The organism is Agrobacterium sp. CNPSo 3708 (assembly GCF_028674915.1).
Classification (GTDB): domain Bacteria; phylum Pseudomonadota; class Alphaproteobacteria; order Rhizobiales; family Rhizobiaceae; genus Agrobacterium; species Agrobacterium cavarae.
Genome location: NZ_JAQZSF010000003.1, coordinates 55,967 through 167,295 on the forward strand (window position 1 = coordinate 55,967; position 111,329 = coordinate 167,295).

Sequence of the window (111,329 nt, forward strand, 5' to 3'; positions counted from 1 at the left end):
GCCACGCTTGCCATCCTGCCGCTTCTGCTTCTCGCCGGTTTCGCCGTCTGGTGGCAGGCCAATCGCACCGCAAGGCGCGCTGCGGAGCGGCGTAGCCTGGAGGCGGCGGTCGCTGAAAGAACGGCGCAGCTGCGTGAAGAAATGGGCTATCGGGCAATTGCCGATCAGCGTTATCGGGAGGCGCGCGAGGAATTGGCGCAGGCCAATCGGCTTGCCTCCGTCGGCTCCATCACTGCTGGACTCATGCATGAAATCAATCAGCCGGTTGCCACCATTCGCACCCTTTCGGAAAATGCGCTGCACCATCTTGCCGCCAGTCGCAGCGAACGTGTTCGCGACAGCCTCGGTACGATGATTGCGATGACGGAGCGGATCGGCACGCTGACGCAGGAAATGCGTGGGTTTGCCCGCAAGGGGGAGGGGCAGATCGGCGAAGAGCCCCTGGATGAGATGATCGCCGGTGCCATGCTGTTGATGGAAGACCGGATCCGCAAGGCGGGCATTCGCCTGACCTTGCCGCCAGGCGGTCAGCCAACTGTGCTGGGCAAGCGTGTGCCGCTCGAACAGGTTGTCGTCAATCTGCTGCAGAACGCCATGGATGCGCTGGAGGGACATCCCGATCCAGAGATTGCGATCACGGTGAAGCGTGAAGAGAGCATGATTTGCCTGACGGTTGCCGATAACGGCCCCGGCATCGATTCACAGCTTGGCAAGCAAGTCTTCGAGCCCTTCGTTACCGGCAAGCCCAATGGACTTGGGCTTGGTCTCGGCATTGCCCAGGACATCATGAAGGATCTCGGCGGTTCTCTCACCATCACGGCGTCGGCGCTTGGCGGCGCGGCCTTTACTGTAACCATGAGGGCGGCATGACGCAGAACGCACCGGAGAAGATCCTGCTCGTTGAAGACAATCTCGCCTTTCGCGCAGCATTGGCGGACAGCTTCGCCATCGCCGGGTTGGAGGTGGAGGTGCATGACGATGGGAAATCGGCGCTCGCCAGCCTCTCCACGACGCTGCCCGGTGTCGTCGTCACCGATCTTCGCATGCCGCGGCTCGATGGCAACGACCTGTTCGATGCCATTCTGGCGCGCGACCGCGAATTGCCAGTCATCCTGATGACGGGGCATGGCGATATCGCCATGGCAGTGGCGGCTTTAAAGCGGGGCGCTTTCGACTTCGTGGCAAAGCCGTTCATGACGGACCATCTGATCGCCTCCGTCCGGCGGGCGCTCGAAACCCGTCGCCTCGTCGTCGACAATCGGCGGCTTCGCCAGGCGGCACTGGAGGCGGAACTGACATCGCCGCTGCTTGGCCAGACGCCGGCGATGGTGCAGTTGCGGGATCTGGTCGAGCGGGTTGCGCCAACGGACGTCAATGTTCTGATCGAAGGGGAGACTGGCACCGGCAAGGAGCTGATTGCCAGACTGTTGCACCAGGGAAGTGCGCGACGTGCGCGCCCCTTTATCCGCGTCGATTGCGCGTCGATCTCCGACGCGACAGTTGACGAAACGCTGTTCGGGACGCGCCTGCGTCGTGGGCTGATTGCCGAGGCCCAGCGCGGAACGCTGTTTCTGGATGGGGCGGAGACCATGTCTGCCCTGATGCAGGGGCGCATGCTGGGCGTGGCGGAAAGCCGCGAAATGCCCAATCCCAGTGGCGGGACGATGCCCGTGGATATCCGGATCATCACCACCCTGACACGCAAACACCTTGCCGGTGATGACGAAAGGGCGGGCTTTCGCAAGGACCTGTTGTATCACCTCGAGACCGTGCGCATTGGTGTGCCGCCACTGCGTCAGCGGCAGGGGGATATCGCCATCCTCTTCCACGTGTTTTTAGAGGACGCGGCGCGTCGGCATGGGCTTCCCAGCCCGCAGATCGATGGCGAGATCGAGGCGTTTCTCTTGAGCAACGAATGGCCGGGCAATGTCCGTGAATTGCGCAACTATGCAACGCAGATCGCGCTTGGCCTTGCGTCACCGCGCAACGGACTGTCGACGAGGTTGGGCCTTGTGGAGCAGATGGATGCTTTCGAAACAAGCGTTCTCACCCAGGCACTTCAAAACCATGGCGGTGACGCTACGGCTGTTGCGGAAGCGTTGAAACTTCCGCGACGAAGCCTCTATGCGCGTTTGCAGCGTCTGGGCATCTCCCCATCCTCTTTCCGCAAGCCTAGGGAGGAGAGCTAGGATCTGTCTCTCTTCGTCTCGCTGAGAGCATGCCGCGGAAAGCCCTCGGACGCTGTCATGCGGAAATCTGGGGATAACGACACCAAAGCAGAACTGGGGCCGCGTGCGGCAAAGCGGAGGCGCCCGACAGCATTTTGATGAGAATTCTGCGGATCATTCCTGCTGCTTCGCCGTTCATGCCCGTGGGGAATGACAAGCTTAAGGTCATCCTTGTTTAAGCACATATGCGATTAATTTCACCACGACCGCATATGCATAAAACTAGCTTAAACTTTTACTTGTTCTATTGAAGATGTCGCAACCTTTTCTGCTTATCGGTTGCCTTATGGAGGTAAGAGGCTGATGGCTGACGGGTTCGCAAAGTTTATCTCGCTCGATATGAGCCTCAGCGATCAAGGCCGGGGCCAGACGCTGCGAAGCTTTGCGATGAAAATGGTGTTCATCTCCATATCCTTGTCCATCGTGATCAGTCTGGCCGTCATTTTGATCGGTTCCGCGCTGGGGCTTCTTCCTGTTCCGCTTGCGGAGGCTGTCTCCTACAGTATCGCCATGGGCTGGATCGTTGGCGGCCTGGTCGCCGGAATTCTCTGCACGGTTCTTGCCAAGGCGATCCGCCAGTTGCGGGAATCGCAGGCGGAGTTTGAGCGGCTGAGCCGCACCGATACACTCTCGGGCCTGGCCAATCGCCGCGCCTTCAACCAGGCATTCGAAGACATTCAGAACAACGCCTCGCTTGCGATCTTCGATCTCGACCGCTTCAAGTCGATCAACGATAATTTCGGCCACAGCGCCGGCGATCTGGTGATCAAGCGCGTTGCCCGGGCCATCGAGGATGTGTTCGGCGATTTCCACTGTGTCGCGAGGCTCGGCGGCGAAGAATTCGGCGTGATCGTCTGTGGCGGAGAGCGCAAGGACCGCGTCGCGCTGATCGAAATGGCGCGAGTCCGTGTTGCCTGTCTTTCCGTCAATTTTGAAGGCAATCTGCTGCAGACGACGGTGTCCGTCGGCATTGCCGAAATCGAGCCGTCGCGATCGAAACACGATACTTTCGCCTTGGCAGACAAGGCGCTCTATATTGCCAAGGCCGCCGGGCGCAATCGCCTTTGCCATAGCGATGGATTTGCCCGTGTGGAGCGTAACGAGACAGTTGGCATGGCGCTCCAGGCGGCCTCCTGAGCCGAAGTGAACGCGGTGCCGCCGTCACTCCATGAGGCGCATTTGTGCTTGCTATACGCTTGAGATTTTGAATCCACGCATCGTGCGTCTGCGGAAATCGATCTCGATTTTCGGGCCGATGCTGTAGCGGCTTGCAATCCCCCATCCCATCCGGCAAGACTCTTCGCTTGAAGCATCACAGTCAGGCTGGACAACTCCATGTTACGTGTTCAATCCTATCTCCCCGCAGGCACACACGCCGATGAGCCGAGCGGCTATGTCACCCTTGCCCATGACCAGAGACATTTGAGACGCAAATTGTTGCATCTCCAGAATGACGAGATGGTCATGCTGGACTTGAAGGAGGCCGTGCTGTTTGCCCATGGCGATCTGCTGGTCGTCGAAAACGGCGATCTGGTGGAGGTGCGCGCAGCCAATGAGAAGCTGTTCGAGATCTCCGCAAAGAGCCCGCTGCATCTGATCGAGCTTGCCTGGCATCTCGGCAATCGCCATCTCTCGGCGCAGATCGAGGAGGATCGCATTCTCATCCTGCGCGATCACGTCATCCGCGCCATGCTGGAAGGCCTGGGTGCAACGGTGCGGGATGTGGAAGAACCGTTCCAACCCGCGCGCGGCGCCTATCATGCACATGGTGGGCATTTGCATGGCAGCCATTCCCATGGGGATCACGGGCATGGCGATCATGGACACGGCAGCCACGGCCACCACCATCACGATTGACGCATGATGCCGAAACGCAATGTGGATAGCCTGCTCAGACTGCTGGCCTGGATGTCGCCCGCCTTTCCGGTGGGCGCCTTTTCCTATTCAGGTGGTCTTGAAAGCGCTGTTGCGGACCGCCGCATTACCGATGCTGAAAGTCTCAGCGACTGGATTGGGCTTTCACTCCAGCGTGGGACCTTGTGGAACGATGCGGTGATGGTGTGCCAGGCCTGGAACGGCTTTGCCGACGACGCCATGCTCAACGAGATTGCCGATCTGTCGCGTGCTCTTGCGGGTTCGGCGGAGCGCTATCGCGAGACGGTTCTCCTGGGCGATGCCTTTGTGGAGGCTGCGCGCGCCTGGCCGTCCCCAGTCTTCGACAGGCTACCGGCCTCGCCGACCTATCCGGTTGCGGTGGGTGCAGTTGCCGCCGCGCATGACATTGCGTTGGAGGATATTCTCGCCGCCTATCTGCACTCCGGCCTGTCGCAACTGGTTTCCGCAGGCATCCGTCTTGGTGTCGCGGGGCAGAAGGATGGTGTTGCGATCCTGGCAAGGCTGGAGGAGGTGGTGGGAGAGGTTTCAAGCCGAGCCTCTACCGCCACGCTCGATGATCTCGGATCGGCCACCATCATTGCCGATACGGCGCCCATGCGCCATGAGGTGCAGGGAACGCGGCTCTTCCGCTCCTGACCGCCTTCCCTTTACTTTGGTGTTGATGAGGCAGGCGTGAGACCGCTATGGTCGGCAAAACACATCCAGAAGGGAAGCAGGCATGAAATCGGGAAATGGGCCGCTTAGAGTTGGTATCGGCGGACCTGTCGGTTCCGGCAAGACGGCATTGACGGAAAAGCTGTGCAAGGCGATGAGCTCTGAATTCTCCGTCGCCGTCGTCACTAATGACATCTACACCAAGGAAGATGCCGAAGCGCTGGTGCGCATGCAAGCGCTGCCATCGGAGCGCATCGTCGGCGTGGAAACCGGCGGCTGCCCGCACACGGCGATCCGGGAAGATGCTACGATCAATCTTCAGGCGATTGCCGGTTTGAACGAGCGCTTCCCCGATCTCGACGTGGTCTTCATCGAATCGGGCGGCGACAATCTCGCGGCCACCTTCTCTCCCGATCTGGCGGACATCACCATCTATGTCATCTCCGTCTGCCAGGGCGAGGAAATCCCGCGCAAGGGCGGGCCAGGCATCACCCGCTCCGACCTTCTGGTGATCAACAAGAAGGATCTGGCACCTTATGTCGGTGCCGATCTTGAGGTGATGGATAGCGATGCCACCCGCATGCGCAAGGACATGCCATTCTTCTTCACCGACATGAAGCGCGGCGAAGGCATCGACCGGATCGTCGGCTTTCTCAAGCAGCAGGGCGGTTTGTAAAAGGATTAGCCTGTGGGAGGCCCGGTCCGCTTTGACACGTCCACAGGCTCAATCCGGGTCACAGCCTGTTCAGGGCCGCCGGGTCTTTGATGTGGATAACGCGTCCGCGCACGCTGACGCCGCAGCTTTTCAGGGTGGAGAAGGCGCGCGAGAGCGCTTCGGGTGCAAGGCCGAGCTTGCCCGCCAGCACGCTTTTCTGAAACGGCAGGCGCAGCGAATATGAGCCATTATCCGTCGGCGCCTGGGTCGCCAGGTAATGCGCCACGCGTTGAGGCGCGGTCTGCAACCTATCATTGGCGACGCAATCCATGACTTTCAGATTGTTTTTCGACAGGGTTTCGATCATGGCACGCGCCACCGTTGGGTCCGCTTCGAGCATCGCCCTGATGCGCGACAGTTCCAGCCTCGCCAGCAGGCAGCATTCGGTGGTCTGGGCGCTGTAGCGGTGGTTGCCGGTCTCGAAGATCATGCAATCGTTGAAGGTTTCGCCTGGACTGCAGATGCGAATATCAGCCTCGCGCCCGTCGCGACTGGTGCGAAACAGGCGCACATGGCCGTTCAATACGTAATAGAGATATTCCGCCGCACTCGCCTCGGTGAAGAGCACATGACGGGAGGGTAGCGTCAAAAGTGACGCGGCATCGATGACCGACCGCGCCGATGTCTCGCTCATGGGAGACAGAAGGTCACTGCGAATGAGAAGGGCTTTGTCCCTGTTGGTCAGTTTCTCGATCTTGCTCACGCTCGTCCCCCGTAACCATATCATCCGCGCGCCCGTCTCGTCAGATCGATTGGAAGAGGCGCGAACCTTCGGCCATGGATGTTGTCATGGGGGAGAGGATAGCCGGTTCTGCAGAGCTCAAATTGATTTCGATCAAACTTTGATGAAATTTGAGACGTGTGGGCCTTCGCCCAATAGGCTTGACTAAGAGCGCGCCGCTTCCCTTATGCGTCGCAATCACGCCGCCGTTGCGACATCGATTTCAGGAATGGTCTCCAGTGCATCTTTCAAATGCGCCGCTTCGATCTTCAGGTCGTAACTGGCCTGCATGCTCATCCAGAACTGCGGAGAGGTCTTGAAGAACTTCGCCAGACGAAGTGCGGTATCGGGCGTCACCGAAGCCTGCTCGGTCGCGAGCCGCTCGATGCGCGTTCGGGGCACCTGCAGCTTTTTTGCCAGTGCGCCAGCACTCATCCCAAGCGGCAGGAGATACTCTTCTCGAAGGATTTCACCGGGGTGAACAGGGGGCAAGACACTTGTCATAACGGCTCCTCTCAGTGGTAGTCGACAATCTCAACGTCTTCGGCGCCGCCGTCTTTCCAGACAAAACAAATGCGCCATTGATCGTTAATCCTGATCGAATGCTGGCCTGCACGATTTCCCTTCAACGCCTCCAGTCTGTTGCCCGGCGGCGAACGAAGGTCTTCCCAATCATGAGCCACGTCGATCATCGTCAATTTGCGAACCGACGATCTGACGATGTCGGCCGGAAAACCTTTCGGGGCTTTTCCGCTCGCGACCATCTCAGTCATGGAGTCTTTGAACGAGCGGATCACGCCTAGCCTCTAACTACGACATGTATCATAGCGTGATACATTTCCAACATCAAGTGGTGTGTATCATGATATGATACAGATGTTCGTTATGACGTGGACCTGAGTGGGCAATCCGGTGAATGCGGTTTCACCGGATTGAAGGATGTTGTGAAGACGTGATCTACTCTGCCGCGAGAGGTGGAAGCCGAAGCACGTTGTCGGATTTGCCTTTGCGGCTATCCTTTGGCGCATTCTTCTCTACCGCTGCGATACGCTCTTCCATGGAGGCGATAGCCTCGCTGTTTTCCCGCGCGACGTTCGACAGTTCTTCCGATGACAGGATCGGGTGCTCCTCTTCCTTCTTGCCGATGAATCGGCCGAAGAGGTGAGAGAGCAGGCGCGACAGGTCGTCCATGATCAGGAAGAAGGCTGGAACGACGATCAGGGACAGAACCGTCGAGACGATGATACCGCCGATCACCGCGATTGCCATCGGCGCGCGGAATGAGCCGCCTTCGCCGACGCCGAGTGCGGATGGCAGCATGCCGGCGGACATGGCGATCGAGGTCATGATGATCGGACGGGCGCGCTTGCGGCCGGCCTCCACCATGGCTTGAACGCGCTCCATGCCGTGGCGTCGCATCTCGATGGCGAAATCGACGAGCAGGATGGCGTTCTTGGTGACGATGCCCATCAGCATCAGAATGCCGATCAGAACCGGCATGGAGAGCGCGTTCTGCGTGACGATCAGCGCCACTGCCACACCGCCGATCGCAAGCGGCAGCGAGAAGAGAATGGTGAAGGGCTGGATCACGTCCTTGAAGAGGAGGATAAGAACGACGAGAACCAGCAGCAGGCCGAGCAGCATGGCGTTGACGAAGCCTTGCTGCATTTCACCTTGCACCTTGGCATCACCGCTTTCCGCAAGGCGAACCGTTGGCGGAAGCTTTGTTTCTTCAACGATCCGTTTGAACTCATTCGTCGAGGTATCGAGTGCAGTGCCGAAGGGGACGTCAGAGCCGATGGCGACAACGCGGTTGCGGTCATTGCGCTTGATGGAGCTCGGGCCTTCCGAATAGTCGATATCGGCCACGCTATAGAGTGGCACGGTTGCGCCGGAAGCAGTCTTGATCTTCAGCGCGCGGATGGCGGCCAGATCGCGCCGCACATCGAGCGAGGTCTGGACGCGGATCGGGATCTGCCGGTCATCAAGTGAGATCTTCGTCAGCTGCGCATCGATATCGCCGATGGTGGCAACGCGCACGGTCTGTGAAATCTGCTGCGGCGTGATGCCGAGGCGGGCGATTTCATCCTTGCGCGGGCGGATCTGCAGTTCGGGACGCGGCAAGGCACCTTCCGAGCTGACATTGGCGAGGATCGGTGAGGCACGCAGGCGCGATTCCAGAATGCCGACGGCCTGGTTCAGGTCCTCTTCACTGGACGAGAGGAAGTTGAAGGCGAGTTCGCGTTCCGCGCGGTCGTTGAGCTTGATGATGCGCACATCCGGGATGTTGTGAACGCTGGCGAAGATGTCGCGCTCCACATCCCATTGGGGCCGGGTTCTGCCATTTTCTTCGATCTTTGGCAGATGAGGACCGATCAGCGGAATGGAGCCGAAACCACGATTGACGATGGTCTTCAGCAGCGAGTGGTCGATCTTCTTCAAGATGACACGCACTGTCGCACGGCGCAGTTCAAGATCGCCCTTGGGGGACGCGCCGCCGAGGATGAAGACGCTTTCCACGCCGTCGATGCCCTTGATGGCGTCATTGATCTTGGCAGTCGTGGCGTCGGTCTCGTCGAGCGTCGCATTGGGCGGAAGCTCGATCGACAGCACGACGCGCGAGGAGTCGTCCGGCGGCAGGAAGCTGCCGGGCACCTGGGCGAGCAGCATCAGCGAGGCGACGAGGAAGCCGATCGCGCCGAGCAGGGTCAGGTAGCGTGCCCACCATCTGCGGGTCGTGCCCGTCACCATGCGCGTATAGGCCTTCATCAGGCGACCGTCATTATCGTGATGATCGTCGACGGCATCGTCGGCGCGCATCAGATAGGCGGCCATCAGCGGCGTGATCAGACGCGCAACCATCAGCGAGAAGAAGACGGAGAAGGCGACGGTCAGGCCGAACTGGATGAAGTACTGGCCGGGAATGCCGGGCATGAAGGAGACGGGGACGAAAACCGCGATGATGGTGAAGCTGGTGGCGATCACCGCAAGGCCGATTTCATCGGCAGCTTCAAGCGCTGCGCGATAGGGCGTCTTGCCCATCTTGATGTGTCGCGAGATGTTTTCCACCTCCACGATCGCATCATCGACGAGAATACCGGTTGCCAGCGTCAGCGCCAGGAAGCTGACGAGGTTCAGCGAGAAACCGAGCAGGTCCATGACCCAGAAGGTGGGGATGGCCGAGAGCGGCAGCGCGACGGCCGCAATCAGCGTTGCGCGCCAGTTGCGCAGGAAGAGCAGCACGACGATGACGGCCAGGATCGAGCCTTCCATCAGCGTGTGAAGGGCGGCCTCGTAGTTTCCATAGGTGAAGTAGACCGAGTCATCCACCATCTGGATGGCGACATCCGGATGGTCTGTGCGCACCTTGTCGAGGTTCTGCGCCACGGTTTCGGACACCGTCACTTCGCTGGCGCCCTTGGCGCGGAAGACGGCGAAGGTGACGGCGGGATTGCCGTTGAAGCGCGAGAAGGACTTCGGCTCCTCATACGTATCGGTCACTCTTCCGAGTTCCGACAGCTTGACGAAGTTGCCGTTCGGTAGTGCGATCGTCGTATTGGAAAGTTCCGCCACGTTGCGGGCGTCGCCGAGCGTGCGGATCGTCTGTTCGTTGCCGCCGACCTGTCCACGGCCGGAGCCCAGATCGATATTGGTGCCGCGCAGCTGGTTGTTCACCTCGGCTGCGGTGATGCCATAGGCATCGAGCTTCGATGGGTTGAGCGACACACGCACTTCACGGTCAGCACCACCGTAGCGGTCGATCTTGCCGACGCCCGGCTGGCCCTGGAGTGCGCGCTTGATGGTGTCATCCACGAACCAGGAAAGCTCTTCCAGTGTCATGTTCGGCGAGGAGACCGCAAAGGTCTGGATCGCCTGGCCCTCGACGTCGATCTTGCTGACGACGGGCTCTTCGATGCCGGCGGGAAGGTTGGAGCGGATCTTGTCGATCGCGTCCTTGGTGTCCTGCACGGCCTCTTCGGTCGGCTTTTCGATACGGAAGAGAACGGTCGTCAGCGACTGACCGTCGGTCACGGTGGACTGGATTTCATCGATGCCGCTGATCGAGGCGACGGCATCTTCCACTTCCTTCGTCACCTGCGCCTCCAGTTCGGAAGGCGAGGCGCCGCTCTGCGTGACCGTGATGGCAACGACGGGAACGTCGATATTGGGGAAGCGGGTGATCGGAAGGTCGTAGAATGCCTTGATGCCAAGGAAGAGCAGCAGCGCGAAGGCAAGCAGCGGCGCAATCGGATTGCGGATGGACCATGCAGAGAAGTTCATGGTTGTGCCTTCGCTTTAGTTCGAGGCCGCGGCGGCAGCCGGAACCGGGTTGATCTTGTCACCGTCGCGGACGAAAGCGCCAGCCTTCTCCACGACCTTGTCGCCCTGCGACAGGCCTTGTTTGATTTCCACAAAGCCGGAATCCTGAATGCCGGTTTCGATCTTCACCTGCCTGATGACACCGTTTTCGACCTTGCGCGAGGTGGAGCCGTCACGCCCCGAGGTAACAGCCGACAGGGGGAGGGCCAGCGCATTGGCGGAAGCAACGACGATCTCGGCATTGGCATACATGCCGGCGCGCGCCGGGCTATTGGCTGGAAGCACGATATGGACTGCGCCGAGGCGCGTGGTCGGATCGACCGTGGGAGAGACGATGCGCACGGTGCCCTCGATCTTCTGACTGCCGCCGGCGACGGTGAGGCGCGCCTTCTGGCCGACCTCGACCTTTTGAATATCGGTCTCCGACAGGTCGGCGACAAGCTCGATCGCGCCATCCCGGATGATGGTGAAGAGGGGGTTGCCCGACCCGCTGGCAATGGCGCCGATGCGGGCATTCTTGGCGGAAATGACGCCGGCGACGGGCGTCTTGACGCCGGTGCGGGCGAGCTTCAGATCGATATCCTCGATCTGCGCATCCACCACCTTGATATCGGCTTCACCGACCGTCACGGTCTGCCTGGCTGCCTCGAGGCGCGCCTTGGCGACATCTGCCGCCGCTGCCGTCTGTTCCACCTGGGATACAGAGCCCGAGCCGGACTGGCCAAGGCGGGCGGCGCGATCCTTCTGGCGCACGGCGTCATCCAGATTGGCCTGGGCTTCGATCACCTGCGCTTTGCTCTGGGCAACGCCTGCCTCGGCTTTCGCCCGGTTGGCTTCCAGCTGGCTCTTTTGCAAAAGCAGGCTGTCGCGGGAAAGCTCGGCGAGAACCGAGCCTGCCTCCACTTTGTCGCCCACATCGACATTAAGCTTGTCGAGGGCAAGGCCCTCCACCTGCGGCTGGACATAAATCTCGTCCACCGGGCGAATGGTGCCGGTGGCAATCACGCGGTCCACGAGGTCGCGCTTTGCCACCTCCGTCACCACGATGGCGGGCAGGTTGTTGCGGCTTGCCTGCACGGGCTCACCTTCTGCCTGCGCCACTGTCTGAAGAGCGGAGCCCAGAAGAAGAAGGGCAGTAAAACCTGCAATCGGTGCGATGCGCTGCATATATTTGTCCGTCCACAGTGGGTCGCGCGATGATCATGCGCCGTCATCGGCGCCAATCATCTTCGGCGAGAAGTGCATGCGATATTCATTAGACTCTTCTACGATATCAGCCTCCATCCGGTTTACCTGACCGCGATGTCGGCGATATTACGCAAGCGTGTCCCATTCCCCTGATGCACGCTTTGTAAAAGCTCTGGTGAGGGGAATGTAAATGCGAGATCGCTACTTTTCAATCCGTCTAGCCGATGGCCCGGCTATACATTTTTGAATAGCGTTCTGGTGGGTGGCCAACGGGTTCATCGGCACTCAGGTACCAGCCTATCAGGAATTTCCGCGCAGTGCGCTGCATGTTTGAGAAAAACATGACGATTATCATCAACTTTATTCTTTACTCTAAAACTCATCTTTAATATCGTGCGCTCCAAGAACCGGCAGAGGGCCGGGTTTCAACGGCAAGGTGAGGCATGGCGCGGAAAGAAAAGAAGAAGGCAGTTCGGGGCAAGCAGGATGATCGCTCTCAATCGCCGGACACGTCCGTACAACAGCAGGCACCTTCCGGTCCGAAGAGCTTTCTCTATGTCGGCGGGCGCGACTGCCAGGTGGCGCATCTGCGCCAGATCGCCAGCAACTTCGATGCCGAACTGATCCACCATGACGGGGGCTTGCGCGAAGCGGTTTCCCGCATCGACACGCTGCTACCGTCGGTCGACTGCGTCTTCTGCCCCATCGACTGTATCAGCCACGACGCGTGCCTGCGCGTCAAATCCGGCTGCAAGAAGTTCGGCAAGACTTTCATCCCGTTGCGCAATGGCAGCAAGTCCAGCCTCGAGCGGGCGCTGCAGACGATGAATGAGCGCGGTGCGAATTAAGGGATGATGCTGAGGGGGCTTAAAAGGCCTCTCAAGTTCGGCTCTCGCCATCCTCGGCCTTCAGCCGAGAATCCGCAGCCGCACCCGTAAGCGCTTGAAACATGGATCCTCGGGTCGAGCCCGAGGATGACGGAGAGGTTGAAGCTTGCAGTGTCACCTCTCTTCAGGAGAGTTCCTATCACCTTTTACAAAGCGTTCTTCCGAATCACATCGCTCAGCCAGTGATATGACGCCTTCGGAATACGCTGTAGTGTCGGGTAATCGACATAGACCAGACCGAAGCGTTTGGAATAGCCGCGCCCCCATTCGAAATTGTCCATCAGCGACCAAGCGAAATAGCCCTTGATATCGTGGCCTTCTTCGAGTGCGTCGAGAAGAACGTTCAGGTAGCCTTCGAAATAGGCGATGCGATCCTTGTCGATGACCTTGCGATCCGGGCCGAGCGCGTCCGGATAGGAGGCGCCGTTTTCGGTGATGTAGATGGTCGGCTTGTTATAGCGCTCGCTGGTATCGCGGATCTGTTCGAGGAAAGCTTGCGGATCGACGACCCAGTTGACATCGGTGAGCGGACCCATGCCGGTGGGCGGGGCGGTCTCGGCAACGCCGAAGGTCGTGTTCTTGTTGGGGCCGACGAAGACCGGATTGTAGTGGTTGAGGCCGAAGAAATCCATTGTCTGGCTGATATCGGCCATGTCGTCGCCAAGAATGAACGGCTCCATTTGCTTGGCGATCGGCTCCGGATAGGTGCCGAGCCACAGCGGGTCGACGGTCACGCGGCGCCAGAGGCAATCGCCTAGAATGCGGGCTTCCTCGTGGGCCGCGTCGTCGTAATGCGGACGTACCGGCCCGAGCGAGACGATGTTGCCGACTTCCGCCTTGGGCGCTTCGGCGCGAACGGCCTTGACCGAGTAACCATGGGCAAGGTTCAGCGTGTGGATGGCCTGCAGGCTGTCCTCGTAGGACTGTTTGCCCGGCGCGTGGCGGCCGACATTATAGGCGACCCAGGGAATGACGTTCGGTTCGTTGATCGGCGCAAAGCGTTTGACGCGATCGCCAAAGTGGCGGGCAATCGTCGCGGCGTAATCGGCGAAGATCTTTGGGGTTTCGCGCGAGCGCCAGCCGCCCTTTTCTTCCACCGCCACTGGCATGTCCCAATGATGCAAGCAAATCCACGGCTCGATGCCTTCATGCAAAAGGAGGTCGATGACGCGGTCGTAGAAATCGAGCCCGCGCTGGTTCACCTGGCCGGAGCCTTGCGGGAAAATGCGCGGCCATGCGGTCGACAGGCGATAGGCGCCGACGCCAAGACCGCTCATCAGGCCGATATCTTCCGGATAGCGGTGGTAGTGATCGCAGGCGATATCCGCCGTCTCGCCATTGGTGGTGCGGCCCGGCGTGTGGGCATAAACATCCCAGACACTCTGGCCGCGGCCATCCTTGTTGACGGCGCCTTCGGTCTGGAAGGCGGAGGCGGCGACGCCCCAGAGAAAGTCCTTGGGAAAAGAACGCGTCATGACAGATGCTCATAATCGATGAAGGAGGCTTGCGGCGTGCCCCGCACAGGATGCGGGACACGTGTCTTCTTGGGAGGAGAGGTGACCTCAGTTTCCGGTGCTGACATTCCAGAAATACGGCCAAGGGGATGGCTTGAAATCCTTGAGCGTCTTCTTCTTCGAGCTCAGCGCATTGAAATCGCCAACCTTGTAAACCGGGGCTTCCTCATAGAAGACCTTCTGAATTTCGGCGAAGAGGGCCTTGCGCTTTTCCGGGTCGGATTCCGCAATGAAGGGCTCGACTGCTGCGGCCTTGGCAGGTGTCGACCACCAGCCGGGATAGCTGTCGGACATCCAGCCGTTGAGGATAGGCTCCGGCGGGAAGGGGCCGTGGGTGATGAAGATGTCCCACAGTTTCGGATCGGCCCGGCGGGTGGTCAGCGTTGCCCAGTCGAAGACGCCAAGCTCGACCTTGAAGCCGGCGGCCTTCAGATACTCGGCCGCCACCTGCGCCATCTTGTAGTGGAACTCATACTGGCGGCTGGTCAGGATGCGGATCGGCTTTTCACCGTCATAACCGGCCTTCTTGGCCATGGCTGCTGCCGCTTCGGGATCGCCCGCGCCATAACGCTCGATGCCCTCTTCCGTGTGCCAGGTATAGCCTTGCGGATAGAGCGCGCCATCGACGGCGAAGAATTCCGGATTGCCGAAGGCGGCCAGCAGCATGTCTTCCGGGTTCAGCGCGGCCTGGATGGCGTGGCGCATCTCCTTGTTGGCAAGCACACCTTCCTTGGTGTTCATCACCATGACTGGCGCACCATAGGGCTTCAGCACCACAGGCTCGGACGCCTGCGACGCCTTCAGGCGGTCGAAGGTTTCAGGCGGAAGAGAGTCGGCATAGTCGAACTGGCCGGAGACGGCACCTTCGAGGCGGGTATTGGCATCGGGAACCGGCACGAAGCGGACTTCATCGAGAATGGCCTTGCGTGCGCCGCCAAAGCCGTTGGCCGCTTCGGACCGCGATTGGTAGCCATCGAAGCGGACGAGCTGGATATACTGGTCGGCCTTGCGTTCTTTCAGCATATAGGGGCCGGTGCCGATGATCTTGGTCAGCGGGTCTTCGGCAAGGTTTGCCTTTGGCATGATGACGGCGGCGGAATTGTTGAAGGCGAGAAGCGAGAGCAACGGCGCATAGGGCTTGTTCAGCACGATCTGAATGCCGTCATCACCCTTGGCGGTGACCGAACTCAGATAAGGTGCGACCTGCTTGCCGCGTGATGCGATCTTGGCCCAGCGCTCGATCGAGGCGACGACATCGGCGGATGTCATGGTGGAGCCGTCGTGGAACTTGATGCCCTTGCGCAGCGCGATGTCATAGGTCTTGCCGTCGGCGGAAACGGTCGGCATTCCCTCGGCCAGCAGCGGAACGACGTTCCATTCGGCATCGAAGGTGAAGAGCGTTTCGAAGATGTGCTGCGTGATCATGCCCACCACATCGGCGGTCGATGCCATCGGGTCGAGTGTGGGCGGTTCACCGATCGTCGCGACATTGACGACGCCGCTGGCAAAACTCGGCGTGGACATGGCGGGCAGCAAGAACAAGGAGGCTGCAAGCAAAGTGCGTTTGAGCATGACGTTCCCTCTTTTGAATCCACAATAATGGAATATGCATTCTTATTGCGTCATACTGTAGCGGGATGATGAGCGTTGTCAAATGCGTTTGCGCGCACAGTCACGTGCAAGCGAAGTTCATAAGAGGTCTCGGGGATCGACGCGAAAGCACATGCGCGTTCTGGCAAAGACGCACCGAAACGTCGTCGTTGCGGTCAAAGTGGATCGCTATCCATTTCACACGCCGAGCGAGGCGATCTGCGGATCGCCCTTGTCCGCCGCCCGGTCTTACGCCGGTCCCAACAGGCCTGCGATACGCCGAAGCTTGTCGAGGTCTTCTTCGATCATCGATGTTGCTTCGGCACGCTTGATTGCGCTTCTGGAATGTTGGACGGCAATGCGTTTGAACTCGGGGTGGCGAAAACCGGAAAGGGTGATGAACGCCTTCTGCAGTCGAATGCCGACTTCAAGGATCGCGGCGCCATCGCGGGCAAGCGGAATGAAGAGATCGTCGAAGACATCTTCGAGCCTGATGGGCGCGACATGCAGGCGCGGATATTGCACGTCGATGTCGTCGGCGTGTTCATCCCAGACCGTCAGGACACGCATATATCTCGAAATCAGATCGATAGCAGTGCCGGAATCGTTGATGGCTTGCGACAAGGACCTGGACGCGATTTCAGCCAGAACCGCAGCACCGAAACGCGGGTCCTGATCGAAGGATCGGACGTCCCCAATCGTGAATGCCGATGCTACGCGTTTTTGACCCTCTTCATCGACATCCCCAACGATCCAGGCCAGGGGAATATTGGGGGCAACCAGCTTGCCGGCTATCGCCACAACTGCGATCTCCACGTCAAGTTCTTCCGAAATTTGCCCGAGCGCGCCGCCATCCACATGCTGGACATAGCCAACCTTCGGCTGGTGAACGGGCGTGTTCGGCGCACTCAGCCTCGGATCATTGTACTCCAGTTCTTTCCCGCCCAGGCACGGGCTTTCTATCCAGGACCGTAAGGCCTCGATGGTGGCTTTCTCCACGCGCTCCGTCGTTTCCGTCACACGTCCAAGGCGTGAAAGGTGATCGATCCAGCGAAGCAGGGTGACGATGATCAGAAGGATGACGCCGATCGTCACGACGAAAAGGATCACGCGGCCCTGGTCGCCATAGGCTCCGGTTGCAAGCGCGATAATGCCAACGAGGCTGAAGAGGAACGAGCCGACAAAGGTGGCCAGCACATTTTGCGTCGTGCTGTCTTCCATCACGAGCTTGGTGGCCCGTGGCGTCACGTTGTTCGTTGCAGCCGAATAGGCGGCGACCATCGTGCTCAATGAGAAGGTGGTCACTGTCAGCATGCTCGAGGCAATGATGCCGAGGATCTTGTCGACAGCGTCGGCACCGATCTTCGCGGGAAGCTCTGCCGGGATGTAGGAGGAGAAGGCGACGGCGAGAAGTGCGGTCACGACTCCTCCAACCGAGAACAACGTGGCCCTGAACCATATTCGCCGGACGATCTGGTTGAGCCACCACTGCCATTTCGATGTCATATAGCCCCCGCTCCATTGCAACCCGATCGTCTACAATCGCCGACGATCCGGTTTCACTCCGACACTTTTCAGAGCGATAACGACGTCACGCGGAGGGCGTTCCGTAAATGGGTGTGCAACGCTTCGGGTCAAGCTGGACGCGTTTGCCGTGGTTTGCGTGAGCCGCTATTTCGCGGCGCTAGTCCCGTGCGGATGGAAAAAAGGCCGAGGCTGCAAGCGCCAACCAGCCGAAGATCATGCCGAGACCGCCTGCGGGCGCGGCCATGGGAAAGAGGCTTTCGCCGGTAAAATGCTTGGAGACGAGATCGCTGGCAAAGAGTGCGGTTCCAAGGCCGAGAAGAAGGGCAGTGGGCAGCGCGGTCTTGATACGATCCCAACCAAGGTGAAGACCGAGCAGCACCGGCGCATGGGCAAGGCACATGGCGGACGCATTACCGAGCAGCACTGTCGCGCCTGTGTGGGTGGCAGCGGCGGCAAGGGCTACGCCGGAGGCGCCGAGGACGCCGCTCAAAAACAGTGTCCCGGCTTTCAGGATAGCCTGGTTCATGGCTGCGCCTCTTCCTGGTTTTGCATGTGAAAGGCCAGTCTTTCGACCGGCGCCCAGATGATGTCCCGTAGCTTCGGGTTTTCGATCGTCTCATCCATGGCGCGGCGGAAGCAGAGCAGCCACTCATCCCTTTCGCTTGCACCGATCGGTGCGACGAAATGGCGGCGGCGCAGCATGGGGTGGCCGTATTTTTCCACATAGACCGGCGGTCCGCCGAGATAGCCTGTCAGATAATCGTAGAACTTGCTTTCGCTGCCGGAAAGATCGGCCGGATGGATGGCGCGGCAATGGGCGGCTTCCGGCAATGTGTCCATCAGCTGATAGAAGCGGCGGGTGAGCGCCCGCACGGTGGCGTCTCCACCAATGGCTTCATAGAGAGTGATCGTATCGTCTGCCACGCCTTAGCCGTCTCCGTTTGCTCCGCTTTTGGCGCGTCCTCAGGGAAAGTGCAAATGGAAAGGCCAGGATGCGGCAATTTGCGTTGCCGCATCCTGATGATCGTCAAAGACGATCAGCCGAAATTGCGGATGAGGTCGAGGCCCTGGTTCAGCAGCGCATTGGCCTCGTCTTCATTCGCGGCTTCCACATAGCAGCGCATTTCCGGGGCATTGCCCGAGGGGCGGAAGTGGATGGTGTTGCCATTTGTGAGCGTGACCCGCAGGCCGTCGATATCGCTGGTGGACTGGACTGCGCCGACCGGCTTGAGGAACGCTTCGAGATTGCTGCGCGAGGCACGCAGGTGCTCCATCAGAGCCGAGCTCTTCTCCTGGGCGAAATCCTGCAGGCGGTCGGCGGCTGCGACCGGCAGCGAGTATGCAGCGGCCACCTCGGACAGGGTTTTGCCCTCGCTTGCCTTCAATTGCAGCGTGGCGAGGATCGGTAGGAAGCAGTCGCGGGTGGGAAGGGGGGCGATCTGCTTGCCGTGTAGGGTAAAGGGCGTGGCTGTCAGGAAGCCGCCATTGGCCTCAAAGCCGACCACGTGGTCGTGACCTTCCGACAGCGCATCGGCCATGCCGGCGATGACGAAAGGTGAGCCGACCTTGGTGCGCACCACCTTGAAGTCACCCGCCGCTTCGATTCCGGAATTGGAGGTGACCGGCGTGACAACGACGCCTGCTTTGAGGAAGTTCGAGGTAATGAGACCGATGAGATCGCCACGCAGCGGCGTGCCGGTTTCATCGGCAAGCAAAGGCCGGTCGCCATCGCCATCGGCGGATACGATCGCATCCAGACCATGCTCAGGCGCCCAGGCTTTCAGCTTCTCGAGCGTGTCGGGAGAGACCGCTTCGGTATCGACCGGAATGAAGCTCTCCGAGCGGCCAAGCGCCACGACGTCGGCGCCGTAATGGGCCAGGACGTCGACGAAGAGATCGCGCGCCACGGTGCTGTGCTGATAGACGCCGATCTTCAGGCCTTTCAACGCATTGTCATGCAGAAGACCGATATTGCGCTCATAGAAGAGTTCGTTTGCCTCGCTGCCGCGGCTTTCGCCCGTGCCTTCCTCAACGGTCAGTTCGTCCTGCTTCAGGCTTGCGGCCAGATCGGCAATCGCGGTTTCGTCCTGCTTGTCGATTTCGCCATCCGGGCGGTAGAACTTGATGCCGTTGCGATCTGCGGGAATGTGAGAGCCGGTGATCATCAGGGCCGCTGCCTTGAGCGACAGGCCGTAAAGCGCCAGGGCCGGCGTCGGCAGCGCGCCGCAATCGAGCGGCTTGAGGCCGGCGGCCTTCAGCGCGCCGATGCAGCTTGCGGCAATCGCTGGGCTGGAGTCGCGAAAGTCCTGTCCGACCAGGATCGGGTCGCCTTGTTTTGCCAGGCCGGAGTTCAGAAGATGATGGGCGAAGGCTGTGGCATAAAGGGCGGAAGCCTTGCCCTTCAGATCTTCCGACAGGCCGCGCAGACCGCTCGTTCCAAACTTCAAACTCATCTCAAAAAAGCTCCTTGTTCAAAATCTATTCGAAGCCCGAGACATGGGCTCACATGTTTTCTAACCCGGAACATGCGGCATTGATCCCGGCGTGTCATCAGGAAAGACGGTATTGCGTTAACGTGCGAGCGGCATCGATCCTCCTGCAAAGCCTGCAACCGGTGGCTTTTACCGGCCTTTTTGCTTACAGACTTTTTCTGGCACTGCTCCATATCGGCGCATTGCTTCCAAGGGATGACAAAGCAATGGACACAGTATCGATCGACAACCGTGGCGATTTTGGCCTTTGGGCCATTGAGCGTGCCAAGGAGATCATCGCGGTCGAGGCTTCGGCGCTGGCGATCGCGTCACGCGATGGCAAGGACGAGGAGATCCGCGATGCGGCGAATGCGCTGGGCGCGGCCATCTCCGCCGCACTTCTGGAAGTCTATGACGGGCTGGTGCCGGAGGAGTGATCGGCGCCGCGAAGGCCTGAATAGCGAAGCGCGATGAAGGCGGTGAGGCAGGCGACGGCAAAAGCGTTGAGGTTGAAGAGCTTGCCCAGATCCTCCGCGCTCCAGATGTGCAACGCATCGCCGATCAGGTAGCGCGTGGTCAAGAACCCGGCAAAGACGACGCCCGTCAGGCCGATCTGCCAGAGTTTTTCGCTTGCCCTGAAAGATAGTGCCACGAGCATGATACAGGCGGCAAAGAACAGCTCGGTGCCCGATCCCGTGCCGAACAGCTTGGTTTCGAACACCGTGTCGATGGTGCCGATGAGGGGAAGCGCAATTCTTGCCGCCAGTGCGGACCGCCTGGCGATGAAGGGGATGGCGAGAAAGAAGGGCATGGAAAGCACGCTGATCCATGCCGCCTCGACGCCATTGCCGACGACCCACCAGATGGTCGGCGGGTAGAACGGCTTGTTGGCAATGATGACCCAGGCAACGGTGACGGTGGCTGCCGTCAACGCATCCTGTTTCGCGCTTGCGCCTTTGTCTGTCATTTGCTGACCGGCTTCAGCAGATAATGTCCGACGCCCCAAACCTCGCCCTTGTCGTGGCCGAAAAGCCCTGCGGTGGCGAGGAAGAACAGTCTCCAGCGGCGGTGCCACAGCGAGGCGTCCTTGCCGTAAACACGCTGCAGGATCGGTGTGATCCTCTCCGACTTGGCATCGAAATTGGCAAGCCAGTCCATGGCAGTCCGGCGGTAATGCGTGCCAGACCAGCGCCATTCGGCTTCCACGGCGTAGACATCGGCGAAACGATGCGGGAGATCATGCGCCGGCATGATGCCGCCGGTGAAGAAGTGATGTGCGATCCAATCGGCAGGGTCGTTCGGATCGAAGCGGTAGGAGCGGTTCTTGTGGGTGAAGACGTGGATGAACAGCCTTCCATCCGTCTTCAGCCAGCCATTGGTGCGTTCGAAAAGAGCGCGCCAGTTGGACATATGCTCGAACATCTCGACCGAAACGATGCGGTCATATGTCCCCGATGGGGAAAAGTCGTTCATGTCCGCGGTGATGACGGTGAGGTTGCTGAGGCCCTGGCGCTCAGCCTCCCCGACAATATAGGCGCGCTGCGAGGCGGAATTGGAAACCGAGGTTATCCGGGCATTGGGAAACTGCCGCGCCAGATAAAGCGATAGCGAACCCCAGCCGCAGCCAAGCTCCAGAACATCCATACCGTCATGGACATCGGCATGCTTGACCGTTTCAGCCAGTGCCGCGGTTTCAGCGTCGGCAAGCGTGCTGGAATCGCCCAGGTAATAGCAGCAGGAGTATTTTCGCTGCGGCCCGAGCACCAGAGAGAAGAATTCCGCCGGGACTTCGTAGTGCTGGCGGTTGGCGTCATCGGTGTGCGTGGCGACAGGAAAATCCGCCATGTCACGGGCGAAGCCAGCCTCCTTGCTCTCCGGCACCTTCTCCAGCCGGCGCTTGGTGCGGTTGCAGAGGAAATCGATGCCGGTCAGCGTGAGGCCGTCGGACAGCGGTGCCTTTTCGGCTGCGTTGATGGCGAATGCCAACATGTTCATGTCATGCCTCCTCTTTGCGTGGGCCGGGGAAAAATGCGTTGACGCGGCGCTGAAGCGCGCGGAACTTTTCGCCGCGCGAACGCAGCATGTGCTCTTCAAGCGGCGGGATGCCGGACGCGTGGACGAGGAGCCAATACATCAACGCTGGCGCGAGAAGCGCTGCCCAGGCGAAAGGCGAGGGGCCTGTCAGCGCCAGCAGCGGCCATGAGCACCAGTAGAGCCACTCGAAGAAATAGTTGGGGTGGCGGGAATAGCGCCACAGGCCTTCCTCGCAGACCTCGGTCTTGGCTTCCGGCTTCTTGCGGAAGCGTGCCAGTTGCCGGTCCGACAGCGCCTCGCCAGCAATGGCCAGAAGACCGATGACGACGGCGATCAAATCCAGCGAGTGGGGGAAGCTGGCTGTGCTGAAGGCTGCCAGATAGATGGCAAGGACCAGAATGAACCCGGCGAGGGCCTGGATCTGCAGAAACAGGAAGAGGCGTTTGGAGGCGTTGTCGCCCCATTCCTCGACGAGCTTGGCATAACGCGGATCTTCGCCGCCGCCCTTGGTGCGAGAGCCGATATGGCTGCCCAGCCGGATGGACCAGACGGCCACGAGCAGGAATGCGGCAAGCCTGCGCTCCTGCGTGCCATCAGCAATAAGGATTGCGACAATGCCGCCGATACCGACGGCAAAAGACCAGATCGTATCGATCCAGCCGCTTGCCCCCGTGCGGCGTTGCACGGCCCAGGCCGCAATCATGGCAAGCGACAGGCCAAGGGCAATCAGAAACAGGAAGAGGACATCCATAGGAAAGTTCTTTCCGTGATCAGCATGATGAGTCTGCCAAATCTACGGAGAACGACCGGTCATGGTTTCCTTGCAGAAGAAAAAAAATTCTTACGCCGTTTCTTGTGATCCGAAATCAAGGTCGGCGCGTTGTTCTCGTCATCGGTGCGCAGTGACGCCTCTTGTTAAAGGATTTGAGCATGAAAACGGTTCTTAGACTGTCCATCCTTGCCCTTGCTTTGAGTGGTGGCAGTGCCTTTGCAGATACGATCGAGGGCCAGTGGGCGCGCGGCGATGGCAATGCCAAGGTCCGGATTGCGCCCTGCGGCTCTGACATCTGCGCCATCAACACCTGGATCAAGCCGGGTACGCCGAAGGAAAAGACGGGCGACAAGCTGGTGATGAGCATCAAGCCGACATCCGACGGCGAATATTCCGGCACCGCTTTCGATCCGCAGCGCGACCTCACCTACAAACTGACCGTCTCCGTCAAAGGCGCCAACATGACGACCAAGGGCTGCGTATTGGCAGGCATCATCTGCAAGGGCGTCAACTGGACGCGTATCAACTGATCCTTGGGGTGCCGGGCGCGACAGCTTTGCGCGCTTTGCGTCCAGAAATGCTTCAAGACGTGGGAGTTCTCATGAAACGGTTCGTCATCGCCTATATCGCGACCATGGTCTTCTTCCTGGCCATCGATGCGGTGTGGCTCAGCACCATGGCGGACCGTCTCTACCGTCCGCTTCTGGGTGATCTTCTGGCGCCGCAGTTCCGCCTTGTTCCCGCCGTGCTCTTCTATCTGATCTATTGTGCGGCGTTGAGCTTCTTTGCGGTTCTTCCCGGCCTCGACCAGCGCCGCCTTGTGGTGGCGCTGCGCAATGGCGCCTTCTTCGGCTTTGCTGCCTATGGCACCTATGACCTCACCAATCAGGCGACGCTCGTAACCTGGCCGACGACGCTGACCATTGCCGACCTCATCTGGGGTTCGGTACTTTCCGCGGCCACGGCGTTCTGCTCCTGCTGGCTGACGGGAAAGCTGAATGGGCGTTCTGCCCATTAAGGACCCGGCCGTTTCCGTCTTGCGTATCGAGATGGCCGGGTTCAAGACGTGATGTTACCTCTCTTCTCAGGACGATCATGCCCAACAGTTTTCTGCCGATGCTCGGAACGGTTCTTGCCATGAGCATGATGACGCCTGCGATCGCTGGATCGGATAGCCCGACCAAGGGTGAGGAGAGCGTCGATGTCGGCGGCTTCAAGCTGAACAGCATCCTGCTGCCCGCCGGAAAGAAGGCCGATCTTCCGCCGATCGTCTTCATCCATGGCGCGAGTGCCAGCCTTTACGATCCGCTCTTTTCCTTCCGCGAGCCGCTGGAAGGACGCGGCAAGCTGCTCTTCGTCGACCGGCCGGGGCATGGTCTTTCCGATGTCGGACCGAAGGAAAACATCCTGCCGGACGCGCAGGCCGATGCGATTGCCGAGGCGATGAAGAAGCGCGGCATCCGCAAGGCAATCATTGTTGGTCACTCCTTCGGCGGCGCGATCACGGCGGCCTTCGCGCTGCGCCACAAGGATATGGTCGAAGGGCTCGTCTTTCTGTCACCAGCCCTCTACCCGTGGCCGGGTGGCATCAGCTGGTACTATGACGCCGCACGCGTGCCCGTGGCCGGCGTATTCTTCAGCACCCTGATTGCCCCGCCTGCCGGGCTGATTGTGTTGAACGGTGCGGTCAAAGGCGTCTTCGCACCCAACCCCATGCCATCCGATTATGTTTCGAAGACCAAAGCCTACCGTGCCTTGCGCCCCGTTGCCTTTCGTCACAACGCCCAGGAAGTGGGTGCGCTGAACGGCTGGGCAAAAGATGCCTCTGCGAATTATCGGCAGATCAGAGCGAAGACGATCATCATTGCCGGGGACAAGGACGGCGTGGTCTCGACCGAAATCCACTCCAAGCATCTTGCCCGCGATATCCCGGGAGCAGAGCTTATCGTCGTCCATAATCTCGGCCACAAGTCGGATTACGTCGCCCGCGATCTGGTCGTCGCAGCGCTGGAGAAAATCGCTGGCAAGCCCCGCAATCTGAAAGCCATCGCCAAGACGGTGGAAACGCGAATTGCCAGCGACAAGGGCGCGATGTGACGGCAGGACGATATTTCGACCAGTCACAGCCACACTTGCCGATCTTCATTGCATGTCGTATGTCTCAATCCAATAGTTCAAGGATTGTTGAAATATGGACGAGCGCCAGGCGCTTTCTTCATTCGCGGCACTCTCCCAGGAAACCCGGCTTCGCATCGTGCGGGCCCTGGTCGTAGCGGGTCCGGATGGACTTGCGGCCGGTAAAATTGCCGAACGCATGGGCGTTTCTGCCACCAATGTTTCATTCCACCTCAAGGAACTGGAGCGGTCCGGGCTGATCAACCAGCAACGGGTGTCACGCTCCATCATCTATCGTGCCAGTTTCGAGACGCTTGCCGAGCTTGTGACCTTCCTGATGGAAGACTGCTGCGCTGGTAACTCCGCGATCCGGCATAACGTCTCGTCGTCCGAGGGTCATCTATCTGCTGCAAGGGTGAACGCCGTTGAATAGGTCGCGCGTTTCTGCCTCTCTCGTTTCAGCGCTCGGCCTGACGCAGATCATCGGATACGGCACGCTCTATTACAGCTTCAGCATCCTGGCGCCCGGCATGGCGCAGGATCTTGGGCTTTCGCTGGCGCAGGTGTTCGGGGTGTTCTCCGTCTCCCTTTTCATCGGCGGGCTTTCGGCAATTTACATCGGCAGACAGATGGACCGGCTGGGTGCGGCAACCATCATGGCGGTCGGGTCCGCGCTGGCATCGGTGATGCTCGTGCTATGCGCTGCGGCACCTTCGGTCGCGACTTTTGCCATTGCCATCATCCTGCTCGAGGTTTCGTCCGGCATGGTGCAATATCAGGCGGCCTTCGCCACGCTGGTGGAGAGCGATGCCCATAGCGCGTCGCGGAGCATTACCTATCTGACGCTGATAGGCGGCTTTGCGTCAACGATCTTCTGGCCGATCTCCAGCGTGCTTGCCAGCCATCTTTCCTGGCGTGAAATCTATCTCGTCTTTGCAGCACTCAACCTTGTTGTCTGCATGCCGCTGCATGTCTGGATCAGAAGCCTCGGCAAGAAGGCACGCGGTTTGCCCGTTGGCGCGAAACCGACTGTCGTCGGCGCCGTTCCGCCGCATATGCGCCAGAGGACCATGCTCATCGTCTCCGTCGCTTTCGCGCTTCTCGGATTTACGCTTTCCGCCATGCTGGCACATATGGTGCCCATGCTCGGATCGATCGGGCTGGGTGCTGCCGCGGTCGTGATCGGTTCTCTCTTCGGCCCGGCCCAGGTTTTGAGCCGCCTGATCAACATGGTGTTTGGAAAGCGTCTTTCGCCGCCGGGCCTTGCCGTTTTGTCCGCGGTGCTGATCGTGTCCGGGGTGGTGATGCTGCTGCTCAGCGCAGACTGGTTGCCGGGTGCGGTGGCCTTTGCCATTTGTCTCGGGCTTGGCTCCGGCATCAACAGCATCGCACAGGGAAGCCTGCCGCTTTATCTCGCCGGCTCGGAAGGCTATGGCGCAATGACCGGCAAACTGACCGCTGCACGGCTTGCGGTCGGCGCTTTCGCGCCATTCGCCTTTGCTGCCGCGATGGAAAATGTCGGTCTAAGCTTTGCGCTTGCAGCAAATGCAGGACTTGGCGCGTTCAGCATTGCCGCTTTCGTCATTGTCGCGCGGTCCTGCCGCGCTCAGGTGGCGTAAGCGCGCCGCCGATCAGATCGAGTTCAGAGACACCCGCTTCTGAAGTGCTGCAGCTTCTTCCTTCCGCTCGCTGTAACGGCTGGTCAGATAGGGCGAGGCATCGCGTGTCAGAAGGGTGAACTTCACCAGTTCCTCACAGACATCGACGACGCGATCATAATAGGAAGATGGCTTCATCCGCCCTTCGGCATCGAATTCCTGAAATGCTCTGGCGACCGAAGACTGGTTGGGAATGGTGATCATCCGCATCCAGCGGCCGAGGATGCGCATCTGGTTGACCGCATTGAAGGACTGGCTGCCGCCGGAAACCTCCATCACGGCGAGCGTCTTGCCCTGGGTGGGGCGCACGGAACCGAGCGACAGGGGGATCCAGTCTATCTGCGATTTCATGATGCCGGTCATGGCGCCGTGGCGCTCCGGGCTGATCCAGACCTGCCCCTCCGACCATTGCGAGAGGTCGCGTAGTTCCTGCACCTTAGGATGACTGGCCGGTGCTTCATCCGGAAGCGGAAGTCCAGCGGGATCGAACAACCGCACTTCGCACCCCAAATGCTCCAGCAGGCGACGGACCTCGAAGGCAAGGAGCCTGCTATAGGACATTTCTCTGAGCGATCCATAGAGGATGAGGATGCGCGGGCTGTGGACCGACATTGCAGGACGCAGGGCCTCGGCCGGGATGGGATCGAGATGTTCGCTCTGTAAAGCGGGGAGGTGCTCAGACAATACGCTTTCCCTCATGATCGAGAACCTGTTCTCCATCTTCCTTGGTGAAGGCACCCTTATGGCTGTCGGGCAGAATTTCCAGCACCACTTCCGACGGACGGCAGAGCCGTGTTCCGAGCGGCGTAACCACGAAAGGCCGATTGATGAGGATCGGCTCCTTTACCATGGCATCCAGCAACTGCTCGTCGCTTAACGCCGGATTGTCCAATCCCAGTTCGGCATAGGGCGTGCCCTTCTCCCGGATTGCTTCGCGGACCGTCAGTCCAGCATCGATGATCATTGCCTTTAACTCTGCGCGTGATGGCGGGGTTTGGAGATACTCGATGACCGTGGGTTCGATACCGGCGTTGCGGATCATGGCCAGCGTATTGCGCGACGTTCCGCAGGACGGATTGTGATAGATGGTCACATGCATGGTTATGCCTCCTTGGCTTGGGCGTTCTTTGAAACGGACGGGGCGCTTTCGTACCAGCCCTTCGAGCGGTTCACGATCCAGACGACGGACAGCATGACGGGCACCTCGATGAGCACGCCAACAACGGTGGCGAGTGCGGCACCAGACTGGAAGCCGAACAGGCTGATGGCCGCGGCCACCGCAAGCTCGAAGAAATTGCTCGCCCCGATCAGGGCCGATGGCCCGGCCACGCAGTGCTGCTCGCCCGCCATGCGGTTGAGCAGATAGGCGAGGCCCGAATTGAGGTACACCTGGATCAGGATTGGAACCGCCAGAAGTCCGATAATCGCAGGCTGAGCGATGATCTGCTCGCCCTGAAAGCCAAAAAGCAAGATTAGCGTTGCCAGCAGTGCGACGAGAGAGAGCGGCTGCAGCTTTGATAGCAGGGCGTCCAGAGACCGCGTCGTCCCATCGGAGGTCAGCAGCTTTCGTAGGACCTGCGCGATGGCCACCGGGATCAGGATATAAAGGACAACCGAGATTGTCAGCGTCGCCCACGGGACGGTGATTGCCGACAGCCCGAGCAACAAGGCGACGATCGGGGCAAAGGCGACAATCATGATCGCGTCGTTAAGGGCGACCTGAGACAATGTGAAGTGCGGTTCACCCTTCGTCAAATTCGACCACACGAAAACCATCGCTGTGCAAGGTGCGGCCGCCAAAATGATCAAGCCTGCAATATACGAGTCGATCTGGTCCGCGGGCAGCATCGGGCGGAAGAGCCAGCCGATAAATAACCAGCCCAAAAGCGCCATCGAGAAGGGTTTCACAGCCCAGTTGATGAACAGCGTCACGCCGATACCTCGCCAATAGCTGCCGACTTTCGCCAGCGAGGCGAAGTCGATCTTCAGCAGCATGGGAATGACCATCAACCATATCAGGATCGCAACCGGAATGTTGACGTTAGCGATCTCGGCAGCGCCAATGGTCTGGAAGAGGTTTGGCATCAGATGGCCAAAGGCAATCCCGACGATGATGCACAGAAAGACCCAGACGGTCAGGTACCGTTCGAACATGGACATCAGGCGCTCTCTCCTTCGGTTATGGTAGACCCTTCCATCCGGCCAATCTGTGCGAGCCTCTGTTCGAGGGCGAGGCGGTCGATGGATGTGATCGGCAGGCTTAAAAATGCCGATATGCGGTTCTTGAGAAACCGCGCCGCCTGCGCGAAGGCACGTTGAATTTCGACCTCGGTTCCCACGACTGCTGCCGGATCTTCGACGCCCCAATGGGCTGTTACGGGATGGCCGATCCAGACAGGGCAGGACTCTCCGGCGGCGCTGTCGCAAACCGTGAAGATAAAGTCCATCTCCGGGGCACCTGGAGCGGCGAATGCCTCCCAGCTTTTGGAAGAGAAGCCTGTTGACGGATAGCCGAGCGCCTCCAGCTCCTTCAATGCGTGCGCATTCACCTCTCCCTTGGGCTGGCTGCCAGCGGAAAAGGCCTTGAATCGTCCTTCTCCATCCTTGGCAAGAATGGATTCGGCGAGGATTGAACGTGCAGAATTGCCCGTGCACAGGAAGAGCACGTTGTAGGTCTTGTCGGTCATGGTCGCGTTCCGTGTTAGGTCTGTGGCCTGCTCAGTTTCATGATCTTTGCCGACGCGGGGCAAAGGCCCGATAACTGGCGGGTTGATAGGATTGCTTTCGGCGCGGCGTCGCGTCTGATGAGTGCAAAGCCGATGCTCTCAAAGAAATCCGCGGCACTTGTCGTCGCGAGATAGACGTCCGCGGACGGGTGCACCTCAGCCAGCGTCAGTTCGACCAACTGCCGTCCCAGCCCCTGCGAGCGGAAACCCGGCAGGATGACGACCGAGCGCAGGAGAGCATTCTTCTCATCGCAATGCTCGAGGCCGGAATAGCCGACGGTACGACCTTCCTCATCGACCGCGGAAAAGTATCTGCGGTCAGGTCCTTCGAGGTCTTCGACCAGTAGGCCTTCCGCCTCAAGTGCCTCGCGTTGCGCTTCCGACGCGGCTATCTGCTGGAGGATCAATTTGCGCATGGCGTCGCGCCTTCGGGCATGCAGCAGGGCGTCAAATCGGCGATCAGCGGGGCGCAGAGCGCGGTATTGCCGTTGCAGCAATCCTTGAGCAGGAAAAGCGTCAGCGCACGAAAACCATCGAGATCGGCGCGATAGATAATGGAGCGGCTTTGCCGGTCGCTTTTCACGATGCCTGCTCGCTGCAAGATGCCGAGATGTGCCGACATCGTGTTTTGGGGCACGTCCACCAACCGAGCCAGTTCACCGGCCGCCACACCATCGGGCTCCGCCTTCACGAGGAGTCGGAAGGTTTCAAGACGCGTGGGTTGCGCAAGGGCCGACAGCGCTGCAATGGCAAGATTAGTATCCATATATCCAGAATAATGGATATTTTGTCTGAGTCAACAGCGCGCGTGTTTCGGGCGTGGAGAACGCCGCAGGCTCGCGGATTGGCTCAGTTTTCGATCAGATTGGCAACCGGTGCCGAGAGCGAAAACACCAGTCCGTCCCTGTCGAAATCAATCCTGCTTGTGCCTCCGAGATAGGAGGAGAGCGCCTTGTCGATCATCCTCGATCCAAAGCCGCGGCGGGTCGGCTGGAAGACCTCGGGGCCGCCGGTTTCTTTCCAGGTGAGCTCGAGGGTGGGGCGGTCGGCGTCTTCGTTGAGTTTCCAGGTGAGCGAGACGATGCCGGTGTCGTTGGAGAGCGCGCCGTATTTGAAGGCGTTGGTGGCGAGTTCGTGGAAGGCGAGGGTAAGCGCAAGCGCACATTTGGCCGAGAGATCGATTTCGGGGCCATCGATCAAAACCCGACCGGCGCTATGTTCGGCAACGACGGCCTCGGCGAGTGTGCGCAGTTGCGTCGGGTTGTGGTGGGCGTTGATGAGGATGTCATGCCCGCGGCTGAGAGCGCCCAGACGCGAAAGGAAGGTTGGCTTGGCGGTTGCCATGTCGGCGTCGTCTTTCAACGTTTGCGACGCGACCGCCTGCACAAGGGCGAGGATATTCTTGATGCGGTGCGCAAGCTCGTTGCGCAACAGGATCTGCTCATCCTCGAAGGACTTGAGAGCGGTGATGTCTCTTGAAATGGACAGGATGCCTTCGACAGCACCTTTGTCATCGAAAAGCGGGGAGACCTTCACATCCCAATAGCGCGGCGTGCCCTTCGCTGTATTGGCAAAGCCCGTGAAGCGCGCGGCGCGACCGGCGCGCGCCTCTTCCAGTGCCGCGACAGCATCGGTATTGCCCTGGCCTTCCCAAAAGTCGGGCCAAGGGCAGCCTTTGAACCGGGAAAAATCCTCGATCTCCATTACCCTCTGGCCGCCCTCGTTCATGAATTGCAAAGAGCCATCCAAGCCGATGACTTTGATGCAGTCTTCCGAAGCGGCAAATGCCGCGGCAATGAAGCGGGAACTATTGGGGCCATCCAGCACTGGAAATTACCTTGAGCAAAATGCGGGTCTGCAAGAAATACCGCTTAATTCAATACCATAACCATTTAAGGCGCAACAGAAGAAGAAGTTCCTATCAATACTTCGTTAACGACGTGACGTGAGTTCGTTCATGGGATCTTCTGCCCTGCGCATTGGGCAAAATCGGCGTTTGGGGCAGCGCTGACAAGCACGTTCAACGTCCCGGTGCCGAATTTCGTGGCCAATCCGTGTCGTTAGGGACGCCTGCTCCACAGGCGGTCATGAAGCGTCATGCCCAAAAGCATGGCGACGACGAAGAGGATGACCTGTGGCGCACCGCTGGTGAGCGCTGTCACCGAGAGAGATGCGATGGCCGGGCCGGGGCAGAAACCGCCGAGCCCCCAGCCGAGACCGAAAAGCGCTGAGCCGATGATGAGCGGCGCATCGATCTTGTGGTTTGCCGGCAGGTGGAACATATCGTCCAGCAGGGGGTGCCCCATGCGTCGTGCTGCCCGCACGCCGATAAAGGCAACAGCGACGGCGCCGCCGAGGACGAAAGCGAGGCTCGGGTCCCAATTGCCGAAGACATCCAGAAAGGCTTGGACGCGGGCAGGGTTCAGCATACCGGAAAGTGACAGGCCGAGGCCGAAGACCAGGCCGGATGCCAGTGCTGCGGAAAATCGAAGGATCGAGCGGTTCATCATCCGATGCTCCGCAGGACGGCAACGGCGGCGATGCCCGTTGCCAGAAATGTCGCGACTGCCGCCATGGAGCGGGGAGACAGCCGCGCGAGCCCCAGCACGCCGTGGCCGCTGGTGCAGCCGGAGCCCATGCGCGCGCCGAAGCCGACCAGCAAGCCTGCGAGCGCGATGAGTGGCCAGGGCGTGGTGATCTCGATCTGCGGCCAGTCACCGAAGAGAGAAAGATAGGCAATCGGCTCGAGCAACAGGCCCAGCACGAAGGCGAGATTGGTGGCGACCCCGACGCCTTGGGTCAGGTGCCCGACAATCCCGCTGATACCGGCAATGCGACCGTTGAGGATGAGCAGCATGACGGCGGAGGCGCCGATCAACAGGCCGCCGGCAAGCGAGGCGAGATAAGGGCTCATGCCGTCTCCCTCGCGCAGAAAATGTTATAGAGCGCGGCGATCAGTTGGGCGGCCTTTTCCTCGGTCAGCCGGTAGAAAATCTGCTTGCCATCGCGCCTTGTGTCGACGATGCCGGAGCCCCTCAGCACAGTGAGGTGCTGGGAGAGATGCGGCTGGTGCAGATCGAGCCGCTCCTCCAGATCGCCAACGGAGAACTCCCCCTCGACCAGGGTGCAGACGATCATCAGCCGTGCGGGGTGCGACAGGGTTTTCAGCAGGGTGGCGACATCTGTGGCGCGGTCTGCCATTTCGGCAGGCGAAAGCGCCAGGTCTTTTGGCAAAGCGGTCATTCCCACACCGCTCCCTGCAAGGCATCCAGCGGGAACTTGAGATAGCGTTTGCCATTCGCCTCCGGTTCCGGCAGGCGGCCACCGCAGATATTCACCTGTAGCGCATGAAGCATAAGCTTCGGCATGGGGAGCGTCTTGTCGCGTTGTGTACGAAGCGTAACGAAATCCTGCCTGCTGACGCCTGCAACATGCGGATTGGAGGCTTTTTGTTCGGCCACCTTACTTTCCCAACGCGGCGTTCGCCCATTCGGCTGATAATCATGGCCGGTAAAGAGCCGTGTCTCATCCGGCAGGGCCAGAATATCCTGAATGGAGTGCCAGAGGGCATCCGCATCCCCGCCGGGGAAATCGGCGCGCGCCGTGCCGCCATCCGGCATGAACAGCGTGTCGTGGATGAAGGCCGCATCGCCGATGACATAGGTGATCGAGGCAAGCGTGTGGCCGGGAGAGAAGAGAACCCGCGCATCGAGTGAGCCGATCTTGAACGTCTCGCCATGGGCAAACAGGTGGTCCCATTGCGACCCATCGGTTTCGAGGTCCGGCCAGTTATAGATATCCTTCCACAGCGCCTGGACATCCACGACGCGCTCGCCGATGGCGGTGCGGGCACCTGTCTTGTGTTTCAGATAGTGCGCGGCAGAGAAATGATCGGCATGCGGATGCGTGTCGAGAATCCATTCGACGGTGAGACCTTGGGCACGCACGTAATCGAGTATCGCATCGGCATTGATGGTGGCTGTAGCGCCGGACTTCTCGTCGAAATCCAACACCGGATCGATGATGGCGCATTTGCCGGCATCGGGATCAGAGACCACATATTGAATGCTGGAGGTGCGGGCGTCGAAGAAGCCTCGCACCTGCGGCCGCCGAGAAGTGTGGCGGGCAAGCCACGTCTCTGCGACGCCCATGTCGAAGCCATGGGCGCGGCCAAAGGCAGCGACATCGGCTGCTTTCATCCGCCCATCTAGAACTTCGCCGATCACATAGAGGCTGAGCGAACGAGTGCCGCCTTTGCAATGGGCGAAAACCGGGCCATCGGACTGGCGCATGGCATCCTGGAAGGCCCGCACGTCCGCCTCGGTGATGGTACTCATCGTCACCGGAATGTGGCTATAGGCCAGACCATATTGGCCCGCTGCCTGCGCCTCCACTTTCGTGCCGAGTTGAGCCGTGTCCTCGCCATCCGGGCGATTGTTGATGAATGTCGTGAAGCCTTGAGAGTGAAGAGCCTCGATGTCTTCGACACTTGGCTGGGTCGAGACCGACAGCTTGTCGGAGATTTTGGTGACCGGCATAGGTGCCCTCCATCCTAAGTCATTATATATTATTTTATAATGTATAATGATGTAGGCTGCAAGTGCTTAAGCGTTGCGCGATCTTTCAGATTCGCTCCTTCGCTTTAGGCCCTTGTTTTGTCGCATGTCGTTATCGCAAAACCGCTGCACGCTTTTGCGCGGACCATGCTTCAAAGCGTGGCGCGATCTTCAGATTCCCTCGCCACGCTTCAGCTCGTTGTCTTATAGTCTGTCGTTATCGCCAGACCGCTGCACCCTCTTGCGCGGCAGGCTTCAGTATTTCGGAATGGACGATGGCTTTCGGTCGAACGTTTCCGTCGTGCCGTCCGGCCTGTACAACGTCCAGGAGCCACTGAGATTTTGCGAGAGCCTGCCCTCACTTTTGCCGTCGCGGCTAACGGCATATCCGCCTCCAAGGTTCTGCTGGAGTTCGTAGGTGCTTCCATCTTTCTTGAAGCATCGCGAGGCGTTCATCCCGCACTCGGCGAAGGCGCTGTTTGCTGCAAGCAGCATGATGGAAGATAGGATAAGTCGCTTCATGAGTTTGATCCTTTCGCTATTTGCGTTCAGTTGGAAGTGACGTCGATTAGAACTGTTCTGGACGATGACCGCAGGATTCGCCCGGGTGATGAATCCATCCGGACAGGCAGACGGCGGAGATCGATGCGCTCATCTCCCGGCCGAGATGGAGCACGGCGCCTTCGTCCCTTTGGGTGGCAAACGTTTCGCCGTGATACTGGCAGCGATGCGTGCGAATATGAAATCTCACCGTATGCGTGAACTGGCGTTACTGCCTTCGCATCGCGCATAGTCTGCCGCGTCGCTGGCAAAGTCCTTCGCCGCATCGGCGGCATCGGCGGCGTCCTCTGCATATTCCGTCAGGGCGCGAATATAGGTCGCGACGTCGTTCTTGTAGGAGCGCATGTCATACTCCGAGCAATTGGAATAAAGCACGCAGGAGGGCTGTGAAATTTTGGAGGGCGCCCTGGGAATGCGGACATCGCTGGAAGGCTCGGAGCAGCCCAGTGCCAGTGTTGGAGAGATCATGAAAAGAGTACAAAGAAACGAAACGCGTCGCATGCTGGAAACCTCCGTTTGCATGGCTGATGAAAATTCCTGTCAGGGTTAAGGCGTCGCGCGGAACCGTGCGGTCTCTTGTCTGTCCATCGCGCCGACCTCACTGTCTTTTTGCCCATTTGTCCTTTATGGTCGCGGGCTAAATGCCGCTGCGGAAAGACGACCCCGCGTTGCTTCGTGCCATGTGCAGGTCTCCATGTGTTCGACCCGTCTGCCCCTGAGATTCTCTCTCAATCTCTTCATTCGATGTGTCCTTCGTGGGTGGCGGTTACGACCGCTGTTGACCGAGTGGCTGCGATCGATGAGTAGGGACTTGCCTTTGCCTCAGTGGCCACTATCCGATTGGCGGCTGGCATTCTCCCCGGCATCGATCTGCGCGGATAGGCAAGACGATCGTCGAGAGGCGATCTGCATCTTTCAAAGCAGCATTCGTGCTCAATCGCGCGATACATGCCCGAAGACGAAATGGTTGCCGTTTCCGTTGCCGCATCGGCTGCATCGCAACTTCCGTTCCAGCGGCATCAACTGCTGCGACTTGCCAAACCGTCGCTGTAATTCCCATCGCTCCAGCATGCTCACCTCTCCGCATTGTCCGCTGACCGAATACCATTGCGGCAGGTCGGCAAATGTAACCTCGTTGGCCTTTTGTCCTGCTATCTCGTCGCCCGCGCCCACCAGATCGATACCGCGACGGTGGCGCATGTCACTCCCGCTCGCCGTTCGGTATCCACCCGCGCGTAAATCCTCGTCCCATCGCGGCGACGGCGACCGAAAGCTGTTGTTGAAGATGCTCGATCTCATCCAGCAGCGTTTCTACCGCCGCCTTCGCATCCCCGTCGTGGCATTGGATGACATATGCCGCAACATCCACGACCTGTTCGTTGATTTCGGCACACACGTTCCCGATCTCCTGTTTCAGAGCCACCTGCTCGTTGATGTGAAAGATGATTGATCCCTGTCCGGTCAGTCAGGCATCAAGTCGGTTATCTCGCCATGAGAGACCAGGAGACGGGGATCGGCCATATCGCCGCTCTCCTCATCCACGGTGACGGCATAGGCAGCAACGCCAATATGGCGAGACGCCATTGCACCGGCAATCTTCTCGGCAGAGGCTGCGTTGGAAGCCTGCCGAATATCCCCCGGCACAATACCGCCGCGCCCCTTCTTGAACTGCACCACGATGATCTTCTCAGTTCCGGACATCTCTCGGCCTCTCATTTGTTCTATAAATGTTCTCATTTTTTGGAAGAGTCAAGACAGTGTTTTGGCGTGGTTTCGCAGCGTCGTACGGCAACCAAGCCAATAGCTGCGGATGGCAGGACGCCCATCGCTGTGACCAGTCAGAATAAATGCTCTTGTCCGACCTGAGAGATACGTGACGTTTTGTACCGGAGACATGGGTAACACTTTTCGCTTTGCGGGAGGTGTTGATGCCGTTGAGAGAGACTTCGGTTATGGAAGAACGTCTACGCTTTGTCGCCTGATTACTGGAGGGTGAAGGGATAAGCGAGGTGTGCCGGGACTTCGGCATATCACGCAAGACCGGCTACAAGATATTCAATCGCTACAACGATGACGGGCTTGAAGCTCTGACGGACAAATCCCGGCGTCCGGTTCGCTACGCCAACCAACTCCCGATCCCGTCGAGGCAGGGATCGTGAGCCTCAAAAAAGGAGAAGCCGCATTGGGGGCACCACACTATCGCAAGCCGTCAATGCACACGATCTGCGGCGCGCCGACTTCAAACGCGACTCACCTCTATAGAAGTGAATGGGTTCTCCCACTTGTTCGCCACTATAAAGTTGGTTTGGGTTACCGAAAAGCGCGAGTTGGTTTTGCGGCTGCCACCCTAAACGAGGATTGATTCTTCCGGGTCTTGATCACGAATCTGCTGCCTAGGATCGTGTCTAATTAGCGAAGCAAAACAATGGTGCAAATGATCTATTGGATTCGCTTGCTGGGAGGGTGTCTGGATCTAGCTTCGACAGGCGTTCCGAGACATTAGGGCTTAGTATATTGCGGTCATCAAAGATTTTCCGACTAATTTATGCTGAAATGATTAGTTGCATATATGTTCTGGTACACTCTTGCAGAGTCAGGCTGTTGCGATAAGCTCCCGTCGGCTGGAGATATCATGGTAAAGCAATCTAATCCTGCAGGCGTCGCTAGAGCGGCGGAAGATGCGAACGACGTAGTGGAGGAGGTCTCGGCGTCCTCCACTGACAAAAGCAAGCAAAGAGAGATCAAGGGTGGCATTCCCTATACCCCTTCTCCTGGCGTGTTCAAACGCGCCCTAGAAGGGATGATAGCTGCGGAGCGACCTGACAAATTTAGTCCTGACTTCATGGAGACTATCCTTCACTTGACTGGTGGCGGTGCCAGAGCGGTGCCCCCAATGTTGAAGAAAATGCAGTTTCTCAGTCCTGATGGTTCGCCCACAACTTTGTACTCGAAGTTCAAGACAGATGGCGGTCGGAGCCAAGCGGCTTACGAGGGATTACGGAATGCTTTCGGCGAACTCTTCAAGCGGAAAGAATTTGTGCATCGCGCCGACGAGAACGCCGTAAAGGATGTTCTGGTCGAAATTACAGGGCTGAAAAAAACCGACTCCATCATCCGCCTTATGTACGCGTCCTTCGAAGCCGTTCGCGCATTCATTACGAGCGACGTCGTGAAGGAGTCGGATGCAGTTGGCGAGACCGATGTCAGCAATGCTTCTGAAAAGATTCCTCAAGATCGGCCGGTCAGCGTTGTGAAGCTTGGGCTGTCATATCAGATAAACATCGTTCTGCCAGAAACTGAAAACATTGCGGTCTTCAATGCGATCTTCAAAAGCCTGCGGGAAAATCTCCTCAGATGAGTCAGGAAGATCACATCGAACTGTTTATCCTTAAGAATGCGGTGATAACTCGCGATCTTCGGACCGCTTTCAACGTTAATGGGATCGGCAATAAGAGAGGTGCGCTTGAAGCCCAGGCCGACTCCCTCGTTGCCGAATATTTGAGGCAGGTAGACTTTGCAACGCTCGCTGCCGCCGAACGGATGAGCGAGTTCTACAAGCTGTTCTATGCGCTCGAAAATGACATCAGAGAGCTGATAGAGGCGACGATGCTCGAGAGCAGTGGAAACGACTGGTGGAAAACGTGCGTCCCACAGGTCGTCAGAGAGAACGTTCAAAAGAACTACGATCGCGAGGCTGCTGAAGGGCTGCCTCCTCGTTCTGACCGCCTTATTGACTATACGACCTTCGGCGAACTCGGTGAAATTGTGAAGGATAACTGGGACATCTTTTCAGGGATGTTCTCCAATGCTACGCGAAATAGAGTTCTTCGCGTTCTCAACCGTCTGAATCTCGTCCGAGGGCCCATCGCCCATTGCAATTTCTTGCAGGAGGAAGAGGCGATCAGGCTAAAGCTGGCGATACGCGATTGGTATAAGCTCATGGAATAGAAATCAGCCTAAGGCAGATGAGCTAGCAATATTTTTGACACTCGTCGCGTGGAATTGATTGTAATGCTTCACGAGCAGGCAGACTGTCCGGGACTGCTGGATGTGTGAAGATCCCCGTTTGCGCTGTCATAGTCTATGCTATGTCGTAATCAAGTGCCATCTATGTTGCGACGTAGTCGTTAAAAAATGGCGCACCCGACAGGATTCGAACCTGTGACCTTTGGAATCGGAATCCAACACTCTATCCAGCTGAGCTACGGGTGCACTCGTGACGCGTTTTTGAGTCGCGTTTGGATATGCCGGGTTTCTTAAACTAGCTTTCCTGTCTCTTCAATCCGTAAAATGTCGCCGGCGACAATGATATTGCCGATGAATCGGTATGGTTAAAAATCATCTATTACTTCTTGCACGCTTTGCTTGTGTCTAATTCTTACGGGCTGGAATTTGTACTTCATCTTTCGCCGGTTGCATGATGAGTGGCTAGTTAACGAGAACGTGCATGACGATTATTCGCGCTCGAGTTTGAGAAGAGCGAGATTAGTGGTTTGTTTACAATATATTGGTTGTAAGAACCAATATTTATGTGATGCTAATAGTAGGAAATGCTTATCGTTTCCGCCATGGAAGATTTCATCCGTACGAGCCCTAGACCTATGGATTAATTACTATTAAACATTGTTCTAATAAACATATGCCGCTAATGACCTCTCAAGCGGATGAATCACAGGAGGCCGGGATGACTTTGAATATGGCTTTTGAGCAAGGTCGCGCGAAGGGTAAATACTCGGAAGCCGATGAGCCGTCGCTTGGGCATTCCAAGCTCTCGAAGCTCGATGTCGATTACTCCATTCTTTCCGAGGCTGTACTTTACAGGCTCCGGAGGGCGCAACTCGCGGTGGTGGGGGACTTCAACGAGAGCCTTCTTGCCTACGGTCTTCGTCCGGCTGATTTCTCCGTGCTGATCGTTGTGGCGAACAATACCGATCTGAAGCAGAGCGATGTTGCAGAGGCGCTTGGAATTCAGCGCGCCAACTTCGTGGCGATCATCGATGGTCTGGAAAACAAGGGGCTGCTCGCCCGCCGCAGATCGGCGACCGACCGCCGTGTGCATTATCTGGAGATGACGGAAGAGGGCAAAGCCACGCTCGACGAAATCCTGCAGATCTGGAAAGCCCATGAGGACAAGCTCGTCGGCAGACTGGGAGGCGAGAAGGCTCGCGATCAACTTGTCGGGCTGTTGCGCAAGATCGAGGATTGATCCCTAGAGATAATGCTCGGCGTTATCCATTGAACACTTGAAGGCGGTGCAGCTTTGCGCCGCTTTTTTGTTGACGGGTTAGGGGTGGCGCGTCTGCGATGAGCGGACTGACCCATCATGGTGTTCGCCGTTGCAGCACGATCCTAGGACGAGACCTCTTGCTGCGCCATTCCCTTCATTGTGCGGTGGCTCTGGGGCAAGAGGTAGCGGTTTCCTCATCCGTATTGTGCTGTCGCTCGCCAGTCCACACGCAGAGCCGCTTAGGGCAAGTTCTCTCAGATCAAGGACAATGGTCTGGCTGTTTCTCCAATACCGCCGGATGGGTGTGCCTGTCATCTGGCTGGATCCTGACGCTGGGAGCGAGGCTCTTGCCATGGGTCAAGCGTGTCGGCCTTCTCTAAACGCCGGCATATCCTGCCCAGGCCAGCGCAGTAGAGTGGCTTCGGTCGATCACAATCCGGTTGGATAGGCGATTCTCGCGCCTCTCTTTGGCCTGCGGTCTTGCATTGTTGCGTTTCTGAGGGGATATGCTCGGCAAAATGCTTGAAGCGCCGTGCGTCCTGTTTGACGCCCAAAGGATGCTTTACCTTTTTGAACCGACACATCGTGCTTTTCCGAAAATCGATTTTGATTTTCGGGCCGATGCAGTAAAGCCGGATGCTTGCGTGGATTTCGCATGAGAGGCTGGCGCAAGGGAGAGACCATGCTTTTGATCGATACGAACCACCCGATGTATCGCCCGCTCTGGGTGCGGCTGCTGATCGTTGGCGTCTGCGCTGGCTGGGCGGTGTTGGAGTTCGTCAACAACGAGCCCTTCTGGATGACCGTCGTCGGCGGCATCGCGCTTTATGCAGCCTATGTGCTGCTGTTTACCTTCAAGCCGGCCGAGCCGAAGCCGGACGAGCCAGCGGTTCGCTCCGAGCAGGACTGAGGCCTCATGCGCGCTTTACCGGGCGGTTTTCAGGTTCTGCCCATCAGCGGCAAAAGCCGGATGGCCTGATCGATCAGAAGATTGGCGGCCGTCATGCGCAAATGGGCGTTCTCGCGAAAGGCGGCGGGGACTGCGTCGGGGTGATTGAGCCTGGCGAAGGCCCGCCGCTTTTCGCTGAGGCTTTCCAGCGTGTCCCTGTCGTTGATGGCAAGCTCGTGGTTGACATCTTCCAGAGAGGTCTTTTGAAGATAATCCGGCATTGGCGCCGGTTCAGGCTCCTCATCCTTCGGCTCGATATTCGAGGTCGGCATTTCCTCCAGCACATCGAGATAGGCAGAGAGCGGGCGATTGTCCGGCTCTGTGTCGGGTATGCCGGATGTCGCGATGGGGCCGGGGTCGAAGATGACGCGCGGGCTAAAGGGTGTGGCAATTTCCTCCTCAGGTCGATCTTCCGCCTCGCGCTCAAGGCGCGCGACGACAGACTGGAAAACCGACTGGCCGAAAAGCATGACACCCCATCTCTTTGCGACCGCGCGACAGCAAGATGCGTAGATTCAAAAAGTAAAGCGCCCTTTGTGCGTCGAATAGGACGCGCGGTACTTTAGCAGGTCTACAGCGGCGGTCGTTGCTTACCGCAGAGAGAATCACTCTAATATTGCCCGAGCCTTGAGCGTTACGCGGCCTTGCGGCTTTCCTCCAGCACCAGATCATAAAGAAGCTGGGCGCTGGGCGGCAGCACTCGGTCCTTCACCGTCAGCAGGCTGAAGGGTTTGACGCTGAGTTCAAACTCGGTCGGTAGAATGCGGATGTCGCCCATGGGGGAATGCTGGCCGGAGAGAAACTCGGCCATTTCCAGCGCAAGCGGCGCGATTGCGTGGGTGGTGCTGACAATGGCGAGGGTCAGCACGGTGGAGGGTGTGTTGATGATGTTGCGTGGCAGCGAGACGCCCTGGGCAAGGAAGGCATCCTCGATCGTGCGCCTCAGCAGTGTGCCGGGCGGCTGGAACACCCAGTCGTAGTCACAAATATCCTCCAGCCGCGCAGGCGGGGCATTCAGCAGGGGATGATTCTTGCCGACCAGAAGACAGGCGCGCTCGATGCCGATTTCATGGGCATTGAACAGGGCTGGGTCGAGATCGTCCGGAATGCGGCCGATGACGAAATCATGCCGTGCTGCCAGAAGCTCGCGCGCGAGAATATTGCTGGTTTCCACCTGCACGCTGATTTCGATGCCCGGATAGATATCCATTGCTTTACGAAGTGCAGGCACCACCATGCTGATGGCGGGTGCGGTGACAGCACCAATATAGACCGAGCCGCCGCTGCCGGATTTCATCTGTGCGAGCTCCCGGCTTGCCTCGCGCAGCTCCAAAAGGATCTTCTTGGCCCGTCTCGCCAAGGCTTCTCCAAACTTGGTTAAGACAACGCCGCGTGATGCGCGCTGACAGAGCGGGCTCTTCACGATGGCCTCCATCTCCGACAGAACGCGCGAGGCCGCAGGCTGCGTCATGTTGAGGGCTGCTGCCGCAGCGCTTACCTGGCCGTGTTCTTCCACCATCACAAGCATACGTAAATGGGTCATTTTCAGCCCGGCGCGCAACAGGGGGTTGTCTTCGATGATCGAGGGAAACTCACTCAGATTCGTTTCATCGCGTTCCATTTTCGTCACCGTTTATGGCAGGAGAGCTTAGAATAAAAATTTGTATCGATTTAATATATCAAAATTGATATAGGAAAAGAGAGATATTCTATTTGACAGTTATATAGATTCAGAACAGTTTGCACCTCGTGCCGGGGAGGAGCGATGAAAGACGGATTATGCTCAGGGAGCCCGTTCGAGTAAGCTCGATTCTTCACTACCGCGCATGAATTTGACGGCATTCTGTAAGGATACAGAAGCCTAAAAGGGTTCCAAGGGAGAGAGTTCATGAAATCCATCATTTCGTTGTTTGCTGCCTGCGCTATCGGCGCTGCGGCATTTGCGTCGCCCGTCTGGGCGCAGGACAAGGGCACGGTCGGTATCGCCATGCCAACCAAGTCCTCCGCGCGCTGGATCGACGACGGCAACAACATCGTCAAGCAGCTTCAGGACGCCGGCTACACGACCGACCTTCAGTACGCTGACGACGACATTCCGAACCAGCTTTCCCAGATCGAAAACATGGTCACGAAGGGCGTCAAGGTCCTCGTTATCGCTTCGATCGACGGCACGACTTTGTCGGACGTTCTCAAGCAGGCCGGCGAACAGGGCATCAAGGTTATCGCCTATGACCGCCTGATCCGTAACAGCGGCGACGTCAGCTACTACGCAACCTTCGACAACTTCCAGGTTGGCGTTCTGCAGGCAACCTCCATCGTCGACAAGCTTGGCCTGAAGGACGGCAAGGGTCCGTTCAACATCGAGCTCTTCGGCGGTTCGCCGGACGACAACAACGCCTTCTTCTTCTATGACGGCGCAATGTCTGTCCTGAAGCCTTACATCGACAGCGGCAAGCTCGTCGTGAAGTCCGGCCAGATGGGCATGGACAAGGTCGGCACGCTGCGTTGGGATCCGGCAACGGCCCAGGCTCGCATGGACAACCTGCTCTCCGCTTACTACACCGACGCCAAGGTTGACGCCGTTCTGTCTCCTTATGACGGTATCTCCATCGGTATCATCTCCTCGCTCAAGGGCGTAGGTTACGGCACCAAGGACCAGCCGCTGCCGGTCGTTTCCGGTCAGGACGCTGAAGTTCCTTCCGTCAAGTCCATCCTGGCTGGCGAACAGTACTCCACCGTCTTCAAGGACACACGCGAACTTGCCAAGGTTACCGTCAACATGGTCAACGCGCTGATGGAAGGCAAAGAGCCTGAAGTCAACGACACCAAGACCTACGAAAACGGCGTCAAGGTTGTTCCGTCCTACCTGCTGAAGCCGGTTGCCGTGACCAAGGACAATGTTGAAAAGGTTCTGGTTGAAAGCGGTTACTACAAGGCTGACCAGCTGAAGTAATTTCTTCATGATCGTGGCGGGGAGGGACGTGATCGTCGCTCCCCGTTTATCCAAATAAGAACGCCGGATTGTACGGCGCAGGATTGTGATATGGACAACACCATTCTCGAAATGCGCAACATCACCAAGACGTTTCCAGGCGTGAAGGCGCTTGAAAACGTGAACCTCAAGGTTCGCCAAGGTGAGATACATGCGCTCGTCGGCGAGAATGGCGCGGGAAAGTCGACCCTCATGAAGGTCCTCTCCGGCGTTTATCCCGCTGGCACATATGATGGAGAGATCCACTACGAAGGTGAGCTGCGCAATTTCCGCGCCATCAACGACAGTGAAGATATCGGCATCATCATCATTCACCAGGAGCTGGCGCTCGTGCCGCTTCTGTCGATTGCAGAAAACATTTTCCTCGGAAACGAAGTCGCGCAAAACGGCGTCATCAGCTGGCAGCAGACCTTCAATCGCACCCGCGAGTTGCTGAAGAAGGTTGGCCTGAAAGAATCGCCCGAAACACTCATCACCGATATCGGTGTCGGCAAGCAGCAGCTGGTGGAAATCGCCAAGGCGCTGTCGAAGAGCGTGAAGCTTCTGATCCTTGACGAGCCGACGGCTTCGCTCAACGAAAGCGATTCCGAAGCGCTGCTCAACCTCCTGATGGAGTTCCGCACCCAGGGGCTGACCTCGATCATCATCACCCACAAGCTGAACGAAGTGCGCAAGGTGGCCGACCAGATCACCGTGCTTCGCGACGGCATGACGGTGAAGACGCTCGACTGCCACAAGGAAGAGATCAGCGAAGACGTGATCATCCGCAACATGGTGGGTCGCGATCTGGAAGACCGCTATCCGCCGCGTGACGTGCCGATCGGCGAGACGATCCTCGAAGTCAAGAACTGGAACGCCTTTCACCAGCAGCACCGGGACCGTCAGGTCCTGCACGATATCAACATCAATGTCCGCAAGGGCGAGGTTGTCGGTATTGCGGGTCTGATGGGTGCGGGCCGCACCGAATTCGCCATGAGCGTGTTCGGCAAGTCCTATGGCCACAAGATCTCCGGCGAGGTTCTGCTTCACGGCAAGCCGGTGGATGTCAGCACCGTGCGCAAGGCGATTGATGCGGGTCTGGCTTACGTGACCGAAGACCGCAAGCATCTGGGTCTCGTGCTGAACGACAACATTCTGCACAACACCACGCTTGCCAACCTGGCCGGGGTGTCGTCTGGAACCGTCATCAATGACATTCAGGAAATGAAGGTCGCGACGGATTTCCGCAAGCGCTTGCGCATTCGCTCGTCCGGCATCTTCCAGGAAACGGTCAATCTGTCCGGCGGCAACCAGCAAAAGGTCGTGCTGTCCAAGTGGCTGTTCTCCAACCCGGACGTCCTCATTCTGGATGAACCGACGCGCGGTATCGACGTCGGCGCAAAATACGAAATCTACACCATTATCAACCAGCTTGCCGCCGACGGTAAGGGCGTTTTGATGATCTCATCGGAAATGCCCGAGCTGCTTGGCAATTGCGACCGCATCTACGTTATGAACGAAGGACGGATTGTCGCCGAATTGCCGAAGGGAGAGGCGAGCCAGGAAAGTATCATGCGCGCTATTATGCGCTCAGGGGAGAAGAACTGATGAGTTCGACCAACACATCCACCGAAGAGAACAACGTCATCTCGGTCGGCTCGTATATCCGGTCCAATATCCGTGAATACGGCATGCTGATCGCGCTCGTCGCCATCATGCTCTTTTTCCAGTTCTACACAGGCGGCATTCTCTTCCGTCCGGTCAACCTGACCAACCTCGTGTTGCAGAACTCCTTTATCGTCATCATGGCGCTCGGCATGCTGCTCGTCATCGTGGCAGGGCATATCGACCTTTCGGTCGGTTCGATCGTCGCCTTCGTCGGCGCCATAGCCGCCATTTTGACGGTCCAATGGGGTATGAACCCGTTCCTGGCCGCGCTGATCTGCCTCATCGTCGGCGGTGTCATCGGTGCCGCCCAGGGCTACTGGATTGCCTATCACCGCATTCCGTCCTTCATCGTGACCCTGGCGGGCATGCTGGTTTTCCGCGGCCTGACGCTTTTTGTCCTCGGCGGTAAGAACATCGGTCCGTTCCCGTCCGACTTCCAGGTCATCAGCACCGGCTTCCTGCCGGATATTGGCGGCATCGAAGGCATCAACACCACCTCGCTGATCCTGACGATTTTGATTTCAGTCGTCCTTCTGGTTCTGGCTTTCCGTCGCCGTCAGGTGAATCAGAAGCATGGCATCGAGGTCGAGCCTTTCGGCTTCTTCCTGGTGCAGAACGTTCTGATTGCCGCTGCGATCCTCTTCCTCGGCTACAGCCTGTCGACCTATCGCGGCCTGCCGAACGTTCTCATCGTCATGCTGGTGCTGATTGCGATCTACAGCTTCGTCACCCGTCGCACCACGATCGGTCGTCGCATTTATGCGATGGGCGGTAACGAAAAGGCGACGAAGCTTTCGGGCATCAACACCGAACGCTTGAGCTTCCTGACCTTCGTCAACATGGGCGTACTCGCCGGTCTTGCCGGCATGATTATCGCAACGCGCCTGAACTCGGCGACGCCGAAGGCCGGTGTGGGCTTCGAACTGGACGTGATTGCGGCCTGCTTCATCGGCGGCGCATCTGCTTCCGGCGGCGTTGGCAAGATCACCGGTGCGGTCATCGGCGCCTTCATCATGGGCGTAATGAACAACGGTATGTCGATCATCGGTCTCGGCATCGACTTCCAGCAGATGGTCAAGGGCCTCGTGCTTCTGGCCGCCGTGTTCTTCGACGTCTACAACAAGAACAAGGGCTGACCTTAGCGTTCGCCAACAGTTTTGAACGATAGCAAGTGGCCGGTTTCCGGCCACTTCCATGAGGAGGGGGCGTTTGAGGACGCCCAGGAAGGAACAACTATGCTCATTTCTCAAATCAAGGACGCCAGCGGCAAGATCATCGTTGCCGCGCGTGAAGATGGCGGCGAGGCCCGCGCCGTCAACAATGCCGAGTCTGTTTATGCGCTGGCGATGGAAGCTGCCAATGGCGGCAAGTCTCTTGCCGATGTGATTGCTGCCCATGGTTATGGCGAAGCGGTCGATCTGGAGAAAGCCTATTCCGAAGGTCGCTTCCTGCCGCCGATCACGCATCCCGATCCTGCGCATCTGCATCTGACCGGCACGGGCCTGACGCATCTGGGCTCTGCCGCCACGCGCGACAGCATGCACAAGAAGACAAGCGAGGCGTCCGACGACACGCTGACGGACTCGATGAAGATGTTCAAGATGGGTCTGGAGAACGGCAAGCCGAAGGCTGGCGAAAAGGGCGTTCAGCCCGAGTGGTTCTACAAGGGCAACGGCCATGTCTCGGCAGCCCCAGGCGCAGCACTCGTTTCTCCGTCTTTCGCGCTCGATGGCGGCGAAGAGCCGGAAATGGCCGGTATCTATGTGATTTCGGACAAGGGCGAGCCTGTTCGCATCGGCTTTGCCGTTTCCAACGAGTTTTCCGATCACGTGACGGAGCGGATCAACTACCTCTATCTGGCGCATTCCAAGCTGCGTCCGGCAAGCTTCGGCCCGGAAATTCGCGTCGGCGCACCGCCATCCGATATTCGTGGCACGTCCCGTATCCTGCGTGACGGCAAGGTGATTTTCGAAAAGCCTTTCGTTTCCGGTGAGGACAACATGTCCCACACCTTCGCGAACCTTGAATACCACCATTTCAAATACGGCCTGTTCCGCGTTCCTGGCGAAGTGCATGTGCACATGTTCGGCACGGCGACGCTGTCCTTTGCCGATGGCATCAAGACGGAAGCCGGCGACGTCTTCGAGATCGAAGCCGGCGGCTTTGGCCTGCCGCTCCGCAACCCGCTGAAGGTTGCCGAAGAAGAGACGATTACGGTTCGTCAAATCTAACGGGCAGGGCGGTTCTCCTCAAAGGACTGCCGCCCCACAGACATGATGAAAAGGGCTCGGCGCATGGCGTTCGAGCCCTTTTTTTTCTGTCGCAAGGGAATCGCAGATTGAAACGCCGTCCGTCCCTTTGGATGCACTGAGGACGGGCCTCGCTCTTCAAATCTACGCATCGTGCTTTTCCGAAAATCGATCCCGATTTTCGGGCCATGCGGCAAGGCGTTCCTTCAACTCGCCCACAGACCCACTTCCCCGATCTCGACGGAGTTGCCGGCCGGATCGCGGACGTAAACGGAATAGGTGCCGTTGTCCCAACGGAAGTAGAGGTCGATCGCTACACCCTTGGCGACGAAGTGATCGCGCCACGCATCGACCTCTGCCTTGTTTTCTGCCCTGAAACACACGTGCCCGGCCCCTGCGGTGCCATGACGGGGAAGCGGATTGCCGCCTTGTGCGATACGTGAGGTCTCCGGATTGAAGATCAGCAGCATCTGCTCGCCGCAGCGCAGGAAGACGAACTGGTTCTTGAAAGTTTTGACCACCTCGAGCCCGACAACATCACGATAGAAGCGCTCCGCGGCATCAAGATCGGTCGCATAGATCACGGTTTCTAAAATGGCTTTCGGTGGCTGCATGAAAAGCTCCTGTTCGTTGATCTGCCAACTTTACGATAGTCGATCTTATGAACGCGATCGATTGCCAGATGACATGCCTTCACCGTAAGCGATCATGTGCGCGCTCAAGTCTGCGTCGTCGCTTACAAGCGCCTTCGGTGAAGCTTTGGGGTGGAAGGCTGTAAGTCTCGCGGTGCACCGTCAAACGTCCCGGAATGCGTGGTAGAACTACCTACACCCACTCTCACTCTTGAGCTTAAGAATGGGTTCTGGAGGCTGTTTGGTGGATTAAGGGAACGGGCCTCTGGCACCTTAAATATTGATCGAGAGCGACGGGTCATCAATGGGCTCGTGCTATCATTTTGCTGGCATTCTTTGCAGGATGAGTTTCGTCCGCGACGCTGAGCGAGCCCTCTGCTTCGAGACGGAGGCATTTTTCCAGGCGATCCATTTTCCACAATACAAAAGAACAAAGGGAGTATATGGATTTCTTATGGACAATCCCGAGCACCTGTACACCGAACATGAAATCAGCGAGCTGGTATCTGGTGCCGGTCCGTTTGCGGCGGCGATGCGGGCATCGCGGATGCCGATGGTGATCACCGATCCGCGAAAGGCGGATAACCCGATCATCTTTGTCAATGATGCTTTTGCCAGGTTGACGGGCTACCGCCGTGAGGAAACGCTTGGCAAGAACTGCCGGTTTCTTCAGGGGCCGGGTACGAATGCCAACGACGTTCGTCGCCTTAAGCAGGCGATCGCGGAGCGCCGTTCCGTCGAACTGGACCTGCTGAACTACAAGCGGGATGGGTCGATCTTTTGGAACAGGCTGCTGATTTCGCCGGTCTTCGAGGGCGACGAACTGGCGTATTTCTTTGCCACTCAATACGACGTCACACGCGAGCGTGCGGTCAAGGCCATCGAGCATCAGGAAGACTACCAGCTCGAACTGGAGCAGCGCATCGCCGATCTGATTGCCAGCGAAGAGCGTTTGAATTTCACGCTCAAGACAGGCGGTTTGGGAACCTGGGCGCTCGACGTTCCAGCGCAGAAGCTGTCTTGTTCTGCTCTTTGCAAGAAGAACTTTGGCCGCGGCCCGACGGACAGGTTCGATTACGAGGAACTCAAGGCTTCCATCCATCCGGGCGACTTCAACCGCTGGCAGGATGCGGTGATGTCTGCTCTTTCCACCGATGGCAATCTCCAGGTCGAGTATCGTGTCGTCCGACCGGACGGGACTTTAAGCTGGGTAGAAGTTCGGGCAGAAACGAAGTTCAGCGCCGACGGGCAGCCGATCCTGATGAACGGCATCTCGATGGACATCACCGCGCGCAAGACAGTTGAGGCAGAGAAAGCCGTCATTGCGCAAGAGATGGGTCATCGGATCAAGAACATGATGGCGACCGTTCAGTCGATCGTGAACCAGTCGATGCGCGGCGATTTTGACGTGGCGACAATGCGCAACAACATTACCAGCCGCCTCGATGCGCTTGGCCGGTCTCACGATGTGCTGCGGTCCAGGGACTTTCTTTCGGCCAATATCAGGGCAGTCATCGAACGCGCCATCGAGCCTTTCGATGCCGGCGAGCGTTTTGTCATCTCCGGTCCCGACTTTCTCCTGTCCCACCAGGGCAGCAACACGCTGGCGCTTTCGGTGCATGAGCTTGCGACGAATGCGGCCAAATACGGCGCATTGTCTAAAAGCGGCGGCGAGGTTCGCATCGAGTGGCGGATCGAGGGCGAGGACTTCCACTTCAGCTGGGCCGAGAGCGGTGGACCGCCCGTGGTGACGCCCCAGAAATCAGGCTTCGGGACACGTCTGATCAGAATGCTGGGCCTCGGCCTGAGTGGCAAAGCCTCGATCGACTACAACGAAACAGGCGTCGTCTTCACGGCATCGACGAGCCTCGCATCGCTTTCCGAAATCTGATCCACAGATCGAGGTTCACCGGGCCAAAGCCAATTAGTTCTGGCGAGGAAGCGTTGATCGATGCGATCGTCGCGCTCGGCATCAGGATCGGCGAGGGCGCGGTGATCCGCAATCGCACAGATGATAGGGATATTTGTCTGCTGCAGGAAATGCACTGGTGAGACTGGCCAAGACCGATCGCATTCGGCGATGCAGGTCATGAGCAATGGGCACGTGCAATCGCTGCATAGTGGTTGTCGTTTGTTGGTGGAAGTTTGACGAAGGGACCTCACATGTTTCTAGTTTCTGTTTGGAAACGCGGATGTAAACATGGATTCATAAAGCGATAGGCAAACGAGGCAGCAGCATGGTTGAGCTCAAGCCCTTTATCTACATTCGTCATGGTGAGACGGATTGGAACCGTGCAGGACTGTTTCAGGGGCGAAGTGACATCGCACTGAACGAGAACGGGCGACGCCAAGCTCGCGCAGCAGCGTTCGATATGAAGGGCGTGCGTATTTCTAAGGTGTTGGTCAGTCCATTGCAAAGGGCGGTTGAGACCGCGACGCTTGCTTTCCCCAACGACCTCGATCGTGTTCAGGTTGAAGACCTTCTGATTGAGTGTGACTTTGGCAGTTTGGATGGCAAATCGATCAAAGAGGCGATGGAAGATAACGACATCACTCGAAAAGAGCAGTTGGCGGACATCATTCCAATAGATGGGGAAACCTGGTCAAGCGTACGGGAACGCTGCAATATGATTTTGGAAAGGGTCGCGGGACTTCAGACAGATGCATCAGTCGTTGTTCTGGTTGGGCATGATGCCATCTTTCAAGGACTATCCGAGATTTTGACAGGGCGCTGGTGTGACAGTCTGCACGGGCAGCCCTATTACTTTAAGCTGGATGGCAGTGGATGGCACATCACCCCATCTAAAAGTGCCTAGTGCATACCACCATAACCGACCAACCCTCCCATTCTCAGACGCACGGAGCCTGCTTGTGACGATCGATTTTAGACGTGGACGATGGTTGAACGAGCCGGTCGACGCGCAGGTCACGGAACACAGCCTGACGATGACGACGGATGCGAAGACGGATTTTTGGCGGGAGACCTATTATGGCTTCACCCGTGATACAGGCCATTTTCTCGGCGTACCAACAGCGGACGGGTTCACGGCGGAAATCCGCGTGCAAGGCGAGTTTCGCACCTTGTACGATCAGGCCGGTCTGATGGTGCGGATCGATGAGACCCGTTGGGTCAAGACGGGTGTCGAGTTCACCGACGGAGAGGCATTTCTGAGCACGGTTGTCACCAACGGACAATCGGACTGGTCTGTCTCGCAGCCTTTCAAACAGCTTGACGATTTCTACATGCGCGTCACGCTGTCAAAGGGGGCGATGCGGATACAGGCATCGCGAGACCGGAGCTATTGGCCCCTTCTTCGGCTTGCGTCTTTCCCAGTTGCGGAAACTTACGAAGTTGGTCCGACGGCCTGTACGCCGGAACGCAGCGGACTGAGCGTCCATTTCTCTGAGTTCACGATCGGTCCGGCGACCACAAAGGATCTCCACGATCTAAGCTGAAGACGAGAGGGCTGATGAAGGGCGATCACTCGCTGCCATGCCACCGGTTCGAACGAGCAGAATGGTGAGATAGTCCCGGAGTTCAAAATCTATCTCGATCTCTATCCGGACCATCGTCAATTACGGGCTTTTGAAATCCAGTGGCTGTCGTGGTTGTCATGTTGGGACGAACGGTCCCCAGGCATTTCTGCCTCGTCCAGTTGCTGTAGTAGATGTGAGAAAAGCTCGTCCGTCTGTACCGATCTTCTCGATGCAGAGCGTGATGCTTGCTTTATGGCGTCGTGGCTCAAAAACCTAGCCAAGCGATAGTCTTGTCCTGTCACTGATCTGTCCCTGTTGTTCCCCACCCGGCAAACAGTTCCGGGTGGATTAGGTTCCGCGGGTGTGCGGCATCCATCGTGAAAAACAGGGGCGCGCCCATTAATGAGACAGTTATGGTTTCACAGCCGTTACATGCAACCAGTCGGTCGGCTTGTTGTCGTAGCCGCTGCCCTTGGCTTCATCGATGGTGATCTGCTCCCATGGGAGTTGCTGGTAGACGTCCAGGAGCCAATCCCGAGAAGGGTAATTATAGAAGCGATCGAGTTCGTCGCGGCCTTCGGCCGTTCCGGCCTTATAGCTGGCATAGAAGACGCCCTTGTCTTTCAAGGCGGCATGAATGCGGGCGATGATCGATGGCAGGGTGGCGCGTGGCACGTGCAGCAGGCAGGCATTGGCCCAGATGCCGTCATAGGCGTTTTGCTCGGCAATGTCTTCGAACAGCAAGGTGCTGGTTGCGACGCCCAGCCGTTCTGCGGCTGCGCGTGCCATTTCAGGCGTGCCGTCGGTGGGATGGACGTCGAAGCCGCGGGCAAGCATGGCTTCGCTATCCTGGCCTGCGCCGCAGCCGAGTTCGAGAATGCGGCCGCCAGGCGGAAGCGCTGCGAGAAAGGCCTTAAGGCGAGGGGAGGCCTCTTCGCCTCGCGTGGTGTAGGCGGCAACTTCTCGGGCGTAGAAACCGATCGTATGGTCATCGCGGGCAGTCATGAATGCTCTCTCTCCTCAGTCACATTCCATTGAGGTAAAGCGCTTAGCAGTTTTGTGCGATCGTCTCTACCTCCGCCTGTTGGGTTCAATTCGCATCCAGGCTTGATGCGGGGACGTTGGTGCGCTGGCCACCACAAGTGTTTCAGAGCTTGACGATTTCAGAGCCGCACCACCATGATTGGGAGGAGCCGCAGGACGGACTCGTTCGTTTTCGTCAGAAAGGTGTGATGATGACGGTTGATGTGAGTCTGACATCGTACCCGGGTCTCGATGATCGCATTACGGTTATTCGGGCGGGTGATGAGGTCGATGCTGTGTTCGTCAGCACCGAGCGTTTCAACGTGCTGGTCGATACGCTGGGGACGCCAAGCCTGTGCCGGCGTGCGCTGGAGCTGCTTGCCGATCGCATGCGAGATCGACCGCTCATCGTCGTCAACTCGCATATGGACTGGGACCATTTCTGGGGCAATCGTGCCATCAGCGACGCGCCGATCATTGCCCATCAATCCGCGATCGATCGGTTGCGCAATCCGTCTGCGCTTCAAACGCTTGAACAGAAGAGAACGACCGAGCCCCGCTTTGACGAGGTCGAGCTTGTGTCACCGACATTGACCTTCAGCGGTGAGAGCATGACGCTGCATGGCGGGGATCTCAGCCTGCATCTTCTGCACACGCCCGGACACACGCCAGATCATCTTGCCGTCTGGATACCGGAGATCGAGACGTGCCTGGCGGTGGATGCGGTCGAGCATCCCATCCCGGAAGTTTGGAGCAGCTCGCCTGACGATCTGCGCACTCTCTGCTCCTCGTTGAATCTCATTCGCAGCCTGAAGCCGAAACAGCTTGTTCTTGCGCATGGTCAGACGAGTGACCCCGCCGTCTTAGACCGCAACATCGCCTATTTTGAAAACATTCAAAACGCCGTGGCTCTACTTCCTGCTTCTGCTCTGGAACACGAGGCTCTGCATGAGCGTGAAGGAATGAGGCTGGAAGACTTCGTCGATATTCCAGCGGGTATGTCTTTGGAAGCAATAGAGTTTTATAGACGCTGCCACAGCTCCAATCTCGCGGCTACAGTAGCGGCGCGGGGAGCGTCTTGATCTGTCAGCTGGACGATGAAGCCGAGTACAGCGTGGTGAAAGGTCCTGAAGACGCCTGTCGCGATTGATCGCAGAGTCCATTCAAACGGGCGTGGATTTTGGCTCTAAAGCATTGGCCCGAAAACCGGGCTCGATTTTCGCAACGGCGCCTTAACTCTGCGACTGACTCTGGCTCTGGGATTCATGCACGGTGACGGACACGCTCAGGCTTTCGCCAGAGACGCCGACGCGCATGCCCGACACTGGGGCGCAGTCGCGGTAGGATAGGCCCGTGGCGATGCGGACATAGCGCTCATCCGGGCAGATCTTGTTGGCCGCATCGAAGCCGACCCAGCCGAGGCCGGGAAGATGGGCTTCACCCCAGGCGTGGGTTGCCACCTGTTCTTCGACGCCTTCCATCATCAGGTAGCCGGAGACGTATCGGGCAGGATGGCCGAGCAGGCGGGAGGCGGCAATGAAGATATGGGCGTGGTCCTGGCAGACACCCTTGCCGGCTTCCAGCGCCTGTTCTGCCGTGGTTTCGGTCCCGGTGCTGCCGGTCTGATATTCGACCTCCAGGTGGATCAGGGCCATCAGTTCGTGAAGGCGTTCCAGTTCGGTGCTGCCTGAACTCTGTCGGGCGATCTCTCGTATCAGCTTGCCGGGCTTGGTCAGCGGCGTATCGCGCATGAAAAGCCAAAGCGGCGCGTTGCCGATATGCGCGCCGAAGACGCCTGCCTTGTCCTTCGTTTCCACTTCACCGCTTGCCGTAACCTTCACGGCGCGGCTCGGGCCTTCGCTTTCCACAAGCTCGATGCGGTTGCCGAAATGGTCGTCGTAGCGCGTCTCTACTGTCGCGCCCTCAACGACGACGTCCCAGTTCAGCACGGTCTGCATTGGGCCGCTGAGCGGTGTCAGGCGCAGGCGCTGAAGGGAGTATGGCACCACCTCTTCGTACAGATATTCGGTCGTGTGATTGATCTTCAGACGCATTCGCCCCGTATCCCCGTCTTGTACCGCCTACTGATAGAAGCGGTAACCTTCCGTGATTTCCTGACCCAGCTGGCCGTTCCTGTTGATGAAGGCTTCCAGGAACTCGTGCAGGCCCCGATCCATCACGCGGTCGATGGTGGTTTCCTTCAGTGTCGACAAAATGGCGTCCGACGTTTCGTGTGCCTTGTGCCGCTCGCCATAATCCTTGGCGAGATAGCCGAGGTTGCTGACGATCTTCTCATAGCAATAGGCGAGCGAACGCGGCATGCGGGCGTTGAGAATGAGGAAGTCGGCAATGTTGGCGGGTTTGTATTCCGCGTCATAGACCCAGCCATAGGAGCGGTGGGCCGACACCGAGCGCAGGATGGATTCCCATTGTGCATTGTCGAGCGAGGAACCGACCTGTGCTGCCGCAGGCAGAAGCACATAATATTTGACATCGAGAATGCGCGCGGTGTTGTCCGCCCGTTCGATGAACGTGCCGATGCGCGAGAAATTGTAGAGGTCGTTGCGCAGCATCGAACCGTGGAAGGCGCCGCGCACCAGGCCTGCCCGATGCTTAATGACATCGATGACATGCGGCATTTCCGCCGGTTTCAAGCGGCGTCCGAGCAGGCTCTTCAGCTCGATCCAGAACTCGTTGGTCGCTTCCCAGGTCTCGCGCGTCAGTGCGGTGCGCACCATGCGGGCGTTGTTGCGGCCGGAGTCGATGCAGGACATCACGCTCGACGGGTTGCTCTTGTCGCGCAGGAGATAGTCGATCGCATCTGCCGACGTGACCTTCTCGTTGTCTTTGAGAAAGGCTTCGCGAACGCCCGCACTTTGCAGCACGCCGTCCCAATCCTCATCCGCGCTGCCGCTTCGCGTCAACGAGACACGCAGGCCCGCATCGACGAGACGCGCGATGTTTTCGGCGCGCTCGATATAGCGGAACATCCAGTAGAGCCCGTTTGCAGTTCTTCCCAACATGGCTCAGTCCTCCAGTACCCAGGTGTCTTTGGTGCCGCCACCCTGGCTGGAATTGACCACGAGCGAACCCTGCTTGAGGGCCACGCGGGTCAATCCGCCTGGAATGATTTTGACCTTGTCGGACACAAGCACATAGGGACGAAGATCGACATGGCGTGGCGCGATGCCGTTCTTCACCATGATCGGAACAGTCGAGAGAGAAAGCGTCGGCTGGGCAATGTAATTGTTCGGCCGCGCGCGCAGCTTCTCGGCAAACAAGGCACGCTCCTTCTTCGAGGCTGTCGGGCCGACCAGCATGCCGTAACCACCGGAGCCGTGCACTTCCTTGACGACGAGATCGGCGAGATTGTCGAGCACGTATTTCAGGCTGTCCGGTTCCGAACAGCGCCATGTCGGCACGTTTTCCAGAAGCGGCTTGCGGCCGGTATAGAACTCGACGATTTCCGGCATGTAGGAATAGATCGCCTTGTCATCGGAAATACCGGTGCCGGGCGCATTGGCGATGGTGATGTTGCCGGCGCGGTAGACATCCATGATGCCGGGAATGCCAAGCGCCGAATCCGGGCGGAAGGTGAGGGGATCGAGGAAATCGTCGTCGACCCGGCGATAGAGCACGTCGATGGCTTCATAGCCTTGCGTGGTGCGCATCTTCACCTTGCCGTCCATGACGCGCAGGTCCGAACCTTCCACCAGTTCCACGCCCATCATGTCGGCCAGGAAGGAATGCTCGTAATAGGCGGAGTTGTGGATGCCGGGGGTCAACACCGCAACGCGTGGCTTGCCCTTGCAGCCGGGCGGCGCAAGCGACGCCAGCGACTGGCGCAGTTGATAGGGGTAGTCCTCGACGCGCTGAACCCGGTTCTCATGGAAGAGTTCGGGGAACATCTGCATCATGGTTTCGCGGTTTTCCAGCATGTAGCTGACGCCCGACGGCGTTCTGGCATTGTCTTCCAGCACGTAGAACTGGTCTTCGCCGGTGCGCACGATGTCGGTACCGACAATGTGGGTGTAGACGCCGCCCGGCGGCCGGAAGCCGATCATCTGCGGCAGGAAGGCTTCGTTCTTCTCGATCAGCTCGCGGGGAATACGACCTGCCTTGATGATTTCCTGCTTGTGGTAGATGTCGTCCAGAAAGGCGTTGAGCGCGATGACGCGCTGTTCGATGCCCTGGGCAAGCTTGCGCCACTCCTTGCCGGAAATGATGCGCGGAATGATGTCAAAGGGGATGAGCTTTTCGGCGCTGTCGGCGTGGCCATAGACGGCAAAGGTGATGCCGGTTCTGCGGAAGATGTTTTCCGCGTCCTTGGATTTCTGGATCAGATGCGACCGGTCCTGTCGGCTATACCAGTCGTTGTAGTTTGCGTATGGGCTTCGCGGCGTGGTGTCCGCATTTATCATTTCATCAAATGCCAACTTTCAGATCCCCTTTTTGTACATTTGAATACAAGGTTGGAAGCAATGCAAGCCGCATGAGCGGTCGGCGATCCAGATTTTTTGGGCCGCCTCGGTCCCTCAAAGCGACTGAAAATAAAGCAATCTTTCCCTCTCAGCATCAAAATGCGGCAGCGCGTGGAAAGTTCATTCCGTGTTGGTAGAATTGCGGAGGTTTTTACGCCCGATGCGAGGGCTCAATGCCTATAAATTGAGCGCATTTTTATTATGCGTCCTTCCCCCAGAATTGAGTGCCGGAGAAGAAGATGCGGCGCGGCCAAGGCAGAATAAGAATGGACTCGGCAGAGGGATGTGGTGCTCGCTCGTCCTTAACCTCCGGGCAGGGATATTAGATATTTGTTAACCATAAAAATATACCTCTGGTTAAATCGAAAGATTCGTGACGGCAGGGGGTAATATGTCGATTTCGCGTCGTGGTGTCCTGTTTGGGTTGCCACTTTTCCTGGCAGGCTGTGCAAGTATCAATCCCGCGGGCCAGCGGCAGAACTATGCGGCTCTGCCGAATGAGCAATTTCCCATGGCAGCCATGCCGCTTGAGAAGATCAAGCCGGAACTGCGCCGCCAGGAAGTGGCCTATGAAACCACCTATCCGGCAGGAACCGTGGTCGTCGACACACCGGCACGCCGCCTCTATTTCGTTCTCGGCGATGGCCGCGCCGTTCGCTACGGTGTGGGTGTCGGTCGACAGGGTCTGGCGCTGAAGGGCAATGCCTATGTGGGCCGCAAGGCCGAATGGCCAAGCTGGACGCCGACCCCGAACATGATCCGCCGCGAGCCGGAACGGAACCTGAAATATGCCGGCGGCATGCCAGGCGGCCTTAACAACCCGCTGGGTGCGCGTGCGCTTTATCTTTATCGCAACGGCAATGACACGATGTTCCGCCTGCATGGCACAAACCAGCCGCAGTCGATCGGACACGCCATGTCGAGTGGTTGTATCCGTATGCTCAACCACGATATCATCGACCTTTACGAGCGCGTTCCAGTCGGCGCCCGCGTGGTCGTGATCCAGGCCTGAAGCATCTCATTAACGCCCTGATCGGGCGTTAGAGCGGCCTTGTTGAACAATGAGGCCGCCCCAATGGCCCGATCGGTGGGGCGCTTTCAACCTGATATGAAGGTATGCGCATGTGCCGTTTTCTTGCCTATTCCGGCTCACCTGTCTGGCTCGACACTCTGCTGATCGAGCCGGAGAGTTCGCTGATCAGCCAGTCGCTTGCCGCAAGGGAAGCCAAGACGGTGGTGAACGGCGATGGGTGCGGGATCGGCTGGTATGGCGAAAGACCGGAGCCGGGCATTTATCGCGGCATCCTGCCCGCATGGTCTGACAGGAACCTCACCTCGCTTTGTCATCAAATCCGCGCTGGCATGTTTCTGGCGCATGTGCGCTCCGCCACCACCGGCGGCGTTTCCATGGCCAACTGCCATCCCTTCGGTTTTGGCCGACACCTCTTCATGCATAACGGCCAGATCGGCGGCTATGAGAAGGTGAAGCGCGCCATCGAGGCGCATATTTCCGATGATGTTTACTGCTCGCGGGCCGGCAATGGCGATAGCGAGGCGATGTTCCTGATTGCCGCTGGCCTCGGTCTCGATAAGGACCCGGTCGATGCGCTTTCGCGCACCATCGAAATCTGCATGGATGTGGTGCTGGATGCAGGCGTGGATCAACCCATTCGTTTCAGCGCCATCCACGCCGATGGCGATACGCTGCATGCCTTTCGCTGGTCGAGCGACGCCCGCCCACCGACCCTTTACTGGCGCAATATGGGAGAGGGCATCGCCATCGCCTCCGAACCCTTCGGCACTGGCGGCGAGATGTGGGAAATCATCCCTGCCAATACAGTGGCGACGGTGACCAAGGGCAAGATCGAGTTCAAGCCCTTCACGCCTTACTATCGCGATGCGGTTCTGATGACCGCTTGAGTGCGGTGTGCCGTCAACCGAAACCTAAAATATGTGGATTAATTTCTGGCGCCAATAGATGCTGCCGGTTGAATTCCGCTAGGCGAGGCGGGAAACGGACCATTTTTTCAACTCAACGGAGAGTTGCGCCTGTGGCTGATAGATCTCCTTCTTTTCGATAGCGGAAATGTGATTATCGAGCGCTCGATTTCGCGCCTATCGACGAAGCGCAACCCAGAGCAAATGCGATGACCGTATTTCCATCGTATGAGCTTCAACCCTTTGTTTTTAAGCATTTCTAGACACGAAGCTAAGCACCGCCGCTGGAAATGCGCCAATCAGGAACGCTTGAATGTCGGTATTTGAAAAATTGTCCCGTTACCAGCCTAACGCCCTTGCAGCACTGCGCATCATCGCCGCACTTCTCTTTATCGAACACGGCACGCAGAAGCTGTTCGGCTTTCCTCCTTCTACAATGGAAGGCTCGCTTCCGCCGCTTCTTCTTGCGGCCGCTCTGCTGGAACTCGTCGGCGGCATTCTCATCCTCGTTGGCCTCTTCACCCGCCCGGTTGCCTTCATTCTCTCCGGCCAGATGGCCTTTGCCTATTTCATGGCACACGCGCCGAAGAGCTTCTTCCCCGCCATCAATGGCGGTGATGCTGCAATCCTCTTCTGCTTCGTCTTCCTGTTCTTGGTGACCGCCGGTCCGGGCGCGTTCGCAGTCGACAAGCGTTAAGACGCCCTTGTTCGCCGTCATCCTTGGGCTCGACCCACGGATGACGGAGAGCGGGCTATTGGGATTCAACCGCAACTCCCATCGGAGGCGCTTAAAGTCGGTGCCGTCTCGATTTTCGGAAAGCACGATGCGTCGATTCAAAAAGGTAAAGCACCCTTTGAGGGTCCAATAGGACACGGCGCTTTAAAACGCTTCCAGCGCGCCCTTCGGTAGCCACTGGCTGATCTTGGCGCGCAGCAGTTCGGGACTGATGGGTTTTGAGACATAGTCGTCCATGCCAGACGCCAAGCACAATTCGCTGTCCAGATCCAAAGCATGTGCCGTAACGCCGATGATCGGCACGCGGCCGAGGCGGCCGTCTTCGTCATCTTCCGTCTGACGGATGGATTGGGTGGCGTGGTAGCCGCTCATGACCGGCATCGACACGTCCATCAAGATGAGCGCCGGGCTCTCCTTGCGCCAGGCTTCCACGGCCTTCTTGCCATTGGCGACGATGCGGAAGCTGAGTCCCGTTTGCTGCAGGATCTGGCTGAAGACGATCTGGTTGACATCATTGTCTTCAGCCACCAGCACATCGATGCCGGAGCCGTTCTTGCGGGGCGGCTGCGGCAGGTGAAACGGCTGGTCATCCTCGACAGGTGCGGGGATCGAAGGCGAGGGGATGTCCGTCAGAGCAGGAGCGGGAATGAGCGCTTCCAGCGTCTCGCGAAGCTTTCGCCTGCGAACCGGCTTGGCAAGGTAGGCTTCAGCGTTCTCGCAAGCGTCTTTCTCTCCAAGCGCGGTCAGCAGGATCACGGGTATGTCCTGCATGCCGGGATGACGGCGGAGGTAATCGACCACGTCATTGGCACGCATATCGGGCATCGCTTCATCGACAAGGATGGCGGCGGGGCGCAGACCGAGCGCTACGGCTTCCTCCAGAACGGCAAGCCCGGTTGTGCCGTCTTCGGCGGCATAGGCGTCCAGCTTCCAGTCGCTGAGGTGTCTTGTCAGGATATCGCGGCTCATCGGATTGCCGTCGATCACCAGGATGCTTGCATGGGCAGGCCATGGAGGTGTGACGGGTTGTGCCGAAATCACGGAAACTGGAAGTGTCACGGTGAAGACCGATCCACTATTCTCTTCGCTTTTCGCCTCGATCCGGCCACCGAACAGAGACACGATACTGAGGGTTTCAGCGAGCCCGGCTGCGGCGGGTGCAGAACGACTCGTTTGACCAAGGATAGAGGCAAGCTGCTCCTGCGACATGCCGATGCCGGTATCTTCGACGGTCAGCCGAAGTGAGGCACTGTCCGCAACGTTCTCAGCCTTCAGCCTGATAATGACATGACCGGACCTGGTGAAGTGGATGGCGTTGCTGACGAGGTGGGTGACGATCTGGCGCAAGCGCGCTGCGTCCGCTTCGATCGTGATCTCTGCCGATGAATCGATGTCGGTAAAGAGTGTCAGCCCCTTCTCTTCCGCATGAAACGCGAGCAGCGACGCAATCTCTTCCACCAGATCGGCGGGATCGAAGAGGCTGGTCTGCAAGGATGCTGAGGCGTCAGTCGCAGAGGCGCTCAGCACAGCGTCCAGGCTTCGCAGCAACGCGTTGCCGGAGTGAACGATTGCGTCCGCATAGGTTTTTTGTCGGGTGTCGAGGTCGGTTCGGGCCAGCGCGTCTGCCATGCGAAGAATGCCGGTGAGCGGCGTCTTGATCTCGGAGAGCCACCGGGCGGCGTCGCCGCGGCGCCGACCACCTTCTTCTGCACCCTGACCGTCATTTTCCATGACACTGACCGAATTCGGCCGCGGCGCACTGTCGAAGTCCGGCATCTTTTCGAAGACTTCGTAGAGGAAGATCTGCCCGGCCTCGTCGATGAAGCGCTCGCATCGCAGGGTCTGCGCCTCGGGCAAGATGCCCCGGCATGTGGCGACCTCGTCGGTGGCGAAGACGAGACAGCGGCGTTCCTTGTCCTCCCGCTCCACATCGTCCGCGGTGTTGAAGATGAGGCGGCTGGTTTGCCCGGCGAAGTCTTGTTGGTTCTTTCCGGCAAAGCGGGCATAGGCTGCGTTGACGCAGATATAGCGCAACTCGCTGTTCTTGACGCAAGCCGGCAGGTGCAGGGACGAAACGCCCTGGCAAGCCTTTTCCAACAAGCTGCCCTCGATACTCAAGCCGTACTCCGCACCATCAATGGAATCAAAATATCTTTAATCTGATCGCAAGCTAGGAGAGGTGAGCATGAAAAACCATGGGCGACCAAGGCTTTTCACGCTTTTTTAACCATAAGCATCAGGTTGGGAGCGTGGTGCCTGCGAAAGAATTGCTTGACTTTTTTCGGCAAAACGACCACATGCCTGTCAAGCTTTCACCTTCCACAGCCGCGTGAGCTGTAGCGTCCACTTGAAAATTATACGCACGCATGAAGGAAAAGCGCAGGCAATACAGAATACGGCGACCCTTCGCCGGTGCTCAGCGCAGAAAGTCATTTCAACCACCAAGTTCCCAATTCACGCGGGGTTCTTGACGCCAAGACAACCGGACAGCATGGGCTGAACCGGCTGAAGCGTTTTGGCGCCCCGAAAGGTATTCTATTGACCAGTTTTAACGAACTCGGCCTCTCCGAAAAGCTCGTGGCTGCGGTCACCGCTCTCGGTTACACGACACCAACACCTATTCAGGCGAAAGCCATTCCCTTCCTCATGGAAGGTCGCGACGTCATTGGTCTGGCTCAGACCGGCACCGGCAAGACCGCTGCATTCGGCCTGCCGATGATCGAAATGCTGATGAAGCATGCCGAACGTCCTGCAAACCGCACCACCCGCTCCCTGATCCTTGCGCCGACGCGCGAGCTGGTCAACCAGATCGGTGAAAGCCTGCGCGCCTTCGTGAAGAAGACGCCGCTTCGCATCAACCAGGTAGTCGGCGGCGCATCCATCAACAAGCAGCAGCTGCAGCTGGAAAAGGGCACCGACATTCTCGTTGCCACGCCTGGCCGCCTGCTCGACCTGATCGCGCGCAACGCGATTTCGTTGTCCAAGGTCACGCATCTCGTTCTCGACGAAGCCGACCAGATGCTGGATCTCGGCTTCATTCACGATCTGCGCAAGATTTCGAAGATGGTGCCTGCCAAGCGTCAGACGCTTCTCTTTTCGGCGACCATGCCGAAGACGATTGCCGATCTCGCTGGTAGCTACCTGACCGATCCGGTCAAGGTGGAAGTGACACCTCCGGGCAAGGCTGCCGACAAGGTGGAGCAGTATGTTCACTTCGTTGCCGGCAAGAACGACAAGACGGACCTTCTGAAGAAGTCTCTGTCGGAAAACCCCGATGGCCGCGCCATCGTCTTCCTTCGCACCAAGCATGGTGCCGAAAAGCTCTACAAGCATCTTGAGCATATCGGCTTCAAGGTCGCGTCGATCCATGGCAACAAGAGCCAGGGCCAGCGCGAGCGCGCGTTGAAGGGCTTCAAGGATGGTGAAGTCAAGGTGCTGGTGGCGACGGACGTTGCTGCACGTGGTATCGACATTCCTGCCGTGACGCATGTCTTCAACTACGATCTGCCGGAAGTGGCGGATGCCTATGTGCACCGTATCGGCCGTACGGCCCGTGCCGGTCGCGATGGTATTGCGATTGCATTCTGCGCACCGGACGAAACCCGCCTGCTGCACGACATCGAAAAGCTGATGAAGATCGAAATTCCGGTCCTCTCCGGCGAGCGTCCAGAAGGTCTTGCCAGCCCGACCCGTGGCAGCGGCAACCGTGGCGGTCGTGGAAACGGCGCCGGTAATGGCGGTCGTCGTCAGGGTGGCGAGCGCGGCGAGCGTGCGCATGGCGATCGTCCGGCCCGTGCTCATCGTGAGGGCGGTCCCCGTGAAGGTGGTCATCGCGACGGTGGACGTCGCAATGGCGATTTCCGTGGACAGCGTGCGGGCGAGTTCGCTCCTGTCGAACGCGACAACGATCTGGAAGTCACATCCGACTTCAAGCGTACCAAGGTTGAAGGTGCCGAAGGCGCCAAGGCTGCAGGTCCGCGCAAGCATCGTGGCGGCCAGGGCCGTCCTGCCCGCAAGGCTGGCTCCTTTGCCGCCGCCGGTCAGGCTCGTCCTGCCGGTAACGCCGGTCGCGGTCGCAAGCGCGGCTGATATAGCTTTGTAAAACTGGAAACGCCCGGACGATGATCCGGGCGTTTTTGTTTTGGGTATCTTGTCGATGGGACGGCGAGGCTACTCGGCCGATCTGCTATCGCCCTGCTTCGTGCCGCAGAGCATTTCGCGCTTGCCGGCAAAGCCCTTTCGGCGCTCGACTGCAAAGCCTGCGGACTGCAAGTTTCGGCGGACAAAGCCCGCGGCGGCATAGGTGGCGAAGGTTCCGCGCTCTTGCGTCTTGTCGTAGATCGCGCTCATGATCTCCACCGACCACATGTCCGGATTGCGCGATGGCGCAAAGCCATCGAGGTACCAGGCGTCGAAGACAAGGTCGCTTTGCTTGATACCCTGTAACGCCTCGCCGCAGACGACGGTGAGCTTCGTCTGCTCATCCAGTTGCAGCTCAACGATACCGTGGGGCTCTTCCGGCCAAAGCGCAACGAGGGCCTGACGCTCGGCATTCACCTCGGGCCAGCGCGAGAGCGCCCGGTCGATCTCTGCGGCGCGCATCGGGTAAAGCTCGAAGGACACAAAGTGCAATGTCTGACCAGGCTTGCGCGCAATCCTCCACTGCCGCCATGTCTCGGTGAGATTGAGCGCGGTGCCGAAGCCGAGTTCTCCGATCACGAAGGTTTCTTTCGGGTGATCTTCCCAGCGATCCGGCAGTCCGTTGCCGTTGAGAGAGACATGCTCGCATTCCAGCCGCCCCTCGGTCTGGCAATAAAAATGATCGCCAAAGGCCAGGGAATAGGGCATATCGCCCTCTCGCCAATCCAGCATGTTGTTGCCGGTGCTGTCCGGTCTTGCGTCTTCGGGATGTGTCATGGTCCAAGCCGATAGTCTTCCCGATCACCAAGGTCAATCGCCTTGGCCCTCCAGTGCCGCGCTGCTGATTGTCGGCGGCGGCATCATGGGCCTGTGGGCGGCGCTGAAGGCGGACCGTCTGGGGATCGATACGGTGCTGGTCGATGCCGGCCAAACGGGAAGCGGCGCAAGCGGCGGCCTGCTCGGCGCCCTGATGCCGCATATGCCAGATCGCTGGAACGACAAGAAGCAGTTTCAGTTCGATGCGCTTCTGACGCTTGAAGACGAGATTGCGCAGCTGGAAGCCGAATCCGGCATGTCGGCCGGTTACCGGCGATGCGGGCGCATCATCCCGCTGCCGAAGCCGCATCTGCGGCCCATCGCCGAACGCCACCGCCAGGAGGCGCTGACCAATTGGGATCAGCAGGGGCAGCGTTTTCACTGGCATGTGCTGGACGCGCCGCCCGTGGAAAACTGGGTCGATGCATCCGCGGGGCAGGCGGGCTTTGTGCATGATACCTTTGCCGCCAAGGTCTCGCCGCGGGCTTTGGTTGCAGCACTCACTGCGCGTCTCAAAGCTTCGCGGCACGTGCGTGTCGTAGAGGGCCAACGGGTTGTCTCGCTGGGAAAAGAGCGCGTCGCGCATTTCGATGACGGCGCGCGCCTGTCATTTTCCCATGCCATTGTCTCGGCGGGCCATACGTCGTTTCCACTCTTGACGCAGGCATTTGCTCTTGCCGCCGAGCCAGCACTGGGGCAGGCGGTGAAGGGTCAGGCCGCCCTGTTGCGGGCGACGATCGATCCCGCCATGCCGGTGGTCTTCCTCAACGGGCTTTACATCGTGCCGCATGAGGACGGAACGGTTGCGATCGGCAGCACCAGCGAGGAAGATTTTGCCGATGCCTTCAGCACCGATGCGAAGCTGGACGCTCTGATGGATGCGGCAAGGGAAATTGTGCCGGCGCTTTCAACGGCCGAGGTCATCGAGCGTTGGGCCGGTCTTCGTCCAAAAGCAATTGGTCGTGATCCGATGGTGGGCGCACATCCTGATCATCCTCAGATCGTTGCCCTGACCGGCGGCTTCAAGGTGAGCTTCGGTCTGGCGCATCGTCTTGCGAATGCTGCGCTTTGCGCCGTTCAGGGCCAGGATATGGATGTGCCTTTGGGCTTCCGCACCGAAACGCACCTGGCTCTCGTTCACGGAAATCTTTGATTCGTCTTCGTTTTGCGTCGTCAATCTGTCACGCAAATCACCTATCTGCTGTCGCCATGCACATACAGACGTAAATCCCAGTTGAGCGGGGCGAGGTGACGACGCATGCGGTACGCCATTCATTACACGCCTTCCCCGAACGACCCGATGACCTTTGCTGCTGCATCGTGGCTTGGTCGTGACGTCTATTCCGGCCACAGCGTCGAGCCGCCGCCGCAGACCGGGCTTGGGATGCAGGAACTCTCCTACTTCACTGCACTTCCGCGCCGATACGGTTTCCACGGCGCGATCAAGGCGCCGTTTTACCTTGCCGAAGGCATGACCGAAGCCGGGCTTCTGCGCGACCTGATGCGGTTTGCCGGCACGCACCAGCCCTTCACGCTGCCGCCGCTCGAAATCGCCAAGCTGGGCAACAGCTATGGGCTCGTCCCATCCTGGCCGTCGGAGACGCTGAATTTCCTCGCCGCAAGCGTGGTGCAGGACTTCGACCGCTACCGCGCGCCTCTGTCGGATGCCGATATCGACCGGGCCGATCCGCACCGGCTCTCTGCCGCCCAACTGACCAATCTGCATCGCTGGGGACACCCTTACGTCATGGATGAGTTTCGTTTTCAGATGACGCTGACCGGCGCCATCGTGCCAGCCGATTGCGCTCGCCTGGAGCGGGCCTTGCGAAGCGTTTTCGCCGCCCTGCTGGAGCGACCGCTGGAGTTTGCCAATCTGGCGCTCTTCGTCGAAGAGGAGCCGGGGGCGCCTTTCAGGGTGCATTCGCTGCATCCCATGGGCCGCGTCTCGGCGCGCAAGATCGCCTGATTGCAAGGCGCGCTGGACGTTTCAGCCCAGCGTAAAAGCAGTGGGCGCTTTTGGTGAAATTGCGCTGAAACGCTCTCGACTTTCCGGTCTGCGATGCTACCGTTCACGAAATTTCGTGAAGGTGATTTGATGATTTCCGCAGACTATCCCCGCAATCTCATTGGTTATGGCCGCAACGCTCCCGATCCGAAATGGCCGGGAGAGGCGCGCATCGCCGTGCAATTCGTCATCAATTATGAAGAGGGCGGGGAAAGCTGCATTCTCGACAATGACAAGGCGTCGGAATCGCTGCTCTCCGAAATCGTCGGGGCGCAGCCTTGGGCCGGTCAGCGCAACCTCAACATGGAATCGATCTACGAATATGGCTCGCGCGCCGGTTTCTGGCGTCTCTGGCGCATGTTCACGTCGCTCGGCGTAACCACCACTGTCTATGGCGTGACCTCCGCCATGGCGCGCAATCCGGAAGCGGTTGCGGCGATGAAGGAAGCGGGATGGGAAATCGCCAGCCACGGCTATCGCTGGCTGGAATATAAGGATTTTTCCGCAGAGGAAGAGCGCAAACACATTCTCGAAGCGGTGCGGCTGCACACGGAACTGACGGGCGAACGGCCCTACGGCATGTATCAGGGCAAGCCGTCGGACCATACGCTGAAGCTGGTGATGGAGGAGGGTGGCTTCCTCTATTCCTCCGATTCCTACGCCGACGATCTGCCCTATTGGGTCAAGGGTTCGAAGAACGATCCGTTCCTGATCATCCCCTATACGCTTGAAACCAACGACATGCGCTTTGCCACGCCGCAGGGCTTCAATTCCGGCGATCAGTTCTACACCTATCTGAAGGATGCCTTTGACGTGCTCTATCAGGAGGGCGTGGAAGGCTCCGCCAAGATGATGAGCGTCGGGCTTCATTGCCGTCTGGTCGGTCGTCCGGGACGTGCGGCAGCGCTTCGCCGTTTCATCGAATATGTGCTCGGCCACGAGAAGGTCTGGATACCGCAGCGCATCGACATCGCGCGCCACTGGCATGAGCATCACAAGCCGGAGGCGCTTTGATGCTAGAGCGCGACGATTTCATCAGCCGTTTCGGCGGCGTCTTCGAGCATTCGCCCTTCATTGCCGAACGCGCCTATGGTGCAGGTCTGGTGGTGGAGCCGCTGACGGCGAAAGGTGTTCACGGGGCATTGTGCGTTCCGTTTCGTGCCGCCTCTTATGAGGAGCGTCTCGGCGTCTTGCGGGCGCATCCCGATCTTGCCGGTAAGCTCGCTATTGCCGGCGGGCTGACAGAGGACAGCAAAAAGGAGCAGGCCGGTGCCGGGCTCGATCGGCTGACGCCGGAAGAGCATGCGCGCTTCACCGCGCTCAATACGGCCTATGTCGAGAAGAACGGTTTTCCGTTCATCATCGCAGTGAAGGGGCTCAACAAGGACGATATTCTGCGTGCCTTCGAAGAGCGCATTCACAATGATGCCGAACAGGAGTTTGCCACGGCAACCGCACAGGTGGAGAAGATCGCTTACTTGCGCCTTTCCGCGCTGTTGCCTGAGGCTGCTGCCTGAGGCGGCGGCTTTCCATGCGGCCTTTTGCGCCCTATATTCCCCGCCAGCAAAGGATTTAGGCGATGAGACCGTCGGACGTGCTGGAGCAGAATCGAGAGGCGATCCGCGAAGCGACCAAGCGCTTCAATGCGGCCAACCCGCGCGTCTTCGGTTCGGTGGCGCGCGGCGAGGACCGGCCGGACAGCGATCTCGATATTCTAGTCGATGCCTTGCCAGGGACGACGCTCTTCGATCTCGGCGGGTTGCTGGAGGAGCTTTCGGACATGATGAGAGGGACTAATGTCCATCTTCTCACGGCGGGCGATCTTCCTGAGCGCATTCGCTTTCGGGTCGTAGAAGAAGCAAGGCCGATATGAGATCGGACAGCCTGCTTCAGCATATCGAGACGATCGAGACGATCGCGTCGAGAGTTCAGAGCTTCGTGCGGGATATGGACGAAGCGTCGTTCCGCTCCGACACGCGGACCCAGATGGCGGTGATGCTATGCTTGTTTCTCATCGGCGAAGCCATGATCAAGATTGACGGTGAGGCACCGGAATTCTTGCCGCAGCATCCCAATGTGCCTTGGGCACCGATCAGAGATATGCGAGACCTCATTCTGCTTGACTATGTCCAGGTCGAGCTGCCTGCCATCTGGCGGGCGGTCACTGAAATCATCCCCGATCTGCAAGAGGGTGTTGCCACCATCCGGAACTGGCGCGCGCAAGGTGAATAAGCATTGAGTGAATTTCTGGAAATCCGCCCTTTGGAGCGCGAAGCCTTTCGTGCCTTTGGCGATGTCATCGAAGCCGATCCGTCGACGATGCGCCTCATCAATGGCGGCAATACCGAGCGGTATCATGCGCTCGCTCAAGCCGATGTGGTCGGTGAGGGCGCGCGCGTGGTGATCAACCTCTTTCGCGGCACGCCCCGACACTTTCCCCATGCCATTGATATGATGGAGCGGCATCCGTTTGGCAGCCAGAGCTTTTCGCCGCTCTCAGCGCGACCGTTTCTGGTGGTGGTCGCGGAGGATGAGGGTGGCAAGCCCGGTCGGCCCCAGGCTTATCTCGCAGCGCCCGGCCAAGGAGTGAACTATCATCGCAATGTCTGGCACCATCCGCTGATGACAATTGGTGAGACGAGCGACTTTCTGGTGGTGGACCGCGATGGTCCAGGCATCAATCTGGAAGAGTATTTTTACGAGCAACCCTTTTTCATAGCGGAGCCACGTCCATGACCGGCCTGACGACCCATGTTCTCGATGCTGCCCACGGTACGCCTGCGCAAGGACTGAAAATCGATCTCTACCGGCTGGATGGTGAGCGTCGCGAGAAGCTGAAGAGCGTGGAAACCAATAGCGATGGCCGGGTGGATGGCGGGCCGCTGCTGGTGGGTGAGGATTTCCGCGCGGGGCAATATGAGCTGGTCTTCCATGCCGGCGATTATCTGCGCCAGAAAGGCCTTGTGCTGCCGGAACCGGCTTTCCTCGATATCATTCCGATCCGCTTCGGCATCGCCGATGAGGCCGGGCATTACCACGTGCCGCTGCTGCTTTCGCCCTTCAGCTACTCCACTTATCGCGGGAGCTGATCGTCATGATCTTTGCTGCGATTGCCGACGTCCACGGAAACCATGCAGCACTTGAAGCGGTGCTGGCCGATATTGAAAAGCTTGGCATCACCGACATCGTCAATCTCGGCGATTGTTTCAGCGGTCCGCTGGAAGCGGGGCGCACCGCGAGATTGCTGATCGATCGAGGCATTCCGACGGTGCGGGGCAATCATGACCGCGCCTTGATCGAGGAGCAGCCCGATGAGATGGGGTCGTGGGAAAAGACGATCTACCCGCAGCTTTCTCCATCGGATCTCGAATGGCTGAAAGCGCTGCCATTCGACATGGTGTTCAAGGACGTGGCCTATTGCTGCCATGGTTCACCGGCTGGCGATCTGGACTATTGGCTGGAGCGTATCCTGCCGGAAGGTGTGCTGCATCTGCGTGCCCGCGCCGAGATCGAAGCGCTCGCCCGCAGCATCGATCAGCCGATCATGCTTTGCGGCCACACCCATCTTGCCCGCACCTTGCAGCTTTCCGACGGTCGCCTGATCGTCAATCCGGGTAGTGTGGGTTGTCCCGGCTGGAAGGATGACGAGCCGGTCTATCATCAGGTCGATGTCGGCCATGGCCTGGCGTCATATGCGGTTCTCGAAGACACCGCACATGGCTTTCAGGTGACCCATCGCAATATCCGCTATGACGTAGCGCCCATGGCAGCATTGGCTCGCGAGAATGGCATGGACCGCGTCGGCAACGCGATCGAGAGCGGCTGGTTGGACTGAACTGGCCTGATCTGGGCGGAGCTCTGCTGTCAGAGCTCAGCCGTTGCTGGTCATGACCACGCAGGAATAGGAGCGTGCCTTCAGATCCTTGCAGGCCGAAAGCGCCTCTGCCTGAGTGTCGAAGCCGGTGAAGCGGGCGCGGTAGAGTGTTGCGCCGCCGGTTCTGACCGCTTCGGTATAGGGTGCTACACCGGCATGGCCGGAGGATAGCGAATCCTTGGCAGATTTCAGCATGGAGAGGGCGGCGGCTTCCGAGTCGGTTGCGGCGATCTGCACTTCCCAGCGGCTTCTGCCTGGAGGAACGGCGGATGGGGCTGCGACGGAAGTCTGCATTATATCGGCCATCATGCCATCTGCCGCCGCAATCTGATTGGCGATCGGGTCATGGCGCTCGGCAAACATCGGCAGAGGTACCACGGAGGGTGGCGTGTCGAAGGTGCGGCTGGTGCTGGCGCTGGCGACCAATTGTTCGGTGTCGCGCGAACGCGATGCTTTCGGAAGGGTACGGTCAAGCAGCGCGACGACCTGATTGTCGCGTCGTTGGGCGCTCTGTCCACCCAAGACCACGGCGACGACGCTGCGGCCATTGTGATTGACGGCGCTGACGATGTTGAAGCCGGAGGCGTTGGTGTAGCCGGTCTTGATGCCGTCGACGCCCTTGTAGCGCGTTAGCAGGCGGTTATGGCCACGGATCGTCTTGCCGCGAAAGGTGAAGGATGTGGAGCTGAACATCTTGTATTCGCGGGGGAAATCCCGCTGCAATGCGAGGCCGAGTTTCGCCATGTCGCGTGCGGTGGTGACTTGCGATTTGTTCGGCAGACCCGATGCATTGCGGAACACGGTTTTCGTCATGCCAAGCTGGCGCGCCTTGCGCGTCATCATGTCGGCAAAGCGGGCTTCGGAGCCGCCAAGATAATCGCCCATGCCTTCGGCGAGATCATTGGCGGATTTGACGATCATGCCATAGACGGCTTCGCGTACCGTGAAGGTCGTGCCGGCGCGGACATAAAGCTTGGAGGGAATGGTCGCCGCGCCATTCTTCGACATGGTGATGCGCTGATCCCAGGTGATGCGGCCCTTATGCAGCGCCTCGAACGTCAGATAGAGGGTCATCATCTTGGTTAGCGATGCGGGATATTTCAGCTGATCGGCATTCTGCGAATCCAGCACCTTTCCAGAATTCGCATCGATGACGATATGCGCATAGCGTGCCTGCGCTGGTGCTGCCCCGAAAGTGAGGATCGCGCAGAAAAATGCCAAAGCGAAAAGCCACGCTTCAGCCGTTCCCCGTCTGATCTTACCCGACATGAAATTCCCCTTACTGCCCATCGAATGTGGGTTCGTCCCGAAGCTGCCCGTTCCGCATAAGGTAACGCCGCTTTCGGGCAACAAAACCGTTCAAAGTTTAAAGACTGCCTTCATGCTTAATTAAGTATGAAAATCGACCCCCACTGGTGGCGGGTCAGATTTGGGGCTTGGCGGGTGGATGAAGGGTTTCTGCAGTGCTTCGGACGGCTGTGTCAGGGGGCTCGGCACGATAGCAATCACGCGGAAGGGCCATCTAGGAGTGCTGAGTTTCCGGGGTTTTTTAGGTGCTCACCACACAAGGCGGGTCGTCCACACGGCAGGTGGCAGAAGCGCTCGGCAGATCAACCGGCGTCCATCTTGAGAGCCGCCTACAGGCATGTCGCCCTCACGTCATTGTGAGGGCGCCGGAACGTCGGATCGGTGCGGTGGTGCGATGATCAGGCGTTCTGAACGAGGATGCTGCGATCGATATCGGTGATCAGACGCTTGCCGCAGAGCGCCATGGTGATGTCCATTTCCTTGCGGATGATCTCGAGCGCCGTCGTCACGCCAAGCTTTCCGTTTGCGCCGAGACCGTAGAGGAAGGGGCGGCCGATATAGGTGCCCTTGGCGCCGAGCGCGATGGCTTTCAGCACGTCCTGACCAGAACGGATGCCGCCATCCATATGGACTTCGATCCTGTCACCCACGGCATCGACGATCTTCGGCAGCATGGCGATGGAGGAGAGTGCGCCATCCAACTGACGACCGCCATGGTTGGAGACGATGATGGCATCCGCACCCGTGTCAGCCGCAGCACGGGCATCTTCCTCATCGAGAATGCCCTTGAGGATCAGCTTGCCGCCCCAGCGTTCCTTGATCCATTCCACATCCTTCCAGGAGAGGCGCGGGTCGAACTGCTCTGCCGTCCAGGAAGAGAGGGAGGAAAGATCGGACACATTCTTGGCATGGCCGACAATGTTGCCGAAGCTGCGACGCTTGGTCTGCAGCATGTCGAGGCACCATTTCGGCCGCGTCGCCATCTGCCAGATGTGCTTGGGCGTGAATTTCGGCGGGGCAGAAAGGCCGTTGCGCAGATCCTTGTGGCGCTGGCCGAGGATCTGAAGGTCGAGCGTCAGGACCAGCGCCGAGCACTTGGCGGCCTTTGCCCGGTCGATCAGGTTGTTGATGAAGTCGCGGTCCTTCATCACGTAAAGCTGGAACCAGAAGGGTCGCGAGGTGACGGAGGCGACATCCTCGATCGAGCAGATGCTCATGGTCGAAAGGGTGAAGGGAACACCGAACTCTTCGGCGGCTTTGGCCGCCAGCATCTCACCATCGGCGTGCTGCATGCCGGTGAGGCCCGTTGGGGAGAGGGCGACCGGCATCGAGACCTTCTCGCCAATCATCTCCGTTTCCAGCGAACGATTGGTCATGTCCACCAGCACGCGCTGGCGCAGCTTTATCTTTTGAAAATCGTCCTCATTGGCGCGGTAAGTGCCTTCGGTCCATGCGCCGCTATCGGCATAGTCGAAGAACATTTTCGGCACGCGGCGTTGCGCCTGCTTCTTCAGGTCCGCGATGGTGAGGATTTTGCTCATGGATAAAGCCTTCAAATTTGAATGACAGTCGGCCATAGCACGGATTTCGGCACCATGTCACCGGAATCGTTGCGCAAGCGGTCAGGAAAGGGTGCTCACCTCGCGTGTTACGCCGCAAGGGCAAAGCAGCATTCATCCGTTCGCGGAATGAAGCTCCAGTTCGACTGCCTTGCCCGCCAGCCGTGCAATGTCCAGCAGGCGCGCGAGGCTTACTCCGTTGCGCGCCATGGCAGAAAGGCCGGCCATGCTTGAGCAGACGAAGTCGGCCAGCCGATCTGCCTTGTCGGGAAATTTTTGGGCGATGTGAGATCGGATGACCTGGCCTGCCGCCGCGTAGAACACCCTTGCGGCGTTTCGGGCATCCTCATCATCGCAGCGGGTGCTTTCGATCACCAGACATCCTCTGGCCTCGGGATCTGCCGCATATCGCCGCGCAGCATCTTCCATCACCGCCGTCAGGCTTTCGCCGATGGGCCTATCCGACTGCAACAGATCTGGCAGCGGGATAGCGTCGGTCCTGTTGTACTGATCGAGGACCCGCCGGTAGAGACCGAGCTTGCTGCCAAAGGCGGCGTAAAAGCTTGGCGGGTTGATTCCGAGTGCCGCCGTGATCTCCGCGACACCCAGCGCATCGAAGCCGCGCGCGTGGAAGAGATGCTTTGCCGTTGTAACGGCCTCGTCAGGATCGAAGCGGCGCGGGCGGCCTCGGGGCTTGGAGATTTTTGTATCGTTCATTACATAATGCCTTGACCAAGATACTCTTTGGGTATTTATGTATCGATCATTACGTTAATCTTCAAGGAAGCACAGACCATGTTCGAAGGAAAATCCATTCTGGTGCTCGGCGCCAGCCGTGGCATCGGCGCTGCCATCGTGCGCCGTTTCGCAGCCGATGGCGCGAAGGTCACATTCACCTATGGCGCCTCGAAAGATGCGGCGGAGAGCCTGGCGAGCGAAACGGGAAGCACCGCTATCCAGGCCGATAGCGCTAACAGAGATGCGGTTATCAAGGTCGTGCGCGAGAGCGGCCCTCTTGATATCCTGGTCGTCAATTCCGGCATCGCCATCTTCGGGGATGCCCTCGAACAGGACCCGGATGCAATCGATCGTCTTTTCCAGATCAACATCCAGACGCCCTATCACGCATCGGTCGAGGCGGCGCGGCAGATGCCGGACGGCGGGCGCATCATCGTCATCGGCTCGGTAAATGGCGACCGGATGCCGGTGCCTGGCATGGCGTCCTATGCGGTCAGCAAGTCGGCGCTGCAGGGACTCGCAAGAGGGCTTGCGCGTGACTTCGGACCCCGAGGCATCACCATCAATGTCGTGCAGCCTGGCCCGATCGATACCGACGCCAATCCTGAAAGTGGGCCGATGAAGGATCTGATGCACAGCTTCATGGCGATCAAGCGCCATGGCCGCCCGGAAGAAGTGGCCGGCATGGTGGCCTGGCTTTCCGGCCCGGAAGCGGGCTTCGTGACCGGCGCGATGCACACGATCGACGGCGCCTTTGGTGCCTGATGTGAACAGGGCGGAGGGAGCCGGGTGGCTTCCTTCGCCTTTCCTACGGGATAAGAGCCACCAGCCGCGGTCGGCTTATGCGGTCGGCTGGGATTTCACCACGTCGATAAAGGCGCGCAGCGGTGGCGGAACCGATCGATGGCCCGGATAATAGAACGCCATTCTCTCAGGCGCATGCATCCAGGACGTGAGCACCGGTTTCACTTGGCCGGCGGCGATTGCGGGTTCGGTAATCCAGCTGACGACATAGGCGATCCCCAGGCCACTTGCGGCGGCCTCGATCATCAGATCCTCGTCATCAAGGACCACCGTCCCACTCGTCTCGACGGTGAGTTCCTGTCCAGCGCGCTCGAACTCCCATTTGTAAAGCTTGCCGCTCGGCAGGCGGTGGCCGATGCAGCGATGTTGAGTGAGATCGTGCGGCGTGAGCGGTTCTCCGGCGCGCTCGAGATAGGCGGGTGAGGCGACGCAGAGAAAGTGCACGGGCTTGCCGAAAGGGACGGCGACCATGTCCTTCGGGATGGCCTCCATCAGGCGAACACCGGCGTCGAAGCCAGCGGACACGATATCGATCAACCGGCCATCTGCCACGAGATCGACCTCGACATCCGGATACCGCTCCGTCATCAGCGGCAGGATTTCCCGCACAAGATAGGCAATGGTGACACGCGGCGCGTTGATCCTCACTCGCCCCGCCACATTGCCGCGAAAGGCAGCCGTGGCATCGAGCGCCTCATCCAATGAATTCATCACCTTGTGCAGCCGATTGAGCAGTGAAAGTCCCGCTTCCGTGGGCGAGACGCTGCGGGTCGTCCGGTTGAGCAACCGCACGCCAAGGCGTTCCTCGAGCGCGCGCACGGTGTGGCTCAATGTGGACGGCGCCGTTCCAAGCTCGTCCGCCGCACGACGAAAGCTGCGGTGGGTGGCGACGGCCATGAAGGCGGTGAGTTCGGTCAGGGGTGGACGCATGATTGATGGGAATTTTGCATGAGCACATCCCAACTTCAACGCCTAATCGCATCTATGCGTCATTGCTATCTCTCCAACAGCCGAGGTGAACGATCCCGGCCATTTCACGAAGGAGAAGCACATGACAAAGCCCGAAGCAGTTTTCCCGGCCCGTCGTCAGGCACTTTACGACATGCACCGCTATTCTGCCGCTATTCGATCCGGCGACCTTCTGTTCGTTTCCGGACAGGTTGGCGTGCGCGAGGATGGATCGCCCGAGCCGGAATTCGGACAGCAGGTTGAATTGGCCTTCAACAATCTGAAAGCGGTGTTGGAGGCCGCCGGCGGCACGTTTGAGGACATCATTGACGTGACGACGTTCCATACCGATCCGGAACAGCAATTCGAGGCGATGCTTGCCGTCAAAGACAAGATCTTTGCGCAGGCGCCCTATCCGAACTGGACTGCGGTCGGCGTAAACTGGCTTGCCGGTTTCGACTTCGAAATCAAGGTGATCGCGCGTCTTCCTTGAGCATGAAGTGGCGGATCAATGGCTCAGTTGGGCCTCAATTGCAGTCTTGTCGATCACGGACCAGACAGAGACGATATGCAGATCGCGGAACTCGTAGAAGACGTTTTCGGCGAAGGAAATGCGCCGTCCATTGATGGGAAGTCCGAGGAACATGGATTTCGGCGCGCAGTCGAATTCCAGCCTCGCCGCGATGAAGGGCGGATCGCAGGCGAGGAGCCCGATCTTGAAGGAAAGATCCGGAATCGTCTCGAAGTCGTTGATCAGCATGCTACTGTAACCATCGAGCCCGAAGCTCCGGCCATTATGCGTCACGTCGGAGGCAACGAATGTCCCGAGATCATCCCAACTTTGATCGTTCAGGCAGGCAATATAGGCGCGATAGTGATCGGCGAGTTGCGTCATTCAAATCGGTCCCTGCTGTTGAAACGGGAGTGTCCCGTCATCTGAAGTCGGATTCGCTGCAAGAGTTCCGCTTATCGCTAAATCAGAAATTCAAAATCGATAAACTCCGGACTTCAAGCGGATGGTATTCCGATCCCGAGAGAGCTGCCATCAATAAAACCAAGGTGGCAAAAGCAGAACAGGCGGCTCAAGGCCGCCTGTTCGCGTATGTTTCGCTGGAGGCGTTTGTCTTAAAACTCTTCCCAGCTGGCGGAAGCGGCTGTTGCGGCTGCCGCAGCAGCACCACCGCCAAACGCGCTGGCGACCTTGCGACCAAGGGCATGGGCAGGCGAAGCGGCAGGCTTGGAGGCGCTTGTGGCGGCTTTGGGTGTGCCTGCTACCGGTGCTGCCGTGCTGCGGTTCCAACCAGCCGTTTCACCAAGATTGAAGCGAGACAGCAACTGGTTCAGCGATGCCGCTTCCTTGGCAAGGCTGTGGCTGGCCGCGGTGGATTGCTCGACCATCGCCGCATTCTGCTGCGTTCCCTGGTCCATCGAGTTGACGGCCGTGTTGATCTCCTGGAGTCCGGTTGACTGTTCGCGCGAGGATTCGACGATCGCATTGACGTGACGATTGATCTCCTGCACTTCGCTCACAATGACTTCGAGCGCGCGGCCGGTTTCATCGACGAGTTCCACGCCCGAGCGAACATGCGTTCCGGAATTGGTGATGAGTTCCTTGATTTCCTTGGCGGCCTTTGCCGAGCGCTGCGCCAGTTCACGCACTTCCTGGGCAACCACCGCAAAGCCCTTGCCGGCTTCACCCGCACGTGCGGCCTCGACGCCTGCATTCAGGGCCAGAAGGTTGGTCTGGAAGGCAATCTCATCGATGACGGAAATGATGTTGGTAATCTCTCCCGAAGAGCGTTCGATCTCCTGCATGGCGGTAACGGCTTTGCGAACGACATCGCCGGATTTTTCAGCGCCGTTGCGCGCCTTGTCCACCAGCTTGCCGACCTCTTCCGCGCGTCTGCTGGAGTCTTTCACCGTTGTGGTGATTTCTTCCAAAGCGGCGGCGGTCTCTTCGACGGACGCTGCCTGCTGTTCGGTACGCTTGGAAAGATCGTCTGCCGCGGCACGGATTTCATTGGCACCGGCATCAATGCCCCGGGCGTTTTGTCCGACGGCCCGCAGCGCATCATTCAGATTGCCGATGGAACTGTTGAAGTTGCTGCGCAATGCATCGAGATGTGGCACGAATGGTGTATCGATCCGGTAGGCGACATCGCCCGCTGCCAGCTTGTTCAGCGCATTTGCCAGTTGATCGACGGCGAACTGAATGTCAGCCGCGTCTCTCGCCTTCTGCGCTTCGCGCTCTGCACGTTCCTTCTCCGTGAGGCTGAGATTGGCAGCGGCTTCCTTTTCCATCCGCTGCTTTTCCAGCGCGTTGTCGCGGAATACGGAGACGGCTCTCGCCATCTGGCCGACTTCGTCATTGCGATCCTGACCTTCAACTGGCGCCTCAGTTTCACCGGTGGCCAGAGACGTCATACGCTCGCGCAATTTGGCGATGGGGGTGATGATGCCCTTGGTCGCAACGACGAGCGACGCGATGATTCCGAGCGCAAAGGAAATGCACGCCAAAGTGACCGACCAGAAGATCGTGGAAGCGGTCTGATTGCTGAGGTCGCTGCTTCTTTCGGCCACATATTTTGTCTTGTCGTCCAGGAGTTTGGCCGCGTCTTGGGCCAGTGGGAGTATTAAAGCGTCTGCTTTCGCCAGCAAGGCCTTTGCTTCGTTGTTGCGATCCACCTGACCCAATTTTACGGCTTCGTCCGTCACTGCAATGATATCTTGCGCACGGCTGATCAGGCCATCGACGGCGGCCTTCTCACTGGGGATACGCTCGCCCGCGTCTCTGAAACGAAGCAGCAACTTTTCCTTGCTGTCATTATAAAGTGCGATGGCCGAGGCCATGCCAGGCGTACCGCTGTCGTAAATGAGTGTCTCATAAGCGGCGTAGGCAATAGCGGTCAGGTTTCGGGTGCCACGCGCCAGCGAAAGCGCACCGGCATTGTCCTGGACAATAAAACTCGAATAGTCGTTGTCTGCGCGGTTGTAATTGTACGCAATGTAAGCTGTAGCGCTCAGTCCCACCACACATAATGGCAGCACGACCGCAAGGATCTTCGTCCGAATACCGGCGTTCCTCAAAAATGACATCTATTCTATTCCGTTCAAGAAAGGCCAGTACGACACGGAGGCAGTATTTTGGGAGCCGAAGATCGGCGCCACCGTAGGGGTCGGGCAGATGGAGTGTCCACATGGCGATCGAAATCAGCCATCATGGCGCCGTATGATCGTCCATCACACGATAAAATAGTTATAGTTTAAATATAATGAAGATTTCTTAAGGCCGCTTAATATTGATGATGCCTTTATTAAGACAATTCCGATTTAAATGGCGTACCAGAGACGTAGGTCTCAACGACAGTTCTGTCGTCACCCATCGTCAACATCAGGAACAGTTCTTCCGTCAACGATGTGACCACTTCCATCTTCAGTGCCATGGCTGGCGTGGAGGAGGCATTGAGGACGGTGATGTCGGCATCGGTCCCGGCGTCGAGCGTGCCGATCCTGTCCACCATGGACAGGGCTTCAGCATTGCCGCGGGTCATCAGATACCAGCTTTCCAGCGGGTTCAGCCGCTCTCCGAGCAATTGCTGGATCTTGTAGGCCTCATCCATCGTGCGCAGCATGGAGTAGCTGGAGCCGCCGCCAATATCGGTCGCGACCGCGATGCGCACCGGCTTCTCACGCCGTTGCAGCTTCTTCATCGGGAAAAGACCGGAGCCGATAAAGAGGTTGGAGGTTGGGCAGTGGACGGCGACAGCGCCCGTCTCCGACAGAACGTCAGCTTCGCGATCGGACAGATGAATGGCGTGGCCAAGCAGCGTCTTGTTGCCCATCAGGCCGTAGCGAACATAGATGTCAGTGTAGTCGATCGCTTCAGGGTAGAGTTCGCACGTATATTTGATCTCGTCGAGATTTTCCGAAAGATGCGTCTGGATGAAGAGATCGGGGAACTCCTGCGCCAAGGCCTGGGCAGCTTCCATCTGCTTTGGTGTTGACGTGATGGCAAAGCGCGGGGTGATGGCGACATGGTTGCGGCCCTTGCCATGCCAGTCGGCAATCACCTGGCGCGTCTCGTCATAGCCGAGTTCCGGCGTATCCAGGAGCCCTTGCGGCGCATTTCGGTCCATCATCACCTTGCCGCCGACCATCAGCATGTTGCGCTTGAGGGCTTCGGCAAAGAAGGCATCGGCAGACGTCTTGTGGACGGAGCAATAGGCGACCGCCGTGGTGGTGCCGTGGCGGATCAGCTCATCGTAGAAATGCGTCGCGATACGCTGAGCATGCGCGCTTTCGACAAAACGGCATTCTTCCGGAAACGTATAGGTGTTCAGCCATTCCAGGAGGTTTGCCGCATAGGAGCCTATCACCTGCATTTGCGGAAAGTGCAGATGCATGTCGATGAGGCCCGGCACGATGAGGTGAGGGCGGTGATCCTTCTCCGTCACGTCTTCGGACGCCTGGGCGCGAATATCGGTATACTCGCCGATCGCTGCGATCTTTCCCTCGGAGACCAGCAATCCGCCATCCTCGATATAGAGATAGCTTGCGGTGTCGTCGATGGAGAGGGGGGCGCGCTTGAAGCTCAAAAGGCGTCCGCGCAGCAGCAGCATGCTCATTCAGTCTTTCCTTCAGAAACGGCGCTTTCATACCATGCGGTCAGCACCTTGCGTTCCTGTGGCGTGATCGCCGTGATGTTGCCGGGGGGCATGGCATGGGAGCGGCCCGCCTGTAAATAGATTTCCCGCGCATGGGCGGCAATTTGGGCATCGGTCTCAAGCTTCACAGCCTTCGGCGTAAAGGGAACGCCCTCCCATACCGGCTCGGCGGCATGGCACATGGAACAGCGTCCTTGGACCACGTCACGGGCGCTGGCGAAATGCGCGTCTGTGAGGAAGATTTGCTGGGCAGGCGATAGTTTTGCTGCAGCGGCTTCCTGTTCGCCTGTCAGTACCTTCGGCACGGTGGAGAGCCACATGATGAGGATGAAAATGATGGCGGTGACGAGCCACGTCCATGTCGGCTTGCCCTTGCGGGCATGGGTGGTGTTGAACCAGTGACGGATCGTCACGCCCATGAGGAAGACCAGCGCTGCAATGACCCAGTTGAACTGCGTGGCGAAAGCCAGCGGATAGTGGTTGGACAGCATGAAGAAGATGACGGGCAGCGTCAGATAGTTGTTGTGAAGCGAACGCTGCTTGGCGATGCGGCCATATTTCGGGTCGGGCGTGCGACCGGGAATCAGATCTGCGACGACGATCTTCTGGTTGGGGATGATGATGATGAAGACGTTGGCCGACATGATGGTGGCGGTGAAAGCGCCAAGATGCAGGAAGGCGGCGCGGCCGGTAAAGACCTGCGTATAGCCCCACGCCATCGCGACCAGCGCCACATAGAGCACGATCATCAGGCCCCAGGTGTTGTTGCCGAGCGGGGATTTGCAGAGGAAATCGTAAAACAGCCAACCGACGGCAAGCGAGGCGAGCGACAGGCCGATCGCCTGGAGCTGCGTGAGCTCGAGCACCGAATGGTCGATGAGGAAGAGATCGGCACCGCCGTAATAGACGATACAGAGCATGGCAAAGCCGGAGAGCCAGGTGGCGTAGCTTTCCCATTTGAACCAGGTGAGATGTTCCGGCATCTGTGCGGGCGCGACCAGATATTTCTGGATGTGATAGAAGCCGCCGCCATGCACCTGCCACTCCTCGCCATAGGCGCCCGGTGGCATGTTCGGGCGTTTGACCAGCCCGAGATCGAGCGCGATGAAGTAGAAGGAAGAGCCGATCCAGGCAATGGCGGTGATCACATGCAGCCAGCGAACGGCAAAGGCCATCCATTCCCACGCAATGGCGTATTCGTACATTCTGTTCCCCTGTCTTTGCATCGCACAATGCGAAAAATCGTTGTGCGATGGAAGAGGCAATGCGGTGTTTTGCGCAGGAATGTCGTGCGGTTTAGGCAGGTCGTCTCATCCGTCAAACAGCGTCGGCAAATTCCGAGAGGATCCAGTCCCTGAAGATCTTGATCTTCGGCACATTTCGGCGGCTTTCCGGATAGACCAGCCAGTAGTCGTGCCCGTCATTGCAGACGAGGTCGAAGGGCTGGATCAGTCGCCCGGCGGCCATATCCTCGGCAAAATGGGTGGGGTTGACGATGGCGACGCCATGTCCTGCCATGGCAGCCGCGGCTTCGAGATACTGAAAGCCGAAGCTGCTGCCGGTACGGCTGTCGAGATCGGTGTCCGGCACGCCGGCTTCGCGGAACCAGTGCTTCCACCACCGGTCCTGCGGGCTGATGATGGTCAGCTTCAGGAGGTCGGCTGGCTCTTTCAAGCCGCCCATCTTTTCCACAAGAATCGGGCTGACGACCGGCGCGAAATCCAGGCGCATGATGCGGTGGCCGATCAATCCCGGCCAGTTACCCTTGCCCCAGCGAATGCCGACATCGATGTTTTCGCGCAAGAGATCGACGATCTCGTTGCTGAGTGCAAGGTGAACGGCCGTCTTGGGATTGGCCTCCTGAAAACTGCCGAGCCGCCGGGCAAGCCATTGCTGAGCAAAGGTGGGCGTGGCGGAGATCGTCAGCACATCGGAGACGCTCTTCCTCGTATCGGCAACGGCTGCTTCCAGCATGGTCAAGGCTTCGGATGTCTGTCGCGCCAGCTTCTCCGCCGCCGAGGTGAGCGTGACCTGCCTTGGCCGACGGACGAACAGAGTCGCCCCGACATAGTCTTCCAACAGCTTGATCTGGTAGCTGACCGCCGTCTGCGTCATGCCAAGCTCGTCACCCGCCTTGGTGAAGCTCAAATGCCGAGCCGCACTTTCGAAGACGCGAAGCGCATTCAGGGGAAAGTTTCTCGACATCTTCATGGATAAGCTCTCTTTATTCATGCTGTCCAATGTTTCATTGGTTATCAGCGGCAAAATCAAGCAAATTCTCCTCACAGCATCAAACCATCTGAGGAGACAGAACGATGGGTGCCACGGCGTTAAACGTCTGGCTGCGCATATTCGCGTGGCTATGGAACACAGACTGGTTCGGGGAGGGGTACACGCCATCGAACACGCTTCACGATGAGGAGTTGAGCGACCACCTGAAGCGCGATCTTGGCCTTATCGAAGGGCGGAACCGGATTGGACCTGAGCCCGTGCAGCAAAGCGATGAATTGCGTGAAGCACTTCGGATGTTACCAAGGCCGCTATGAAGGTCATCTAAAGCGTCTCACGATCTTTCAGACTTGGTCCGACCTCACGCAGCCTCTTCGTCGGAGGTGACGGAGAGGCGCAGGCCAAGCGCCTTCATCACGCCTATCAGGGTGGAAAGTTTGGGATCACCCTTCTCGCTCAGCGATTTGTAAAGAGCTTCGCGGGTGATGCCCGCTTCTTTGGCGATCTGGCTCATTCCCTTGGCTCTCGCGATATTGCCGAGAGCGACCGCGATGATTTTCGGATCGCCATCTTCAAACGAGGCCTCAAGGTAAGCAACGATCGCCTCGTCGCTGTTTAAAAAATCGACAGGATCCCATGCACTGATTTCCGTCATATCTTAAAGATCCTTAGCCATCATCAATGCGCGTTCAATGTCTCGTCGTTGAGAGCCCTTATCGCCTCCGCAAAGAAGAATAATGATCTCGTTGCCTTTACGTGTGAAGTAAACCCGGTATCCGGGACCGTAGTCTACCCGCACTTCACCGATACCATCGAAGAATTTCACATCACCGAATAGGCCGACAGACAAGCGATCGATCCGCACTTGAATTCGCGCTTGCGCTCTCTTGTCTCGTAGAGATGTGAACCAGTCCGAAAACGCATTTGTTTTAAGGATCTTTATCATAATGCTCGGAGACTGGGGATGTCAAGAATTGTAATCTTTAGATTACAATTGCGGGTTTAACCTGATCTGGAAAACTGAATATTGCTGGATCGCTACCAGCACTTCGGATGTTACCAAGGCCGCTATGATGGCGGGGCGTTTGTCTTTCACGAGCGTGCCGCCGATGGGCAGCACGAGATTGTCGAGCGTGCCGACATGCCCCTCGCGGGCGAGCCAGTTGGCGAAGGTGGCGCGCTTGGTCTTCGATCCGATCATGCCGACATAGGCAAGATCGCCCCGGCCAAGTGCTTCCTTGGCGATCAGGAAGTCCAGCGCGTGATCATGGGTGACGATGATTGCCGCGCCGCCTGCCGGGATGTCCTTCACCATCGCTTCGGGCATGGGTGTCAGATGCGTCAAAACGGTGCCGGGGAGCCCGATCAACTCCTCCCGTCGGGTTTCGATCACCGAGACGGACACAGGCAGAAGCGACAGGCTGTTTGCCAGTGCCTTGCCCACGTGGCCGGCACCGAAGACGAAGACGGCGGGTTGCTGATCCTCCGCGTCTTGCATTCGCTTGCTCAGCGCGACCGCGACCGCTTCCGTCACCTTGGTAAAGCGCAGAAGGGTTCGTCCGCCGCAGCATTGGCCAATTTCCGGACCGAGCGGAATGTCCAGCACGTCTATCTCCGCCCTGCCATCCAGCATGGCACGGGCGTGATCGATCGCCATATATTCGAACTGTCCACCGCCGATCGTTTCCCAGATGCGGGTGGCCGACACCAGCATGAAGGTCCCAGCCTCGCGCGGCGACGAGCCCTTGACTGCCTCGATCTCTACGAGGATCGCAGGTCCTTCGGAGAGGAACACGGTCAGTGTTTGGCTCACGGCTCTCGCCTCATACCTTCTTCAACCGCTCCACCGCCATCAGAACGCGCTCCGGCGTTGCCGGGGCATCGAGGCGTGGGCAGACCTTGTAGTCGGCAACCGAGGCTATCGCCATGGAGAGCGCTTCCAGCACCGAGTTGGCGAGCATAAAGGGAGGTTCGCCGACAGCCTTGGAGCGGCCGATGGTGGGTTCGGCGTTTTCGGACCATTCCGCCAGCTTGACGTTGAATATCTTCGGACGGTCGGAGGCGAGGGGGATCTTGTAGGTGGAGGGCGCGTGGGTGCGCAGCCGCCCCTTGCCATCCCACCACAGTTCCTCCGTCGTCAGCCAGCCCATGCCCTGGACGAAGCCGCCTTCGATCTGGCCGATATCGATCGCCGGGTTCAGCGACTTGCCGACATCGTGGAGAATATCGGTGCGCTCCATCATGTACTCGCCGGTCAGCGTATCGATGGTGACTTCCGAGCAGGAGGCTCCGTAGGCAAAGTAGTAGAATGGCGTGCCGCGTCCGGCGGCGCGGTCCCAATGGATTTTCGGGGTCTTGTAGAAGCCTGCGGCAGAGAGCTGCACGCGGGCAAAATAGGCCTGTCGAACGAGATCGTTGAAGGCGATCTCTTCTGTGCCGATGCGGATGCGGTTCGGCAGGAAAGCGATATCCTGTTCCGTGACATTCCATTTTTCGGCGGCGAACTTGATCAGCCGTTCCTTGATCTGTCGGGCGGCGTCAAGTGCTGCCATGCCGTTGAGATCGGTGCCGGAGGAGGCGGCAGTCGCCGAGGTGTTCGGCACCTTGCCGGTCGTGGTGGCGGTGATCTTCACCCGGCTGATATCCACCTGGAACGTGTCGGCAATGACCTGCGCGACCTTTGTGTAGAGGCCCTGGCCCATTTCCGTGCCGCCGTGGTTCAGGTGGATGGAGCCGTCATTATAGACATGCACCAGCGCACCCGCCTGGTTGAAGGCGGTCATGGTGAAGGAGATGCCGAATTTCACCGGCGTTAGTGCGATGCCTTTGCGAAGGATCGGGCTTGTGCGATTGAACGCCACGATCGCCTCACGGCGCGCGCGGTAGTCGCTGGAGGTCTCCAACTCCTCCACCACGCGGGCAATGATGTTGTCTTCCACTTCCTGGTGATAGGGCGTGGTGGTGCGGCCAGAACCGGTCTCGCCATAGAAGTTCAGTTTGCGGATATCGAGCGGGTCCTTGCCGACCGCATAGGCGATTTCCTCGATGAAGCGCTCGGCACCCAGCATGCCCTGCGGGCCGCCGAAGCCGCGAAAGGCGGTGTTGGACACCGTGTGGGTTTTCAAGGGCTTGGAGGCAAGCTTTACATGCGGGTAGAAGTAGCTCGAATCCGCATGAAACAGCGCGCGATCGGTGACCGGGCCGGAAAGATCGGATGAGAAGCCGCAACGGGCGGCATATGTCGCATCGACTGCGTGAATGCGCCCCTCGTCATCGAAGCCCAGTTCGTAATCGACGCGGAAATCGTGACGCTTGCCGGTGGCGACCATGTCTTCATCGCGATCCGGGCGGATTTTGACGGCGCGCTTCAGCTTCTTGGCGGCAATCGCGCAGAGTGCGGCAAACTGGTTGCCCTGCGTCTCCTTGCCGCCGAAGCCGCCGCCCATGCGCCGGACCTGCACGGTGACGGCATTGGAGGGGACCTGCAGAATGTGGCTGACGATATGCTGGATTTCGCTTGGGTGCTGGGTGGAACTCCACACCGTCACCTCGTCATCCTCGCCTGGCACTGCCATGGCGATATGGCCTTCGAGGTAGAAATGCTCCTGTCCGCCGATGCGCATGGTGCCGGTCAGGCGACGCGGTGCGACATCCATCTCCACATCCGCATCGCCGCGTTGCAGCACCATACCGGGGGTGACCAGCGGCTCGCCATTTTCGAGTGAGGCGTCGATATCGGTGAAGTGCGGCAGATCCTTGTAAGTGATCTTCGCCTTGCGCGCCGCATGGCGGGCAATCTCGCGGGTCTCGGCAAAGACGGCAAAGATCGGCTGGCCGTGGAATTGCACCAGTTTCTCCGCCAGCAGCGGCTCGTCATGGCGCCCGCCGGAGGAGACATCGTTTTCGCCCGGCACATCCTTGCCCGTCATCACCCAGATGACGCCGGGGGTGGCTTCGACCTCGGAGAGATCCATAGATACGATTTCCGCATGGGCGCGGTCCGACAGGCCAAGCGCGCCGTGGATCAGACCTGCGGGTTCTGGAATGTCGTCGATATATTCGGCACTTCCGGTGACGTGCTTATGCGCTGAATCATGGCGCAGCGACCCATGCATCTTGCCATCGACGTCGGTCTTGGCGCGTTCGAATGTGGTGGTGTCCATGTGTCAGACCTCCTCAAGCGCAAAGCGCTTGATCTCCTGCGGCGTGCCCGATGTCTCCAGAAAGAAACGGGTCAGCAGGTTCTTTGCCGTCAGCTGACGATACTGGGCGGTGGCGCGCCAGTCGGTCAGCGGCTGGAAATCCGCGTCGATCGTATCGCGCGCGGCATCGATGGTGTCTTGCGTCCAGGCTTTGCCCTTCAGGGCCTCTTCCAGGGCCTTCGCCCGCTTCGGCGTGCCGGCCATGCCGCCAAAGGCGATGCGGACGTCCTGCACGGTGCCGTCTTCGCCAAGGGTCAGATGATAGGCGGCGCAGAGTGCCGAGATGTCCTCGTCGCGACGTTTGGAAATCTTGTAGATGGCGAAGTGGCTGTCATTGGTTGGCAAGGGCACCTCGATCTTCTCGACGAATTCGCCGGGAAGCCTGTCCTGTTTGCCGTACTCGATGAAGAAAGTTTCGAGCGGTATCGAGCGGCTGCCGGAGGAAGAGCGCAGCGTCAGCACAGCACCAAGCGCAATGAGCGGCGGGGGCGTATCGCCGATGGGCGAGCCGTTGGCGATGTTGCCGCCGATCGTTCCCATGTTGCGAACCTGCTGTCCGCCGAGGCGATCGATCAGCCGTCCGAATGCCGGGATGTTGTCTGCAAGCGTGTCGAAGGCTTGGGCGTAAGTCACGCCAGCGCCAATCGAAATCCTGCCGTCAGCAACCGAGATCGACTGCAGCTCGCTCAGGTGATTGATGAAGATGACGGTCTTAAGCTCCCGCATCTGCTTGGTGACCCAAAGCCCCACATCCGTCGATCCGGCAACGATGGTCGCCTTGGGTTCTGCGGCATAGGCATTGGCAAGCTCGGTGAGATTGCCCGGAATGATGGTGCGATGGCCGTCCTTGGTGACGGTAATCGTGTCGTTCTGCTGAATGCCCCAGAGGCGCGACATGATGGTGGCGCGATCGCTTTCGATCGGGTCGAACAGCGTGCTCGGCCGGGCAGCGGTCACGCTTTCGGCGGCCTTGACGATGGGCTCATAGCCAGTGCACCGACAGAGATTGCCTTGCAGCGCCTTTTCGATGTCGGCGCGCGAGGGCTTGTCGCTGGACAGCCAGAGACCGTAAAGCGACATGACGAAGCCCGGCGTGCAAAAGCCGCATTGCGAGCCATGATAATCCACCATGGCCTGCTGAACCGGATGAAGCGTACCGTCCTTGCCGGCCAGATGCTCTACCGTGACGATATGCGTGCCATGCAGCGAGCCGAGGAAACGGATGCAGGCATTGACGCTTTCATAGCGCAGCGAGCCTTCCAGGAGCCTGCCGATCAACACGGTGCAGGCGCCACAGTCGCCCTCGGCACAGCCTTCCTTCGTGCCCGTCAGGCGTTTGCGCAGCCTCAGATAGTCGAGCAGGGTTTCCGTCGGCGCGAAGTCCGACAGAGTGATCGTCTCGTTATTGAGGATGAAGCTGATTGCGTCTTTCATGCACTGCCTTCGTCTTTGTTCCGGTTTCGGGTTCGGCCCGAATGAATTGCGGTGTTCGATCTACTGCGCGGTCCAGCCGCCGTCGATGGAAATATGTGTGCCGGTGATCTGCTTTGCCGCGTCACTTGCTAGAAAGAGCGCCGTTGCCGCCACATCTTCCACGGCCACGAATTCCTTGGTGGCCTGCAGGCGCAAGAGCACGTCGTTCTTAACCGCCTCTTCACTGATGCCGCGCGCCTTGGCCGTATCCGGTATCTGCTTTTCCACGAGCGATGTCAGCACATAGCCGGGGCAGATGGCATTCACGGTGATGCCGGTTTCGGCCAGTTCCAGTGCTGCGGATTTCGTCAGGCCCATGATACCATGTTTTGCCGCCACATAGGCGGATTTGAATGGCGAGGCGACAAGTCCGTGCGCGGAAGCAATGTTGATGATGCGGCCTTTGCCCGCAGTCTTCATCAGCGGGATGACGGCGCGCATGGTGTGAAAGGCGCTTGTCAGGTTGATGGCAATGATGCGGTCCCACTCTTCCGGCGGAAACTCGTCCACTGGCGCCACATGCTGAACGCCCGCATTGTTGACCAGCACATCCACCGAGCCGAGCTTCTCCTGCGTGGCCTTGACGAGATCGAAAATCTCGTCCGGCTTCGTCATGTCAGCGGGGTGATAGAGCACGCGCGTGCCGCTTTCCGCCTCCATCAACAGCCTGCTGCTTTCGATGTTGTCGGGATCGCCGAAGCCGTTCAGCATGACGTTGCAGCCATTATTGGCGAAGGCTTGCGCGATGCCCAAACCAATTCCGCTGGTCGAGCCCGTGACGATCACTGTCCTTAGCATGCGGTCCCCTTTTTTCGACGTCGATGCAAGACTTTAGACAACGTTATGCTCAAACCGGGGGAACTGGCAATTGGATTCGAAACCGACGCCGCTGTGGCTTGACTTTGTCTGTTGAGCATATTGTGGTGCGCGCGACTGATTTCAGGGAGGAATGAATGGGCGGCTACGTTATCGCCATTGACCAGGGCACCACGTCCACGCGCGCGATCATCTTCGACGGATCGATGAAGGTGGTTGGCACGGGGCAGAAGGAGTTTCGGCAGATCTTCCCGAATTCCGGCTGGGTTGAACACGATCCGGAGGAAATCTGGGAGACGGTGGTCTGGTCGATCAAGCAGGCGCTGGACAAAGCCAGTCTCAAGGGCTCCGACATCGCTGCCATCGGCATCACCAACCAGCGCGAAACGACGCTGATCTGGGATCGAGAAACCGGCAAGCCGCTGCACAATGCCATCGTCTGGCAGGACAGGCGCACGGCGAAAATTTGCGACAAGCTGAAGAAAGCCGGGCATGAGAAGGTCTTCGCCAAGCGCACCGGTCTGCTGCTCGACCCGTACTTCTCCGGCACCAAGCTGTCCTGGCTGCTCTCCAATGTGAAGGGCGCGCGCAAGAGGGCGGAGAAGGGCGAGCTTTGCTTCGGCACGGTCGATACCTTCCTCATCTGGCGGCTGACGGGCGGCAAGTCCTTCGTGACCGACGCCACCAATGCCTCGCGCACGCTGATGTTCAACATTGAGAAGAATGTCTGGGACAAGGAACTTCTCGACATTCTCGACGTGCCGAAATCCGTCCTGCCGGAAGTTCTGGATTGCGCCGCGGACTTCGGCATTGCCGATGCTGACCTGTTCGGCGCCGAAATCCCGATCCTGGGAGTCGCCGGAGATCAGCATGCCGCCGTCATAGGCCAGGCCTGCTTCTCGCCCGGCATGCTGAAATCCACCTATGGAACGGGCTGCTTTGCGCTTTTGAACACGGGCGAGGACATCGTTCGCTCCAAGAACCGGCTGCTGACGACGATCGCCTATCGTCTGGACGGCAAGTCCTATTACGCGCTGGAGGGCTCGATCTTCGTTGCCGGTGCTGCGGTTCAATGGCTGCGCGACGGGCTGAAGATGATCGGCGCCGCACCGGAAACCGGAGCGCTTGCGGACAAGGCAGACGATGCGCAGGAAGTTTATCTCGTGCCCGCCTTCGTCGGTCTCGGCGCGCCCTGGTGGGATGCCGAAGCCCGCGGCGCGATGTTCGGCCTGACGCGCGGCACCGGCCCGGCGGAATTTGCCCGCGCGGCACTGGAGGCCGTTTGCTACCAGACTGGTGACCTGCTGGATGCCATGCATAAGGACTGGAAGAACGACGATTGCGATATCGTCCTTCGCGTCGATGGTGGCATGGTTGCCTCCGACTGGACGATGCAGCGCCTCTCAGACCTGATCGATGCGCCTGTCGACCGTCCGGTGATCCTCGAAACCACCGCACTTGGTGCCGCATGGCTTGCGGGCAGCCGGGCAGGGGTGTGGCCGGACATGAAGGCCTTTGCCGAAACCTGGGCGCGCGACCGCCGCTTCGAGCCGAAGATGGATGACGAGGTGCGCACGCGGAAACTCAAAGGCTGGAAGAATGCGGTGCGCCGCACGCTCAGCAACGTTTGAGCACTGCTCCATCCATCGAGAAAATCGAAGTTTCCGGTTCAGATTTTGAATTTGCGCCGGGAACCTTCGATGTCTATCTGAGGGCATGAGCGTAGCCAGTTTTTGCAAGCGAGCGCTCCGGACAAAGCGAGGAGCGCACCCATGGAACTTGGTCTTTACACCTTTGCCGATGTCAATCCGAACCCGGCTGATGGTCGTGGCCCGGAAGGTGCGCGTCGCCTGAAGAACCTTTTGGAAGAGATCGAGCTTGCCGATCAGGTGGGGCTCGATGTCTTCGGCCTGGGGGAGCATCATCGGCCTGATTACGTCGTATCATCGCCTTCGACCGTGCTCGCGGCTGCAGCGGTCAAGACGAAGACCATCCGCCTTTCCAGTGCCGTTTCGGTTCTGAGCTCCGATGACCCGATCCGCGTGTTCCAGCAGTTCGCCACCGTCGATCTGTTGTCGAACGGGCGTGCCGAGATCATGGCGGGGCGCGGCTCCTTCATCGAGTCCTATCCGCTCTTCGGCTACAATCTCGAGGACTATGACGATCTCTTTGCCGAGAAGCTCGATTTGCTTCTGGCAGTGAGAGATCGCGAAATCGTCACCTGGTCGGGCGAAAAGCGTGCGCCGATCAACGGGCGCGGTGTCTATCCCCGTCCGTTGCAAGAGGCTCTACCCGTGTGGATCGCGGTTGGCGGCACACCGCAATCGGTGGCGCGGGCCGGCGCCATGGGTCTGCCGGTGGCGCTTGCCATCATCGGTGGCGAATATCGCCGCTTTGCGCCGCTCTTCGATCTCTACCGGGAAGCCGCGCGCCGAGCAGGTCAGCCGCTCGAAAAACAGAAGACCAGCATCAACGTCCACGGCTTCATCGCCGATACCACCGACAAGGCGGCCGATCAGTTCTACGGCCCGCAGGCGGAGGTGATGAACCGGATTGGCCGCGAGCGCGGCTGGGGTCCGACCAACCGGGCGCATTACGATATGGCACGAAGTGCGGAGGGCAATCTTTTCCTCGGCGAGCCGGAACTGGTGGCCGAAAAGATCATCAAGGCGCATGGCGTCTTCAAGAATGATCGCTTCCTGTTGCAGATGGCAATCGGTCTGATGCCGCATGATCAGATCATGCGCGGGATCGAGCTTTACGGCACGAAAGTCGCCCCAATCGTCAGAAAAGAATTGACTGGCAGTGCCGATAGGGCGAAAGCCACGGCATGATCGGGTGCCTTTTGGCGCCCTTTGCCGAAGACATTGCGCAGGATATGGACGCAGAATGGTTATCTCGACGGAAGAAGAGCTCGAAAAGCTGAAGGATGTTGGCCGGATTTGCGCCCTTGCGATGCAGACCATGGCCGACGCGCTTGAGCCGGGGATCACCACCGCCGAACTCGACGCCATCGGACGCAATATCCTGGAAAGCAATGGCGCGCAGTCGGCGCCGGAATTCTGCTACCAGTTTCCGGGCGCCACCTGCATCAGCGTCAACGAGGAAGTGGCCCACGGCATTCCAGGCCCGCGCATCATCAAGGCGGGTGACCTCGTCAATATCGATGTGTCGGCGGTGAAGGACGGCTTCTTTGGCGATACCGGCTCTTCCTACGCCGTGCCGCCGGTCAAGAAGGATATCGAACGCCTTTGCCGCGATGGCAAACGCGCCCTTTGGACCGGGCTGCAACAGGTGAAAGCGGGCAGGCCGCTTGCCGATATCGGCAATTCCATCGGCGCTTTTGCAAAGAAGAACCGCTACACGCTGATCACCAATCTCGCCAGTCACGGCATCGGCCGGTCGCTGCACGAGGAGCCGAAAGAGCTTGCCACCTGGCCGGACAAGGACGAAACCCGCATCATGACCGACGGGCTGGTCTTCACTGTCGAGCCATTTCTCTCCACGGGTGCCTATTGGGCCGAAGATGGCGATGACGACCCTTGGACGCTGTTCAGCGACCCGAGCGCGCCGACCGTGCAGTTCGAGCACACGGTGATCGCCACCAAAAACGGCCCGCTGATCCTGACGCTTGCCGAGTAAGACGGTCGCTCCTGCACGGCTTTGCTGTATTGCGGCTGTCATGTTGCAGCCGCCATCGCCGGTTTTGGCTTACATCTTCGTAACTTAGCGTTTGCTGCATTGCGTCGGCGAAGTGTCTGGCCTAATTTCTCCCAAAATCTGCTTCGCCAATAATGGCTGATCTCAAGCTCGCGAGAGTTCGAACGTGTTTCATTCCTTCTTTCCCAAACCCAAGCTGTTTTTTACCTCTGCCATTGTTTGGTCCTTGCTCATGATAGGCCTCTGGTACGCAGGCGGGAGAAACTGGGGTGCGGCACTCGGCATGCCTCCAGCAACACCAGGAGAGCCGCCGATCACGGGCGTATCGATTTTCTGGTCGCCGCCATTCCTCTGGTTTTATATCTATTACACCGCTGCAGTGCTCGTGTTCGCGGGCTTCTGGTTCACTTACAGCCCACATCGCTGGCAGATGTGGTCCGTTCTCGGCTCTGCCCTCATTGTCTTTGCGACCTATTTCTCCGTGCAAGTCAGCGTGGCGATGAACGCATGGTACGGCCCATATTATGACCTCATCCAGCAAGCGCTTGCCAAAACCGCGCCGGTGACTGCCGAGCAGCTTTATCTCGGCCTTGTCGGCGTTTCAGGCATTCTGTTTTTTGCGATCACTGTCGGCGTGCTCAATCTCTTCTTCGTCAGCCACTACATCTTCCGTTGGCGCACGGCGATGAATGACTTTTATATGGCAAACTGGGATAGGCTTCGTCACATCGAAGGCGCTTCTCAGCGTGTTCAGGAAGACACGATGCGCTTCTCCTCGACCGTCGAGGGGTTGGGCGTCGGTTTCGTCAGGGCCATCATGACCCTGATCGCGTTCCTCCCCGTCCTCTTCACCTTCTCCGAAACCATCAACGAGTTGCCGATTATCGGTTACGTCCCTCATGCTCTGGTGTGGGCGGCGATCTTGTGGTCGCTCTTCGGAACGGGCTTTCTTGCACTTGTGGGTATCAAGCTACCCGGCCTCGAATTCCGCAATCAGCGCGTGGAAGCGGCTTATCGTAAGGAGCTGGTTTATGGTGAAGACCATGCAGATCGTGCTCAGCCGCCGACCGTGCAGGAGCTGTTTTCGAACGTCCGGAAGAACTATTTCCGGCTCTATTTTCATTACATGTATTTCAACGTTGCCCGCATTTTCTATCTGCAGGCTGACAACATCTACAGCTTGATTGTTCTCATTCCATCAATCGCAGCAGGCAAGGTGACGCTTGGCGTGTTCACGCAGATCGGCAACGTGTTCGATCAGGTGCGCGGATCGTTCCAGTATCTCATCAATTCCTGGACGACGATCGTCGAACTGATGTCGATCTACAAACGTCTGAAAGCGTTTGAGGCTGCCATCTACGACCAACCGCTGCCGGAGATCGATCAGCGCTATTTGAAGCGTGAGGCGGAAGAGGGCGAGTTGGCGGCGGACAAGCCGTAAGGCTCGACGCGTTCAACTCTGACACCCACCCCCGGCATTGAGCCGGGGTCCAGCCGGAGGATTCGTGTTGGCCCGTTTCCTGCTCGGGGCCGGAATGATGGTCTATTGAAAGCCGGTGGCTGAAAAATGTGACGGCGCCGCTGTCTCTGCGCCTGCAGCACTTGCTCTCTCACCCTTGTGACTTTTCCTTACGCCGCGCGTCGATCATCGGCATCGCCTCTTCATAGCTGACGCAGGCGACATCGTCCTTCTTGCAGACTTCGCGCAGCAGGCGCTCATAGGCGTTCCAATAGGCGCCGCCATTCATCTTGACGAAATGGAAGCCGAGTTGGAGGGGGATGCGTTCGCCCTCATATTGCTTGTCGAAGGCGGCGCGGAAGGCCTTGTAGGCGCGCTCTTCGAATTCGGCGGACTTTGCGGGCGTCTCAATTGCCATGGAGTGGCGGACGAAGAGGTTGTAGTCCATGGCGATGATCGGCCGGTCGCCCGGTCCTTCAGGGATCAGCGGCAGGCCGAAATGTTCGATGCCATCCTTGCGCACGGGCCATGCCGGCCCTTTCGTGATGCTGGTGGCGTCGAAGACGAAGCCGTGCTTTTTCTGCGCGGCGGTGAGTGCATCGCCTTGCGACAGGTAGGGTGCGCGGAAGCCATTGATGCCGCGCACGAAATCGTGCCAGCCCTGTGGCTCCTCGTCCTTCTTGCCGATTGCCGCCCAGGCGTTTTCGAGCGTGCTGGTGAATGTGGTGAACTCTGCGTCCCATTGATCCGCCGTCCAGTTGCCGCCATCGAAGTGGCCGCAGGTGTGGTTGGCTATTTCGTGGCCTTCCTGGCGGGCGTCCCAGATGTGGTGCAGGCGCGTGGCAACCTCTTCCACCGACTGGCCGAAGCCGACATTGGAGCGGCCGAGTTTCTGGCCCGGCCCCTGATAGCTCTTGGCGCTGGTCTTGCGGTCCATCACCAGCGTGCAGGCAAGAAAGTAGGTGAAATGCGCGCCGACTTCCTTGGCGGTCGCTCGGCTTCTCGCCCACAGCGCATTGTCGCCTGCACCATCGAAGGACACCAGCACGAGCTGCTTTGGCTTTGCCGCACCTTCGACAGCCTGCGCATAGGCTTGCGGCGCGCAGGCGAGAGACAGGGTAATGAGGGCAAGCGAACGCAACATGAGGGAACCACGCGGAATTTTCAAAAGCGGCCTTTTGAGCTTGGAATAAGGCGAAGCTTTGATTTGACTGGCTTTTTCCAGGGGTTATACCAAAGATCACTGATGCTGATCCCTTCGATAGCCCGGAAATCGGCCGCCGGGGGCGTCGAAATCCTCGACCGATGAAAAAGCATCGCTCTGCGGTTTCTCCTACCCGGGCGACCGTTTCCAGGCTATCGAATGGGTCAGCATCAGTGATCTTTGGTATTCGCCATAACTCATTGTCAAAAGATTATCTTCCCCCGCGCAAGGACGCCACCATGCTTCTGCTCGTCGTCTCTCTCATCTTGTTCTTCGCCACCCATTCTCTCAGGCTTTTTGCGCCGGGGCTTCGTGCGCGTCTGATCGATAACATGGGCGAAAAGCCCTTCAAGGGCGTCTATTCGCTCGTCAGCATTCTCACCATCGTCTTCATTGCCTATGCCTTCAATGAAGCGCGACAGGTGACGGGCATGCTTTATTATCCGCCGGTCTGGATGGCCCATATCGCCGTCACGCTGATGCTCATTGCGATGATCTGTCTTGTGGCAAGTGCCCTGCCGGCCGGGCACATCGCAACCAAGACCAAGCATCCGCTGATCCTTGCGGTGAAGATCTGGGCTTTCTCGCACCTGCTTGCCAATGGCGAGACCTCCTCCGTCATCCTCTTCGCCTCCTTCCTCGCCTGGGGCGTGGTGATGCGGATTTTCCTCAAGCGCCGCGCACGCGCCGGCGAAAATCTCGCTCGTCCCTTCGTTTCGGCGCGTTACGATGCGATCGCCGTTCTCCTTGGCGTGGTGCTGTGGGCTGCATTCATCTGGAAGCTGCACGAATGGTTGATCGGCGTCCAACCGATTGCGATGTAGGAAACTGACGTTTCCCCCTTACATCTCAGGGAAAATAGGCTAGAAGGCCCACCAATAAATGTGGTTGGCCTTTTTGCGGCTTGCCGCAACCAGATTGCCTTGGCATGTCCGCAGACCGATCGGCTTTTGCCTTTCGGTGCGGGTAACGGAGAATTCGATGGCGAACGAGAATGACAGCTTCATCCGCGAAGTGAACGAGCAGATCCGCTCAGAAAAATTGAGCAACTTCTGGGGTCGTTACGGCGCGGTCGTGATTGGCGCTGCCGTTTTGATCGTGCTCGCTTCTGCGGGCGCAGGCATTTACGAATATTGGAGCAACAGCCGGGCTTCGGCGTCTGGCGACCAGTTCTCCAACGCGTTGAAGCTTGCCTCCGAGGGCAAGAATGACGAAGCGTTGAAGGCACTCACGGAACTGGAAAGCGCCGGCCACGGCGAGTACCCGATCCTCGCCAAGTTCCGCGCTGCAACGCTCCTCGCACAGAAGGGCAATGCCGCTGGCGCTATCGCAGCCTTTACTGCGATTGGCAACGATTCCAGCGCGCCGCAGATTTTCCGTGACATGGCAAAGGTGCGCGCGGCGTTCCTTCTGATTGACAATGGCACATATGAGCAGGTGTCGGCAGAGGTGGAAGCGCTGTCCAGCGATGGCCAGCCGCTGCGCAACTCCGCACGTGAGGCGCTTGGTCTTGCCGCTTACAAGGCCGGCAATCTTGCCCAGGCGAAGCAGTGGTTCGAACTCATTACCAGTGATTCCCAGGCGCCGCGCAATGTGGCGAACCGGGCGCAGGTCCTGCTCGATAATATTGCCGCATCCGGCAAGGCAGCGTAAATTCTCATTTCCTGCAGGGACGGGCGGTCATAAGGATCGCCGCGAACTGCATCGGTTTTCTGTTGAAGGCGTCGGACCGGAGCCCGTTGGGTTTCCGGTCCGACGCTATAGAAGTTAGGGCACTATCATGACCTTCACCGTCGCCATCGTCGGACGTCCGAATGTCGGCAAATCCACGCTTTTCAACCGTCTGGTTGGCAAGAAGCTGGCGCTTGTGGATGACACGCCAGGCGTGACCCGCGACCGTCGTCCGGGCGACGCAAAGCTTGTGGATCTGCGTTTCACCATCATCGATACCGCGGGTCTCGAGCAATCCGCACCGGAGACGCTGCAGGGTCGCATGTGGGCGCAGACGGAAGAGGCGATCGAGGAGGCCGATCTGACGCTTTTCGTCGTCGACGCCAAATACGGGCTGACACCGGCCGACCAGACGCTGGGCGAAATGCTGCGCCGTCGCGGCAAGCCGGTCGTGCTGGTTGCCAACAAATCCGAAGCCCGCGGCTCCGATGGCGGTTTCTATGATGCCTATACGCTCGGTCTTGGCGAGCCATGCCCGATTTCTGCCGAGCACGGGCAGGGCATGATCGATCTGCGCGACGCCATCGTTGCCGCGATCGGTGAAGATGTCGCCTTCCCGCCGGAAGACGATTTCGAAGAGGCTGAAACCGACGTCGTGCTTTCCGGTGAAGAGGAAGAAGACGAGGATTACGAGCCCGCCTATGACGATACCAAGCCGTTGCGCGTTGCGATCATCGGTCGGCCGAATGCCGGCAAGTCGACGCTGATCAACCGCTTTCTCGGTGAAGACCGTCTTCTGACCGGTCCGGAAGCCGGCATCACGCGCGACAGTATCTCGGTCGAGTGGGATTGGCGCGGCCGCACGATCAAGATGTTCGACACGGCTGGCATGCGTCGCAAGGCGAAGGTGACCGAGAAGCTGGAGAAGCTTTCGGTGGCGGATTCGTTGCGCTCCATCCGTTTCGCCGAAACCGTCGTCATCGTCTTCGATTCCACCATTCCTTTCGAGAAGCAGGATTTGCAGCTCGTCGATCTGGTCATCCGCGAAGGCCGCGCTGCGGTGCTCGCTTTCAACAAGTGGGATCTGGTCGAGGATGCACAGGCGTTTCTCGCTGATCTGCGCGAGAAGACCGAGCGCCTTCTGCCGCAGGCGCGCGGCATTCGCGCCGTGCCAATTTCCGGCCAGACGGGCTATGGCCTCGACCGGCTGATGCAGAGCATCATCGACACCGACAAGGTGTGGAACCGCCGTATCTCCACCGCCAAGCTCAATCGCTGGCTGGATATGCAGGTCACACAGCATCCGCCGCCGGCCGTGTCGGGCCGTCGTCTGCGGCTGAAATACATGACGCAGGTCAAAGCACGGCCACCGGCCTTCATGATCTCCTGCACACGGCCCGAGGCCATTCCGGAATCTTACACGCGCTATCTGGTGAACGGTCTGCGCAAGGATTTCGACATGCCGGGCGTGCCGATCCGGGTGCATTATCGTGGGTCCGACAATCCCTTCGAGCATAAGGCGAAGAAGCGCTAGTCAGGGGTTTGGCTCGCTGAGGGCCGCCTCACACTCCGTGATCATTGGGCTTGACCCGAGGATCATGTTTTCAAACGCTTACGGGTGGGGCTATGGATCCTCGGGTCGAGCCCGAGGATGACGGCAGAGGATTTGGGGACGTGGGAGAGGACATCTCTCCTCCCTGTGCCGAGATCATGGCGTGATGCTCGCGCTCGTCTTGTAAATTTCAAATGTCAGGTCAAACATCATGCTGATCAAGCAGAGCGATTATCATCGCATCTATCGCGTCATCAACAGCCTGCTTCTCAACGAGAACGCCGATCCCGCGACGGCATCGATGTATTTCAGCACATTTGGTGCCTTCATTCTGGAGCATCACTACAAGGTGAAGGCGAAGCCGAAGGGTGGGCTGTCGGCTTATAATCTTGGCGGCACGATGCTGCTGTTTGCCGATCATCGCGAGGACGGCCATGTGACAGGTGCTGGCGAGAACTTTCACTGCTGGGTGGAGGCAGATGGCTGGGCGATCGATTTCATGGCGCCGGCTTTTCCGCAAGCGGCAGACGGCCTCTCGGTTCCGCCGAAGATGTTCCAGAAGCCTTTGTCATCCATGGCCTCTTCCATCAACGACCTGGCCCAGTCGGGCGACTTCTTCTTCAAGCATGAGGCAGAGGCCATGGCGCAGCGCTTCGCCGATTGGCGCAAGCATGGAATGATCGGCGATCTCGCTTCGATTGCCGCCGGCTGGTTTCGCAAGTCTCCCAAGCAGATGCAAAGCGAGATTTCCGTCAACGACAGCAATGGCAAGAGCCGCACGATCCCGCTCGCAGGCAATATGCTGAACGGCGCTTGGTGAGCTAAAGCATGCGCGCAAAACTGTGCGGCGGTTTTGCGATAAGTGGACGGCCTGCGTAACCTCGCGGCAGCCGCCTGACGTCAATCAGCAGCCCGACCCCGTTCTAAAGATAACGGCAGTCGCGTCCTGACGCCTTCTGACAGCAATGGGCTCGTGCGTCCACTGAAAATGCAGGCAATTTGCCTGTAATCCGCTCACATCGCATGGGCGGCGCAGAAGCCTGGAAGGCGGCTTGCGGCAGCAGAGGTCACGTTGTCGAGAAACTGGCGGGACGCCTTTTCCCAGGAATAGTTGCGTGACACGGCAAGGGCTGCTTCCGGGGAGCAATCGAGTGCGGCAAGGCAGGCCTTGCGCAAATCCGAGCTAAGCGCACCGGCCTTCGGGTGGCCACCGAGAATATCAAGCGGGCCGGTCACCGGGAAGGCTGCGACCGGTACGCCGCTCGAGAGTGCTTCGAGAATGGTGTTTCCGAAGGTGTCTGTCTTGGACGGAAAGACAAAGACGTCGGCCTGCGCATAGGCTTTCGCCAGGTCCTCGCCGGTCTTCACGCCGGTGAAGAGCACATCGGGATGTTTCTGCTGAAGCTCGGCGCGGGCAGGGCCGTCACCGACAACGACCTTTGAGCCCGGCAGATCGAGATCGAGAAACTCCGGCAGGTTCTTTTCCACCGAAACGCGGCCAATGGTCATGAAGATCGGGCGAGGGAGGCCGAAGGGACGCTCCTCCTTCTGTCTGGGACGGAAGAGCTTGGCGTCGATGCCGCGGCTCCAGCGTTTGAGGTTCTTCACGCCTTTGGATTGGAGCTCCGTTTCGAGGCTCGGCGTTGCCACCATGCAGGCGCTACCGCCATTGTGGAACCAGCGCACGAAGCCGTAGAGCCAGCTTTCCGGCACGGGGAAGCGGGCCGCCACATATTCTGGAAAACGCGTGTGGTAGCTGGTGGAAAAGCCCATGCCGTGCTTGATGCACCAGCGGCGCGCCATGAAGCCGAGCGGACCTTCCGTCGCAATATGCACATAGGATGGCTGGCTCTTCTCGATTTCCTTCGAAACCCGGCGATAGCTCGCGACGGAAAGGCGAATTTCCGGATAGGTGGGGCAGGGAATGGAGTGGAAGCTCTGCGGCGTCACCATGCGAACCTCGACGCCCATGCGTTCAAGCTCGACATTGGTGTTCTCGATGGAGCGCACCACGCCGTTGACCTGGGGATGCCATGCATCCGTGACGATGGTAATTCTGGTCATGCCGTGCCGACCCTCGCCGCTTGCGACTCTCCGGTGATCCACCGGCCTTCGGGTATATGCGACAGGCGTGTTACAGCATCATGTCAGCGGATTCAAAGCGGATGGCGAAGTTTGATATTCGCTCATCACGCTTCAAATCCTGGTCTTTTCGGATGTCGTTATCGCAAAACCGCTGCATGCGTTTGCGCGACGTCCTTCAGGCTTTCGGCAGCAGGTCCGGGCTGATCAGCGCGCCGTGGTGGCCGATGACGGTGGCGGCAGCCTTGGCGGCGAAAGTGGCCGCTTCTTCGGGTGTGCTGCCGGTGACGAAGCGGGACAGGAAGGCGCCGTTGAAGCTGTCTCCGGCACTCGTCGTATCCACCACCTTTACGGCCTGCTCGGCAGGCGCGTGGCTGCGCTCACCGCCGAAATCGAGCGTTGCGCCCTTTGCGCCATCTTTCACCACAATGTTGGCGACGCCGAGCGCGCGATAGCGCGCGATGGTCGCCTCCACATCCGTGTCACCAAAGTTACCAGCCTCGTCGTCGAAGCTTGGCATGACGAGCGTGGCAGCGCGCGCACCATTGGTGATCGTCTCCAGCATGATCTCGCGGTTGGCCCAAAGCCGCGGGCGGATATTGGGATCGAACACGACCTGCTTGCCGGACGCCTTGGCGCGGCGCAGTTCGGAGAGGAATGTGTCGACCGCAATCGGTGTGGCGAGAATGGCAAGGGTAATGCCGGAGAAATAGACGATGTCGGCCGCGTCGATAGTCTCGCGCAGATGATCGGCATCAGCCGCCAGCTGGCGGGCGGCAGAGGTGCTGCGCCAATAGCTGAAGGTGCGCTCACCGTCTTTCAGGTTGATGAGGTAGAGGCCAGGCGTGCCGCCCGCAATTCGGGAGATATACTGCGTGCCGATGCCGGCACCCTCGATGAAGGACAGCATCTCCTGCGACAGGGGATCGTCACCCAGCGCGGTGAAATAATCCACCGACCAGTCCTGCTGCAGGCAGGCGCGTGCATACCAGGCGGTGTTCAGCGTGTCTCCGGCAAAGCCCTTGCGCAGCAGGCCGTCACCGGCTTGCGAAAGCTCCACCATGCATTCGCCGATCGAAAGAAACCGTCCACCCACTGCACTCTCCTCCTGTCGTGACGCTTCGCCATTACGACGCCGTGGGCCGGCTTGCAAGGGCGGCGAAAGCCGATTGCGGGTCTCTTCTCACATTCGACAAGCATTGGCCGTTTACGGATCAATCCGGGCTTTATATGGTTGGGCAGCTTCACTTTGGAGATCGTTCATGCCGCAAGCCACGTCTACCACCGGACACAGAGTTCACGATGCAGACTGGTGGAGGGGAGCGGTCATATATCAGGTCTACCCGCGCTCGTTTCAGGATACGACGGGGGATGGTTTCGGTGACCTGGCGGGGATTACCAAGCATCTGCCCTATATCCATGCGCTTGGTGTGGATGGCATCTGGCTCTCGCCCTTCTTTACTTCGCCCATGGCGGATATGGGCTACGACGTTTCCGATTACTGCAATGTCGATCCGCTGTTCGGGACGCTTGCGGATTTCGATGAACTGATCACCGAGGCGCACAAGCTTGGCCTGAAAGTCATCATCGACCAGGTGATCTCGCACACATCCGATCAGCATCCCTGGTTCAAGGAAAGCCGGACCAGCCGCACCAATGCGAAAGCGGACTGGTATGTCTGGGCAAACCCGAAGCCGGATGGAACGGCGCCCACCAATTGGCTCTCGGTCTTTGGCGGTCCGGCCTGGGAATGGGATGGCGTGCGCAAGCAATATTACATGCACAACTTCCTCGGCTCGCAACCGGATCTCAATTTTCACAATCCGGACGTTCAGGACGCGCTTCTGGACACCGTCAGGTTCTGGCTGGAGCGGGGTGTCGACGGCTTCCGGCTGGATACGGTCAACTACTACTTCCACGACAAGTTGTTGCGCGATAACCCGCCGCATGAGCCGGATAGCGACGATGCCGGTCTCGACGCGCCGGACGTCAATCCCTACGGCATGCAGAGCCATCTCTATGACAAGACGCAGGTGGAGAACCTCGCCTTCCTCAAGCGCTTCCGCGCTCTGCTGGACGAGTATGAGGGACGGATGACGGTCGGCGAGGTGGGCGATGGTGCGCGCTCACTCAAAACCGTCGCCGCCTATACGGCGGATAACGACAAGCTCAACATGTGCTACACGTTCGATCTGTTGGGGCCGGATTTCACCGCCAGCCATATTCGCGGTGCCGTCGATGGCTTCCAGAAAGCCGTAACCGATGGCTGGGTCTGCTGGGCTTTTTCCAACCACGACGTTGTCCGTCATCTCAGCCGCTTTGCCGAAAGTGTGGAAGAGCAGATCCGCGTGGCAAAGCTTTCCGTCTGCGTGCTGGCATCCCTGCGCGGCTCCATCTGCCTTTATCAGGGTGAAGAGCTGGCGCTAACGGAGGCGGATCTTGCCTTTGAGGATCTGCGCGATCCTTACGGCATTCGCTTCTGGCCGGCTTTCAAGGGCCGCGATGGGTGCCGCACGCCGATGGTGTGGGAGACGGGCAAGCCGCATGCCGGTTTCACTGCCGCCGAAAAGCCGTGGCTGCCGGTTCCTTACGCTCATGCCATGCTGGCGGCGGACGGGCAGGAGCGGAAATCGGACTCGGTTCTCAATCATTACAAGGCGATGCTGGCCTTCCGTCGCAGCCATGCGGGCCTTCGCGATGGCGACATGACGTTTCTCGATACGAATCAGGATCTGCTCGTGTTCACGCGTGAAAAAAACGGCGAGAGCCTGCTCTTCGTCTTCAACCTTACGCGTCAGCCGGTCGATTTTCGCCTTCCGCCGGAGTTTCGCGTCGTCGAGCATCTGGCAATGCCCGGGTTTGAGCCGGCCTTCGATGTCGATACGGTGAAGCTGGAGCCGCTGGATGCGTTCTGTGCGCGGATCGAGCGGTCGTAATTCGGTAGATCACGGACATGTGGCCTCAGAGGAGGCCCTTCGTCATTTCGGTGTCGAGGCTGAGGATAAAGCGACGCAGCAATGTCCTGTCGAACTGGCCCTCGCGATCCATCATCCAGGACAGAGCCTGCTGTGAGGACCAGCCCTTCTTATAGGAACGGGCGGATGTGAGGGCATCGAACACATCGCAGATCGTGCTCATGCGCACCTCCGGGCTGATCTGCGCGCCGGAGAGGCCTTGCGGATAGCCTCTGCCATCAATCCGCTCATGATGGAATCGACAGATATCCAGTACCAGTTCCGGCATATCCGACTGTTTTTGCAAGATTTTGTAGCCAAGCTCGGGATGTTGCTCGACATATAATCGCTCTTCGGCGGTGAGCGGCCCCTGCTTGTGCAGAACCTCCCGCGGGATGGAAAGCTTGCCGACGTCGTGCAGGATTCCGGCAACGCAGAGCCGCTGGACTACGGCTTCATCCATTTCCAGCGATCGGGCAAAATGCGTGAGCAACGCCGCGACGGACAGCGAATGGACGAAGGTTGCGGTATCGCGTGACCGAAGGCGTGAGATCCCGATGTAAAGACCGGGGTTCTCGTCCATTGCCCGGCCGATATCGTCCGCAAGCGGCGCAAATGCATCGATGGCGATATCGCGACCGTCAAACACACCCTCGATGAGGCTTTTCGCTTCATCGGCCTGCGCGCTTATCTTTTGTGCGACGCGGCTCTTGTCTTCCTTGCTGGCAGTCCTGATCGTTTTCGGCACCGCACCGTCAACACCAGAGTCCGGGGCATTCGTGCCGAGCGCGGTGTTGATAAAAACACCGCTGATCTCACCATTCACGATGGCGGAGAGTTGCTTGGCGTTCTTTACGGTGAAACGGCGGCCAACAGCAGGGTCATCCTGCCAGGGGCCTTCTATGCCCTCGACAAACATGCCGATCTTGACTTGCTTTTTGTCGATGCGTTTGATGACCAAAGATTTCCTCCAGGTCGCCGGTCATTGAACGATCATCATATATACTTCCTCAGGCCTTAATTTACTATGATTTTGGCGCCCGCGGGAAATAGAATTAGACTATTTACTTATGATTGTCTCCGCGAGCAGGCACGTGTTCATCCTTCAGCCGTGATGAGCTTGAAAAGATCGACATCCACCAGGCCCTTATCGGAAATCTTCAGGTGAGGTATGACGGGAAGAGGCAGGAACGCCACCTGAAGGAAGGGTTCTTCCAGTGTCGTGCCCAGCGCATAGGCTGCCTGTCGCAGGGTGTGCAGCGTGTCGCGTACGGTCTCATAGGGCTCCAGGCTCATCAGACCGGCAACGGGAAGGGCGATTTCACCGGTGATCTTTCCGTTTTCCGCCACGACGAAGCCGCCCTTGATCTCTCCGAGACGATTGGCAGCGAGCGCCATGTCATCTTCGCTGACGCCCACGACGCAGATATTGTGGCTGTCATGGCCGACGGTGGAGGCGATGGCGCCTTTCTTAAGGCCGAAGCCCTGAACGAAGCCGTTGGCGTGATTGCCGTTCTTGCCGTGCCGCTCGATGACGGCCACCTTGATGATGTCGTTGTCGAGATCGACGCTCGTCTGGTTGCCGTCGCTCGGTAGCTTGTAGCGGCGATGTTCGGTGATGATTTTGCCCGGCAATACGCCGAGAACGGACGTTTTGCCTTCCGTTACCGGCACGCCAAAATGGGCGGCGAGCACCCGCCTTGCCTTGACGCTGTCGAGGCCGACCGGAGCAACCGATTTGCGGGTGGCGAAAAGCGCGTCCGTGACGCGTCTGCCGGCGGAGAAGACCATGGAGGCCTTGCAGTTCTGCAGCGTATCGATCACCACCAAATCGGCTCGCCAGCCTGGCGCGACGAGGCCACGATCGCGCAAGCCGAAGGCTTTGGCTGCCGAAATCGATGCGGCGCGGTAGACGGCCAGCGGCTGAACGCCATTGGCGATGGCGGTGCGGATCATGTAGTCCAGATGACCCTGTTCGGCGATATCGAGGGGATTGCGGTCGTCGGTGCAGAGCGCCAGATAGGGCGACAGGCGCTCGGTGATGATCGGCATCAGCGCGTGCAGGTCTTTCGATACCGACCCTTCACGGACCAGAATATGCACGCCCTTGCGGATCTTTTCGAGCGCTTCCTTGGCGCTGGTGCATTCATGCTCGGTGCGGATGCCGGTCGACAGATAGCCGTTGAGCCCGGTGCCGGACAGAAGCGGCGCGTGGCCGTCGATATGCTGTCCCTGAAACGCCTCGAGTTTCGCCATGCAGATCGGATCCTTATGGATCACGCCGGGGAAATTCATGAATTCCGCAAGGCCGATGACCTGTGGATGATCGCGGAAGGGCAGGAGCTTTTCGATCGGCAGATCCGCGCCAGCGGTTTCCAGATGGGTGGCGGGCACGCAGGAGGAAAGCTGCACGCGGATATCCATGATGGTCTCGAGCGAGGAATCCAGGAAGAACTGGATACCCTCCGCGCCGAGCACATTGGCGATTTCATGCGGATCGCAGATCACGGTCGTCACACCATAGGGCAGAACACAGCGGTCGAATTCGTGCGGTGTGACCAGCGAAGATTCGATGTGAAGATGGGTGTCGATGAAGCCCGGCACGACGATCTGGCCGGAGATGTCGATCTCCTCGACGCCGTGATAGGTCTCGCAGGTGCCGACGATCGTATCGCCGCAGATCGCAATATCGGACGCGACGAGTTCACCGGTGACCAGATCGAAGAAGCGTCCGCCCTTCAGAACGATATCCGCCTTCTTACGTCCGGTTCCCTGGTCGATCTTGCGTTCGAGTTTCGATACCACGCGTCACCTCATTTCGATTCTGTGCTTTGCGACAATTAAGCCTGGAAAGCGCTTTTCATGCAAAAAGAAAACCGGGCGCGTTGAGCGCGCCCGGTCCGATCAGCTTGTCTTTCGGTTGCGGTCACCATCCTCGCGCTTAATCCGCGGAGGAGAGGCGGCACCTTATTCGGCCGAAACGATCTTGCCGCCCTGCCACTTGTAGAGCGAGAAGGCCTGCGAGGTCAGGTCGCCTGTTTCGCCATAGGTCAGCTTGCCGATGGCTGTCGGGATCGGCTCGCCGCCCTTCAGCGCTGCAGCAACCGCTTCGGAATCCTCGGCAGAGCCAGCCTTTTCGATACCGGCTTTGAGAACTTCCACGGCGGCATAGGCATTCAGGGTGAAGGCTTCGGCCGGAATGTTGGCGGCCTTCAACGCGTCAGCGGCGGCCTTGGAGTCCGCGCTCTTCGTTGCGTCGGAAGCATTGGTGAAGATGGTGCCATCTGCCGCGGTGCCGCCGATATTGGCGAATTCGGAGTTGGAAAGGCCGTCACCGGCGATCACGGTTGCCTTCGCGCCGATGTCGTGCAACTGGCGCACCAGAAGACCGGCTTCCGGATGGTAACCGCCGAAATAGACGACGTCCACGCCCTCGGACTTGAGACGGGCGGTGAGCGCGCTCAGATCCTTTTCGCCCGGTGTCAGCGCGTCATACATGACTTCCGTCACGCCGCCGGCATTCAAGGTCTTCTTGAAGGCGTCGGCAAGGCCCTTACCGTAAGCGCCCTTGTCGTGAATGATGGCGATCTGACGGTCCTTCAGCTGCGCCAGAACGAACTTCGCAGCCACTTCTGCCTGCTGGTCGTCACGACCGCAGGTGCGGAAGATGTTTGTTAGGCCGCGATTGGTGAGGTCCGGTGCCGTTGCTGTGGGTGTGACCATAACGACGCCGTTTTCAGCGAACACGTCGGAGGCCGGAATGGCAACGCCGGACGTGACTGGGCCGACGACAAATTTGATGCCGTCTGCAACCAGCTGGTTGGCGGCGGAAACGCCCTGCTTGGGTTCGCCGGCATCATCGGCAAGCTTCAGCACGATCTTCTCGCCGAGAATGCCGCCATTCTTGTTGATGACATCGACGGCAGTCTGCGCGCCGTTCTTCACCTGGTCGCCGTAAGCGGCAACCGGACCTGTGAGCGGCGCCACGAGACCGATGACGATCTCGGCATGCGCTGCGGGTGCAAAGGCCACGGAGGCGGCAAGCGCCAGGCCGGTCAAAATCTTGATTTTCATTCATTTCTCCTTGGGTTGGGCGCATCGCCCGATTCGGCCCGATACCGGCAACGTGCTCGCTGATACGAGGCGCCGTTCGTCAGGCAAAGGAGTGCCGTTTCACATTTGAATTCCGTACCCCAGTCTTGCTTTGTGACAAGGCGGTGGCGATTTAGCAAGTCGTGTTTGATCTGGAAGCGGCGCGTGGACGTAAAAGCCCTTGTAAAAGCTATGTGATCGCCGCCACAGTAGAGAGGCGAGGTTTGGTCTATGACAGCGCGATAAAGACTGGCTTTTCCATCTGGCGGGGAGGATATTATGACGATGCTATCGTCCGATGAAGAATTTCTGTCCCACCTGCCTGTCTTTCGACATTTCGAAGATGTCGCGGAGCCGGAACTCTATCGTCCGCTTCCCGATGGCTGGGCGCTGGCGCTTGCCGATATTGTCGATTCCACCGATGCCATTGCGCAAGGCCGGTACAAGTCCGTCAATATGGCGGGTGCTGGCGTCATCTCCGGCATCCTCAACGCCTTGGACCGCCATGATCTGCCCTTTGTTTTCGGCGGCGACGGTGCGGCTGTCGCCGTGCCGCCGCAGGCGATCGAAGCATCGCGCGCGGCGTTGTCAAAAGTCCGGCGGTGGGTGAGCGAGGATCTTGGCCTGACGCTGCGTGCAGCACTCGTGCCATTGACGGAGATCAGGGCCAATGGGCTGGATGTGCGCGTGGCGCGGTTTCAGGCGAGCGATGACGTGTCCTATGCGATGTTCTCCGGTGGCGGCAACAACTGGGCCGACATGCAGATGAAGGGCGGGCATTATCTTGTCGACGAGGCGGAGGCAGGCGACAGGCCTGATCTTTCCGGCCTGTCGTGCCGATGGAATCCCATACAGGCGCGCTATGGTGCGGTGGTGTCGATCATCGCCACCCCACGTCCGGGCGGAGACATGGCGGCCTTCCGTCGGCTGGTTGCCGATATCGTCACACTTGCGAATGAGGATGGTCGCGAAGGCCACCCCGTGCCTGTCGAGGGGCCGGCACTCGGTTTCATTCGTGAGGGGCTGGTGATGGAGGCCAAAGCGCTGTCCGGTCTCGGTGATCGTGTGTCGCAGTTTCGCAAAGGCTGTTGGGTGGCGTTCCAGACCGTTCTGATCACGGTGCTCTACTGGTTGCGAAAGCCGGTGGGGCGCTTCGACCCTGTTCAGTACAAGACGACTGTCGCGAGCAATACGGACTTTCGTAAGTTCGACGACGGGCTGAAGATGACGATCGATGTGGATGCAGACCGGCTTTCCCGCATCAAGGCACGGCTGGAAGGTGCGGAGCGTGACGGTGTCTGCTTTTATGGATTGCATGAGCAGGATGCGGCCCTGATGACCTGCGTCGTTCCGTCACCACTGTCACGCGATCACATGCATTTTGTCGATGGGGCTGCCGGTGGCTATGCACGTGCGGCGCAGATGCTGAAAGAGCGTTCGGCGTCATCAGTCTGAACGGTTGAGGTGCCTGCGTGGCTTGAGCACTAAAGACTCGTCTGGAGCGGCGCGCACCCCGTTTTCGGGCTTCTAAAGCGCGTCGAGATCTTTCAGATTCGCTCCTTGCGCTTTAGGTTTTGGTTTTGTCGCGGGTCGGTATCGCAAAACCGCTGAACAGTTTGCTTGGACCATGCTTCAAAGCGCCGCGCGGCCTATTGGGCGCACAAAGAACGCTTTACCTTTTTGATCGTGCTTTGCGAAGATCGAGCCCGATGTTCGGGCCGATGCTGTCGATCAGGCCGCGGACTTGCTGTCGTTCTGCGCGCAGTAGATCTCTTCAAGCGATGCCAGGATCTTCTTCACCGAGTCCGACGTGCTGGAATAGTAGATCGTCTGTGCATCGCGGCGCGTCTTGACGAGGCGTTGTGCACGAAGCTTGGAGAGATGCTGAGACAAAGCCGATTGGCTGAGGCCAACCTGGGTAGCCAGAACGCCGACCGGAACTTCACCCTCGACCAAGCTGCAAAGAATCATCAGCCTTTTGGGGTTAGCCATTGCCGACAGAAGCCCTGCCGCTGCATTAGCCTGTTCTGATAAGGTCTGCTCTGTCATTTCCAGTCTCCTAATTCGAAGCCGCCCCTAGGCTTTCTTGTCCGGCAACGAATTGCCCCATGCGTCAAGTTTTACCAACATGGTCGCGAGACTGTATATACCTAAATCTAAGGTAAAGGCCACGCTTTATTAGAAGTGTCGTAATTTAGATACTCATTATGCCGCTAGGCTGTTTCGGGGTATTATTTTCTTCTAAAAATCGTAAGTAACGCAAACGAAGAAATGATTAATGTCAAATTCGGTCAAAAATAATATTTTTTTATTCTTCGTAATTTTGACTGCTGCTGTCATATTTTGATCTCAAATCTCGGCATGTCCCAAATCTAGTAGTGCGTGCGTTGCGGGGTGAGGAAAAGAAAGCAGCGCAGGCCTGTCGGGCCTACGCTGCTTCGGATGCTGTGGTATTGAAAAGATCCCGTTCTTTGGAATCAGACCGCCCTCGGCTGGTTCTCCTCCAGCCAGGCAGAATCTAGACGTTGCGGTGACGCGTCAGTCCTCGGACGATGTCTTCCGAGGTGATGGTGCCAATGACCGCTCCCTGTTCGACGACGCCGATCGTACCGGGCTGTCTTGCCATGGCATCGAGAATGTCGATCAAGGGCAGGGAAGGGCGAGCCGTGGCCACGACCGGGCTGTTGCCGTTATCGACTGCCACGCCGCGCCGCATCACGTCGGCGGCGGTCAGCATGGAAATCGGGTTCATGTTCTGCACGAAATCCGCAACATACTGGGTGGCGGGGTTACGCACGATCTCCTGCGGCGTGCCGCACTGGATGATGCGTCCACCCTCCATCATGGCGATGCGATTGCCGATGCGGAAGGCCTCGTCCAGATCGTGGCTGACGAAGAGGATCGTTTTCTTCAGCCTGCTTTGAAACTCCAGCAGCTCTTCCTGAAGTCGGCTGCGGATCAGCGGGTCGAGGGCTGAGAACGGCTCGTCCATCAAAAGGATCGGCGCGCCGGTCGCAAAAGCGCGGGCAAGACCCACACGCTGCTGCATGCCGCCGGAAAGCTCGCCCACCTTGCGCTCGGCCCAGTCGGAGAGATTGACGAGTTCGAGCTGTTCGGCAACACGCTTCTTGCGCTCGGCCTCCGGCACGCCGGAAAGCTCCAGCCCGAAGCCGACATTATCGGCAACATTGCGCCAGGGCAGGAGTCCGAACTGCTGAAAGACCATGGAGACGGTGCGGGAGCGAAGGTCGCGCAGCACCTTGGACGATGCCCGATAGGGATCGACATAGCCCGTATCGGTCTTGACGCTGACACTGCCGCGCACCACCGGGGCAAGGCGGTTGACGGCGCGCAGCAGCGTGGATTTGCCGGAGCCCGACAGCCCCATGAGGACGAGGATTTCGCCTTCCTTGACCGAGAGCGAGGCATTGGCAACGCCAAGCACCAGACCGGTCTCTTTGTTGATTTCGCTGCGGGTCCGCTCCGCATCGATCAGCGGAAGCGCAAGATGAGGATTGTCGCCGAAGACGATATCGACGTTTCCGAAGATGATCGCGTCACTCATACTTCATCCTCCGAGCCTGGCAGGCGAAAG

General features: G+C 58.8%; 112 protein-coding genes, 1 tRNA gene and 2 pseudogenes (2 of these 115 running past the window's edge). 51 read left to right on the forward strand and 64 right to left on the reverse strand.

Annotated elements, in window-relative coordinates; genetic code table 11:
* The 6 genes from PVA19_RS07755 to ureG form a co-directional block, all read left to right on the forward strand.
* A protein-coding gene (locus PVA19_RS07755; protein ID WP_274101896.1) for a sensor histidine kinase crosses the window boundary here: on the forward strand, nt 1-870 show its 3' portion. The gene continues 882 nt to the left of window position 1, outside the view; only the last 870 of its 1,752 coding nucleotides appear in the window; its start codon lies beyond the left edge, outside the window; it ends in the stop codon at nt 868-870.
* On the forward strand, nt 867-2,189 hold the full coding sequence (locus tag PVA19_RS07760) for a sigma-54-dependent transcriptional regulator (protein ID WP_274101898.1): 1,323 nt from the start codon (nt 867-869) through the stop codon (nt 2,187-2,189). The genes PVA19_RS07755 and PVA19_RS07760 overlap by 4 nt, the downstream gene beginning before the upstream one ends.
* Before the next feature lie 342 nt (nt 2,190-2,531).
* Nucleotides 2,532-3,365 carry a GGDEF domain-containing protein gene (locus PVA19_RS07765; RefSeq protein ID WP_062426238.1) on the forward strand — a complete coding sequence of 278 codons (834 nt, stop codon included), beginning with the start codon at nt 2,532-2,534 and terminating at the stop codon, nt 3,363-3,365.
* 198 nt (nt 3,366-3,563) lie between these two features.
* The gene (gene ureE, locus PVA19_RS07770) at nt 3,564-4,085 is read left to right on the forward strand and encodes an urease accessory protein UreE (RefSeq protein WP_274101900.1); all 522 of its coding nucleotides are present in this window, start codon (nt 3,564-3,566) and stop codon (nt 4,083-4,085) included.
* A gap of 3 nt (nt 4,086-4,088) precedes the next feature.
* A complete protein-coding gene (locus PVA19_RS07775) occupies nt 4,089-4,760 on the forward strand; it encodes an urease accessory protein UreF (protein WP_274101902.1) in 672 nt (223 codons plus the stop codon).
* Between the two features lie 82 nt (nt 4,761-4,842).
* Entirely contained in the window at nt 4,843-5,454 is a 612-nt protein-coding gene (ureG, locus tag PVA19_RS07780) for an urease accessory protein UreG (protein WP_062439974.1), read from the forward strand.
* 58 nt (nt 5,455-5,512) lie between these two features.
* Here ureG and PVA19_RS07785 read toward each other — a convergent pair whose 3' ends face one another.
* From PVA19_RS07785 to PVA19_RS07805, 5 genes are all read right to left on the reverse strand, one after another.
* Nucleotides 5,513-6,196 (reverse strand): Crp/Fnr family transcriptional regulator, encoded by a 684-nt coding sequence (locus tag PVA19_RS07785; protein WP_062598795.1) that lies wholly within the window; start codon nt 6,194-6,196, stop codon nt 5,513-5,515.
* Nucleotides 6,197-6,412: 216 nt separating this feature from the next.
* Nucleotides 6,413-6,718 carry a HigA family addiction module antitoxin gene (locus PVA19_RS07790; protein WP_113180683.1) on the reverse strand — a complete coding sequence of 102 codons (306 nt, stop codon included), beginning with the start codon at nt 6,716-6,718 and terminating at the stop codon, nt 6,413-6,415.
* A gap of 11 nt (nt 6,719-6,729) precedes the next feature.
* Nucleotides 6,730-7,011, reverse strand: coding sequence for a type II toxin-antitoxin system RelE/ParE family toxin (locus tag PVA19_RS07795; protein WP_113180682.1), 282 nt, complete (start codon nt 7,009-7,011; stop codon nt 6,730-6,732).
* Nucleotides 7,012-7,171: 160 nt separating this feature from the next.
* Nucleotides 7,172-10,495: an efflux RND transporter permease subunit gene (locus PVA19_RS07800; protein ID WP_062439991.1), complete on the reverse strand. Its 3,324-nt coding sequence runs from the start codon at nt 10,493-10,495 to the stop codon at nt 7,172-7,174.
* A gap of 15 nt (nt 10,496-10,510) precedes the next feature.
* Nucleotides 10,511-11,701 (reverse strand): efflux RND transporter periplasmic adaptor subunit, encoded by a 1,191-nt coding sequence (locus PVA19_RS07805; RefSeq protein ID WP_113180681.1) that lies wholly within the window; start codon nt 11,699-11,701, stop codon nt 10,511-10,513.
* Nucleotides 11,702-12,264: 563 nt separating this feature from the next.
* Here PVA19_RS07805 and PVA19_RS07810 point away from each other — a divergent pair.
* A pseudogene (locus PVA19_RS07810) lies at nt 12,265-12,570 on the forward strand (DUF2325 domain-containing protein); the annotation flags it as partial.
* Nucleotides 12,571-12,755: 185 nt separating this feature from the next.
* On the opposite strand, the gene PVA19_RS07815 reads toward PVA19_RS07810, so the two are convergent.
* From PVA19_RS07815 to PVA19_RS07840, 6 genes are all read right to left on the reverse strand, one after another.
* The gene (locus tag PVA19_RS07815) at nt 12,756-14,084 is read right to left on the reverse strand and encodes a GH1 family beta-glucosidase (protein ID WP_062426247.1); all 1,329 of its coding nucleotides are present in this window, start codon (nt 14,082-14,084) and stop codon (nt 12,756-12,758) included.
* 87 nt (nt 14,085-14,171) lie between these two features.
* Complete coding sequence (locus PVA19_RS07820; protein WP_062439997.1) at nt 14,172-15,695, reverse strand: ABC transporter substrate-binding protein; 1,524 nt, start codon at nt 15,693-15,695, stop codon at nt 14,172-14,174.
* A gap of 267 nt (nt 15,696-15,962) precedes the next feature.
* Complete coding sequence (locus PVA19_RS07825) at nt 15,963-17,219, reverse strand: DUF2254 domain-containing protein (RefSeq protein WP_274101903.1); 1,257 nt, start codon at nt 17,217-17,219, stop codon at nt 15,963-15,965.
* A gap of 178 nt (nt 17,220-17,397) precedes the next feature.
* A complete protein-coding gene (locus PVA19_RS07830; protein WP_274101904.1) occupies nt 17,398-17,766 on the reverse strand; it encodes a DUF423 domain-containing protein in 369 nt (122 codons plus the stop codon).
* Nucleotides 17,763-18,164 (reverse strand): group II truncated hemoglobin, encoded by a 402-nt coding sequence (locus tag PVA19_RS07835; protein ID WP_130979259.1) that lies wholly within the window; start codon nt 18,162-18,164, stop codon nt 17,763-17,765. The genes PVA19_RS07830 and PVA19_RS07835 overlap by 4 nt, the downstream gene beginning before the upstream one ends.
* A gap of 113 nt (nt 18,165-18,277) precedes the next feature.
* A complete protein-coding gene (locus PVA19_RS07840) occupies nt 18,278-19,693 on the reverse strand; it encodes a phosphomannomutase (protein WP_274101905.1) in 1,416 nt (471 codons plus the stop codon).
* Nucleotides 19,694-19,938: 245 nt separating this feature from the next.
* Between PVA19_RS07840 and PVA19_RS07845 the strand changes: the two genes are divergently transcribed.
* Nucleotides 19,939-20,148 carry a hypothetical protein gene (locus PVA19_RS07845; RefSeq protein WP_062426615.1) on the forward strand — a complete coding sequence of 70 codons (210 nt, stop codon included), beginning with the start codon at nt 19,939-19,941 and terminating at the stop codon, nt 20,146-20,148.
* On the opposite strand, the gene PVA19_RS07850 is transcribed toward PVA19_RS07845, so the two are convergent.
* From PVA19_RS07850 to PVA19_RS07860, 3 genes are read right to left on the reverse strand one after another with little or no spacing between them, the layout of a single operon-like run.
* Nucleotides 20,121-20,678, reverse strand: a complete 558-nt coding sequence (locus tag PVA19_RS07850; RefSeq protein WP_113261637.1) for a hypothetical protein — start codon at nt 20,676-20,678, stop codon at nt 20,121-20,123. The two genes, PVA19_RS07845 and PVA19_RS07850, sit on opposite strands and share 28 nt — an antisense overlap.
* Entirely contained in the window at nt 20,675-21,706 is a 1,032-nt protein-coding gene (locus tag PVA19_RS07855; RefSeq protein ID WP_113261636.1) for an SAM-dependent methyltransferase, read from the reverse strand. The genes PVA19_RS07850 and PVA19_RS07855 overlap by 4 nt, the downstream gene beginning before the upstream one ends.
* Nucleotide 21,707: 1 nt before the next feature.
* Nucleotides 21,708-22,496 (reverse strand): DUF1295 domain-containing protein, encoded by a 789-nt coding sequence (locus PVA19_RS07860; RefSeq protein WP_130979255.1) that lies wholly within the window; start codon nt 22,494-22,496, stop codon nt 21,708-21,710.
* A gap of 179 nt (nt 22,497-22,675) precedes the next feature.
* Between PVA19_RS07860 and PVA19_RS07865 the strand changes: the two genes are divergently transcribed.
* From PVA19_RS07865 to arsK, 5 genes are all read left to right on the forward strand, one after another.
* Nucleotides 22,676-23,047 carry a DUF2147 domain-containing protein gene (locus PVA19_RS07865; protein ID WP_274101908.1) on the forward strand — a complete coding sequence of 124 codons (372 nt, stop codon included), beginning with the start codon at nt 22,676-22,678 and terminating at the stop codon, nt 23,045-23,047.
* 71 nt (nt 23,048-23,118) lie between these two features.
* Complete coding sequence (locus tag PVA19_RS07870) at nt 23,119-23,535, forward strand: DUF2177 family protein (RefSeq protein WP_111850375.1); 417 nt, start codon at nt 23,119-23,121, stop codon at nt 23,533-23,535.
* 77 nt (nt 23,536-23,612) lie between these two features.
* Nucleotides 23,613-24,614: an alpha/beta fold hydrolase gene (locus tag PVA19_RS07875; RefSeq protein ID WP_274101909.1), complete on the forward strand. Its 1,002-nt coding sequence runs from the start codon at nt 23,613-23,615 to the stop codon at nt 24,612-24,614.
* Between the two features lie 94 nt (nt 24,615-24,708).
* Nucleotides 24,709-25,065: an ArsR/SmtB family transcription factor gene (locus PVA19_RS07880; protein ID WP_274101910.1), complete on the forward strand. Its 357-nt coding sequence runs from the start codon at nt 24,709-24,711 to the stop codon at nt 25,063-25,065.
* Entirely contained in the window at nt 25,058-26,251 is a 1,194-nt protein-coding gene (arsK, locus tag PVA19_RS07885) for an arsenite efflux MFS transporter ArsK (protein WP_274101911.1), read from the forward strand. Before PVA19_RS07880 ends, arsK begins: the two co-directional genes overlap by 8 nt.
* A 12-nt stretch (nt 26,252-26,263) precedes the next feature.
* Here arsK and arsH read toward each other — a convergent pair whose 3' ends face one another.
* The 16 genes from arsH to PVA19_RS07965 form a co-directional block, all read right to left on the reverse strand.
* Nucleotides 26,264-26,989, reverse strand: coding sequence for an arsenical resistance protein ArsH (gene arsH / locus PVA19_RS07890; protein ID WP_274101912.1), 726 nt, complete (start codon nt 26,987-26,989; stop codon nt 26,264-26,266).
* On the reverse strand, nt 26,967-27,389 hold the full coding sequence (gene arsC, locus PVA19_RS07895) for an arsenate reductase (glutaredoxin) (protein WP_062426262.1): 423 nt from the start codon (nt 27,387-27,389) through the stop codon (nt 26,967-26,969). The genes arsH and arsC overlap by 23 nt, the downstream gene beginning before the upstream one ends.
* A gap of 2 nt (nt 27,390-27,391) precedes the next feature.
* The gene (gene arsB / locus PVA19_RS07900; protein WP_062426263.1) at nt 27,392-28,450 is read right to left on the reverse strand and encodes an ACR3 family arsenite efflux transporter; all 1,059 of its coding nucleotides are present in this window, start codon (nt 28,448-28,450) and stop codon (nt 27,392-27,394) included.
* Complete coding sequence (locus PVA19_RS07905; RefSeq protein ID WP_062426264.1) at nt 28,450-28,977, reverse strand: arsenate reductase ArsC; 528 nt, start codon at nt 28,975-28,977, stop codon at nt 28,450-28,452. The genes arsB and PVA19_RS07905 overlap by 1 nt, the downstream gene beginning before the upstream one ends.
* A 14-nt stretch (nt 28,978-28,991) precedes the next feature.
* On the reverse strand, nt 28,992-29,432 hold the full coding sequence (locus PVA19_RS07910) for a GNAT family N-acetyltransferase (RefSeq protein ID WP_062426265.1): 441 nt from the start codon (nt 29,430-29,432) through the stop codon (nt 28,992-28,994).
* On the reverse strand, nt 29,420-29,782 hold the full coding sequence (locus PVA19_RS07915) for an ArsR/SmtB family transcription factor (RefSeq protein ID WP_062426266.1): 363 nt from the start codon (nt 29,780-29,782) through the stop codon (nt 29,420-29,422). The genes PVA19_RS07910 and PVA19_RS07915 overlap by 13 nt, the downstream gene beginning before the upstream one ends.
* 83 nt (nt 29,783-29,865) lie before the next feature.
* Nucleotides 29,866-30,843 (reverse strand): sensor histidine kinase, encoded by a 978-nt coding sequence (locus PVA19_RS07920; RefSeq protein ID WP_274101914.1) that lies wholly within the window; start codon nt 30,841-30,843, stop codon nt 29,866-29,868.
* Between the two features lie 233 nt (nt 30,844-31,076).
* Nucleotides 31,077-31,523, reverse strand: a complete 447-nt coding sequence (locus PVA19_RS07925) for a YeeE/YedE family protein (RefSeq protein ID WP_112360018.1) — start codon at nt 31,521-31,523, stop codon at nt 31,077-31,079.
* Nucleotides 31,523-31,930, reverse strand: a complete 408-nt coding sequence (locus PVA19_RS07930; protein ID WP_274101916.1) for a YeeE/YedE family protein — start codon at nt 31,928-31,930, stop codon at nt 31,523-31,525. The genes PVA19_RS07925 and PVA19_RS07930 overlap by 1 nt, the downstream gene beginning before the upstream one ends.
* The gene (gene bigR, locus PVA19_RS07935) at nt 31,927-32,259 is read right to left on the reverse strand and encodes a sulfite-sensing transcriptional repressor BigR (RefSeq protein ID WP_112359960.1); all 333 of its coding nucleotides are present in this window, start codon (nt 32,257-32,259) and stop codon (nt 31,927-31,929) included. The genes PVA19_RS07930 and bigR overlap by 4 nt, the downstream gene beginning before the upstream one ends.
* On the reverse strand, nt 32,256-33,554 hold the full coding sequence (gene blh, locus PVA19_RS07940; protein WP_274101917.1) for a bifunctional sulfur transferase/dioxygenase Blh: 1,299 nt from the start codon (nt 33,552-33,554) through the stop codon (nt 32,256-32,258). Before blh ends, bigR begins: the two co-directional genes overlap by 4 nt.
* A 273-nt stretch (nt 33,555-33,827) precedes the next feature.
* Nucleotides 33,828-34,094, reverse strand: a complete 267-nt coding sequence (locus tag PVA19_RS07945; protein ID WP_113261624.1) for a hypothetical protein — start codon at nt 34,092-34,094, stop codon at nt 33,828-33,830.
* A 225-nt stretch (nt 34,095-34,319) separates the two neighbouring features.
* Nucleotides 34,320-34,478, reverse strand: coding sequence for a hypothetical protein (locus tag PVA19_RS07950; protein ID WP_162741055.1), 159 nt, complete (start codon nt 34,476-34,478; stop codon nt 34,320-34,322).
* A gap of 588 nt (nt 34,479-35,066) precedes the next feature.
* Nucleotides 35,067-35,333: a hypothetical protein gene (locus tag PVA19_RS07955; RefSeq protein ID WP_274101918.1), complete on the reverse strand. Its 267-nt coding sequence runs from the start codon at nt 35,331-35,333 to the stop codon at nt 35,067-35,069.
* A 1-nt stretch (nt 35,334) separates the two neighbouring features.
* Nucleotides 35,335-35,529, reverse strand: coding sequence for a hypothetical protein (locus PVA19_RS07960; RefSeq protein ID WP_207773694.1), 195 nt, complete (start codon nt 35,527-35,529; stop codon nt 35,335-35,337).
* 65 nt (nt 35,530-35,594) lie between these two features.
* Nucleotides 35,595-35,834 (reverse strand): hypothetical protein, encoded by a 240-nt coding sequence (locus PVA19_RS07965; protein WP_274101919.1) that lies wholly within the window; start codon nt 35,832-35,834, stop codon nt 35,595-35,597.
* 284 nt (nt 35,835-36,118) lie between these two features.
* Here PVA19_RS07965 and PVA19_RS07970 point away from each other — a divergent pair.
* The 3 genes and pseudogenes from PVA19_RS07970 to PVA19_RS07980 form a co-directional block, all read left to right on the forward strand.
* A pseudogene (locus PVA19_RS07970) lies at nt 36,119-36,334 on the forward strand (helix-turn-helix domain-containing protein); the annotation flags it as partial.
* A 431-nt stretch (nt 36,335-36,765) separates the two neighbouring features.
* Nucleotides 36,766-37,491: a DUF5343 domain-containing protein gene (locus tag PVA19_RS07975; RefSeq protein ID WP_274101920.1), complete on the forward strand. Its 726-nt coding sequence runs from the start codon at nt 36,766-36,768 to the stop codon at nt 37,489-37,491.
* Nucleotides 37,488-38,081, forward strand: a complete 594-nt coding sequence (locus PVA19_RS07980; RefSeq protein ID WP_274101921.1) for a Swt1 family HEPN domain-containing protein — start codon at nt 37,488-37,490, stop codon at nt 38,079-38,081. Before PVA19_RS07975 ends, PVA19_RS07980 begins: the two co-directional genes overlap by 4 nt.
* A gap of 187 nt (nt 38,082-38,268) precedes the next feature.
* On the opposite strand, the gene PVA19_RS07985 is transcribed toward PVA19_RS07980, so the two are convergent.
* Nucleotides 38,269-38,345: transfer RNA gene (locus PVA19_RS07985), tRNA-Arg, on the reverse strand.
* A gap of 472 nt (nt 38,346-38,817) precedes the next feature.
* Between PVA19_RS07985 and PVA19_RS07990 the strand changes: the two genes are divergently transcribed.
* Nucleotides 38,818-39,339 carry a MarR family winged helix-turn-helix transcriptional regulator gene (locus PVA19_RS07990; RefSeq protein WP_207773695.1) on the forward strand — a complete coding sequence of 174 codons (522 nt, stop codon included), beginning with the start codon at nt 38,818-38,820 and terminating at the stop codon, nt 39,337-39,339.
* Between the two features lie 703 nt (nt 39,340-40,042).
* The gene (locus PVA19_RS07995; protein ID WP_112521083.1) at nt 40,043-40,270 is read left to right on the forward strand and encodes a hypothetical protein; all 228 of its coding nucleotides are present in this window, start codon (nt 40,043-40,045) and stop codon (nt 40,268-40,270) included.
* A 29-nt stretch (nt 40,271-40,299) separates the two neighbouring features.
* Here the strand turns inward: PVA19_RS07995 and PVA19_RS08000 are convergent, their stop codons facing one another.
* Entirely contained in the window at nt 40,300-40,779 is a 480-nt protein-coding gene (locus PVA19_RS08000) for a hypothetical protein (RefSeq protein WP_274101923.1), read from the reverse strand.
* Nucleotides 40,780-40,943: 164 nt separating this feature from the next.
* Nucleotides 40,944-41,930: a LysR family transcriptional regulator gene (locus PVA19_RS08005; protein WP_062426277.1), complete on the reverse strand. Its 987-nt coding sequence runs from the start codon at nt 41,928-41,930 to the stop codon at nt 40,944-40,946.
* A 267-nt stretch (nt 41,931-42,197) separates the two neighbouring features.
* On the opposite strand from PVA19_RS08005, the gene chvE reads away from it, so the two are divergent.
* From chvE to araD1, 4 genes are all read left to right on the forward strand, one after another.
* Nucleotides 42,198-43,262: a sugar ABC transporter substrate-binding protein ChvE gene (gene chvE, locus PVA19_RS08010; RefSeq protein ID WP_062426278.1), complete on the forward strand. Its 1,065-nt coding sequence runs from the start codon at nt 42,198-42,200 to the stop codon at nt 43,260-43,262.
* A gap of 90 nt (nt 43,263-43,352) precedes the next feature.
* Nucleotides 43,353-44,888 carry a sugar ABC transporter ATP-binding protein GguA gene (gene gguA / locus PVA19_RS08015; RefSeq protein WP_062426279.1) on the forward strand — a complete coding sequence of 512 codons (1,536 nt, stop codon included), beginning with the start codon at nt 43,353-43,355 and terminating at the stop codon, nt 44,886-44,888.
* Nucleotides 44,888-46,084 carry a multiple monosaccharide ABC transporter permease gene (gene mmsB / locus PVA19_RS08020; protein ID WP_062426280.1) on the forward strand — a complete coding sequence of 399 codons (1,197 nt, stop codon included), beginning with the start codon at nt 44,888-44,890 and terminating at the stop codon, nt 46,082-46,084. The genes gguA and mmsB overlap by 1 nt, the downstream gene beginning before the upstream one ends.
* 99 nt (nt 46,085-46,183) lie before the next feature.
* The gene (araD1, locus tag PVA19_RS08025; RefSeq protein ID WP_062426281.1) at nt 46,184-47,179 is read left to right on the forward strand and encodes an AraD1 family protein; all 996 of its coding nucleotides are present in this window, start codon (nt 46,184-46,186) and stop codon (nt 47,177-47,179) included.
* Nucleotides 47,180-47,403: 224 nt separating this feature from the next.
* Here the strand turns inward: araD1 and PVA19_RS08030 are convergent, their stop codons facing one another.
* Complete coding sequence (locus PVA19_RS08030) at nt 47,404-47,811, reverse strand: VOC family protein (RefSeq protein WP_274101926.1); 408 nt, start codon at nt 47,809-47,811, stop codon at nt 47,404-47,406.
* A gap of 472 nt (nt 47,812-48,283) precedes the next feature.
* On the opposite strand from PVA19_RS08030, the gene PVA19_RS08035 reads away from it, so the two are divergent.
* The 3 genes from PVA19_RS08035 to PVA19_RS08045 all read left to right on the forward strand — a co-directional run bounded on the left by PVA19_RS08035 (nt 48,284) and on the right by PVA19_RS08045 (nt 51,285).
* Entirely contained in the window at nt 48,284-49,720 is a 1,437-nt protein-coding gene (locus PVA19_RS08035) for a PAS domain-containing protein (RefSeq protein ID WP_274101927.1), read from the forward strand.
* Between the two features lie 346 nt (nt 49,721-50,066).
* Nucleotides 50,067-50,645, forward strand: coding sequence for a histidine phosphatase family protein (locus PVA19_RS08040; protein WP_274101928.1), 579 nt, complete (start codon nt 50,067-50,069; stop codon nt 50,643-50,645).
* A gap of 55 nt (nt 50,646-50,700) precedes the next feature.
* The gene (locus PVA19_RS08045; RefSeq protein WP_274101929.1) at nt 50,701-51,285 is read left to right on the forward strand and encodes a DUF1349 domain-containing protein; all 585 of its coding nucleotides are present in this window, start codon (nt 50,701-50,703) and stop codon (nt 51,283-51,285) included.
* A 432-nt stretch (nt 51,286-51,717) separates the two neighbouring features.
* Here the strand turns inward: PVA19_RS08045 and PVA19_RS08050 are convergent, their stop codons facing one another.
* Nucleotides 51,718-52,311, reverse strand: a complete 594-nt coding sequence (locus tag PVA19_RS08050) for a class I SAM-dependent methyltransferase (protein WP_274101930.1) — start codon at nt 52,309-52,311, stop codon at nt 51,718-51,720.
* A 230-nt stretch (nt 52,312-52,541) separates the two neighbouring features.
* Between PVA19_RS08050 and PVA19_RS08055 the strand changes: the two genes are divergently transcribed.
* Nucleotides 52,542-53,411 carry an MBL fold metallo-hydrolase gene (locus PVA19_RS08055; RefSeq protein WP_274101931.1) on the forward strand — a complete coding sequence of 290 codons (870 nt, stop codon included), beginning with the start codon at nt 52,542-52,544 and terminating at the stop codon, nt 53,409-53,411.
* 150 nt (nt 53,412-53,561) lie between these two features.
* On the opposite strand, the gene PVA19_RS08060 is transcribed toward PVA19_RS08055, so the two are convergent.
* The 3 genes from PVA19_RS08060 to PVA19_RS08070 are packed head-to-tail and all read right to left on the reverse strand — an operon-like array spanning nt 53,562 to nt 56,765.
* Nucleotides 53,562-54,383, reverse strand: coding sequence for a transglutaminase family protein (locus tag PVA19_RS08060; protein WP_062598759.1), 822 nt, complete (start codon nt 54,381-54,383; stop codon nt 53,562-53,564).
* Nucleotides 54,384-54,410: 27 nt separating this feature from the next.
* On the reverse strand, nt 54,411-55,352 hold the full coding sequence (locus PVA19_RS08065) for an alpha-E domain-containing protein (RefSeq protein ID WP_062426289.1): 942 nt from the start codon (nt 55,350-55,352) through the stop codon (nt 54,411-54,413).
* Between the two features lie 3 nt (nt 55,353-55,355).
* Nucleotides 55,356-56,765 carry a circularly permuted type 2 ATP-grasp protein gene (locus PVA19_RS08070; RefSeq protein WP_062426290.1) on the reverse strand — a complete coding sequence of 470 codons (1,410 nt, stop codon included), beginning with the start codon at nt 56,763-56,765 and terminating at the stop codon, nt 55,356-55,358.
* Between the two features lie 436 nt (nt 56,766-57,201).
* On the opposite strand from PVA19_RS08070, the gene PVA19_RS08075 reads away from it, so the two are divergent.
* The 3 genes from PVA19_RS08075 (at nt 57,202) to PVA19_RS08085 (ending at nt 59,445) form a co-directional block, all read left to right on the forward strand.
* On the forward strand, nt 57,202-57,822 hold the full coding sequence (locus tag PVA19_RS08075; protein WP_062426291.1) for a L,D-transpeptidase: 621 nt from the start codon (nt 57,202-57,204) through the stop codon (nt 57,820-57,822).
* 110 nt (nt 57,823-57,932) lie between these two features.
* Complete coding sequence (locus tag PVA19_RS08080) at nt 57,933-58,730, forward strand: class II glutamine amidotransferase (protein WP_062440083.1); 798 nt, start codon at nt 57,933-57,935, stop codon at nt 58,728-58,730.
* Nucleotides 58,731-59,061: 331 nt separating this feature from the next.
* Nucleotides 59,062-59,445 (forward strand): DoxX family protein, encoded by a 384-nt coding sequence (locus PVA19_RS08085; RefSeq protein WP_274101932.1) that lies wholly within the window; start codon nt 59,062-59,064, stop codon nt 59,443-59,445.
* Between the two features lie 183 nt (nt 59,446-59,628).
* Here PVA19_RS08085 and PVA19_RS08090 read toward each other — a convergent pair whose 3' ends face one another.
* Nucleotides 59,629-61,602: a response regulator gene (locus PVA19_RS08090; RefSeq protein ID WP_274101934.1), complete on the reverse strand. Its 1,974-nt coding sequence runs from the start codon at nt 61,600-61,602 to the stop codon at nt 59,629-59,631.
* Between the two features lie 420 nt (nt 61,603-62,022).
* Here PVA19_RS08090 and PVA19_RS08095 point away from each other — a divergent pair, with 420 nt between their 5' ends.
* Nucleotides 62,023-63,573: a DEAD/DEAH box helicase gene (locus tag PVA19_RS08095; RefSeq protein ID WP_112360016.1), complete on the forward strand. Its 1,551-nt coding sequence runs from the start codon at nt 62,023-62,025 to the stop codon at nt 63,571-63,573.
* An 81-nt stretch (nt 63,574-63,654) separates the two neighbouring features.
* Here PVA19_RS08095 and mnmD read toward each other — a convergent pair whose 3' ends face one another.
* The gene (gene mnmD, locus PVA19_RS08100) at nt 63,655-64,401 is read right to left on the reverse strand and encodes a tRNA (5-methylaminomethyl-2-thiouridine)(34)-methyltransferase MnmD (RefSeq protein WP_274101935.1); all 747 of its coding nucleotides are present in this window, start codon (nt 64,399-64,401) and stop codon (nt 63,655-63,657) included.
* Here mnmD and PVA19_RS08105 point away from each other — a divergent pair.
* The 9 genes from PVA19_RS08105 to PVA19_RS08145 all read left to right on the forward strand — a co-directional run bounded on the left by PVA19_RS08105 (nt 64,400) and on the right by PVA19_RS08145 (nt 70,280).
* A complete protein-coding gene (locus PVA19_RS08105; RefSeq protein WP_274101937.1) occupies nt 64,400-65,593 on the forward strand; it encodes an NAD(P)/FAD-dependent oxidoreductase in 1,194 nt (397 codons plus the stop codon). The two genes, mnmD and PVA19_RS08105, sit on opposite strands and share 2 nt — an antisense overlap.
* A 105-nt stretch (nt 65,594-65,698) precedes the next feature.
* On the forward strand, nt 65,699-66,406 hold the full coding sequence (locus PVA19_RS08110) for a DUF1045 domain-containing protein (RefSeq protein WP_113180647.1): 708 nt from the start codon (nt 65,699-65,701) through the stop codon (nt 66,404-66,406).
* A gap of 129 nt (nt 66,407-66,535) precedes the next feature.
* Nucleotides 66,536-67,459, forward strand: coding sequence for an allantoinase PuuE (gene puuE, locus PVA19_RS08115; protein WP_274101940.1), 924 nt, complete (start codon nt 66,536-66,538; stop codon nt 67,457-67,459).
* Nucleotides 67,459-67,962, forward strand: a complete 504-nt coding sequence (gene uraD / locus PVA19_RS08120) for a 2-oxo-4-hydroxy-4-carboxy-5-ureidoimidazoline decarboxylase (protein ID WP_274101941.1) — start codon at nt 67,459-67,461, stop codon at nt 67,960-67,962. Before puuE ends, uraD begins: the two co-directional genes overlap by 1 nt.
* 62 nt (nt 67,963-68,024) lie before the next feature.
* Nucleotides 68,025-68,318, forward strand: a complete 294-nt coding sequence (locus PVA19_RS08125) for a nucleotidyltransferase family protein (protein WP_274101942.1) — start codon at nt 68,025-68,027, stop codon at nt 68,316-68,318.
* Nucleotides 68,315-68,677 carry a HepT-like ribonuclease domain-containing protein gene (locus tag PVA19_RS08130; RefSeq protein WP_274101943.1) on the forward strand — a complete coding sequence of 121 codons (363 nt, stop codon included), beginning with the start codon at nt 68,315-68,317 and terminating at the stop codon, nt 68,675-68,677. The genes PVA19_RS08125 and PVA19_RS08130 overlap by 4 nt, the downstream gene beginning before the upstream one ends.
* Before the next feature lie 3 nt (nt 68,678-68,680).
* Nucleotides 68,681-69,181: an ureidoglycolate lyase gene (locus PVA19_RS08135; RefSeq protein ID WP_274101945.1), complete on the forward strand. Its 501-nt coding sequence runs from the start codon at nt 68,681-68,683 to the stop codon at nt 69,179-69,181.
* A complete protein-coding gene (gene uraH, locus PVA19_RS08140) occupies nt 69,178-69,534 on the forward strand; it encodes a hydroxyisourate hydrolase (protein WP_112359937.1) in 357 nt (118 codons plus the stop codon). Before PVA19_RS08135 ends, uraH begins: the two co-directional genes overlap by 4 nt.
* A 5-nt stretch (nt 69,535-69,539) precedes the next feature.
* Nucleotides 69,540-70,280 (forward strand): metallophosphoesterase family protein, encoded by a 741-nt coding sequence (locus tag PVA19_RS08145; protein WP_274101947.1) that lies wholly within the window; start codon nt 69,540-69,542, stop codon nt 70,278-70,280.
* Nucleotides 70,281-70,316: 36 nt separating this feature from the next.
* Here the strand turns inward: PVA19_RS08145 and PVA19_RS08150 are convergent, their stop codons facing one another.
* The 3 genes from PVA19_RS08150 to PVA19_RS08160 form a co-directional block, all read right to left on the reverse strand.
* On the reverse strand, nt 70,317-71,588 hold the full coding sequence (locus PVA19_RS08150; RefSeq protein ID WP_274101949.1) for a D-alanyl-D-alanine carboxypeptidase: 1,272 nt from the start codon (nt 71,586-71,588) through the stop codon (nt 70,317-70,319).
* Between the two features lie 437 nt (nt 71,589-72,025).
* Nucleotides 72,026-73,168, reverse strand: coding sequence for an alpha-hydroxy acid oxidase (locus PVA19_RS08155; RefSeq protein ID WP_062426306.1), 1,143 nt, complete (start codon nt 73,166-73,168; stop codon nt 72,026-72,028).
* A gap of 132 nt (nt 73,169-73,300) precedes the next feature.
* On the reverse strand, nt 73,301-73,903 hold the full coding sequence (locus PVA19_RS08160) for a TetR/AcrR family transcriptional regulator (protein ID WP_274101952.1): 603 nt from the start codon (nt 73,901-73,903) through the stop codon (nt 73,301-73,303).
* A gap of 78 nt (nt 73,904-73,981) precedes the next feature.
* On the opposite strand from PVA19_RS08160, the gene bdcA reads away from it, so the two are divergent.
* Nucleotides 73,982-74,689 carry an SDR family oxidoreductase gene (bdcA, locus tag PVA19_RS08165; protein ID WP_113261603.1) on the forward strand — a complete coding sequence of 236 codons (708 nt, stop codon included), beginning with the start codon at nt 73,982-73,984 and terminating at the stop codon, nt 74,687-74,689.
* Between the two features lie 75 nt (nt 74,690-74,764).
* Here bdcA and PVA19_RS08170 read toward each other — a convergent pair whose 3' ends face one another.
* On the reverse strand, nt 74,765-75,661 hold the full coding sequence (locus tag PVA19_RS08170) for a LysR family transcriptional regulator (RefSeq protein WP_274102266.1): 897 nt from the start codon (nt 75,659-75,661) through the stop codon (nt 74,765-74,767).
* 118 nt (nt 75,662-75,779) lie between these two features.
* Here PVA19_RS08170 and PVA19_RS08175 point away from each other — a divergent pair, with 118 nt between their 5' ends.
* On the forward strand, nt 75,780-76,169 hold the full coding sequence (locus PVA19_RS08175) for a RidA family protein (RefSeq protein WP_274101953.1): 390 nt from the start codon (nt 75,780-75,782) through the stop codon (nt 76,167-76,169).
* A 15-nt stretch (nt 76,170-76,184) separates the two neighbouring features.
* Here the strand turns inward: PVA19_RS08175 and PVA19_RS08180 are convergent, their stop codons facing one another.
* The 11 genes from PVA19_RS08180 to PVA19_RS08230 all read right to left on the reverse strand — a co-directional run bounded on the left by PVA19_RS08180 (nt 76,185) and on the right by PVA19_RS08230 (nt 89,042).
* Entirely contained in the window at nt 76,185-76,571 is a 387-nt protein-coding gene (locus PVA19_RS08180) for an ester cyclase (RefSeq protein WP_274101954.1), read from the reverse strand.
* A gap of 230 nt (nt 76,572-76,801) precedes the next feature.
* Nucleotides 76,802-78,772, reverse strand: coding sequence for a methyl-accepting chemotaxis protein (locus PVA19_RS08185; RefSeq protein ID WP_274101956.1), 1,971 nt, complete (start codon nt 78,770-78,772; stop codon nt 76,802-76,804).
* Nucleotides 78,773-78,990: 218 nt separating this feature from the next.
* Nucleotides 78,991-80,301 carry a guanine deaminase gene (gene guaD / locus PVA19_RS08190; RefSeq protein ID WP_274101957.1) on the reverse strand — a complete coding sequence of 437 codons (1,311 nt, stop codon included), beginning with the start codon at nt 80,299-80,301 and terminating at the stop codon, nt 78,991-78,993.
* On the reverse strand, nt 80,298-81,545 hold the full coding sequence (gene puuD / locus PVA19_RS08195) for a urate hydroxylase PuuD (RefSeq protein WP_274101958.1): 1,248 nt from the start codon (nt 81,543-81,545) through the stop codon (nt 80,298-80,300). The genes guaD and puuD overlap by 4 nt, the downstream gene beginning before the upstream one ends.
* 112 nt (nt 81,546-81,657) lie before the next feature.
* Nucleotides 81,658-82,551 (reverse strand): LysR substrate-binding domain-containing protein, encoded by an 894-nt coding sequence (locus tag PVA19_RS08200; RefSeq protein ID WP_274101959.1) that lies wholly within the window; start codon nt 82,549-82,551, stop codon nt 81,658-81,660.
* 379 nt (nt 82,552-82,930) lie between these two features.
* A complete protein-coding gene (locus PVA19_RS08205; RefSeq protein WP_113180633.1) occupies nt 82,931-83,224 on the reverse strand; it encodes an addiction module antidote protein in 294 nt (97 codons plus the stop codon).
* Between the two features lie 3 nt (nt 83,225-83,227).
* Entirely contained in the window at nt 83,228-83,515 is a 288-nt protein-coding gene (locus tag PVA19_RS08210; protein ID WP_274101960.1) for a type II toxin-antitoxin system RelE/ParE family toxin, read from the reverse strand.
* Between the two features lie 42 nt (nt 83,516-83,557).
* Complete coding sequence (xdhC, locus tag PVA19_RS08215) at nt 83,558-84,382, reverse strand: xanthine dehydrogenase accessory protein XdhC (RefSeq protein WP_274101961.1); 825 nt, start codon at nt 84,380-84,382, stop codon at nt 83,558-83,560.
* Nucleotides 84,383-84,392: 10 nt separating this feature from the next.
* Nucleotides 84,393-86,732, reverse strand: a complete 2,340-nt coding sequence (gene xdhB / locus PVA19_RS08220; protein WP_274101962.1) for a xanthine dehydrogenase molybdopterin binding subunit — start codon at nt 86,730-86,732, stop codon at nt 84,393-84,395.
* A 3-nt stretch (nt 86,733-86,735) separates the two neighbouring features.
* Entirely contained in the window at nt 86,736-88,205 is a 1,470-nt protein-coding gene (gene xdhA, locus PVA19_RS08225; RefSeq protein WP_274101963.1) for a xanthine dehydrogenase small subunit, read from the reverse strand.
* A gap of 60 nt (nt 88,206-88,265) precedes the next feature.
* Nucleotides 88,266-89,042, reverse strand: a complete 777-nt coding sequence (locus PVA19_RS08230; protein WP_274101964.1) for a 3-hydroxybutyrate dehydrogenase — start codon at nt 89,040-89,042, stop codon at nt 88,266-88,268.
* A gap of 155 nt (nt 89,043-89,197) precedes the next feature.
* Here PVA19_RS08230 and glpK point away from each other — a divergent pair, with 155 nt between their 5' ends.
* The 4 genes from glpK to bacA all read left to right on the forward strand — a co-directional run bounded on the left by glpK (nt 89,198) and on the right by bacA (nt 94,161).
* The gene (glpK, locus tag PVA19_RS08235) at nt 89,198-90,691 is read left to right on the forward strand and encodes a glycerol kinase GlpK (protein ID WP_274101965.1); all 1,494 of its coding nucleotides are present in this window, start codon (nt 89,198-89,200) and stop codon (nt 90,689-90,691) included.
* Nucleotides 90,692-90,832: 141 nt separating this feature from the next.
* The gene (locus tag PVA19_RS08240) at nt 90,833-91,894 is read left to right on the forward strand and encodes an LLM class flavin-dependent oxidoreductase (RefSeq protein ID WP_062426320.1); all 1,062 of its coding nucleotides are present in this window, start codon (nt 90,833-90,835) and stop codon (nt 91,892-91,894) included.
* A gap of 55 nt (nt 91,895-91,949) precedes the next feature.
* Complete coding sequence (gene map, locus PVA19_RS08245; protein ID WP_062426321.1) at nt 91,950-92,702, forward strand: type I methionyl aminopeptidase; 753 nt, start codon at nt 91,950-91,952, stop codon at nt 92,700-92,702.
* Between the two features lie 184 nt (nt 92,703-92,886).
* Entirely contained in the window at nt 92,887-94,161 is a 1,275-nt protein-coding gene (gene bacA, locus PVA19_RS08250) for a bacteroid development protein BacA (RefSeq protein WP_062426322.1), read from the forward strand.
* A 169-nt stretch (nt 94,162-94,330) separates the two neighbouring features.
* On the opposite strand, the gene PVA19_RS08255 is transcribed toward bacA, so the two are convergent.
* Entirely contained in the window at nt 94,331-95,323 is a 993-nt protein-coding gene (locus PVA19_RS08255) for a polysaccharide deacetylase family protein (RefSeq protein WP_274101966.1), read from the reverse strand.
* Nucleotides 95,324-95,622: 299 nt separating this feature from the next.
* Between PVA19_RS08255 and PVA19_RS08260 the strand changes: the two genes are divergently transcribed.
* From PVA19_RS08260 to PVA19_RS08275, 4 genes are all read left to right on the forward strand, one after another.
* A complete protein-coding gene (locus PVA19_RS08260; RefSeq protein WP_274101967.1) occupies nt 95,623-96,207 on the forward strand; it encodes an NnrU family protein in 585 nt (194 codons plus the stop codon).
* Between the two features lie 157 nt (nt 96,208-96,364).
* The gene (locus tag PVA19_RS08265; RefSeq protein WP_274101968.1) at nt 96,365-97,036 is read left to right on the forward strand and encodes a tetratricopeptide repeat protein; all 672 of its coding nucleotides are present in this window, start codon (nt 96,365-96,367) and stop codon (nt 97,034-97,036) included.
* Nucleotides 97,037-97,163: 127 nt separating this feature from the next.
* Nucleotides 97,164-98,588, forward strand: coding sequence for a ribosome biogenesis GTPase Der (gene der, locus PVA19_RS08270; RefSeq protein WP_062426326.1), 1,425 nt, complete (start codon nt 97,164-97,166; stop codon nt 98,586-98,588).
* A gap of 229 nt (nt 98,589-98,817) precedes the next feature.
* Entirely contained in the window at nt 98,818-99,426 is a 609-nt protein-coding gene (locus tag PVA19_RS08275; RefSeq protein WP_112521128.1) for a DUF2026 family protein, read from the forward strand.
* Between the two features lie 194 nt (nt 99,427-99,620).
* Here PVA19_RS08275 and PVA19_RS08280 read toward each other — a convergent pair whose 3' ends face one another.
* Both PVA19_RS08280 and PVA19_RS08285 read right to left on the reverse strand, forming a co-directional pair.
* Nucleotides 99,621-100,670, reverse strand: a complete 1,050-nt coding sequence (locus tag PVA19_RS08280) for a bifunctional monoglucosyl/glucuronosyl diacylglycerol synthase (RefSeq protein WP_062440160.1) — start codon at nt 100,668-100,670, stop codon at nt 99,621-99,623.
* 196 nt (nt 100,671-100,866) lie between these two features.
* Nucleotides 100,867-101,784: a sugar kinase gene (locus tag PVA19_RS08285; protein ID WP_274101970.1), complete on the reverse strand. Its 918-nt coding sequence runs from the start codon at nt 101,782-101,784 to the stop codon at nt 100,867-100,869.
* Between the two features lie 166 nt (nt 101,785-101,950).
* On the opposite strand from PVA19_RS08285, the gene bglA reads away from it, so the two are divergent.
* A complete protein-coding gene (gene bglA, locus PVA19_RS08290; RefSeq protein ID WP_274101972.1) occupies nt 101,951-103,624 on the forward strand; it encodes a beta-galactosidase BglA in 1,674 nt (557 codons plus the stop codon).
* Nucleotides 103,625-103,649: 25 nt separating this feature from the next.
* Here the strand turns inward: bglA and PVA19_RS08295 are convergent, their stop codons facing one another.
* The 3 genes from PVA19_RS08295 to PVA19_RS08305 form a co-directional block, all read right to left on the reverse strand.
* Nucleotides 103,650-104,603 (reverse strand): HD-GYP domain-containing protein, encoded by a 954-nt coding sequence (locus PVA19_RS08295; RefSeq protein WP_274101974.1) that lies wholly within the window; start codon nt 104,601-104,603, stop codon nt 103,650-103,652.
* 137 nt (nt 104,604-104,740) lie between these two features.
* Entirely contained in the window at nt 104,741-106,447 is a 1,707-nt protein-coding gene (gene ade / locus PVA19_RS08300; RefSeq protein WP_274101975.1) for an adenine deaminase, read from the reverse strand.
* 162 nt (nt 106,448-106,609) lie between these two features.
* The gene (locus tag PVA19_RS08305; RefSeq protein ID WP_274101976.1) at nt 106,610-107,716 is read right to left on the reverse strand and encodes a branched-chain amino acid ABC transporter substrate-binding protein; all 1,107 of its coding nucleotides are present in this window, start codon (nt 107,714-107,716) and stop codon (nt 106,610-106,612) included.
* 303 nt (nt 107,717-108,019) lie between these two features.
* Here PVA19_RS08305 and PVA19_RS08310 point away from each other — a divergent pair, with 303 nt between their 5' ends.
* Nucleotides 108,020-109,189 carry a DUF3095 domain-containing protein gene (locus PVA19_RS08310; RefSeq protein ID WP_112521234.1) on the forward strand — a complete coding sequence of 390 codons (1,170 nt, stop codon included), beginning with the start codon at nt 108,020-108,022 and terminating at the stop codon, nt 109,187-109,189.
* A gap of 276 nt (nt 109,190-109,465) precedes the next feature.
* Here the strand turns inward: PVA19_RS08310 and PVA19_RS08315 are convergent, their stop codons facing one another.
* The 3 genes from PVA19_RS08315 to choW all read right to left on the reverse strand — a co-directional run.
* Nucleotides 109,466-109,783, reverse strand: a complete 318-nt coding sequence (locus tag PVA19_RS08315; protein WP_062426334.1) for an ArsR/SmtB family transcription factor — start codon at nt 109,781-109,783, stop codon at nt 109,466-109,468.
* A 469-nt stretch (nt 109,784-110,252) separates the two neighbouring features.
* Nucleotides 110,253-111,299, reverse strand: a complete 1,047-nt coding sequence (gene choV / locus PVA19_RS08320; protein ID WP_274101977.1) for a choline ABC transporter ATP-binding protein — start codon at nt 111,297-111,299, stop codon at nt 110,253-110,255.
* On the reverse strand, nt 111,296-111,329 hold the 3' end of the coding sequence (gene choW / locus PVA19_RS08325; RefSeq protein ID WP_062426336.1) for a choline ABC transporter permease subunit. It continues 818 nt past the right edge of the window; only the last 34 of its 852 coding nucleotides appear in the window; its start codon lies off the right edge, out of view — the gene reads right to left on this strand; the stop codon is at nt 111,296-111,298. Before choW ends, choV begins: the two co-directional genes overlap by 4 nt.

What these genes read in the sequence shown, in the direction of transcription:
- PVA19_RS07760 (WP_274101898.1), top strand. Translation starts at nt 867, where the DNA reads ATGACGCAGAACGCACCGGAGAAGATCCTGCTCGTTGAAGACAATCTC.
- PVA19_RS07765 (WP_062426238.1), top strand. Translation starts at nt 2,532, where the DNA reads ATGGCTGACGGGTTCGCAAAGTTTATCTCGCTCGATATGAGCCTCAGC.
- ureE (WP_274101900.1), top strand. Translation starts at nt 3,564, where the DNA reads ATGTTACGTGTTCAATCCTATCTCCCCGCAGGCACACACGCCGATGAG.
- PVA19_RS07775 (WP_274101902.1), top strand. Translation starts at nt 4,089, where the DNA reads ATGATGCCGAAACGCAATGTGGATAGCCTGCTCAGACTGCTGGCCTGG.
- ureG (WP_062439974.1), top strand. Translation starts at nt 4,843, where the DNA reads ATGAAATCGGGAAATGGGCCGCTTAGAGTTGGTATCGGCGGACCTGTC.
- PVA19_RS07790 (WP_113180683.1), bottom strand. Translation starts at nt 6,718, where the DNA reads ATGACAAGTGTCTTGCCCCCTGTTCACCCCGGTGAAATCCTTCGAGAA.
- PVA19_RS07800 (WP_062439991.1), bottom strand. Translation starts at nt 10,495, where the DNA reads ATGAACTTCTCTGCATGGTCCATCCGCAATCCGATTGCGCCGCTGCTT.
- PVA19_RS07805 (WP_113180681.1), bottom strand. Translation starts at nt 11,701, where the DNA reads ATGCAGCGCATCGCACCGATTGCAGGTTTTACTGCCCTTCTTCTTCTG.
- PVA19_RS07815 (WP_062426247.1), bottom strand. Translation starts at nt 14,084, where the DNA reads ATGACGCGTTCTTTTCCCAAGGACTTTCTCTGGGGCGTCGCCGCCTCC.
- PVA19_RS07820 (WP_062439997.1), bottom strand. Translation starts at nt 15,695, where the DNA reads ATGCTCAAACGCACTTTGCTTGCAGCCTCCTTGTTCTTGCTGCCCGCC.
- PVA19_RS07825 (WP_274101903.1), bottom strand. Translation starts at nt 17,219, where the DNA reads ATGACATCGAAATGGCAGTGGTGGCTCAACCAGATCGTCCGGCGAATA.
- PVA19_RS07830 (WP_274101904.1), bottom strand. Translation starts at nt 17,766, where the DNA reads ATGAACCAGGCTATCCTGAAAGCCGGGACACTGTTTTTGAGCGGCGTC.
- PVA19_RS07840 (WP_274101905.1), bottom strand. Translation starts at nt 19,693, where the DNA reads ATGAGTTTGAAGTTTGGAACGAGCGGTCTGCGCGGCCTGTCGGAAGAT.
- PVA19_RS07845 (WP_062426615.1), top strand. Translation starts at nt 19,939, where the DNA reads ATGGACACAGTATCGATCGACAACCGTGGCGATTTTGGCCTTTGGGCC.
- PVA19_RS07850 (WP_113261637.1), bottom strand. Translation starts at nt 20,678, where the DNA reads ATGACAGACAAAGGCGCAAGCGCGAAACAGGATGCGTTGACGGCAGCC.
- PVA19_RS07855 (WP_113261636.1), bottom strand. Translation starts at nt 21,706, where the DNA reads ATGAACATGTTGGCATTCGCCATCAACGCAGCCGAAAAGGCACCGCTG.
- PVA19_RS07860 (WP_130979255.1), bottom strand. Translation starts at nt 22,496, where the DNA reads ATGGATGTCCTCTTCCTGTTTCTGATTGCCCTTGGCCTGTCGCTTGCC.
- PVA19_RS07865 (WP_274101908.1), top strand. Translation starts at nt 22,676, where the DNA reads ATGAAAACGGTTCTTAGACTGTCCATCCTTGCCCTTGCTTTGAGTGGT.
- PVA19_RS07870 (WP_111850375.1), top strand. Translation starts at nt 23,119, where the DNA reads ATGAAACGGTTCGTCATCGCCTATATCGCGACCATGGTCTTCTTCCTG.
- PVA19_RS07875 (WP_274101909.1), top strand. Translation starts at nt 23,613, where the DNA reads ATGCCCAACAGTTTTCTGCCGATGCTCGGAACGGTTCTTGCCATGAGC.
- PVA19_RS07880 (WP_274101910.1), top strand. Translation starts at nt 24,709, where the DNA reads ATGGACGAGCGCCAGGCGCTTTCTTCATTCGCGGCACTCTCCCAGGAA.
- arsH (WP_274101912.1), bottom strand. Translation starts at nt 26,989, where the DNA reads ATGAGGGAAAGCGTATTGTCTGAGCACCTCCCCGCTTTACAGAGCGAA.
- arsC (WP_062426262.1), bottom strand. Translation starts at nt 27,389, where the DNA reads ATGCATGTGACCATCTATCACAATCCGTCCTGCGGAACGTCGCGCAAT.
- arsB (WP_062426263.1), bottom strand. Translation starts at nt 28,450, where the DNA reads ATGTCCATGTTCGAACGGTACCTGACCGTCTGGGTCTTTCTGTGCATC.
- PVA19_RS07905 (WP_062426264.1), bottom strand. Translation starts at nt 28,977, where the DNA reads ATGACCGACAAGACCTACAACGTGCTCTTCCTGTGCACGGGCAATTCT.
- PVA19_RS07910 (WP_062426265.1), bottom strand. Translation starts at nt 29,432, where the DNA reads ATGCGCAAATTGATCCTCCAGCAGATAGCCGCGTCGGAAGCGCAACGC.
- PVA19_RS07915 (WP_062426266.1), bottom strand. Translation starts at nt 29,782, where the DNA reads ATGGATACTAATCTTGCCATTGCAGCGCTGTCGGCCCTTGCGCAACCC.
- PVA19_RS07925 (WP_112360018.1), bottom strand. Translation starts at nt 31,523, where the DNA reads ATGAACCGCTCGATCCTTCGATTTTCCGCAGCACTGGCATCCGGCCTG.
- PVA19_RS07930 (WP_274101916.1), bottom strand. Translation starts at nt 31,930, where the DNA reads ATGAGCCCTTATCTCGCCTCGCTTGCCGGCGGCCTGTTGATCGGCGCC.
- bigR (WP_112359960.1), bottom strand. Translation starts at nt 32,259, where the DNA reads ATGACCGCTTTGCCAAAAGACCTGGCGCTTTCGCCTGCCGAAATGGCA.
- blh (WP_274101917.1), bottom strand. Translation starts at nt 33,554, where the DNA reads ATGCCGGTCACCAAAATCTCCGACAAGCTGTCGGTCTCGACCCAGCCA.
- PVA19_RS07945 (WP_113261624.1), bottom strand. Translation starts at nt 34,094, where the DNA reads ATGAAGCGACTTATCCTATCTTCCATCATGCTGCTTGCAGCAAACAGC.
- PVA19_RS07950 (WP_162741055.1), bottom strand. Translation starts at nt 34,478, where the DNA reads ATGCGCTCCTACAAGAACGACGTCGCGACCTATATTCGCGCCCTGACG.
- PVA19_RS07955 (WP_274101918.1), bottom strand. Translation starts at nt 35,333, where the DNA reads ATGCGCCACCGTCGCGGTATCGATCTGGTGGGCGCGGGCGACGAGATA.
- PVA19_RS07965 (WP_274101919.1), bottom strand. Translation starts at nt 35,834, where the DNA reads ATGTCCGGAACTGAGAAGATCATCGTGGTGCAGTTCAAGAAGGGGCGC.
- PVA19_RS07975 (WP_274101920.1), top strand. Translation starts at nt 36,766, where the DNA reads ATGGTAAAGCAATCTAATCCTGCAGGCGTCGCTAGAGCGGCGGAAGAT.
- PVA19_RS07980 (WP_274101921.1), top strand. Translation starts at nt 37,488, where the DNA reads ATGAGTCAGGAAGATCACATCGAACTGTTTATCCTTAAGAATGCGGTG.
- PVA19_RS07990 (WP_207773695.1), top strand. Translation starts at nt 38,818, where the DNA reads ATGACTTTGAATATGGCTTTTGAGCAAGGTCGCGCGAAGGGTAAATAC.
- PVA19_RS07995 (WP_112521083.1), top strand. Translation starts at nt 40,043, where the DNA reads ATGCTTTTGATCGATACGAACCACCCGATGTATCGCCCGCTCTGGGTG.
- PVA19_RS08000 (WP_274101923.1), bottom strand. Translation starts at nt 40,779, where the DNA reads ATGCTTTTCGGCCAGTCGGTTTTCCAGTCTGTCGTCGCGCGCCTTGAG.
- PVA19_RS08005 (WP_062426277.1), bottom strand. Translation starts at nt 41,930, where the DNA reads ATGGAACGCGATGAAACGAATCTGAGTGAGTTTCCCTCGATCATCGAA.
- chvE (WP_062426278.1), top strand. Translation starts at nt 42,198, where the DNA reads ATGAAATCCATCATTTCGTTGTTTGCTGCCTGCGCTATCGGCGCTGCG.
- gguA (WP_062426279.1), top strand. Translation starts at nt 43,353, where the DNA reads ATGGACAACACCATTCTCGAAATGCGCAACATCACCAAGACGTTTCCA.
- mmsB (WP_062426280.1), top strand. Translation starts at nt 44,888, where the DNA reads ATGAGTTCGACCAACACATCCACCGAAGAGAACAACGTCATCTCGGTC.
- araD1 (WP_062426281.1), top strand. Translation starts at nt 46,184, where the DNA reads ATGCTCATTTCTCAAATCAAGGACGCCAGCGGCAAGATCATCGTTGCC.
- PVA19_RS08030 (WP_274101926.1), bottom strand. Translation starts at nt 47,811, where the DNA reads ATGCAGCCACCGAAAGCCATTTTAGAAACCGTGATCTATGCGACCGAT.
- PVA19_RS08035 (WP_274101927.1), top strand. Translation starts at nt 48,284, where the DNA reads ATGGACAATCCCGAGCACCTGTACACCGAACATGAAATCAGCGAGCTG.
- PVA19_RS08040 (WP_274101928.1), top strand. Translation starts at nt 50,067, where the DNA reads ATGGTTGAGCTCAAGCCCTTTATCTACATTCGTCATGGTGAGACGGAT.
- PVA19_RS08050 (WP_274101930.1), bottom strand. Translation starts at nt 52,311, where the DNA reads ATGACTGCCCGCGATGACCATACGATCGGTTTCTACGCCCGAGAAGTT.
- PVA19_RS08055 (WP_274101931.1), top strand. Translation starts at nt 52,542, where the DNA reads ATGACGGTTGATGTGAGTCTGACATCGTACCCGGGTCTCGATGATCGC.
- PVA19_RS08060 (WP_062598759.1), bottom strand. Translation starts at nt 54,383, where the DNA reads ATGCGTCTGAAGATCAATCACACGACCGAATATCTGTACGAAGAGGTG.
- PVA19_RS08065 (WP_062426289.1), bottom strand. Translation starts at nt 55,352, where the DNA reads ATGTTGGGAAGAACTGCAAACGGGCTCTACTGGATGTTCCGCTATATC.
- PVA19_RS08075 (WP_062426291.1), top strand. Translation starts at nt 57,202, where the DNA reads ATGTCGATTTCGCGTCGTGGTGTCCTGTTTGGGTTGCCACTTTTCCTG.
- PVA19_RS08080 (WP_062440083.1), top strand. Translation starts at nt 57,933, where the DNA reads ATGTGCCGTTTTCTTGCCTATTCCGGCTCACCTGTCTGGCTCGACACT.
- PVA19_RS08085 (WP_274101932.1), top strand. Translation starts at nt 59,062, where the DNA reads ATGTCGGTATTTGAAAAATTGTCCCGTTACCAGCCTAACGCCCTTGCA.
- PVA19_RS08105 (WP_274101937.1), top strand. Translation starts at nt 64,400, where the DNA reads ATGGTCCAAGCCGATAGTCTTCCCGATCACCAAGGTCAATCGCCTTGG.
- mnmD (WP_274101935.1), bottom strand. Translation starts at nt 64,401, where the DNA reads ATGACACATCCCGAAGACGCAAGACCGGACAGCACCGGCAACAACATG.
- PVA19_RS08110 (WP_113180647.1), top strand. Translation starts at nt 65,699, where the DNA reads ATGCGGTACGCCATTCATTACACGCCTTCCCCGAACGACCCGATGACC.
- puuE (WP_274101940.1), top strand. Translation starts at nt 66,536, where the DNA reads ATGATTTCCGCAGACTATCCCCGCAATCTCATTGGTTATGGCCGCAAC.
- uraD (WP_274101941.1), top strand. Translation starts at nt 67,459, where the DNA reads ATGCTAGAGCGCGACGATTTCATCAGCCGTTTCGGCGGCGTCTTCGAG.
- PVA19_RS08125 (WP_274101942.1), top strand. Translation starts at nt 68,025, where the DNA reads ATGAGACCGTCGGACGTGCTGGAGCAGAATCGAGAGGCGATCCGCGAA.
- PVA19_RS08130 (WP_274101943.1), top strand. Translation starts at nt 68,315, where the DNA reads ATGAGATCGGACAGCCTGCTTCAGCATATCGAGACGATCGAGACGATC.
- uraH (WP_112359937.1), top strand. Translation starts at nt 69,178, where the DNA reads ATGACCGGCCTGACGACCCATGTTCTCGATGCTGCCCACGGTACGCCT.
- PVA19_RS08145 (WP_274101947.1), top strand. Translation starts at nt 69,540, where the DNA reads ATGATCTTTGCTGCGATTGCCGACGTCCACGGAAACCATGCAGCACTT.
- PVA19_RS08150 (WP_274101949.1), bottom strand. Translation starts at nt 71,588, where the DNA reads ATGTCGGGTAAGATCAGACGGGGAACGGCTGAAGCGTGGCTTTTCGCT.
- PVA19_RS08155 (WP_062426306.1), bottom strand. Translation starts at nt 73,168, where the DNA reads ATGAGCAAAATCCTCACCATCGCGGACCTGAAGAAGCAGGCGCAACGC.
- PVA19_RS08160 (WP_274101952.1), bottom strand. Translation starts at nt 73,903, where the DNA reads ATGAACGATACAAAAATCTCCAAGCCCCGAGGCCGCCCGCGCCGCTTC.
- bdcA (WP_113261603.1), top strand. Translation starts at nt 73,982, where the DNA reads ATGTTCGAAGGAAAATCCATTCTGGTGCTCGGCGCCAGCCGTGGCATC.
- PVA19_RS08175 (WP_274101953.1), top strand. Translation starts at nt 75,780, where the DNA reads ATGACAAAGCCCGAAGCAGTTTTCCCGGCCCGTCGTCAGGCACTTTAC.
- PVA19_RS08180 (WP_274101954.1), bottom strand. Translation starts at nt 76,571, where the DNA reads ATGACGCAACTCGCCGATCACTATCGCGCCTATATTGCCTGCCTGAAC.
- PVA19_RS08185 (WP_274101956.1), bottom strand. Translation starts at nt 78,772, where the DNA reads ATGTCATTTTTGAGGAACGCCGGTATTCGGACGAAGATCCTTGCGGTC.
- guaD (WP_274101957.1), bottom strand. Translation starts at nt 80,301, where the DNA reads ATGAGCATGCTGCTGCTGCGCGGACGCCTTTTGAGCTTCAAGCGCGCC.
- puuD (WP_274101958.1), bottom strand. Translation starts at nt 81,545, where the DNA reads ATGTACGAATACGCCATTGCGTGGGAATGGATGGCCTTTGCCGTTCGC.
- PVA19_RS08200 (WP_274101959.1), bottom strand. Translation starts at nt 82,551, where the DNA reads ATGAAGATGTCGAGAAACTTTCCCCTGAATGCGCTTCGCGTCTTCGAA.
- PVA19_RS08205 (WP_113180633.1), bottom strand. Translation starts at nt 83,224, where the DNA reads ATGACGGAAATCAGTGCATGGGATCCTGTCGATTTTTTAAACAGCGAC.
- PVA19_RS08210 (WP_274101960.1), bottom strand. Translation starts at nt 83,515, where the DNA reads ATGATAAAGATCCTTAAAACAAATGCGTTTTCGGACTGGTTCACATCT.
- xdhB (WP_274101962.1), bottom strand. Translation starts at nt 86,732, where the DNA reads ATGGACACCACCACATTCGAACGCGCCAAGACCGACGTCGATGGCAAG.
- xdhA (WP_274101963.1), bottom strand. Translation starts at nt 88,205, where the DNA reads ATGAAAGACGCAATCAGCTTCATCCTCAATAACGAGACGATCACTCTG.
- PVA19_RS08230 (WP_274101964.1), bottom strand. Translation starts at nt 89,042, where the DNA reads ATGCTAAGGACAGTGATCGTCACGGGCTCGACCAGCGGAATTGGTTTG.
- glpK (WP_274101965.1), top strand. Translation starts at nt 89,198, where the DNA reads ATGGGCGGCTACGTTATCGCCATTGACCAGGGCACCACGTCCACGCGC.
- PVA19_RS08240 (WP_062426320.1), top strand. Translation starts at nt 90,833, where the DNA reads ATGGAACTTGGTCTTTACACCTTTGCCGATGTCAATCCGAACCCGGCT.
- map (WP_062426321.1), top strand. Translation starts at nt 91,950, where the DNA reads ATGGTTATCTCGACGGAAGAAGAGCTCGAAAAGCTGAAGGATGTTGGC.
- PVA19_RS08255 (WP_274101966.1), bottom strand. Translation starts at nt 95,323, where the DNA reads ATGTTGCGTTCGCTTGCCCTCATTACCCTGTCTCTCGCCTGCGCGCCG.
- PVA19_RS08260 (WP_274101967.1), top strand. Translation starts at nt 95,623, where the DNA reads ATGCTTCTGCTCGTCGTCTCTCTCATCTTGTTCTTCGCCACCCATTCT.
- PVA19_RS08265 (WP_274101968.1), top strand. Translation starts at nt 96,365, where the DNA reads ATGGCGAACGAGAATGACAGCTTCATCCGCGAAGTGAACGAGCAGATC.
- der (WP_062426326.1), top strand. Translation starts at nt 97,164, where the DNA reads ATGACCTTCACCGTCGCCATCGTCGGACGTCCGAATGTCGGCAAATCC.
- PVA19_RS08275 (WP_112521128.1), top strand. Translation starts at nt 98,818, where the DNA reads ATGCTGATCAAGCAGAGCGATTATCATCGCATCTATCGCGTCATCAAC.
- PVA19_RS08280 (WP_062440160.1), bottom strand. Translation starts at nt 100,670, where the DNA reads ATGACCAGAATTACCATCGTCACGGATGCATGGCATCCCCAGGTCAAC.
- bglA (WP_274101972.1), top strand. Translation starts at nt 101,951, where the DNA reads ATGCCGCAAGCCACGTCTACCACCGGACACAGAGTTCACGATGCAGAC.
- PVA19_RS08305 (WP_274101976.1), bottom strand. Translation starts at nt 107,716, where the DNA reads ATGAAAATCAAGATTTTGACCGGCCTGGCGCTTGCCGCCTCCGTGGCC.
- PVA19_RS08310 (WP_112521234.1), top strand. Translation starts at nt 108,020, where the DNA reads ATGCTATCGTCCGATGAAGAATTTCTGTCCCACCTGCCTGTCTTTCGA.
- PVA19_RS08315 (WP_062426334.1), bottom strand. Translation starts at nt 109,783, where the DNA reads ATGACAGAGCAGACCTTATCAGAACAGGCTAATGCAGCGGCAGGGCTT.
- choV (WP_274101977.1), bottom strand. Translation starts at nt 111,299, where the DNA reads ATGAGTGACGCGATCATCTTCGGAAACGTCGATATCGTCTTCGGCGAC.